Origin of the sequence: Streptosporangium sp. DT93 (assembly GCF_049844535.1) — a bacterium.
Classification (GTDB): domain Bacteria; phylum Actinomycetota; class Actinomycetes; order Streptosporangiales; family Streptosporangiaceae; genus Streptosporangium.
Window position 1 is genome coordinate 1 of record NZ_JBNCLF010000027.1, and the last position, 112,421, is coordinate 112,421.

A 112,421-nucleotide genomic window follows, 5' to 3' on the forward strand; every position below is an offset into this window, starting at 1 on the left:
AACTTCGAGCGGCTCCTGAATTCGTGCGAAAGACACACGACGGGGACCGGCGGGTACGGCGAAGGCGTTGCGCGAGGCTGCCAACAGATGTCCTTCCGAGGGCTCGCGGCGGACTGACTACACGCACGCCAGACGACCATGCATCAGAGCACCAAAAGAAGCGGGTCGTCAAAGGGCAGCGCAAAGGGGCAGTGTAGCCGAACGGCATACACCTGTCCACTTCAGTCTCGCTGCAAGCTCCACGTTGGTCGCAGCATCGCTCTTCGGAACCGAAACGTCAAGCCCGGGAGCTGACATTTCGGCCGGGGAACTGCCGCGGCCCTGGGAGTTTTCCCACCGGGTGACCTGCGTACACCTCCACGATCCAAGACGATGACCGACCTGGTGTGACTGACGCAGAGTGACCCGGCGTCGCGGTCCCCGGCCGATGCTCCGGCCGACGATCGACGCTGCCATGGCCGGTGTACCCGGAGCTTGGCCAGACTCAAACCAGGTCTTTGCTAACAATTGAATGAAGCGGCGCGCCGATCACGGCGGGGGAGGGTCGCCGAGCAGGGTGGAGATCTCGGCGACCAGCCAGCGGGAGTCCTTCTGGATCATGATGAAACGGGCCCGGTTCCGGTTGATCTCGCGGCGGGGCTCCCTCCCCTCCCCGGGGATCTTCACGGTGCTGATGTTCATGAACAGGAGCACCTCCACCCGGCCGGAGCGACCCGAGGCCGACTCCACCCCGGCCCCGGTCACCGCGGCCTGCTGCACCGCCTTCTCCCGCCGGGCCTGCGCCGCCACGCTGCCGGCCAGTTCCTTGTAGTGCAGGCTGAGCGCCCCGGTGGTGTACCCCCCCGCCCTGGCGAAATCCTGCTCGATCGTCCGGTGGTCGTAGGAGAGCATGTCGGCGGCGACCGCGCGGGCGGTGGCCAGCGCCTCCCGTGCCGCCCTGTCGTCGGCGCGCAGGCGGCTCAGGTCGGCGTACATGACCCAGACGACCCCGGACAGGGCCAGCGCGACGGCGGCCATGAGCGCGATCGCCAGCCGGGAGGCCCCTGTCACGGCACCGGCTCCACCGCCGACACCAGCCAGGCCGCCCCGGTCCTGGTCACCTCCATGTTCCAGCGGTGGAACCGCTCCCGTGGCGCGTCGGCGCTCCCGTCGCGCCTGACCAGCTCGTCACCCACCACCATCACCCGGGCCGTGTCCCCCCTCAGCCACACCAGGGCGGAGGCGCGCAGCGCGCCGGTGCGCAACAGCCTCCCGGCGACCGTCGTCCGCTTGAGCTCGGCGGCGTTCCCGGCGTACTCGGTCCTGGCCGGGCCGGTGGAGGCGGCCAGGACGCGCTCGATGTCGGCGTCGACGGCGCGGTGGCCGACGGACAGCAGGCGCACCGCGTACGTCCCCGCCGCCCGCGTCGCGGCCTGCCTGTCGTCGGCCGCCGCCTGGGCGTCGCGCAGGTCGGCGCCGACCCACAGCGCCGCGACCAGGAGCACCGCGATCAGCACCGCCAGCACCGGCCCGGCGAGCCTGCCGACGCGGCGGGGACGGCGGGGGCGGGCGGAGCGGCTCAGGCGGCGGGAGCCCGGGGGGCGGGCGGCGTGCGATGCCATGCGTTCTCTCCCCTCGCGCGGTCCGCGGAACGCGGGCGGGTGAGCACGGTCCTCCGCCCGCCCCCGAGGGCGGCATGCTCCCCGATCGCCGGATCATAACCCGCCGCACAGATCCGTATGGCGGCCTTTGCGTACCCGCCGCCGGGCTCGTTCCCCGGCGGCACGGCGCCGGCCGCCCGACCGGCTCGCGGCCCGGTCAGCGCGTGCCGCCGGCGTGCGCCGTGACCAGGCGGGGGTACTCCGCCAGCCAGTCGCGGCCCCGCTCGTCCAGGAACGAGCCCGGCGGCGGGACGACCCCGTTGGCGGCCAGCCACGCCCCCGGCGGGCTTTGCGTGCGGCGGATCCGGCCCTCGCTCGGCATGAGCTGCGGCGGGATCGGCGGCAGGCCGCCGGGCTCGTGCCCGAGCTCGGCCTCCGCCTCCAGCTCGGAGAGGTCCTTCTCCTCCGACATGCCGATCGGTCCGTGCCTTCTGGCGTTGAGGAACTGCCGGACCACCGGCTCGTCGCTGGAGAGCAGCATCTCCCGGGGGCCGAACATGATCAGCTCGCGCCGGAAGAGCAGTCCGATGCCGTCGGGCACCGTACGCGCGGTGTTGATGTCGTGGGTGACGATGAGGAAGGTCGCCCCGATCTCCGCGTTGAGGTCCACGATCAGCTGGTTGAGGTAGGCCGTGCGGACCGGGTCGAGCCCGGAGTCCGGCTCGTCGAACAGGATGATCTCGGGATCGAGGACCAGGGCCCTGGCCAGGCCCGCCCGCTTGCGCATGCCCCCGGAGATCTCGCCGGGCAGTTTTCCCTCGGCGCCCAGGAGGCCGACGAGCTCCATCTTCTCCATCACGACGCGGCGGATCTCGGTCTCGCTCCTCCTGGTGTGCTCGCGCAGCGGGAAGGCCACGTTGTCGTAGAGGTTGAGCGAGCCGAACAGCGCCCCGTCCTGGAACAGCACGCCGAACAGTCTCCTGAGCTCGTAGAGCCTGTTCTCCCCGCAGTGGGCCAGGTCGTGGCCGTCGATCCAGATATGGCCGCGTTCGGGCCTCAGAAGGCCCACCAGGGTCTTGAGGAAGACGGACTTGCCCGTGCCCGAGGGGCCGAGCAGCACGGAGATCTCCCCCGCGGGGAGGGTCAGCGTGACGTCCTCCCAGATGACCTGCCTGCCGAACGATTTCGTCAGTCCCTCGACCACGACCTCGACGCCCACCCTGCCGCCCTCCTGTGGGCCCACCGGACGGCGTCCGCCCCTGCGCGGCGGAGGACTCCACCGGCGCGAGCCCGCGATGGGAACAACGGTAGCCGCGATCTCCCGAATTGGAAGGGGGTCCAATAGCTTCCGTCGATCGTCGCGCTCCGGCGGTCGGGCTCCGCGTCCCCTGGCGGCCTGGATCTCCCGGCGGCCTGGATCTCCCGGCGGCCTGGCCGTCCCCGGGCGGTGGCCGTTTCCGGCGACTCGGCGTCCACGGGCGACCGGCCGTCCAGAGGCGCTCCCGGTCGTCCGGGGGGCGGCGCGGCGTCCGGGGCCGGACACACGAAAGGAGCGGGCCACCGGCACCTGGTGGACCCGCTCCTGTCGCGTGGGACGAACGAACTACTTGACGGTGACCTTGGCGCCGGCACCCTCGAGGGCGGCCTTGGCCTTCTCGGCCTGCTCCTTGTTGACCTTGCCGTCGAAGACGGACTTGGGAGCGCCGTCGACGAGGTCCTTGGCCTCCTTGAGGCCCAGGCTGGTCAGGGCGCGGATCTCCTTGATGACCTGGATCTTCTTCTCGCCGGCGGCCTCGAGGATGACGTCGAACTCGTCCTGCTCCTCGACCTCTTCGGCGGCGGCGGCACCGGGGGCGGCCGCGGCGGCGACGGCGACCGGAGCGGCGGCCTTGACGTCGAAGGTCTCCTCGAAGACCTTCACGAAGTCGGACAGCTCAAGAAGGGTCATCTCCTTGAAAGCGTCGAGCAGCTCGTCGGTGCTGAGCTTCGCCATGGTGGTTCCTCCATACGGATGTGACGTGCTGGGAAAGTTGGGACCGCGGTTGCGTTAATCCCCTGTGACCGCCTGCGCGGACCTACTCGTCGGCGCCTTCGCGCTTGGCGCGCAGGGCCTCGACCAGCTGAGCCATGTTGGTGGGCAGCGCGTTGAAGACGGCGGCCGCGTGGCCCTGCTTCGCCTTCAGAGCACCGGCCAGCTTCGCGAGGAGGACCTCGCGCGACTCGAGGTCGGCAAGCTTGGTGATCTCGGCCGGCGTCATCGACCTGCCGTCGACCACACCGCCCTTGATGACCAGGAGGGGATTGGCCTTGGCGAACTCACGCAGACTCTTGGCAGCCTCGACCACGTCGCCGTTGACGAAAGCGATCGCCGACGGACCCGCGAGCAGGTCGTTGAGCTGGCTGAACCCGGCCTCGGAGGCCGCGATCTTGGTCAGCGTGTTCTTCACCACGGCGAACTTCGCATTCTCACCGAGAGAAACACGCAGCTGCTTGAGCTGGGCGACGGTGAGACCACGGTATTCGGTCAGAACGGCAGCGCTGGAGCCGTCGAAGCTGCTCTTCAGCTCTGCGACAGCCGTTGCCTTTTCTGCCTTCGCCATGGGCCTCCTTCCAGATGTGCCGCCGGGGCAAAGGCCCCCAGAAAACGGACAAGCCCCGGCGCAGGCGCACGGGGCTCACATGAGGAAGTCAATCCAAATGAAAACTCACATCACACCTACGCGGGCCGTCCACTGACGTGGATCCTTTAGGTCGGCAGGCCATGAGGCCCGACGACGACCGGCGGTCTTCGGCGTCTGTAGCTTACGTCCCGGCCGCCCGGATGCCAAATCGGCCTGCACGCGCCCCCGGCCGGAGGACCGGGGGCGCGTGCGCGGGCGAAGGAGCGGGGGGCGGGAGGGGGTCAGTTCCCGCCGCGTCCCTCGGGCAGGTCGCCCACCTGGTCGGCGGGCGGGGCGGCGATGTTCACGGGCTCGTTGAAGCCCTTGAAGAGGGCCGTCAGGTTGAACGTCGCGTTCTTCTCGGAGCCGCTGAGCGTCACCTTGCGGGGCAGGCTCTGGGCGTCGGCCCACAGGTCGAACGTCACGTTCTTGGCGTGCGAGAGGCTCTCCTGGAGCTTCTGGCGCTCGGCCGGGTCCACCAGCTGCGCGGCCTCGGCGACCGGGAAGGTCCCGCTGTAGTGGGTCGTGTCGACCCCGCCGACCGCCTCGGTGCCGACCGCCTTGACGTCCTTGGACGCGGTCAGCAGCTTGACGGTGCCCGCCAGGTCGAACTGCCGGGCCTGGTCCATGAACTTCCTGATCTCGGTCTGCCCCTGGGCGTCGACCTTGCTGATCGGGACCCGGACCCACGGCGTGGTGACGCCGCCGATCCTGTTCAGCATCTCGGACTTCACGTAGACGGTCTCACCCGACAGGATGGCCCGCGCCCCGCCGGGCACGTTCTGACCGCCGAAGGCGATCGTGTCGAGCCTGATGTCGACCGCCAGCTCGGGCTGGCTCTGGTACAGCATGCTGCCCTGGACCTTGCCCGTGCTCTTCTCGTCGCCCTTGGCGTCGAGGACCACGTCCGCGGAGTACGAGGTGACCGTCTCCGCCTTCTGTGCGCTCTGCTGCACCGCGTCGGCGGCGGCGAGCTTGACGTTTCCGAGGGCTACGGTGCCCTGCTGCGTACCGCATCCCGCGACCGCGACGAGCGCGGCCGCTCCCAGTGCTAGTGCGGGAGCCAATCGGCGCATTTCGTCCTCACTCCTTCGTTTCCCCCGATGATCCTGACTTACGACACTACGCGTCGGTGCGGTCCGGCGCGTCGTCCGGGAGAACGAAGAAGGCCCCAACCGAATGGCCATTCGGTTGAGGCCTTCCGAGGAAGACGTCTGGTATCAGGCGTCGAGCTCGGCGGTCAGCGCCCGCGTCTGGTTGGGGTCGACCTGGATGCCGGGGCCCATGGACGTGGAGAAGACGACCTTCTTGACGTAGCGGCCCTTGGCCGCCGACGGCTTGAGACGCAGCACCTCGTCGAGGGCGGCGGCGTAGTTCTCGATGAGCTGACGCTCGCCGAAGGACACCTTGCCGATGACGAAGTGCAGGTTCGCGTGCCGGTCGGCACGGAAGTTGATCTTTCCGCCCTTGATGTCGGTGACGGCCTTGCCGACGGCCGGGGTGACGGTGCCGGTCTTGGGGTTCGGCATGAGGCTACGCGGGCCGAGCACGCGGCCCAGGCGGCCGACCTTGCCCATCAGGTCCGGCGTGGCGATGACGGCGTCGAAGTCGAGGCGGCCCTTGGCGACCTCGTCGATCAGCTCGTCGGCGCCGACGATGTCGGCACCCGCGGCGCGCGCCTCCTCGGCACGGTCGCCGGTCGCGAAGACCAGGACCCGGGCGGTCTTGCCGGTGCCGTGCGGGAGGTTGACGGTGCCGCGGACGTTCTGGTCGGCCTTGCGGGGGTCGATGCCCAGCCGCAGGACCACCTCGACGGTGGCGTCGAACTTGGCGACGTTGGTCTCCTTGGCCAGCTTGGCCGCCTGGGCGGGGCTGTAGAGGTTGTCGCGGTCGACCTGCGCCGTTGCGGCGCGGTATCCCTTGCTGCGCTTCACTTGCTCACTCCTGTGAATCCGAGTGTCCGTGGTACGGGCCTGCGCCGGCCCCTCCACTTGACGTCGACGTCCTGTGTCGTGCTGCGACCCTGCCGTGGCCCTGCCGTGGCCGTGGTCGCGGCCGCCGTCTCCCGGTGGATCCGCGGGCGTGTTCACCGCCCTGGGATCGCCGCCGGGCACGTGCGGCGGGTGGTGCTAGTCGGCGATCGTGATGCCCATCGACCGCGCGGTGCCGGCGATGATCTTCTCCGCCGCCTCGACGTCGTTGGCGTTGAGGTCCTGCATCTTGGTCTCGGCGATCTGGCGCAGCTGCTCGCGGGTGAGCTTGCCCACCTTGTCCTTCTGCGGGACGGCCGAACCCTTCGCGACACCGGCGGCCTTCTTGATCAGCTCGGGCGCCGGGGGCGTCTTCGTGATGAAGGTGAAGCTGCGGTCCTCGAAGATGGTGATCTCGACGGGGATGATGTTGCCGCGCTGGGCCTCGGTGGCAGCGTTGTACTGCTTCACGAATTCCATGATGTTGACGCCGTGCGGACCGAGGGCGGTACCGACCGGCGGGGCGGGCGTGGCCTGGCCAGCGGGAAGCTGAACCTTGACCAGCGCTGCGACCTTCTTCTTGGGAGGCATGATTCTCTCCGGGTCCTTCTTCTCTGAGCGACGTTCCTGAAGTCCCCGCGCACACGGGGCCGACCGCGACCGCGCCTTGAACGGCGCCGCGATCGTGGAACCATCCCCGCGAGCGCGGGGCAGACTAGCGAAGTCTACGTGACCGGGTCAGATCTTCGAGACCTGGTTGAACGAGAGCTCGACCGGGGTCTCACGGCCGAAGATCGACACGAGCACCTTGAGCTTCTGGGACTCGGCGCTGATCTCGCTGACCGTGGCGGGAAGCGTGGCGAACGGGCCGTCCATGACGGTGACGGACTCGCCGACCTCGAAGTCGACCGTCGCGGCCGAGGCCTTGGCGGTGGACTTCTTGACCTCTTCGGACGGCTCGGGCGCGAGCAGCTTGGCGACCTCTTCGAGGCTCAGCGGGCTCGGCTTGTTGGACAGGCCGACGAAGCCGGTCACGCCGGGCGTGTTGCGCACCGCGGACCAGGACTCGTCGGTGAGCTCCATCCGCACCAGCACGTAGCCGGGGAGCACCCGCTCCTTGACCAGCTGGCGCTTGCCGCTCTTGATCTCGGTCACGTGGTGGGTGGGCACCTCGACCTGGAAGATGTAGTCCTCCATGTTGAGGGACTGCGTCCGGGTCTCGATGTTCGACTTCACGCGGTTCTCGTACCCCGCGTAGGAGTGGATCACGTACCACTCGCCGAACAGGCCGCGCAGGTGCCGCTTGAACTCCTCGACCGGGTCGACGTCGGGAAGGACGTCACCGTCCTCGTCGACCGCGCCGTCCTCGTCACCCTCGACGGCACCGGCCGGGGCCTGCCCGGCCTCCGTGATCTCGTCGTCGGCATCGGGCGTCCCGGCGTCGCCGCCGGGCCCGGCCTCCGCGATCTCGGCGTCGGTATCGGCGTCGGCGATCTCCCGGTCGGACTCGTCAAGCGAATCCCCGGTGACGTCGACGGCCTTGTCCAGCTCGTCCTCGCGCTCGTCGCGGGACTCGCCGGCCGACTGTGCAGACTCGGACACGGTGCTCGTTCTCTTTTCGTCGATGATCGATGGCTGATGACTCGTCCGCAGGGCGCCCCGCCCGCCGGATGGCGTGGCTCAGGCTCCGCCGAAGATTCTCAGCACACCCTCGGTGAAGAGCGCATCAAGCGCCGACACGATCCCGACCATGAGCAGAACGAACACCAGGACGACGATGGTGTAAGAGATCAGTTCTTTGCGCGTAGGCCAGATGACCTTACGCAGCTCGGCGACGACCTGCCGATAGAAAAGGGCGGGAGAAGTGCGCTTCGTCTTCTTCTCACCGCTCGGCTTGTCTGCGGTTTCGCCGCGCGTGTCGATCGCCACAGTCCTCACCTGAATTCTTCGAGTCCAACGCATAACAGCGGCGCGCTAGACGCCAGATGCGCGGACCGCTCCTCGCAGGGCACGAGGGACTCGAACCCCCAACCGCCGGTTTTGGAGACCGGTGCGCTACCAATTGCGCTAGTGCCCTAAGACATGAACCACCATACATCGGTTGGACCGAAGTTTGTCCGTGGCTCACGGTCTTGACCGCCGGTTCACGCATGCGGCGGAAAGACCATGCCGGAGTCTACGGGTGATTGGCCATCACGTCGAACCGGCGGGCGGGTGCCCTGCGAGTGTCCTGGTCACGGCCCTCCCGCCGCCCCGGCGGCGGTGGCCGGGGGCCGTCCGGGAGCCGCGGGCGCCGGGGCGACCCCACCCGCGGGGGCCACGGACCCGTCCGGATGGTGGATATCCGGACGGAACAGCGGCACAGGTCTGTAACCATGGGGTCATGACCCGTCCTCGCATCTCAGCGCGTATCTCCGCGATCTCCGAGTCCGCCACGCTCGCCGTGGACGCCAAGGCCAAGGCGATGAAGGCGGCGGGCCGCCCGGTCATCGGCTTCGGCGCGGGTGAGCCGGACTTCGCGACTCCCGGTTACATCGTCGAGGCTGCCGTCGAGGCGTGCCGGAACCCCAGGTTCCACAAGTACACGCCGGCCGGCGGCCTTCCCGAGCTGAGGCAGGCCGTCGCCGACAAGACGCTCCGCGACTCCGGGTACCGGGTGGACGCGGCCCAGGTCCTGATCACCAACGGCGGCAAGCAGGCCGTCTACGAGGCGTTCGCCACGCTGCTCGACCCGGGGGACGAGGTCCTCGTCGTCGCCCCGTACTGGACGACCTACCCCGAGGCGATCAAGCTCGCCGGCGGCGTACAGGTCGACGTGGTGACCGACGAGACCACCGGCTACCTGGCGGGTGTGGAGCAGCTGGAGGCGGCCCGCACCGACCGCACCAAGGTCCTGCTGTTCGTCTCCCCCTCCAACCCGACCGGCGCGGTGTACACCCCCGAGCAGGTCGCGGAGATCGGCCGCTGGGCGGCCGCGCACGACCTGTGGGTCGTCACCGACGAGATCTACGAGCACCTCACGTACGGCGACGCGACGTTCGCGAGCATCGCCACCGCCGTGCCCGAGCTGGGCGACCGGGTGGTCGTCCTGAACGGCGTCGCCAAGACCTACGCGATGACCGGCTGGCGGGTGGGCTGGCTGATCGGGCCCAAGGACGTCGTCAAGGCCGCGTCCAACCTGCAGTCGCACGCCACCTCCAACGTCTCCAACGTCGCCCAGGCCGCCGCGCTGGCCGCCGTCACCGGTGACCTGTCGGCCGTGGCGGAGATGCGCTCCGCCTTCGACCGGCGCCGCCGCACCATGGTCCGGATGCTCAACGAGATCCCGGGCGTGCTCTGCCCCGAGCCGCTGGGCGCGTTCTACGCCTACCCGTCGGTCAAGGCGCTGCTGGGCAGGGAGTTCGGCGGCAGGCGCCCGGCGACCTCCGCCGAGCTGGCCGAGATCATCCTGGAGGAGGCCGAGGTGGCGGTCGTCCCCGGTGAGGCCTTTGGCACCCCGGGCTACTTCCGCCTGTCCTACGCGCTCGGCGACGACGACCTCGCCGAGGGTGTGGGCCGCCTCGCGAAGTTCCTCGGCCAGGCCGGCTGAGCACGACGGAACGGCCGCACGAGGCGTCCGGCCCGGACGGCCGGGCGAGGACGGCGCGGCGCGGCGACCGGACGGGGCTCCGGGCGGGGCGCGGTGGGGGTCAGTGCCCCAGGGCGTAGGCCACCGCGGCGTCGTAGTGGGCGGCCGCGCCCTCCTCGAAGGCCCGCGCGTAGGCGGCCTCGCCGATCAGGGCCGCCGCGCGGTTCGCGGCGGGCTCGCGGAGCTCGAACACCGAGTCCACGCCCTGGCCGGACAGCCCGAAGGTGATCCAGATCCGCCGGGCGGCGCCCAGGAGCCAGGCCGCGCGATGGCCGTCGCCCTCGGCGACGGCCATCCTGGCGAGCTGGCCGATGGCCAGGACGCTGCCGACCGTGTCGCGCAGCCGCCACTTGACCTCCAGCGACGCCCTGGCCGCCGCGGAGGCCTCGGCGATCTCCCCCCGGCTGTACAGGGTCAGTGAGAGGACGTAGTCCCCCATGGCGCGCTGGCACAGCTCGCCGATCTCCTCGCACCGCCGGCGCGTCGCGCGCAGGATCCGCACCGCCTCGTCCAGGTCGCCGTCGAAGGTGGCGATCACCGCGAGCAGCAGGGGGAGCAGGAGCACGGCGTGCGCGTCCTTGCGGACCCGCCGCAGCCGCCTGGCCCCGCGCAGCACGCACGTCATGGCGTCCTGGAGGTCACCGGCCAGCAGGGCGGTCCCGGCCAGGCGGAGGTGGGCCTCGGCCTCGGCCTCGGTGTCCCCGTGGCGGCGGGCGGACTCCAGGGCCTCCTCGGCCCGGGAGCGCGCCAGCGGCATGTCTCCCTGGACGATCGCGAGGTGGGCGGCCACCCACAGCGGCCTCGACCTCGTCCGGTCGGGGCCGGGGGCCGCGGCCAGCGCGCGGTCCAGGTAGCGGCGGCCCTCGCGGACCAGGCCCAGATGGCACCACAGCACCCGCAGGGCGCCCGCCAGCTCCAGCCCCGCCCGGGGGTCGCCGGAGTCGAGGCAGCGGTCGAGGGCCGCCCTGATGTCGCGCAGCTCCGCGTACGCCCAGTCGGCCCATTCGAGCTGGTCGGGGCCGAACCAGCGCGTGCTCATCCGCATGGCCGTCGACAGGTAGTGGTCGCGGTGCCGGCTGATCATCGGGTTCGTCTCGCCGAGCTCGTCGAGCCGCTCGCGGCCGTAGTCCCTGATGGTGTCGAGCATCCGGTAGCGGTCGCCGGCCCGGGTGACGACGGACTTGGCCACGAGCGCGTCGAGCACGGCCGGCACGCCCGGCAGGCGCTCGTCCTCGCAGACGCCGCGCGCCGAGTCGGCGCCGAAGGTGCCCGCGAAGACCGACAGCCGGGCCCAGAGCAGGCGTTCTGCGGGGGTGCACAGGTCGTGGCTCCAGGCGGTGGCGGCACCCAGCGTGAGGCGCAGGAGCTGTCCCGCGCCGCCGGAGGACGGCCCGAAGCGGTTCTCGAACTGGTCGGCGAGCTGGGTCGCCGAGAGCCCGCGCATGTGGCTGGCGGCCAGCTCGATGGCGAGCGGCATGCCGTCGAGTCTCCTGCAGAGCCTGGCGACGGCCATCATGGCCCGCTCGTCGGTACGCAGGCCGGGGGCGACGGCCGTGGCGCGGTCGAGGAAGAGGCTCATCACGTCGTAGCCGGCGAGGTCGGCGGCCTCCGGCGGGGGCACCGGGAACGGCTCGACGGCCAGGACGACCTCCTGCGGCACGCCGAGCTCCTGGCGGCTGGTCACCATGATCTGGATGTCGGGCGCGCCGGCCAGCAGCGCCGTGACCACGTCGGCGCAGGGGCCGACGAGGTGGTCGCAGGCGTCGAGGACGAGCAGCAGCCGCCGTCCGGAGAGGAAGTCGACGAGGGAGTCCAGGACGGGGCGGCCGGTGGCCTCGTGCAGGCCGAAGGCGCCGGCGACGGTGCCCGCGAGCCGGTCCCCGTCGGTCTCGGTGGAGAGTTCGGCCACCCAGACCCCGTCGGGGTGGTCGTCGCGCAGCAGGAGGGCGGCCTGCAGGGCGAGGCGGGTCTTGCCGACGCCCCCGGCCCCGCGCAGGGTGAGCAGGCGGGTGCGGTCGAGCAGTTTCGCGATCTCGTCGAGTTCGGCCGCGCGGCCGACGAAGCTGTTCACCTCGACCGGCAGGTTGCCGCGCCGCGTCAAGAAGGCTCCCCCTGCAGCGCGTGGTCCACGGCGTCCCGCAGGCTGATCGAACCTCCCTGTTCCACCAGCCGGTCGAACTCCGCCCTGCCCAGGCGCCCGCGCAGTCGCAGCTCGGCGGTGCGGAGCAGGGGCGCGATCATTGGGGACCGGCTGGGCGGGATCCCGGTGTCGGTCCACGCGGCCCGCGAGGCCCCGAACAGGACGGCCGCGGTGACGTCGTCGGTGGCCGACTCGGCGATCACGACGAACACCTCCAGCGCCTCCATGAGCGAGATCGTGTCCCCGAACAGGCGGGCCCCGCGCAGCGCGCCGCGGGCGGACTCGGCGGCGGAGGCGGTGTTGCCGAGGAAGTGCTCGGCCTGGCCCAGCAGGAGGTCCAGGCGGATGAGGGTCCAGTAGTCGCCGCAGGAGTCGCAGAGCTCGTGCCCCTCGCGCAGGACGGACACGGCCTGGTCGTGGCGGCCGGTGAGCATCATGGCGGTGGCGACCACCGTGTAGGTGGGCAGGAAGCCGGGGAAGACGTTGCCGGTGGAGCGGTGCCGTACGCGGGCGTGCTTGATGAGCCGCAGCGCCTCGCCCACGTCGCCCCTGACGACGGCCAGGTGGGCCTGGAACTGGCTGACGTAGGCGCTGGCGCAGCCGTCGGCGTCCTGGGCGGCGCATTCGGCGAGGGCCTGTTCGGCGCGTTTCAGGTCGCCGCGCTGGATCGAGACCCAGGCGTGCACCCACAGGGCCTTGACCCGCTCGGGGCCGGCGGCGTGCTCCAGGTCCAGTCCTCGCTGGAGGAGGTCGTCGCCGGGGGCCTGCATGCCGCAGCAGGCCCACAGGAACCACAGGTTGCCGACCAGGTCGAGGCCCTTGCGGTACTCCTCCGGCCTGGAGTAGCAGTACTCGATGGCGCCGCGCATGTTGCCGCATTCGAGGACCAGCCGGTGGTACCACTCCAGTTGACGGCCCTGCCAGCTCATCTCGGCGCGGGCGGACAGGGCGAGGTAGTGGTCGCGGTGGCGGCGGCCGATCTCCTCGGTCCCGCCGAGCCGCTCCAGCCAGACCTCGCCGAACGCGCGGACGGTGTTCAGCAGGCGGTAGCGGACGCCGCCCTCGCCCTCCTCGCGGACCAGGACGGATCTGTCGAGCAGGCCGAGCAGCCCGTCGAGCACGTCGGTGGGGCCGAGGGCGTCGTCGGCGCAGACGGCCTCGGCCGCCTCCAGGTCGAAGGTGCCGGCGAACATCGAGGCCCGCGCCCAGAGCAGGCGTTCCAGCGGGGTGCACAGCTCGTGGCTCCAGCCGAGGGCGACGCGCATGGAGGCGTGCCGGGCGGCGCCGTTCTCCTCGGGGCCGGTCACGGCGAGCCGGATGGCCAGCGGCAGGTTGTCCAGGCGCGCGCAGAACCCGGCCGGATCCCCGTCGAACCGGTCGGGACCGGACAGGCCGACGCCGGACGGGCCGGAGCCCGAAGGGTCCGGGGGCGGATCGGAGCCGGACGGGCCGTCGTCGGGACCGCCCGGTGCGGGGTGGCCGTCGAGGTCGCCGGAGGTGAGGGCGGCCAGCAGGTCGAGGGCCTCCGCGCCGGTCAGCCCGCCCAGCGGGTAGAGGTGCTCGCCGGGCAGGCCGAGCCGCTGCCTGCTCGTGGTCAGGACGCGCAGTTCCTCGACGGAGCGCAGCAGCAGGCCGGCCAGGATGCCCGCGGCGCCGACCACGCGGTCGCAGGTGTCCAGGACCAGCAGGGTACGGCGGTCGGCGAGCCTGTCGACCAGGGCGCGCAGCGGCGGGACGTCCGGCCGGTGGCGGGCGCCGATCGCGTCGGCGAGGGTCTCGGACAGGGATTCCAGGTCCGAGGGCGCCTCCGCCAGCTCCACGACGTGCACCCCGCCGGGGAACGCCGGCGCGAGGGTACGGGCCAGCCGCAGGGCGAGGGCGGTCTTCCCGGACCCGGCGGGGCCGGTCAGCGTGACGTGCCGCACCCTTTCGAGCAGGGCGGACACGTCGGCGAGTTCCGTCTCCCTGCCGACGAAGACGTCCGCTTCCATGGCAGCCCCACCGTCTTCCTGACAACGTGTGGCTCTACGGTCGCACGGGGGCGCGCTCGACTGAAAGCCCGTTTCCCAGATTTCCTTGATATATGGCGGAATGAGATATGGACGGACGCCGCCGAAAACCGGTGACGTTCGTCCGAAATAACACTTTTGAGGTGAAAAGGTAATTACGGAAACAAGGGGGAAACGGCGAGAGGGATCGACCGCCGACCCGGTCTCACCTCGTGGGCTCGACCCCCTTGGCGATCTTCCGCATCTCGGCCCCGGCCCGGTCGCCGAATCCACCGGCGTAGCCGGGGCTCATCATGACCTCGACGGCCACGTCCCGGCTCTCGGTCCACACGAGCGTGGGGGTGCCGTTCTCGTCGAGCCCTGCGGGCGTAGGACCCGGGATTGTCGTGCCGGATCCGGCTCCGGTGCCGGTGGACCTTCTCCAGCGCGTTCTGCGCCAGGTCCTCGGCGTCGTGCGGCGACGCGCCGCAGACCAGGATCGCGGTACGCAGCAGCGCCGTACTCCGTGCGGCCAGGAACTCGTCGAAGGCCGCCTCGTCTTCTTCCGTCATCGAGGTCCCCTTTCGCCCTCCCCAACGTGTGGGGACCCCGTCAGGTTGAGACCAAGAAACATCGCGACCACCCCGGGTACGGCACCATGTTGAAATGCCACGTCCCCTCAGCGAACTGCCCAAGGCGCACCTGCACCTGCACTTCACCGGCTCCATGCGGCACTCGACCCTCGTCGACCTCGCCCGCGAGCACGGCTCACACCTTCCCGACGCCCTGCAGGAGGACTGGCCTCCGCAGTTGCGGGCGACCGACGAGCGGGGCTGGTTCCGCTTCCAGCGGCTGTACGACATCGCGCGCTCGGTGCTGCAGCGCGAGAGCGACGTCTACCGCCTGCTGCGCGAGGCGGCCGAGGACGAGGCGGCCGAGGGGTCGGGCTGGCTGGAGATCCAGATCGACCCGTCCGGGTACGCCGCGACGTTCGGGGGCCTCACCTCGGCCATGGAGCTGATGCTCGACGCGACGCGCAGGGCCGCCGACCACGCCGGGATCGGCATCGCGGTGGTGGTGGCCGCCAACCGCACCCGCCACCCCCTGGACGCCAAGACGCTCGCCCGGCTCGCCATGCGCTACATGGACCAGGGCGTGGTCGGGTTCGGGCTCTCCAACGACGAGCGGCGCGGCCGGGCCCGCGACTTCGACGGGGCCTTCCGGCTGGCCAAGCGGGGCGGGCTGCTGGCCGTGCCGCACGGCGGGGAACTGCTGGGCGCGGCCAGCGTGGCCGAGTGCGTGGACGTGCTGGACGCCGACCGGGTGGGGCACGGGGTCCGGGCCGCCGAGTCGCCGAGGCTCATGGAACGCCTCGCCGAGCGGGGCATCGCCTGCGAGGTCTGCCCGACGTCCAACGTCGGCCTCGGGGTGGTCGGACGGGCCGAGGACGTGCCGCTGCGGCGCCTGTTCGACGCCGGGGTGCCGATCGCGCTGGGCGCCGACGACCCGCTGCTCTTCGGCGCCCGGCTGCTGCCCCAGTACGAGCTCGCCAGGCAGGTGTACGGCTTCTCCGACCCGGAGCTGGCGGAACTGGCCCGCCAGTCCGTCCGGGTCTCGGCGGCGCCGGAGGAGACGCGCAAGAGGCTCTTCCAGGGCATCAACGACTGGCTCGCGTCGGACGGCTGATCGGCACGGTGAGGGACGGCGCTCCGGGCGCGGGGGTCACCGCAGGGCATAGGCGACCGCCGCGTCCGGCTCGTCCCCGTAGCCCTCGGCGAAGAGCGCCTCGTAGGTCTCGTCGCCGAGCAACTGCCTGGCGGTCCGCTGGGCGACGGTCCTCGGCTCGGACATGCCCTCCGAGCCGATGGCGCGCAGACCGAAGGTGACCCCGAGCCGTACCCCGGCCCCCTGGAGCCTGGCGGTACGGCGGCCGTCGCCCTCGACCGCGGCGATCACCGCGAGCTGGTCGACGGCCAGCGCGACGCCCGTGGCGTCGCGCAGGCGCCACTTGACGTCGAGCGACTGCCGGGCGGCCTGCGTCGCCTCGGACAGGCGGCCGAGACCGAGCTGCGCGATGGACAGCACGTAGTCCCCGCACGCGCGGACCCAGCGTTCGCCGCGCGCGTCGCAGAGCCGCTGCACCTCCTGGAGCACCGAGACGGCCCGGTCGAACTCGCCACGCCAGGTGACGGCCATCGCCACCGTCACCAGGGCGAGCGGCTCGCTGACGGTGGCGGCCCCGGCCCGGCGGAAGGACTCGCGCACGCGCTCGACGAGGGGCTCGACCTCGTGCAGGGCACCGGCGAACAGCGACCGGCTGGCCAGCCCGAGCTGGGCGTGCCCGGCCGCCGCGTGGTCCCCCCAGTCGAGCGCCGCGGACAGGGCCGCCTCGGCCCGGCATCGGCCCTGTTCCAGCTCGCCCTGGGCGATGGCCACGCAGGCGTCCGCCCAGAGCAGCCGGGGCAGGCCGGGGTCGGTCACCGGGGCCGTCTCGATCGCACGGGCCATGTGACGGCGGCCCTCGTTCAACCGGCCCAGGCAGAACCAGAGGATCCAGAGCGTGCCGGCCAGCTCGACGCGGACCGGCGAGGTCTCGTCGAGGGCGACGCGCAGATCGGTCATGGAGAAGGCGAGCCTGGCCGCCCACTCCTCCTGCCCGGGGCCGTACCAGGCGGTCTCGGCCCTGCGCGCCAGGTCCAGGTAGTGGTAGCGGTGCCGGCGCACCGTCCGGGCCTCGTCGCCGAGGAGGGCGAGCCGCCGTTCCCCGTACTCCCTGACCGCGACCGGCTGCCGGTAGCCGCCGGGGATGCGCTCCAGCAGGAACCGCCCGGCTAGGTGCTCCAGCAGCTCCGCTACGTCGCGCAGGCCCTCTCCGCCGCAGACCCACTCGGCGTCGGACGGCTCGAAGCCACCGGCGAAGACCGAGAGCCTGGCCCACAGGAGCCGCTCGGCGGGGGTGCAGAGCTCGTGGCTCACGCCGAGCGCGACCCGCACGGCCCGTTCCTGGACGGCCCGTTCCTGGACGGCCCGTTCCTGGACGGCCGGGTCATGAACGGCCGGATCGTGAACATCCCGCTCGCGGACGGCCGGATCAGGAGCGGTCCGCCCGTGGACGGCCGGATCGTGAACACCCTGCTCGCGGAGAGCCGGACCGTCGTCGCCGGACGACGCGCGCAGGCGCTCGTCCACCAGGTCCGCGAGCCGCTTCGGAGGGAGGGTGCGAAGCCCGCCGGCGGCCAGTTCAAGGGCGAGCGGGACGCCGCCGAGCAACCGGCAGATCCTGGCCGCCGGTTCCGTGCCGATGGATTCGGTGCCGACCGGTCCCCTACCGACCGGCCCCGTCCCGACCGGCCCCGTCCCGACCGGCCCCGTCCCGACCGGCCCCGTCCCGACCGGCTCTGTGCCTACCGGCCCCGTTCTGATCGGCTCCGTACCGACCGGTTCCGCTTCCGGCATGGCGGTGCGGGCGCGGTCGAGGAAGAGCCGGAGCGCGTCGTCCCCCTGAAGCCCTTCAGGCCCCTCCGGCCCGGACCCCTCAGGCCCGGACGGTTCCCGCCGCCGTGCGGGTCCTCGGGACGTGGTCGGTCCGGCCGGACCGGGGAGCCCCGCCGGGCCGGGCACGTCGAAGGGCTCGACCGGCAGCAGCGCCTCCCCCGGCAGTCCCAGCGAACGACGGGAGGTCACGATGATCCTCACGTCCGGGGCGGCCGGCGTGATCGCGGCGACAAGGTCCCGGCAGTCGGGCAGGAGGTGCTCGCAGCCGTCGAGGACCAGCAGGAGCCTCCTGTCCGCGAGGAACCCGGCCAGCGCCTCGGTCTGCGACCGCGCGGACCGCTCGGGAAGTCCGAGGACGGCCGCGACCGTGTCGGCGAGCAGATCGCCGTCGCGTTCGCCGGACAGCCTCACCAGCCAGACCCCGTCGGGGTGCCGGTCGCGCCGCTCCCACGCGGCCCTGATCGCGATCCGGGACTTGCCGACACCCTCGGCCCCGGCGACCGTGGTCAGCGGCGTGTCGGCCACGAGCTTCAGCAGTCGCCGCACCTCCCTCCGCCGGCCGATGAGGGGATTCGTCTCCGCGGGGAGGTTCCCGCGCCACCACTGGACCTGTTCCATCGGTTCGCGCTCCTTTTCCACTTTCCGGGAATCGCACCGTTTTCACATCACGAACCGGTGGGACCGCCCTTTTCCGGAGGGGGTTTCCTTGTCCTGCGGTGCACATCTCACCGCCGCATCCGGCCCGGACTTCCCCCGTACGGGGAAAAGCGCGGAAATGCAGGTGCTTTATCTGTGATTCGGCGGAGCCGGTAATCGGAGGCGGGACCGGTCTCACGCGGGACGGACGCGGGACGGCGCCGGAGGCCGCCGGGCCGGAGATCGATCGTTCGGACGATCGCGGTGCGGGCAGGGCCACTAGACTCTGGCTGTCCCCCCTCCGCGGTTCGCGCCGCGGCCTTTCCCGAGCGAGCTGGACGGAACCGCATGTCTGGGTATGACCGCGTAGTGCAACCCGCGGCCGGTGACGAGGCCCTTGAGAACCACCTCGGTGGGGACGAGGCCAAGAACTACCGGCAGTACGAGCTCGACATGGTCGCCCCGCACGTGGGCCGCTCCATGCTGGAGATCGGCTCCGGCCTCGGCCATTTCGCCGAGCAGTTCCTGCCCCGTCTCGACCGGCTGGTGGTCAGCGATTTCGACCCCTACTGCGTGGAGCGGCTCAAGAAGCGCTTCGCGGGGCGCGACGACATCGACGTGCTGCAGTTCGGCCTGCCGACCGAGATCCCGATCGGCGAGAAGGTCGACACCGTCGTGATGATGAACGTCCTGGAGCACATCGAGGAGGACGTCGAGGCCCTGCGGTCACTGGCCAAGGTCACCCTTCCCGGCGGCAGGATCATCATCTGGGTCCCGGGCTACATGCAGCTGTACGGGGACTTCGACCGCAAGGTCGGTCACGTCACCCGCTACACCCCCGCGACCCTGCGCAGCACGGTCTCCAAGGCGGGCCTGGACATCGACGTGCTCAAGCCGATCAACTTCCTGGGCGGCATCGCCTGGTGGGCCGCGGTGCGGCGCGGTGGCGTCGGCTACCCGGACCCCCGGCTCGTCAAGATCTACGACCGCACGGTCGTGCCGCTGACGCGCCTCATCGAGCGCTTCGTCCGCCCGCCGTTCGGGCAGACCGTCTTCTGCGTCGCCCGCGTCCCGAAGTGACCCGCGTCCCGAAGTGACCCGCCTCCCGAAGTGACCCGCGTCCCGACGCGACCCGTATGGTGACGCCGCCCGCGCGGTGACGCGACCCGAGCGGTGATGACCCGTGCGGTGGTGCGGACCCGTACGGTGACATGCCCGCGGTGATGCGGACCCGTGCGGTGACGCCGCCCGTGTGCCGATGTGGCCCGGGCGGTGACGCCTTCGGCGACGTCCGGTCGCCGGCGGGGGTTGTCACCGGCGGTGGTGCCGGTGGCCACGGCCCCGACCGGCCGGAAAACGGCTTGCACGGCCCCGGACCCGACCGGCCGGAAAACGGCTTGCACGCCCCGGCGGGGGCGGCGTAGCCTCGTTCACATGTGGATCAACTCCTAAGAGCCGGCGTCGATCAGCCTTCGCTGATCCGCCCGCACTCAGCCGTCAGGCCCGTCCGTTCCGACGCGGCAGCTGAGTCTCCGACCGGGATCTCACCGCGTCACCACATGCCTCAAGGAGTCCATATGCGAATTCATGCCGTCCAGAAGCTCAGCGGCGGATCCACGACCGCCAGAACCGCCAAGCCTGTGGGGCCCTTCGCGCCGCGAACCCCGCTGCCCGAGCGTGTCCAGCCCGCGGCGCCCCGGCGGACGCCGATGCCGCCCATGCCGACCAGGCCCACCCGGCAGCCGCGCCGTATCCCGGGCAAGGGTGGTCGCTGACCCGTGAGGGTCCCGCCCTCTCGTGAGCTCCCCGAGGGGTCCACGAGAGGGCCCGCCCGTGGCGCGCCGCAGGGCGGGAGCCCTTCTCATGGCCGAGGGCCCCGGTCCCGGAACTTCGGGACCGGGGCCCTCGGCCTCACGGGGTCTGCCTCCCGCTCCGGATGACACTCTCGCGGAGTCTCACCCGGCACGGAGTTTCACGAAGCATCCGGCCTACAGGCGCTCGATGATCGTGACGTTGGCCTGGCCGCCGCCCTCGCACATCGTCTGCAGCCCGTACCGGCCGCCGGTCCGCTCCAGCTCGTGCAGGAGCTTGGTCATCAGGATCGCGCCGGTGCCGCCCAGGGGGTGGCCCAGGGCGATCGCGCCGCCGTTCGGGTTGACCTTGGCCGGGTCGGCGCCCAGGTCGTTGATCCATGCCAGCGGGACCGGGGCGAACGCCTCGTTGATCTCGGTGACGTCGATGTCGTCGATGGAGAGGTTCGCCCTCTTGAGGGCCTTCTGCGTCGCCGGGATCGGCGCGGTCAGCATGTAGACCGGGTCGTCGCCGAGGAGGGCGAGGGTGACGATGCGCGCCCTGGGGGTCAGGTTGTGGTCGCGGACCGCCTGCTCGGAGGCGATCAGGAGCGCTCCCGAACCGTCGGAGATCTGCGAGGAGGTGGCGGCCGTGATCTGGCCGCCCTCCTTCAGCGTCTTCAGCGTCGCCATCTTCTCCAGCGTGCTGTCCGGGCGGGGGCCCTCGTCGTCCTCGACGCCGTTGATCGGGGCGATCTGGTCCTTGAAGTAGCCGTTCGCGATGGCCTTGGCCGCGCGCTGGTGGCTCTCGTACGCGAACCTCTCCAGCTCGTCGCGCTTGAGGTTCCACTTCTCGCACATGAGCTCGGCGCCGCGGAACTGCGAGATCTCCTGCTTGCCGTAGCGCTCCACCCACTTCTCACCGAAGGGGAAGGGCATGCCCTTCTCCAGGGCGGCGGTGATGCTCGACCCCATGGGGACGACGCTCATCGACTCCACCCCGGCCGCCACGACCAGGTCCTGGGTGCCCGACAGCACTCCCTGGGCCGCGAAGTGGATCGACTGCTGGGAGGAGCCGCACTGGCGGTCGATGGTGACGCCGGCGACGCTCTCCGGCAGGCCCGCCGACAGCCAGGCGTTGCGCGCGATGTCCATGCTCTGCGGGCCGAACTGCATGACACAGCCCATGATCACGTCCTCGACCGCGGACGGATCGACGCCCGTGCGCTCGATGAGCGCACCGAGCGTGTGCGCGGCCAGATCGGTGGGGTGGACGGTCGACAGACCGCCCTTCTTCTTGCCGACCGGGGTGCGGACCGCCCCGACGATGTACGCCTCTGCCACAGTGCCTCCTGCGTGTGGAACCGAGCTGCCTGCGAAACCGAGCAATGTTCGGTCAGTAAGAGGTTACAACAGAACTTTCGTCCACGCCTTCCCAGGGCGGTCTTCTCCCCGTCCTTCGTCGAGGCCCGGACGGACCGGCACGACCACCACGGCTCCGATGCCCATCCCTCACCGGCAGGGCCGTCGCGGACCGGCACGACCACCACGAACCCGACGCCCCCGCACACCGGCACGACCACCACGGACCGGCGGGCCGGTCCTCACCGGTGGCCGGTGCGACAGCCGCCCGGGGTCACGTACCCGGAGGTGGGCACCCACCTTCAGGTACGTACTTGATCGAATCGAGCCCGGCGGCGAGTCTGGTGCAGGCGCGCCACACCCCGACCGTCATCCGGCCATCGTCCGATCCCCCTCCAGGTGCCGCCTGCCCCAGGCGTCCAGGAGGTCCAGGGCCGCGAAGAGCGTGAGGCCCTTCGCGGTCAGCGAGTACTCCACCCTCGGCGGCGACTCGTCGTAGACCTCGCGGTGGACGACCCCGTCCGCCTCGAGCTCGCGCAGTTGCTCCGTGAGCACCTTCTCGCTGATGCCCGGCACCAGCCGCCTGGTCTCGCCGAAACGGCGGGGCCGTTCGGCGAGCGTCCACAGGATGAACGTCTTCCACTTGCCCTGGACGACGTCGATCGCGGCGCCGACCCCGCAGACGTGCGACCCGTCGGTCATGTCCACCCACCCTCCGACCGATTCACCGACCGTCCCCTTTTTCCGAACCGGAGCATCCGATGAACCATTCCCCCGCTCTCCCCCCGGTGACCGTCCTCGGCCTCGGCCCGATGGGCCAGGCCCTGGCCGCGACCTTCCTGGGGGCAGGGCACCCCACCACCGTCTGGAACCGTACGGCGGGCAAGGCCGCGGACCTGGTCGCCCGGGGCGCCGTCCTCGCCGGCACGGCGGCCGAGGCGGTCGCCGCGAGCCCTCTCGTCGTGGTGTGCGTGCTGGACTACGACGCCGTCCACGCCGTCCTCGACCCCGCGGCCGGCGAGCTGGCGGGCCGCACCCTGGTGAACCTCACCGCCGACACGCCCGGCCGTGCCCGCGCCACCGCGGCCTGGGCCGCCGGACTCGGCGCCGGCTACCTGGACGGTGCGATCATGGTCCCCACGACCGTCGTCGGCGGCCCCTCGGCCCTCGTCCTGTACAGCGGCCCCGAGTCCGTGTACGAGGCGCACCGGCCGACGCTGGCCTGCCTGGGCGGCACGGCCGTCCACCTCGGCGCCGACCCGGGCCGGGCCGCCGCCCACGACGTGGCGCTGCTGGACGTCTTCTGGACCGCGATGAGCGGCATCGTGCACGCCTTCGCGCTGGCCTCCGCGGAGGACATCTCCGCCGCGGATCTCGTCCCGTACGCCAAGGGGATCGGCGCCCTGCTCCCCGACATCATGGACGACTTCGCCCGCAGGATCGACAGGGGCGAGTACGCGGGGGACGGCTCCGACCTCCTCTCGGCCGCGACCGGGATGGAGCACATCATCCACACCGCGCGGGGGCACGGCCTCGACACCGGCGTGCTGACCGCCGCCCACGCCGTCGCCCGCCGGGCGATCGACGCGGGCCGGGGTTCGGACAGCTTCGCGCTCCTGGCCGAGACGATCGCAAGGACACCGGCATGACCGGCCGCGCCTCCCCGCCGGCATGACCGGCCCTGCCCCCCGGTCGCCGCCCCGACGCCTCCCCGCGCCTCGCGGCCGCTCAGGGCGCCTCGCGCCCCCTCAGGCCGTCCGGGTGCTCGTCATGGTCGCGTAGGCGATGACGTTGTCGGTGTAGTGGCCGGTCGCGCGGTCGTAGACACCGCCGCAGGTGATCAGGTGCAGTTGCGGGTTGGGCGTCTTGCCGTACACCCGCGCGGTGGGGAATACCGACTTCTCCGCCTGTTCGAGGCCGCCGACCGTGTAGACGGCGATGATGCCGTCCTTGCGGTGCACCTCGATGACGTCGCCGTTGCGGATCTCGTCGAGGCGGCTGAACACCGCGCTCCCCGAGCGGGTGTCCTTGTGCCCGAGCAGGATCGCGGGACCCGCCTCGCCGGGCGTGGGTCCCGAGCGGTACCAGCCGACCAGGTTCGGGTTGCCGACCGGAGGCACCTCGATCGCGCCCCTGCGGTCCAGCCCGACGGATCTGACGGGCGCGTTCACGCCGAGCTTGGGGATGACCAGGCGTACCGGCGACGAGGGCTGCATGGGCGGCGCCGCGGGCAGGGCGGGAGCGGGGGGCGGCGCGGCCGGGGGCGCGCTGAAGTACGGGTCGGCCGGGGCCCCGGCCGCCGCGTTGCGCGGCGGCAGCGTGGTGCGCTGGTCGGCCAGGCCGTACTCCCCGGGCGAGGCCAGCATGTAGAGCAGGCCCACCAGGACCGTCACCACCCCGGCGATCCCCGCCAGGATGAGCACCGACCGCATCACCCGGCCGCCGTCGTCGACGGGGGGCTCCGGCGGCCACTCCCCGTACGCCGGGCCGTAGTGCTGCCCGCCCTGCTGGTAGGGCTGGGCCACCGGCCCGTACCGGGGCACGGGGGCCGAGGGGTGTCCGGGGGGCCATCCTTCCGGCGGAGGCGTGCTCATCCGGCCGTCCCGATCAGCCGCGGCCGGTGGAGCGGCGCCGCAGCACCAGACCCCCGGCCCCGGCGAGTGCCACCATCAGCGCTCCCGTGAACATGATCATTCGGGCGTCCGGCCCGGCGTCCCCGCCGCCTCCGGTCGAGGCGGCACCCTCGGGGGTCTCCTCGATCTGCTCCCCCTGATCCCCCTGCTCCTCGGCGGTCCTGGTCACCTTGACGGTGACCGTCGGCTTGACGCTGGCGCTCCGGGAGGGGGTGACGCTCGCGGAGGCGCTGGCGGACGCGCTGGCGCTCGCGCTCGCGGAGGCGCTGGCACTGGCGGACGCGCTGGGGGAGGCCGTCGTGCCGAGCGTCGTCTTGACCGTGACCTTCAGCGCCGCCGTGGTCGCCTGCGCCGGGTCCGCGGGGGTGCAGGCGAACAGGACGGCGTCGTCGGTCGCGGTCCCGCTTCTCAGGATCAGGTCGAAGTTGCTGGGCTGGAAGGCGACGACGCCGGTGGCGCTGGGCGTCACCGTGACGGTCAGCGGGGGCGGGGTCAGCACCTGTCCCGCGGTGATCGCGGCGGCGGGCGCGGTGACGGCGAGCGAGGCCACCTGGGAGGGGACCGCCGGGACCGCGGTGGGAATGCTGTCGATCTGGATGTCCGCCTCGAGCACGAGCCGGTTGGTCGCCGGGATGGCCGCGGGGGCCGCGAAGGCGGCGCCGGTGGGCGGGCCGATCTTCCAGGTGGCCGTGAGCGGCGCGTTGGTCACCGCCTCGGTCGGGCCGGTGAGGTCCATCTGGAAGGTGAGCGGGATGGCGGCGCCCTGGGATCCCATGGGGTCGCAGGTGTAGGCGACGGGTTTGGGGGCGGCGTACATCGAGGCGAGCGCCGGGAACGCACCGAAGATGCCTGCGCCGACCGTCGCGAGCGCGGCCGTCCTGACCGCGATGCGCCGCCGTGTCCTGGACTTCAGCACGGTCTCTCCTCGTTCCGGATGGTCACCGGCTCGTACCGGCGGGGGGTTCACGGGTCTCGGTCAAGGTTCGGCATAGATCCTACGAACACAACCGCGACCGTGCGAGCGCGCCGGCTAAACGGACATAGATCAATGCCTGTCTCACCGCAAACCACACGGTACATGGACGAAACACCGAATGACGGTGCAAAACCGGTCTTCCCTGGCAACCGATACATGTGACGGGGCTGTTTCCCCGGCGAGCGGCGCGGGGTCTCCGGCCGGTGGCGCGGACCGCTCCCCGGAGGCGGCCGGGGAGCGGCGGCGGTGGGCCCGCCGAGGGAAAAACCTGGTCAAGACCGATGACGCCGCAGGTGGGAGCCCTCGCCGCGGACACCCTGCGGGCACGGCGAAACCCGGCCCCGCGCCGCCGTCACGGTCCGCGGCCCTCCATGAACATTTCCGAAAGATTTCATTGACAGGGGCGTAGGCCGATCCTAACGTCATGGTTATGTCTAGTCACTCACGCATAGATATTCACGAGCCGACGTTCGGCGCAGGTATCTGGCACTTCGGGCGGTATGTGGACCGGTACGCCACCGACGGCTACGGCCCGCCGGTCAGCACGCTGGAGGCGATCGACCTGGCCGGACAGGTGGGTGACCTGTCGGTGGTGGACCTGACGTTCCCCTTCGACCCGCCCGAGCTCCCCCTGGACGAGGTGAAGGCCGCCCTGGAGCGCAACGGCCTGCGGGCGATCGCGGTCACGCCGGAGATCTACACCCGGCGCTTCGTGCGTGGCGCGTTCACCAACCCCGACGCCGAGGTGCGCCGCCAGGCGGTCGAGCTCGTCTCCCGGGGCGCCGAGACCGCCCGGGAGCTGGGATGCGACTACGTGAAGCTCTGGCCGGGCCAGGACGGGTGGGACTACCCCTTCCAGGCCGACCACTCCGAGCTGTGGCGCTTCTCCCTGGACGCGGTGCGCGAGCTGGCCACGGCCTTCCCCGACCTGCGCTTCGCGATCGAGTACAAGCCGCGCGAGCCGCGCAACAGCATGGTCTTCTCCTCCGCGGCCAAGACGCTGCTGGGCATCGAGGAGATCGGCCTGCCCAACGTCGGCATCCTGCTGGACTTCGGCCACTCCCTCTACGGCGGCGAGTCCCCGGCCGACGCGGCACGGCTGGCGATCTCGCGCGGGCGCCTGTTCGCCATCGACGTCAACGACAACCACCGGGGCTGGGACGACGACATGATCGTCGGCTCGGTCCACCTGACCGAGACCTTCGAGTTCTTCTACGCGCTGCGCGACGCGGGCTGGGACGGCGTCTGGCAGCTCGACCAGTTCCCGTTCCGGGAGAACTCGGTGGAAGCCGCCCGAGCGGGTATACGAGTGATGAAGAACATTCACCGCGCCCTCGACCTGGTGGACCGCGAGGCCCTCGCCGCCGCGCAGAAGGCCCAGGACGCCCTGGCCGCGCAGCGCATCGTCCAGCGGGCGCTGCTGAGCTCCCACACCGAACGGTGACGCCCTCCCCGCTCCCCCCGGCGCCGCTCTCCGCGCTCCGGCCGCAGCCCCTCCCCCGGGGGCCCGCGGAAACCCCCGAGCCCTTCCCCGGACCGTCCGCGAGCCCGTCCCCGGGCTCTTCCCCCGGCGGACGGGCCGCCCCGGAACCGATCACACCGAGAAGACCGAGAGGGAAGCGTCATGCTGACGGCTGATCCGCTACGTCCGGCCGACTACCGGGAGGTCTCCGGGCGGATCCGCGCGGGCCGTCCCGAGGACGCCGTCGCCGACCTGGAGCGCGTCTCCGCCGACGTGCGCCGGAGCATCGTCCGGATGATCTCCCGCGCCGGGCTGGGCCACATCGGCGGCGACCTGTCGGTCACCGACATCCTGGTGACCTGCTTCTACGGGGTGCTGTCGGTGGACCCCGAGCGCCCCCGCTGGGAGGGGCGCGACCGGTTCGTCCTGAGCAAGGGCCACTGCGCGGCGGCCCTGTACTCGACCCTGGCGCACTGCGGCTTCTTCCCGACGGCCGAGCTGGAGACCTTCATGGCCCCGCTCTCGGCCCTCAACGGGCACCCCAACAAGATCAAGGTGCCGGGTGTGGAGACGAACACCGGGGCTCTGGGGCACGGGTTCCCGGTCGCCACCGGCTGCGCGCTCGGCGCCGAGCTGGACGGGGCCGCCTGGCGGACCGTGGTGGTGCTGGGCGACGGCGAGCTCCAGGAGGGCAGCAACTGGGAGGCGGCGATGACCGCCTCCCACTACGGGCTGTCGTCGCTGACGGCCGTGATCGACCGCAACCGGCTCCAGCAGGGCGCCGGCACCGAGGAGACCAAGACGCTGGAGCCGCTCGCCGACAAGTGGCGCAGCTTCGGCTGGGAGGTCCGCGAGGTGGACGGCCACGACCACCTCGCGCTGCTGGGCGCCCTGGAACGTTCCACGGACGGCAGGCCGGTCGTGGTCATCGCGAACACCGTCAAGGGAAAGGGCGTGTCGTTCATGGAGGACCGGGTGGAGTGGCATCACAAGGTGCCCACCGCCGAGCAGGTCGAGGCCGCCCTCGCCGAGCTGGAGCCGGTCCGATGACCGTCACCGACCGGCGGCCCGTCTTCGACTCGCGCCAGGCGTTCGCCGAGGAACTGACCGCGCTCGCCCGTACCGACGAGCGGATCGTCGCGGTGTGCAACGACTCCGTCGGGTCGAGCAACCTGGTGGGCTTCCGCCAGGAGTTCCCCCGCAGGCTGGTGAACGTCGGCATCGCCGAGCAGGACCTGGTCGGCGTCGCGGCGGGACTGGCCAACGCCGGGAAGATCCCCTTCGTCTGCGCGGCGGCGCCGTTCCTCACCGGTCGTGCCCTGGAGCAGATCAAGGCCGACGTCGCCTACAGCGAGACCCACGTCGTGCTCTGCGGCCAGAGCCCCGGCATGGCCTACGGCGAGCTCGGCCCCACCCACCACTCCATCGAGGACCTGTCCTGGATGCGGGCGGTGGCCGGCCTGGACGTGGTCGTCCCGGCCGACCCGGCGCAGACCCGCGCCGCCGTGCGCTGGGCCGCCGCCTCCGGCAGCCCCTCCTACCTGCGCGTCCCCCGCTTCAAGGTGCCCGGGGTGACCCCCGGCGACGCCCCCTTCGAGCGCGGCCGGTCCGTCCTGCTGCGCGACGGCGGCGACGTCACGGTGATCGCCGTCGGCTCGCTCGTCTCCCGGGCGCTGGACGCCGCCGAACGCCTCCACGACGAGGGCGTCTCGGTACGCGTGCTGAACATGCCCTTCGTGTCCCCCCTGGACGAGGAGGCCGTGGTGGCCGCCGCCCGCGAGACCCGGGGCATCGTCACCGCCGAGGAGGCCACCGTCAGCGGAGGGCTCGGCGCGGCCGTCGCCTCGGTCGTGGTGGCCCGCCACCCCTGCCGGATGCGGATCCTCGGCGTGCCGAGGGTCTTCGCCCCCACCGGGGACGCCTCGTTCCTGCTCGACCACTTCGGGCTCTCCGCCGACGGCGTCGCCGACGCCGTACGCGAACTGCTGGGACATGGCTAGCACCGGCCCGCTCGTCCTGGCCGTCGACCAGGGGACGGGCTCCACCAAGGCGCTGCTCGTCGACGGCGACGGCCGGATCGTCTCGCGCGGGTCGGCCCCGGTCTCCGAGAGCCGTCCCCTCCCGGGATGGGTGGAGCAGTCGGCCGAGGAGATCTGGGAGAGCGTGCGCCGGGCCGTCGCGGACTGCGTCGACCCCGCGCTCGCCCCCCGCGTCGCCGGGATCGGCCTCAGCGACCAGCGCGAGTCGCTGGTGCTCTGGGAGCGCCGCACCGGCCGGCCGGTCGGCCCCCTGCTCAGCTGGCAGGACCGGCGCACGGCCGGACGGTGCCGCGCGCTGGCCGCCACCGGCGCGGGCCCGGCGGTGCGCGCGGCCAGCGGGATGCCGCTGGACCCGATGTTCTCCGCGCTCAAGGCCCGCTGGCTGCTCGACACCCACGACCCGGACCGCCGCCGCTCCCTGGCGGGCGAGCTCTGCCTGGGCACCGTCGACTCGTGGCTGCTGAGCCGCCTGGGCGGCGGCCCCGTCGAAGGTTCCCCAGGACCCGGGGAGCATCTCGCGGAGGTCGGCAACGCCTCCCGCACCCAGCTCATGAACCTGGCGACCCGGCAGTGGGACCCCTTCCTGCTCGACCTGTTCGGCGTGCCGCGCGAGGTGCTGCCGCGGATCGTCCCCTCCCGAGGACCCTTCCCCGCGGCCCGCGGCCTGGCGCCGCTCCCGGACGGGGTGCCCGTGCTGGCCGTGATGGGCGACTCGCACGCCGCGATGTTCGCGCACGGCGGGTGGCGGCCCGGCGTGGTGAAGGCCACCTACGGGACCGGCTCGTCGGTGATGGCCGTCGGCGACTGCGACGACGCCCCCGGGCTCTGCCGCAGCGTCGCCTGGGACGTGACCGGGCCGGTGCCGGCCGTGGAGGGCAACATCCGGGCGACCGGCCGTACCCTCGGCTGGCTCGCCGACCTGTTCGGCACGACCGTCGAGGCCCTCCTCGGCGAGGCCGCCGGCACCTCGCTCGGCGTCCACCTGGTGCCCGCCTTCGGCGGGCTGGGCGCCCCCTGGTGGGAGCCCGACGCGGTCGCGGTGCTGAGCGGCCTGACATTGGGCTCCGGCCGCGGCCACCTGGTGACCGCGGCCCTGGAGGCGGTGGCCTTCCAGGTCGAGGACGTGATCGCGGAGGTCGAGCGGGCCACCGGCGAGGTCCGCGTGCTGCTGGCCGACGGCGGCCTGACCCGCAGCGACCGGATGATGCGGCTGCAGGCCGACATCGGCGGGCGCCCGGTCTCGCGCTCCGGCGAGCACGACCTGTCCGCGCTCGGCGTGGCCGACGCGGCGGGCCTGGCGGCCGGGCTGTGGAGCCTCACCGATCTTGAGGCCCGCCCCCGGCCGTCCGACGACTTCCACCCGGCCGCCGGAGCACCGGACCGGGCGGCCCGGCGCGCCGCCTGGCACGAGGCGGTCGCGCGGTCCCGGCCCCGCACCGGCGCGGCCGATCCGTACCCCACGAGACAGCGGGCGGGCGCCGGCCTGGCCGAGAGGAGCGGCGCATGAGCACGACGGCCACGGCGCGGGAACACGACGCGCGGACGCCCCGCCGGCGGATCCCGGCGAGCTGGATCGCCGCCGCCCTGGCGGTGATCCTTCTGGCGGCCATCGGGTTCAGCACGCAGTACCGCTCGGCGGAGTCGGTCGCGGCCTCGGGCCCCAAACGGTTCGACCCGGCCGCGTTCGGCGCGCAGAACTACGAGAGCAAGGTCGTGCCCGCCATCGAGAAGAGGGCCGTCGAGCTGCCCGTGCTGGTGAGGGCACTGGCCGCCGACAAGGACGCGGCGGGCAGGCAGTACGGCGTCCGCCAGGGAACCGGCCCCTACAGCTTCGCGGTCACGGGCACCGGCGAGGCCGGGACGGTGAGGTCCGGGCTGCTGCCGGTGACCGTGCCCGGCCTGCCCGAGGGCACCCGGGTGTCGCTGCAGACCGGCCCGGCCATCAACGGCACGGCACTGCGGGACGCGGCCGGATACATCACCTTCGGGCAGTTCCTCAACCAGGTCGAGTACGCCGACGCGGCCACCGCGCTGAACAACCGGATGCGGCAGAAGCTGCTCGCGTCCCTGGACGCGCCGGGCCTGGCGGGCAAGAAGATCACCTTCACCGGCGCCTTCAACCTGCTCGGCCCCACCGTGGTGACCATCACCCCGATCGCGATCGAGGAGGCGCCGTGACGACCTCGATCTCCCCGGTCCTGCGCGCCCGCGACGTCACCAAGGTGTACGGCGGCACGCACGCGCTCAAGGGCGTCGACTTCGAGGTCGCCGCCGGCCGGGTGACCGCGCTGTTCGGCGAGAACGGGGCCGGCAAGTCCACCCTGATGAAGATCCTCTCCGGGATCGAACACCCCACCACGGGACACGTCGAGCTGGACGGGCGGCCCGTCGAGCTGCTCTCGCCCCGCAGCGCCGCCGACCAGGGCATCTCGATCATCCACCAGGAGCTCAACCTCTGCCCCAACCTGAGCATCCAGGACAACCTCTTCCTGGCCCGGGAGATCCACGCCGGTTTCGGCGCGATCGACCGCGCCTCCCAGCGGGCCACCACCGTGGCGATCCTGCGCAGCCTGGAGGAGGACCTGGGCCCCGACCGGCCGGTCGGCGACCTGAGGCTGGGCCAGCAGCAGATCGTGGAGATCGCGCGGGCGCTCCTCCAGGAGGCCCGGGTGCTGATCATGGACGAGCCCACCTCGGCGCTCACCGCCCCGGAGGTCGAGGTCCTGTTCCGGATCATCCGGGAGCTGACCGCGAACGGGGTCGCGGTCGTCTACGTCTCCCACCACCTGGACGAGGCCCTGGAGATCGCCGACGACGTGGTGGTCCTGCGCGACGGGCGGCGCGTCGCCACCGCCGACGCCGGGGCCGTCGACATCCGGTGGATCGTGGAGCAGATGGTCGGCCGCGACCAGGACGCCCTGTTCCCGCACCGCGTCCCGGTCATCGGCGAGGAGCTGCTGACGCTGCGCGGGCTCACGGTGGCCGACCCGGCCAACCCCGACCGCCTGGCGATCGACTCCCTCTCCCTGACCGTCCGCGAGGGCGAGATCGTGGGCGTCTACGGCCTGATGGGCTCGGGCCGCACCGAGCTGCTGGAGGCGCTCGCAGGCCGGATCCCGGCGCAGTCGGGGGAGGTCCTGCTCGCCGGCGACGCGCTGGGGAGCTCGGGCATCCGCGACCGCATCGACCGGGGCGTGGTCCTGGTCCCCGAGGACCGCCAGCGCGACGGCCTGGTCCAGACGATGTCGGTCGGGCAGAACCTCTCCCTGGCCGGGCTGGGCCGGTTCGTGCGGCGATTGTTCGTCTCCGCCGACCGCGAGCGGGACGCGGTCGACCGCATGATCTCCGACGTCACCGTCAAGACGGACGGCGCCGGGGCGTCCATCGGCTCGCTGAGCGGCGGCAACCAGCAGAAGGTGGTCATCGGCAAGGCGCTGCTGACCGGCCCGCGGGTGCTGCTGCTGGACGAGCCCTCGCGCGGCGTCGACGTCGGCGCCAAGGCCGACATCTTCGAGCTCATGGCGGTCCAGGCCCGGCGCGGCCTGGCCGTCCTCTTCACCACCTCGGACGCCGAGGAGGCGCTGCACATCCCCGACCGGCTGCTGGTGCTCGCCCGCGGGGTCGTCGCCGGCGAGTTCCGGCGCGGCGAGACGACCCGGGAGGAACTCATGAGTGTGTCGGACGGTGCCGCCGTCGGCGCGGCCGAGGAGGGCGCCACGTGACCTCGCAGAGAACCACCCCCGCCCTGCCGGCCCCGGACGAGCCCCCACCGGCGAAGGTGGCGGCCGAGGCCCGCCGCCTGTCGCTGCTGAACGCCGTGTTCGAGCTGCGGGCGTTCATCGCGCTCGCGGTCCTGATCGTGGTGTTCGGCCTGCTGTCGGACTCGTTCCTGACCGTGCCGAACCTCATCACGATGACCAAGCACGTCGCCATCAACGCGGTCATCGCGCTCGGCATGCTGCTGGTCATCCTCAAGGGCGGCATCGACCTGTCGGTCGGCTCGATCGTCGGGCTCTCCGGCGTCGTCGCCGGAGAACTGCTCCAGGGACTGAACCTCGGGTTCGTCGACATGCTGGCCTACCCGCCGGTGTGGGGGGTGATCGTCCTCTGCATCGCGGTCGGCATGCTCGTCGGCCTGGTGAACGGCATCCTCGTCACCCGCTTCAAGGTGGCGCCGTTCATCGCCACGCTCGGCATGCTCTACGTGGCGCGAGGGCTCGCCCTGCTGATCTCCGGCGGCACGACCTACCCCAACCTCGCCGGTTCCCCGCAGCTCGGCAACACCGGCTTCGACCTGCTGGGCAGCGGGCGTCCGCTCGGCCTGCCCACATCGATCTGGATCATGATCGTCCTCGCCGTCGTCGTGACGCTGGTCCTCGTCAAGACCCCGTTCGGGCGGTGGCTGTACGCCACGGGCGGCAACGAGCGGGCCGCCGAACTCTCCGGCGTCCCGGTCGACCGGGTCAAGACGGCCGTCTACGTGATCTCCGGCGCCTGCGCCGCGATCGCGGGCCTGATCATCGCCTCGGAGCTCACCTCGGCCGCACCGCAGGCCGGTGAGACCTACGAGCTCAACGCGATCGCCGCGGTCGTCATCGGCGGCGCCGCGCTGAGCGGGGGGCGCGGCACCGTGCGCGGCACCCTCGTCGGCGCCTTCGTGATCGGCTTCCTCGCCGACGGCCTGGTGATCCTGGGCGTGTCGACGTTCTGGCAGATCCTCATCAAGGGAGCCGTGATCATCCTCGCGGTGATGCTGGACCAGGGCCAGCAGCGGTTCCAGCGGCGCGGCGCCGCGGTCTCGGCGGTGGTGGCCAGCAAACAACCCGGCTGACCGCCACCCGCGTCCCCCGCGGCCCGCCCGGGCCGCGGGGGACGGCGGGCTCCCCCTCCGCCGAGTGACCGGACCCCGCACCGGACCCACCGGACCTCGCGGACCACGACCGGGCGACCGCCCCCGCGGCGGTCACCTCCCACCCCTCGTCCACACACCGTTCACCACTTTCCGGAGGTCGGAGATGTCCGTTCCCATCGTTGGTTCCATCCGCAGGCGGGGCCTCGGCCTCGCGATCTCGCTGCTCGCCGGCACCTCGCTGCTGGCGGGGTGCGGGGGCGGCGCCGAGACCTCGGCGCAGAGCGCGCCCACCGCGCAGACCAGCCAGGCGGCGAACCCGTCCGGCGGCGGCGAGGCGGGCGGGCTGATCGCCGTCATCACCCCGTCCCCGGACAACCCCTTCTTCAAGGCCGAGGCCGACGCGGCCAAGGTCAAGGCGGAGGAGCTCGGTTACGAGACGTCGGTCGCCTCGCACGACGACGACCCCAACAAGCAGAGCGAGCTGGTCGACGCGGCCATCTCCAGGAAGGCCAAGGCCATCATCCTGGACAACGCCGGCGCCGACGCCTCCATCGGCCCGGTCAGGAAGGCCGCGCAGGGCGGCATCCCGGTCTTCCTGATCGACCGGGAGATCAACGCCACCGGTGTGGCCAAGGCCCAGATCGTCTCCAACAACTCCCAGGGCGCCCAGCTGGCCGCCCAGTCGTTCGTGGAGGCCATGAAGGAGAAGGGCAACTACGTCGAGCTGGTCGGCAAGGAGTCCGACACCAACGCCAGCGTGCGTTCCAAGGGGTACGCCGACGTGATCTCCCAGTACCCGGACCTGAAGCCGGTGGCCAAGGAGAGCGCCAACTGGGACCAGCAGGAGGCGTTCTCCAAGATGGAGACCATCATCCAGAAGAACCGCGACATCCAGGGCGTCATCGCGGGCAACGACACGATGGCCCTCGGCGCGGTGGCGGCGCTCAAGGCCGCCGGGATCCTCGACAAGGTGACGGTCGTCGGCTTCGACGGCAGCCCGGACGCCATCGCCGCCATCAAGGCGGGCCAGATGCACGCGACCGCCCTGCAGCCGGCCGCCCAGGCCGCGGAGAGCGCCGTGGAGCAGGCCGACAAGCTGATCAGGACCGGTTCGACCGGCGCCGAGGAGAAGCAGTCCATCGACTGCGAGCTGGTCACCAAGGAGAACGCCGACGAGTTCGGGGTCTTCGGCAGGAAGTGACCACCCCCGCGACCTTCCGCCGGGCCCCGGGCCGGGTCCCTGCGGAAGGTGCCGGCGGAAGGTCGCGGCCCGGGTCCGGGCCGGACGTCCCGGCCGGACACGGGACGACATTCCGGTCACGGCTCCCAGGTCCGGGCTCACCGGGCATGAGGAAACCCGAGCCGGTACGCTGAGTGGCCGGTCGCGGAGGGACGACGTCCGGCCGCGTCCCGGCCCGCGCGACCGGCCACATCACCGGCACGTGCCGTCACCGCCACCGCGCGGGACGGCGCCGGCCGGTCCCACGATCTGACGAGGAGGCGGTGCATGGTCGTCCCGGAGCTGGGACAGGTTCACCGTTCCGGCCGTACCGTGGCCGTCGACCACCTGCGCCTGCTGGCCCGGGTCGCGCGGATGTACCACGAGCAGGGCATGCGGCAGCCCGAGATCGCCACGGCGCTGAGCATCTCGCAGCCGCGCGTCTCCCGCCTGCTCAAGGAGGCCATCACCCGCGGCATCGTCCGTACCGTCGTGGTGCTCCCCGACGGGGTGCACACCGAGCTGGAGGAGGAGCTGCAGCGCCGCCACGGGCTGCGGGACGCGGTGGTGGTCGACACCGGCGGCACCGGCGGCGACGTGATCCCGGCACTGGGCTCGGCCGCCGCGGCCTACTTCGACACCACCTTCAAAAGCGGCGACGTCATCGGCATCTCCTCCTGGAGCGAGACGCTGCTGGCCGCCGTCGAGCGCATGCACCCCAGGGGCACCCAGGTCGCCGACCGCGTCATGCAGGTCGTCGGCGGGGTCGGCAGCCCCGAGGCACAGGTCCACGCCACCCGGCTGATCAGCCGCCTGGCCGGCGTCACCCGCGCCCGGCCGGTCTTCGTCCCGTCCGCGGGCGTCGTCGGGACGCCGGTGGTCCGCGACGCGCTGCTGCAGGACGCGGCGGTCGTCGAGGTGATGGCGCAGTGGCGGGAGCTGACCGTCGTCCTGGTCGGCATCGGCAGCCTGGAGCCGTCCCCGCTCCTGCTGCGGAGCGGCAACGCCGTCGGGCACGCCGACCAGGAGGAGCTCCGCTCGCTGGGCGCCGTCGGCGACGTGTGCCTGCACTTCTTCGACGCCCAGGGCGGCGTGGTCGACTCGGCCTTCGACCGGAGGGTCGTCGGGATAGACGTCGAGACGTTCCGCGCCGTGGAGCGCCGGGTCGCCGTCGCCGGGGGCGAGCGGAAGTACTCCGCGATCAAGGCGGCCCTGCGGGGCCGGTGGATCAACGTGCTGATCACCGATGTGGACGTGGCCGAGCGCCTGCTCGCCGAACCCGCCTGACCTCCCCGCCCGCCGTGATCTTCCACCCCGTACGTTCGCCGTCTTTGGGAATCTTTCACCTTGAACGGTGACGGACCCCACCGGGGGCCGGGCAGGTCAACGTCATGGCAGACGAAGCGTTCGTCAGCGAAGTCACGCTGCGCGTCAACGGCGATGACCACTCGCTCACCCTGGACAACCGGGTGACCCTCCTCGACGCCCTGCGCGAGCACCTGGGGCTGACCGGGACGAAGAAGGGGTGCGACCACGGGCAGTGCGGGGCGTGCACGGTCCTGCTGGACGACCGGCGGGTGAACAGCTGCCTGACGCTCGCGGTGGCGGTCACCGGGCGGCGGATCGTCACCGTCGAGGGGGTCGCCGCCCTGACGGGCGACGGCGGCCTGCACCCGGTGCAGCAGGCGTTCCTCGACCACGAGGGCCTGCAGTGCGGCTACTGCACGCCGGGCCAGGTCTGCTCGGCGCTCGGCGCCCTCGCCGAGGCGGACCGGGGCTGGCCGAGCCACGTCACCGAGGACGTCGCGGCCGGGATCGCCTCCCGCCGGGCCCTGGACGCCGAGGAGGTGCGCGAGCGGATGAGCGGCAACCTGTGCCGGTGCGGGGCCTACGCCGGGATCGTCGAGGCCGTGCTGGAGGTGGCCGGCCGGCGGGACGCGGGACCGCTGCCGGTCGGCGGGAATCGCGGGGAGGCGTCGTGAGGCCCTTCGCCTACGAACGCGCCACCGGCCCCGCCTCCGCGACCGCCGCCGTCCGCGACGGCCACGACGGCCGTGGCGGCCGTGGCGGCGCGGTCTTCCTGGCCGGCGGCACCAACCTGGTGGACCTGATGAAGCTCGGCGTGGCCCGGCCGCCGTCGCTGGTGGACGTCACCGGGCTGCCGTACGACCGGATCGAGCACCGGCCCGACGGGAGCGTGCTGATCGGCGCGCTGGTGCGCAACAGCGACCTCGCCGGGGACCGGGGGGTCCGCGAGCGCTTCCCCGCGCTGGCCCAGGCGCTGCTGTCCGGGGCGTCGGGACAGCTCAGGTCGATGGCCACCACCGGCGGCAACCTGTTGCAGCGCACGCGCTGCCCGTACTTCCTGGACGTCACCAAGCCGTGCAACAAACGCGAGCCCGGCACGGGCTGCCCGGCGATCCACGGCGCCCACCGGGACCTGGCGGTGATCGGCACCTCCGGTGCCTGCGTGGCCACCCACCCCTCCGACATGGCGGTGGCGATGGCCGCCCTCGACGCCGTGGTGCACCTGCGGCCCGCCGCCGGGGGCGAGCGGAGGGTGCCGCTCGGCGACTTCCACCTGCTGCCCGGCGACACCCCCGAGCGCGAGACCGTGCTGGAGCCCGGCGAGCTGATCACCGGGGTGGAGCTGCCGCCGCCCCCGCCCGGAGCGGTCATGCGGTACCGCAAGGTCCGCGACCGCTGGTCCTACGCGTTCGCGCTGGTCTCGGTCGCCGCGGTGGTCGTGACCGGGGGCGACGGCTCGCTGCGGGAGATCCGGCTGGCCCTCGGCGGGGTGGCCCCGCGGCCGTGGCGGGCCCGGGAGGCCGAGCGGGCGCTGACCGGCCACGTGCCGGTCCGGGAGCTGCTGACCGCGGCGGCGGAGGCGGAGTTCGCGACGGCCCGCCCCCTGCCCGGGAACGAGTTCAAGATCGGGCTCGCCCGCGACCTGATCGCGGCGGTCGTCCTCGATCTCGTGAGCGTGGAGCGGACGTCGGGCTCGAACGGTTCGGGGGACCGGACGGCGGGCTCGAACGGTTCGAGTGGTTCGAACGGTTCGCCGGGCCCGTCCGGGCCGGTGGCGGGCTCCGGCGGAGGAGGACGGGGATGACGACGCTCGACAGGGTGGTCGGCGGGGCGCCGGGCAGGATCGAGGGACGCGACAAGGTCACCGGCACGGTCCGCTACGCCTACGAGTACCCGGTCCCGGACGCCGTCTACGTCTGGCCGGTGCAGTCCACCGTCGCCCGGGGCCGGGTGCGCTCGGTCGACGCCGGCGCGGCGCGGGCGCTGCCGGGGGTGATCGCCGTGCTGGACAGCGGCAACGCCCCCCGGCTCCGCCCGGGGAAGAGCGACGAGCTGCACCTCCTGCAGTCGGCCGACGTGGCCTACCGGGGGCAGATCGTCGCGGCCGTGGTCGCCGACACCCTGGAGGGGGCCCGCGAGGCGGCGTCGGCGGTGAGGGTGGAGTACGACGAGGAGGAGCACGACGTCGTTCTGGACCCGGAGAACCCGGCGATCTACTCGCCCGGGAAGGTGAACGCCGGCCTGACCGGCACCGTCGATCGCGGCGAGGTCGAGGAGGCCCTGGCACGGGCACCGGCCGGCGTCGACGCCGTCTACACCACCCCGGCCGAGCACGCCGCCCCGATGGAGCCGCACGCCACGATCGCGCTCTGGGAGGGGGAGACGCTGACCCTCTACAACTCCGACCAGTCGCCCTGGAGGTCGGCGACGGCGATCGCGAGGCTGTTCGGCCTGCCCGAGGGCGCGGTGAGCGTCGTCGCCGACCACGTGGGCGGCGGTTTCGGGTCGAAGGGCGAGCTCCGCCCCCCGACCGTGCTGGCGGCGCTGGCCGCCCGTGCCGTGGACCGGCCGGTCAAGGTGGCGATGACCAGGCAGCAGATGTTCCCGCTGGTCAGCTACCGCACCCCCACCGTGCAACGGGTACGGCTGGGGGCGGAGCGGGACGGGCGGCTCACCGCGCTCTGGCACGACGCGCTCCAGCAGAGCTCGAAGCTCACCGAGTACACCGAGCAGACGGCCGCGGGCAGCCGCGTCATGTACGCGGCGCCCGCGAGCCGTACCGTCCACCGGCTGCTCCGGCTGGACGTGCCGACCCCCTCGTGGATGCGGGCGCCCGGCGAGGCGCCGGGGATGTTCGCGCTGGAGTCGGCGATGGACGAGCTGGCGTACGCCCTGGGGATGGACCCCGTCGAGCTGCGGATCGTCAACGAACCGGAGACCGACCCGGAGTCGGGGCTCGCCTTCAGCAGCCGCAACCTGGTGGCCTGCCTGCGTGAGGGGGCGGCGCGCTTCGGCTGGGCCGGCCGTGACCCGGCCCCCGGGGTCCGCCGCGACGGCCGGCTGCTGACCGGGACCGGCGTGGCCGCGTCGACCTACCCCGTCTTCATCAGCCCGTCCACCGCGACCGCCCGCACCGAGCCGGGGGGTGGGTTCGTCGTCGAGGTCGCCGCCGCCGACATCGGCACCGGGGCCCGCACCGCGCTGACCCAGATCGCCGCCGACGAGCTCGGCGTGCCGATGGACCGGGTCACGGTACGGGTGGGCCGCAGCGTCTTCGGCGCCGCGCCGCCCGCCGGCGGGTCCATGGGCACCTCCTCGTGGGGGTGGGCGGTGAGCAAGGCGTGCCGCGCGCTGACGGCGGAGCTCGACGGCCGGTCGGGCGTGGTCCCCTCCGGCGGGATGGAGGCGAGGGCGGACACCACCGAGGACGTCCAGGCCTCCAGGTCGCTCTCGCGCCACGCGTTCGGGGCGCAGTTCGCCGAGGTCACGGTGGACGCCGACAGCGGGCAGGTCCGCGTCGAGCGGTTGCTGGGGGTCTTCGCGTGCGGCCGGATCGTCAACGTCAGGACGGCGCGCTCGCAGTTCCTCGGCGGGATGACGATGGGGATCTCCATGGCCCTGCACGAGTCCCTGGAGGTGGACCCCGAGTTCGGGGACTTCGTCAACCACGACCTGGCCTCGTACCACATCGCGACGAACGCCGACGTGCGCGGCCTGGAGGCGCACTGGATCGACGAGGACGACGGCGAGCTCAACCCGGTCGGCACCAAGGGCATCGGTGAGATCGGGATCGTCGGCGCCGCCGCGGCGATCGCCAACGCCGTCTTCCACGCCACCGGTTCCCGCCTGCGCGACCTGCCGATCACCCCCGACCGGGTACGGGCCGCCGGGCACGTCCCCTGAGAGCCCGTCGCACCCCTGAGGCTCCCCCGCCGGACTCCGGTACACCGTGACACGGGATCCCGGCGACGGCGGACGGCCCGCGCGGACCGGCATGTGCGTGGACCGGCGTCCGCGCGAACCGGCATGTGCGCGAACCGGCGTCCGGCGACGCGCGGCACGGGACAAGGCGCGAACATGGGGTACGAAGGGCCGATTGATCCGAACGACCGGTCCGGGCGACCGGCCGGGACGCTCGGCCACAGATCGGCCACAGAAGGGGTGTCCATGAGGAAGAACGCGAGCCGGATCGCGGCCGCCGCCGGGCTGACGGTCCTGCTCACCGCCTGCGCCGGCGACCCGGCCGCCCCGGGACCCGCTTCCGGGGCCGCCGCCACGCCGGTGGTGACCGCCGGGGGCGCGAGCGCGTCCGCCTCCCAGGCACCCGGCGGCGGGCGGAGCCCCGCGGCGACCTCGGCCCCGGCGCCGAGCGGGACCGGGACACCTGACCTGGGCGCGGGCGAGGAGATCGCCACCGGGATCCGGGCCCCCTGGGGGCTGGCCTTCCTGCCGGGCGGCGACGCGCTGGTCGCCGAGCGGGACAGCGGCCGCGTCCTGCGGGTCCCGGCGCGCGGCGGGCAGCCCCGCGAGGTCTACCGGGTGCCCGGCGTGGCCCCGGGCGGGGAGGGCGGCCTGCTCGGCCTCGCCGTCTCCCCCGGCTACGACGAGGACCGGTACGTGTACGCGTATTTCACCGCCGCGTCCGACAACCGGATCGTGCGCTTCCGGCTCGACGACGCCACGCCCGAGCCGGTGTTCGAGGGCATCGCCAAGTCGGGCATCCACAACGGCGGCCGCATCGCGTTCGGTCCCGACGGCATGCTGTACGCCGGGACGGGTGACGCGGGAGAGCGCGGCGCCTCGCAGAATCCGGACAGCCCCAACGGGAAGATCCTGCGGCTGACGCCGGAGGGCGACCCCGCCCCCGGCAACCCGCGCGAGGGCTCGGCCGTCTACAGCCTCGGGCACCGCAACGTCCAGGGGCTGGCCTGGGACGCGCGGGGACGGCTGTTCGCCATCGAGTTCGGCCAGAACACCGTGGACGAGGTCAACCTGATCGAGCCCGGACGCAACTACGGCTGGCCCGAGGTCGAGGGGAAGGGCGACTCGGACGGCGGCCGGTTCACCGACCCGCTGGTGACGTGGCCCACCGACGAGGCGTCCCCGTCCGGTGCCGCCATCGCCGGGAACACGCTGTACGTGGCGGCGCTGCGCGGGGAACGGCTCTGGACCGTCCCGCTGAGCGACGGCAGGACCGGCGAGCCCCGGGCCGAGCTGTCCGGGCGCTACGGCCGCCTGCGCACGGTCGCCGTGGCACCGGACGGCGCGCTCTGGCTCACCACGTCCAACACCGACGGACGGGGTGACGTACGCGACGGCGACGACCGGATCCTGCGCTACCCCGCCACCGGGAGTCGGTGACGCACACCGGCGCACGGGCCTCGTCCCGCACCGCGCGCCGGTTTCCGGGTGCGCGGGATCTCCCGCACCGTGCGCCGGTTTCCGGGTGCGCGGGATCTCCCGTGCCGCGCGTCAGCCTCCGGCGCGCATGCTCTCCCGCACGGCGCGCGCGAGGCCGGGGTCGTCGGCGATGACGCCGTCCACCTTCAGCCGGTACAGGTGCCTCAGCCACGTCCTCACCTGCTCGGTGACGCGGTCGGTGTCGCGTCCGCGGTCCTCGGCCCGCAGCCGCGCGTCGAGCCTGCGGACCGTGGTGGCGTGCACCAGGAGGCCCGCGCGGTGGGCGTTCCCGACGAGCGCGGCGGGCGAGATCTTCCTCCCGTCGATGCCGCCGGGCTCGCCGGGGCCGATCCGCTTGGTGACCACGCCGATGCCGTCGGCGTACCCGGCGATCTCCGCCATGCCCTTCGGCGTCACCATGTCGTCGTAGGTGCGCCGGTCCCCGGCGCGCACGAGGTCGTACGGCGCCCCGGCCGCGGCGACGAACTGGACGAGCCGGATCCTGGTGAGGGGACGCAGCCGCCTGAGGTTCCCGGTCTCGAAGGACTGGATGAACACCGGGTCGTCCTCGCCGTCCCAGCCGTGGCGCGTGAACGTCTCCAGCATCGGCGCCTCCAGCGGCAGGCCGATCGAGGCGAAGTAGGTGGGGAACTTCGTCTCGGCGTACACGCCCACCCCGTGTTTCTGCGCGAGCCGGACGATCTCGTCGAGCGTCGGGACGCGGGCCCTGCCGTCGTAGGCGGTGTTGTCCCGCCGTTCCCGGGCGAAGCGTTCCCTGGCGCGCAGGGTGCGCAGCTCGGCCAGGGTGAAGTCCTCGGTGAACCAGCCCGTGCGCCGGGCGCCGTTGACGAGCTTGGTCGTCCTGCGGGCGGCGAACTCGGGGTGTTTCTCCACGTCCGTGGTCGCCGACAGCTCGTTCTCGTGCCGGGCGACCAGCACGTGGTCCTTGGTGGAGACGAGGTCGGGCTCGATGAAGTCGGCGCCCATCGAGATGGCGACCCGGTAGGACAGCAGGGTGTGCTCGGGCCGGAAGGCGCTGGCGCCGCGATGCGCGATGACGATCGGCGTGACCTCGTGCTCTCCGGTCCCGCGCGCCACCGGACTGCCGCGGCGGCCGGTCTTCGAGCTTGCGGATCGCCCTGCCCGATGCGCGGGCCGTCCCGCCCGATGCGCGGGCCGTCCCGCCCGATGCGCGGGCCGTCCCGCCTGGTGGGCGAATCGTTCCGCCTGGTGAGCGGTCTGTCCGGCCGCCGGGCCCGTGGTGCGCGTTCCCGCCGTCTCCGCGTGCTGCAGAGCGCCGATCGCGGCCATTCCTATGATCACGGCCAGAAGACCGGCCTGCGTCCTGATCACCCGTGCCCACCCCTCGCTCCGGCTCAGCGGGGGGACACATTGGTATAAACATCTATACCCGGACCGGATACGCGAATACCCACGAGAAGTAATCAACGTATGAAACGGGACGTAATCTACCTAGGATGCATCGGCGGAACCGTCCGAGCCTCCTTCACGGGACCGTCGGCTCGGCCCCCTCCCCGGGGCGCCACCCCAGCCTCTCCCGGAATCGCCCGCTCGGCTCTGCGCCTCTCGAAGGACCGCCGGTTCAGCGCCCCCGTCCCTCGCGCGACCAGCCCGCCCTGGCCTTCCCCTGCCGCTGACGGTGGTGCCGTGCGTCACGCCCGGCCCTCATCGGGCGACCGGACCACCGTTGCCCGCCGTGCCGGGCCTCCGATCCGCGCCGTCCGAACCCGCGCTCGCCCTGTCGCCCGTACGCCGGACCCGCCGAGCGCCCGAACCCGCGCTCCTCGTACCGGCCGGCCCCGCGATCCCGCGAACGCCCGAAACCGCCGTCCTCGTAACCGCCCGCGCCTCTCCAGTCCCCGGCCTCCCGGCCCCCGTACCCGCCGGTTCCCTCTCGGCCCGACCCCCAGGCGCTCCGGTCCCCGCGTGCGGTGCTCGGCTCCGTCCGCCCGAAGGCCCGCTTGAAGGCCTGCGCGATCCTTCCCCCGTCGTACCGCCGCCCGGTGTGCGCGTCAGGCCGCCTGGCCGTCCACCCCGCCGCGCGCTTCACCGCCGGTCGTTCGGCGCCCCAGCCGGTGGACCGTTCGTGCGGCTGTTTCGTCTGCTGGACGCCGCCGACCGCCGCCACACCTATGAGTAGGGCTACGACACCGGCCCGCATCGTGCTCACCTGGGCACACCCCCGTCTGTCATCGTTCGGGGGGACTCAGCTGGTACAAACGGCTTCTACCCTGATCGCCAGGGCGGCTAACGAGGGCGGGCGGCCCGCCGGGGACGGACACACGACACGACCGGAGACGACCCCGGCCCGCACCGGCCCGGCCCGCACCGACCTGACCGGCATCGGCCCGGCCCGCACCGGCCTGACCGAACATCGGCCCGACCCGTACCGGCCCGGCGTGCGGTCCCCGGCGCGCGGGCCGGGGACCACGCTCAGGCGCGGGTCTTCGACAGGGTCGCGTAGACGATGATGTTGTCGGTGTAGTGGCCGGTCCTGGCGTTGTAGACACCGCCGCAGGTGACGAGCCTCAGCGTCGCCTCACCGGTGTTGCCGTAGACCCGCTTCGACGGGAACGCCTTCTTGCTGACCTGCTCCACGCCGTCGACCGTGAACTCCGCGATGCTCCCGTCCGACCGGGAGACCTTGATCTTGTCCCCGCGCGTGACCTCTTTCAGGCGGCTGAAGACCGCGGCCCCGCGCTTGTTGTTCACGTGTCCCAGCACGACCGAGGGGCCCTGCTGCCCGGGGATCGGGCCGTGCTTGTACCAGCCGGCCAGGTTGGGCCTGTTCAGCGGGGGCGTCTGGACCTCCCGCCCGGAGCCGACACCGAGCGCCATCAGCGGGGCCATCACACCGATCTTCGGGATGGCCAGGCGGCGGGGCCTCACCCCGTCGCTCTTCAGCGGCTCCGGGGGCAGCACCACGGGCAGCGGCGGCGGCGCCGTGGGGGCGGCGGGCGTCAGCGGGACGTCGAGCCCGCCGGGACCCACCGAGGACGGCAGCGTCGCCCCGGGGGGCTGCTGGTCGGTGACCTGCTGCCCGGCTCCCGGATCCTGGGGCCCCAGGGAGCTGGCCGCCGCCCGCGGCACGGGCGGCCCGTACGGCGCGTCCTCCTCCGCCGCGGGCGTCAGGTAGACGAGCAGGCCGGCCATGATCGCGGCCACCCCGCCGAGGGAACCGGCCACCAGGAGCCCGCCCATCAGCAGGTTCGCCTTGGGCTTGGGCGCGGGGCCGCCGCCGTGACGGGGGTCGGGGCCGCCCTGGTACGGATCGGGGCCGCCGGTGGGTCCTTGGTACATCCGGGCCTCCTCAGCTATCCCTCTGACCTCGTACGTGTGCCGCTCGCCGCCTCATCAGGACCACACCGCCGAGCGCGCTCCCGGTCACCATCGCCGTTCCCGCGCCCAGCAGTCCCAGGCCGGAGCTCTCGTCCGGCGCCTGACCGGTCTGCGCCCCGCCGCTCGGCGTGATGATCACCTGCGGCGTGGTCGGCGTGGCCCTGGTGGGGGTGACGACGGCGGTCACGGTCAGGGTCGGCTTGGGCGTGGAGGTACCGCCGTTCGGCGCGGCCGAGGGGTTGCCACTCGCGGACGCGGACGCGGAGGCGGACGCACTGGCCGAGGCGGAGGCGCTGGCCGAGGGCGAGACACTCCCCGAAGGAGAGACGCCGGCCGAGGGGGAGACACTCCCGGAGGGCGAGACGCCGCCCGAGGGCGAGACACTGGTCGACGGGCTCGCGCCCGCCTCGGCGATGGTGACGTCCACCGAGACCGGCGCGCTGACGAGCGTGCAGGTGGCCCGGTAGTCCTCCGGCGGGTTCTGCAGCTCCCTGGTGATCACCCGGAACGCGTCGAGCTGCGCCCACTTGCCGTTGTCGAGGTTCTTCACCTCGATGGTGTGCTGGCCGTACTTGAGGCCGTTGAACTTCCACAGCGTCACCCCGCCCTGGTGCGCGGCGTTCGTCGGCGTGCCGTCGCCGTTCTTCGAGGCGTCGACGAAGGACGGCGTGGCGTCCTGGTTGTCGATCCTGAACCCGACCCTGCCCGCCGTGTTGCTGCGCCGGGCGACGTACTCGATCCCGGTACCGGTGAACGTGAAGGAGGTCCACGAGTTCACGATGTTCGTACGGTGCAGGTCGCGGCCGTGGTCGCCGATGCTCGGCGCCTCGTCGTTCACGTCCTGCCAGTCACCCGCCGCGTGGTAGCTCACCCGGGGGTCGTCGTCGTTGACCATGACCTCGCCGGCCGGGGGGATGAAGTCCACGAACAGCTTCCGGGGGCTGACCTTGATCTTGCCGGCCTCGGCGGTGTGGGCGGAGTCGGAGATCCCCTCGGGAAGCTTCAGGATCTTCCCGGGCTGGAGCTTGCCGGTCTGGTCGGCGGAGCCCTTCGGCTGCAGGATGCCGACCCAGCTCCCGGAGATCTGCACGTTCCCGGTGACCAGCGTCTTGGCCCCGGCCTCGAAGTAGTCCGGTGAGCCGAACCTGGCCGGGTCGCCGTTCTTGTAGTCGAGGTCCCAGCCGATGTTGAGCGGTTGGCCCACCGTGAGCGTCGTGGGGATCGACACCTTGGTACGGAGGTTCACCGTGCCGCCGTTCAGGGCGATCCCGCCCGTGCAGCTGTAGTCGACCACGAGTTCGGCGTTGCTGGCACCGGCCGCGCCCGTGGGCAGCGCGACCAGCGCGCCGCCGAAGAGGAACAGGGCCGACACCGCGACGGACCTAGGGAGCCGAGATCGCCACCGAACCACCACACACTCCGATCACGAAGGTTGCCCTCATCGGGCATACCCAGGGCACACCAAGGGTAGATCGTATGGTTTCACCCATCTTTGGCGCAGCGGGATGGGGGGTATGGGCGGATACCGTGGCGCACTTGTGATCTGAAGCCCCCGCGCGTCCCCGCATGTCCCCGCGGGGACGCGGACGGCCCGGAGCCGGGCGTACCCGACGTAACAGAATCGTATTCTGTACCGAGGACCCTAGGAGGCACACCGTGCAGCGAGACCTTTTCGAGGAGGAGCACCAGCTCTTCCGGGAGACCGTACGTGAGTTCCTGGCCCGCGAGGTCGCCCCCCACCACGACCGCTGGGAGAAGGACGGCATCGTCCCGCGCGACGTGTGGAAGAAGGCCGGCGAGATCGGGATGTTCGGCTTCGGCGTGCCCGAGGAGTTCGGCGGGGCGGGGATCAAGGACTTCCGCTACAACGCAGTGATCGTCGAGGAGGTCATGACGATCGGCGCGACCGGCCTGGGGTACTCCCTGCACAACGACGTGATGGCCCCGTACTTCGTGGACCTCACCGACGACGGGCAGAAGGCCCGCTGGCTGCCCGGGTTCGTCAGCGGTGAGCTGATCACGGCGGTCGGCATGAGCGAGCCCGGCGCCGGCAGCGACCTGCAGGGCATCCGGACGACGGCCGTGCGCCAGGGGGACGACTACCTGCTCAACGGCCAGAAGACCTTCATCACCAACGGCATCAACTCCGACCTGGTGGTCGTGGTCGCCAAGACCGACCCGGAGGCCAAGGCCCGGGGCATCTCGCTGCTCGTCGTCGAGCGCGGCATGGAGGGCTTCACCCGGGGCCGCAACCTGGAGAAGATCGGCATGCACGCCCAGGACACGGCGGAGCTGTTCTTCGACAACGTCCGGGTGCCGGCGGCCAACCTGCTCGGCCCGCAGGAGGGGCAGGGCTTCTTCCAGCTCATGGCCAACCTGCCGCAGGAGCGCCTGTCCATCGCGGTGATGGCGGTCGCGGCGGCGGAGACCGTGCTGCGGACGACCATCGAGTACTGCAAGAGCCGCACGGCCTTCGGCAGGAACATCGGCAGCTTCCAGAACACCCGGTTCGTCCTGGCGGAGCTGGACACCGAGGTGGACATCGCCCGCCACTACGTGGACAGGTGCATTCTCGCCCTGAACGCCGGCGAACTCACCGCGGTGGACGCCGCCAAGGCCAAGTGGTGGACCACCGAGCTGCAGACCAGGGTCATCGACCGCTGCCTCCAGCTGCACGGCGGGTACGGCTACATGATGGAGTACCCCGTCGCCAAGGCCTGGGTCGACAGCCGCGTCCAGACCATCTACGGGGGGACCACCGAGATCATGAAGGAGATCATCGGCCGTTCCTTCGGCTTCTGAACCGGCCTCCGCCCGGCCTTGCCGGTCCGCTCACTCCTCGGTGATCTTGTCGATCCGCACCGCCACCCCGTCCTTGATCGTCACCTCGGCGAAGACGACGGCGTCCTTCTGCAGGGCCTCCTGCAACTGCTCCATCGAGCAGCTGCGCGGGGCCTTGCCGTCACTGCAGACCACCCCCTCCGGGTCGATCACCTCCGTGAACGGCAGCAGGAGCGCCTTCACCTCCTGGTCGCTCTCCGGGGTCACGGTGATCGCGTCCACCCCGCGCAGGGCGAGCTGCCCGTGCACCGTCGCGTCGACGCCCCGACCCCCGGGAATGCTCGGCGACGCGGAGGGCGTCGCCTGCGCGGAGTCGGAGACGGAGACGGACGGGGACGCCGTGGGGAGGGCCGAGGGGGAGGCCGACGGGGACGGTGAGGGGGCGGGGGACGGGGTCGTGGAGGCGGTCACGGTGACGGTCGCGGTCGCGGCCGGCGACGCGGCGGACAGGCCCACCCCGCCTGAGCAGGCACAGAGGCCGGTGGCCAGTATCGCCACCGGCAGGACGCGCGTCATTTTCGATGTCATGTTCACGAGACGCAACGATCTCACGGCGGGGGAACGCGGCTAACCGGCCACGGTGACGGCTCCGCCGACGCATACTGGTCAACGGAGACCTGCACGGGGTGGTGACGAATGGACAGCGGGCTGATTCTGCTGATCTTCCTGGCGTTCCTGTTCGCCTGGGGGCTGAACCGGGTGCGACGCGCCTTCCGGCTCGGCCCCGTCGCGTACGTCGGCGTCATGATCGTGTTCGTCGTCGTGATGCTCGCCGTCTGGGGCCAGACCTTCCGCTGACCGCACCGCCGCCCGGGACCGGCTCACCCGCCGGACCGCCGTCACCGTGCCGCCCGTCACCGTGCCGCCCACCTGCGGGACCGCCCGCCCCTCGGGCCGCCCGTCCTTCCACCGGCCGCCCGTCCTTCCACCGGCCGCCCGTCCTTCCAGGAACCCGTCTACCTGGACGCGTCCAGCAGCACGCGCGCGACCAGCTCGGGATCGTCCGTCATCGGCAGGTGCCCGCAGCCCCGCAGCAGTTTCACCCGCTGCCCGGACCACCGGGCGGCCCGGACGGCCTGGCGGCGCACGAGCAACCGGTCGTGCTCACCCCAGGCGATCGTGACCGGCACCTTGGGCGGCGCGGGAGGCATCAGCCCGGCGAAGGAGGCGAGCGTCTCGTCGAACCCGGGAGCCTGCCCGAGCGCCTGGAGCGCGGCGAGCAGCGCCTCGGGCGAGAGCCTGGCGGGGTGGGCCACCATGAGGCCCGCGGCCAGCGAGCGGCCCAGCGGGGTTTCGGCGAGGGCGAGCGCGCGGTCCGGGGGAAGCCTTTCGGCCGAGGTCCTGCTGAGACGCAGGGCGGCGCGCGCGTACGCGAGTTCGGTGCGGTTCCAGAATCCCGCGGGAGAGAGCGCGGCGGCCGAGCGGACCACGGCGCGCGAGGCGAGTTCGAGGGCGAGGTAACCGCCCAGGGAGCTGCCCGCCACGTGAGGGTCGCGCAGGCCGAGCACCGCGAAGAAGGACTCGATCGCGTCCGCCAGGCTCTCGGCCGTGTACGGCGTGCCGGGCGGCAGCGGAGGGGAGACCCCGAAGCCGGGAAGGTCGACGGCGATGACGTCGCGCTCGGTGGCGAGACGGTCCAGCACTGGCAGCCATGCCTGCCAGTGATGCCCGATCCCGTGCAGCAGGACCAGGGAGGGACCCGTACCCCGCCGTTCGAACGCCAGCTCCATGCCCCGAGTCAACCATCGATCGGGAGCGTGTTCCAGCCCCGACGGCGAGGGCTCAGCGCGACCTGGTGGGGATCTCGAACCAGACGGCCTTGCCCTCCTTGGTGGGGCGCGAGCCCCAGCGCCTGGCGAGCTGGTCGACCAGGTAGAGGCCCCGGCCGCCCTCGTCGTTCTCCCCGGCGCTGCGGATGCGCGGCAACCGCAGGTCCTGGTCGAAGACCTCGACCCAGACGGACTCCCTGCCCCGGCGCAGCCGGAGCGTGAACTCCTTCTCGTTGACGATCTCGTCCTCGAAGCCGGGGACGTCCCAGGACTCGTCGAACGGCAGCGGAGGGCCGTCCATCGTCAGCTCCCTGCGCGGGATGCTGGCGGTGGCGGCGTGCAGCACGACGTTGGTGACGACCTCGGAGACCAGCAGGCAGGCCAGCTCGGCCCGCTCCTCGGGGACGTTCCAGCCGACGAACGCCTCCAGCGCCATCCTGCGCGCCTCCCCCACCATGATCGGCTGGGCCGGGAAGGTGCGCTCCTCGACGTCCAGGTCCTCGGCGGAGGACCTGATCACGAGGATGGCCATGTCGTCGTCGATCTCACCGGGCACCGCGACCGTGGCGACGTCGGCGATCCGCTCGACCGAGGCGTCGGTGATCTCGATGAGCTTGCGGCAGAGCTGCGACAGCGTCTCCTCGACCTCGGGCGGATGGCCGTCGGCGTCGCGGAGGGGGCGACGGTCGACGAGTCCGTCGGTGTAGAGGAGCAGGGCCGCCCCGCGGGGCAGCGTCCGCGTCTCCTCCTTGTAGACCAGGTCCGCGTGCAGTCCCTTGGCCCGTACCCCCAGCGGCTGGCCGACCTCGCGGATGTCCAGCTCGGTGCAGGTGTCGCCGATGAGCAGCAGCGGCGGGGCGTGACCGGCGTTGGCGAACGACAGCTGCCGCGACCAGGCGTCGTAGACCAGGTACTGGCAGGTGACGATGGGGGGGATGCTGATGTCGGCGCCGCTCTCGTCCTGCTCGGGGGTGGCGATGATGCGCGTCCACTCGTCGAGCCTGGCCAGGATCTCCGCGGGCGGCTTGTCGTCCTGGGCGAAGGCGCGCAGCGCGGCCCGCAGCTGCCCCATCACCGCCGCCGCCTTGGCGCCCCTGCCCTCGACGTCGCCGATGACGATGCCGACCCGGCCCGCCGAGAGCGGGATGACGTCGTACCAGTCGCCGCCGACCTGGGTCTGTATGCCCTGCCCGTGGCTGGCCAGGGGTGCGGCCGGGTAGTAGCGGACCGCGATCTCCAGCCCGTCGAGCTGCGGCAGCGCGCGGGGCAGCAGGTGCTTCTGGAAGGACTCGGCGGTGTGCCGCTCCTCCTCGAACAGCAGGGCGTTGTCGACGGCCAGGGCGACCCGGGTGGCGATGGCCCCCACGAAGTCGCGGTCGAAGGCGTCGTAGTGCGGGCTGCGCCGGTCGGTCAGGTTGGACAGCCCCAGGTACATCAGCCCCAGGATCTCGCCGCGCACGCACAGCGGCGCCACGATGGCCGAGGTCATGCCGATCTCGGCGGCCAGGCGGGTGTTGGCCTCGCCCGTGCTGGGATAGCTGGTCTGGGCGAAGTCCTCGACGAGGATCGTCTCCTGGCGGCGCAGCGCGGTGTCGACGTAGTGGCCCGCCGGGTAGCGGATCTCCGCGCCGATCGGTGCCCAGGTGTCGGCGGGCGGGCTCCATCCCTGGACGTGGGTGGAGACCCTGCGGACCAGCCGCCCCTCCTCCATCAGCTCGATGAAGCAGTGGTCGGCGAACTGCGGGACGAGCATCTCGGCGACGCGCTTGAGCGTCTCCTCGACGTACAGCGAACCGGCGAGGCGCTCGCCGATGCGTTCCAGCAGCCCGAAGCGGTCCTTCTCACGCTCGTTGCTGCGCATCGCCTCGCGGGCGGTGATGACGATGCCCGTCACCGCTCCCGAGGGGTGGCGCAGCGGCACGGCCTGGGCCCGGACGTAGATGATCGTCCCGTCGCCGCGCCTGACGTCGAACGTGCCCTCCCAGACGCCGCCCTTGAGGACGTGCTTGGAGAGCTCGACGGCCAGCGGGTGGTCCTTCTCCATGATGCCCAGGGAGAGGGACGGGTCCCGGGGCCCCGACGTGCCGGGGCGTCCGAAAAGCCTTTCCGCGAAAGGGTTCCAGTAGAGCAGATTGCTGAATCTGTCGGTGACGACCACCGCCATCTCAGCATGGTCCAGGACGGAACCCGCCGTAAGGTGCTCGGCGGCGTCCTGGGAGACATCCCCCCACCGCTTCATCCGGTGACCGCCCCTCGTGGGCGGGTGTGTGCAAAGCGAACCACGGTTGCTCCTGCAGTCTCGGCCTGGGAGCGGAGGGACTCCCGAACGGGATCCAACCGAGCTAAGGGGCCTCGGTCAGCGAGTGGAGACGAAAACGTGCGCGGCGATCTCTCGCGGGAGAACCGCGAGAAAATTGCCCGCCTCGTCGTCACCTGTCACCCGCACACCGTCGTCGCTCGCCGCGAGCGTCACCTCGCGTCCGGGTTGTATCCCAACTTGCTTGAGTTTAAGCATCACAGCCGGATCGCTTTGCACTTGTTCGCTAATTCGACGGACCACGACGGGTATATCTCTGGGTCCGGCCATCGCGGCCATCGACGGCAGCGTCTCCAGACGGCCGTCCGGGAGGCCGACGACGCCGAGTTCTCCCAGGCCGGGGATCGGATTGCCGTGCGGGTCCTCGGTGGGATTGTTCAGCAGGCCGACCAGCCTCGCCTCCACCGACTCCGACATGACGTGCTCCCAGCGGCAGGCCTCGATGTGCACCTCCTCCCACGGCAGGCCGATGACCTGGGTGAGCAGGCACTCGGCGAGGCGGTGCTTGCGCATCACACGGGTGGCGAGGGTGCGGCCCAGGTCGGTCATGGTCAGGTGGCGATCGCCCTCGACGCGGACCAGGCCGTCGCGCTCCATCCTGGCGACCGTCTGACTGACCGTGGGACCGCTCTGCTGCAGCCGTTCGGCGATGCGGGCGCGCAGGGGGACGATGCCCTCCTCCTCCAGCTCGAAGATCGTACGAAGGTACATCTCCGTGGTGTCGATCAGGCCGTGTGCGGTCAAGGTTCCTCCCGTCCTCTCTCGATGCTACGTCCACCGCGCGGCGTTCCCGGAGGAGCGGCGCGGGACCTCGGAAGTTCGAGAACACGACCCTATTGGGAGAACGGGTCGCCGTGACAAGGGACAGCAACACCCGGGGCCGGGAAATCCTTCCCGAGCTGCCGGAACGGGGCCGTCCGGATCACGCGGGCGGTCCGCGGGCCCCGGTCACGAGACCGGTCGCGGAAACCGGTCACAGGACCTGATCACGGGACCCGATCACAGGAACCGGTCACGGGACCCGGAACGGGGCCCGGTCGCGTGGGTGTCCCCGCCGCGTCTCAGCCGCCCCCCGAGGCCGGCCGGTAGTTCCGGAAGGCCGGGACCGCGAACCCCACCGCGAGCACGACCACCGCGCAGGCGATCCCGCCCCCCACCCAGGAGGCGGTGGCGCCGAACCAGGAGGCGACCACCCCGGCCCGCAGGTCCCCGAGCCGGGGTCCCCCGGCGACCACCACGATGAAGACGCCCTGCATCCTGCCGCGCATGTCGTCGGGGGCGTGGGTCTGCAGGATGGACTGCCGCCACACCGCCGAGACCAGGTCGGCGGCCCCGCCGAAGGCGAGCAGGCCCACCATCAGCCACAGGTGCCCGGCGAGCCCGGCCGCGGCGACGGTGAGCCCCCAGGCCGCGATCACGTACGTGAGCGCCATCCCCTGCCGCCTGACCCGGCCCACCCAGCCGGAGAGCACGCCGCCGAGGACCGAGCCGATGGCGATGGCGGCCGACAGCCAGCCGAACGCGACCGTCGAGCCGCCGAACCGCTCGGCCACGATCTCCGGGAAGAGCGCCCTGGGCAGCGCGAACGCCATGGCGACGAGATCCACGGCGAACGACATCAGCACGACCGGGTGGCCGGAGATGTAGCGCAGGCCGTCCACCACCGACCGCAGCCCGGGGCGGGTCACCCCGCCCGCCGGTTCGAGCCGGGGCAGCCGCACCGCCGCGTAGAAGCCGGCGCCGAACAGCACCGCGTCGATCAGGTAGGCGGTGGCGAAGCCCCCACCGGCGAGCACGATCCCGGCGAGCAGCGGCCCGATGACGGTGCCCAGGCCGCCCACCAGGAAGTTCAGGGTGTTGGCCGCCGGTATCAGGTCGGCGGGCACCAGCCTGGGGATGATGGCGCCCCGGGTGGGCCCGGTGATGGCGAAGCCGGTGGCGTGCAGGGCCACGGTGGCCAGCAGCAGGCCGACGTGGTCGGTGCCCAGGACGGCCTGCGCGCAGAGCGCGATCGTCCCGGCCCAGGCGATGAGCGCGCCGGTCATCAGCAGCCTGCGCCGGTCGACCGCGTCGGCCACCGCCCCGCCCCAGAGGCCGAAGATCACCAACGGGATCAGGTTGGCCGGGCCGAGCATGCCGACCCAGAAGGACGACCCGGTGATGGAGTAGATCTGGGCGCTGACGGCCACCGAGGTGAGCTGGAAGCCGATGAACGACACGCCCTGGCCGGCCCAGAGCCGCCGGTAGGCGGGGAGGGCGAGCGGGCGCGTGTCGGCCACGTGCCTGCGAAGGAGGTTCCCGAACCTCACGTGCCCCCCTTCTCAACGGACATACATGGATATATCGGCAAATAAAGGGCAGGCTTGCGGGAGGCCGGACGGTCCGGCTCCGTGGGACCCGGGTCGGGAGGCCAGATGTTCGATCACCCCGTGGTCCGGCCCCGCGGGCCGGGGGCCCAGGGTGACCGGCGTGACCGGCGTGACCGGCCGCCCCCGGGGCCCGCCTCACGGGGCCAGGCGTTCCACCAGCCAGGAGGCGCCGGAGCGGCGGTAGCGCAGACGGTCGTGCATGCGGTCGGTCCGTCCCTGCCAGAACTCCACCTCCGCGGGAACCACCCGGAACCCGCCCCAGAAGTCGGGCACCGGGGGGTCCTCCGGCCAGCGCCCGGACAGTTCCTCGTACCGGTCGTCCAGCTCCTGCCGGGAGTGCACGACCGCCGACTGCCGCGACGCCCAGGCGCCGATCCGCGACCCGTAGGGGCGGGTCCTGAAGTACGCGGCCGACTCCTCGCGGGGCAGCCGCACCACCGTCCCCTCGACCCGTACCTGGCGGCGGATCGAGTGCCAGGGGAAGAGCAGGGCGGCCCGCGGGTTCTCCGTCAGGTCGCGGCCCTTGCGCGACTCGTAGTTGGTGTAGAAGACGAACCCGTTCTCGTCGTACCCCTTGAGCAGCACGGTCCTGGCGGTCGGCCGGCCACCGGCCGAGGCCGTCGCCAGCACGGTCGCGTTCGGCTCGGGGAGCCCGGCGTCCACGGCCTCGCCGAACCACGCGGCGAACTGCGACACGGGGTCGGCTGCGAGATCCGCCTCCAGCAGAGGCAGTCCCTGATACGTACGGCGAAGTCCCGCCACCGAAGGCGGTCGCGATGCGGCATCCACGGGAAGGTATTCTCGCGTGCCGGGCCGGACGCCCGTACGGCGCCCCCCACCTGCGGCGATCGCGTTCGGGCGGGTCCGGCGGCACACCGCCTCGACCCAGGGGGTTGAATATGACCCGCCGGTATCTCGACATCAAGGCTTTGACTTCAAGAAAGGGAGGCGGCCGAGAATGTCCGACTTCAAACCCGGGCTCGAAGGCGTAGTAGCTTTCGAGACGGAGATCGCGGAACCGGACAAAGAAGGGGGCGCCCTCCGCTATCGGGGCGTCGACATCGAAGAGCTGGTCGGCAGCGTCCCGTTCGGGAACGTGTGGGGCCTGCTCGTCGACAACGAGTTCCAGCCGGGTCTGTCCCCGGCCGAGCCTTTCCCCATTCCTGTCCATTCCGGTGACGTCCGCGTCGACGTGCAGAGCGGGCTGGCCCTGCTGGCCACCGCGTACGGCTTCAAGCCCCTGCTCGACATCGACGACGCGCAGGCCCGCGCCGACCTCGCGCGCGCCAGCGTGACCGCCCTGAACTTCGTCGCCCAGTCCTCGCGCGGCCAGGACAAGCCGGAGATCCCCCAGAGCGAGATCGACAAGGGCGAGAGCATCGTCGATCGCTTCATGATCCGCTGGCGGGGCGAGCCCGACCCCCGCCACGTCAAGGCCATCGACGCCTACTGGACGTCCGCCGCCGAGCACGGCATGAACGCCTCCACCTTCACCGCACGGGTCATCGCCTCCACCGGGGCCGACGTCGCCGCGGCGCTGAGCGGTGCGGTCGGCGCCATGTCCGGGCCGCTGCACGGTGGCGCGCCCGCGCGCGTGCTGCACATGATCGAGGGCGTCGAGCAGGTCGGCGACGCCAGGAAGTACGTGCAGTCCGAGCTCGACAAGGGCCAGCGCCTGATGGGCTTCGGTCACCGCGTCTACCGCGCCGAGGACCCCCGCGCGCGCGTGCTCCGCCGCACCGCCAAGGAGCTCGACGCACCGCGGTACGAGGTCGCCGCGGCGCTGGAGAAGGCCGCGCTCGAGGAGCTGCACGCCCGCAAGCCCGACCGGGTGCTCGCCACCAACGTCGAGTACTGGGCCGCGGTCATCCTGGACTTCGCCCAGGTCCCCTCGTCCATGTTCACCTCCATGTTCACCTGCGCCCGCACCGCGGGCTGGGCCGCCCACATCCTGGAACAGAAGCGCACGGGCAGGCTCGTCCGCCCCAGCGCCGACTACGTGGGTCCCTCCCAGCGCTCGGCCCAGGACGTCCCCGGGGCATCCGGGGTCGTCGGTTCCGTCTAGGGACCGCACGAGGAGATCACGCCTTCTGCGGCTGTCGCGCGGACGTCCCGCGCGGCAGCCGTCGCCGTTCCCCGGCGTCGCCCCGGTCCTCGCGCGCCCCGGCCGCCACGGCCCGCCACCGGGTGTGAGCCCATACCCTGACACGGCTCGTCTCAGGATCCGGACCCCGTCCTGGAACACCCCGCGGGCTCAGTAGGCTGGTCAGGTGGCTGACATCGTGATTCCCTCTGACCTCAAGCCCGCCGACGGCCGTTTCGGCTGCGGGCCCTCGAAGGTGCGCCCCGAGCAGCTCTCGGCTCTCGCGGCCTCCGGTGCCGAGTTCCTGGGCACCTCTCACCGCCAGAAGCCGGTCAAGTCGCTCGTCGGGCGCGTCCGCGCGGGGCTGTCGGAGCTGTTCTCCCTCCCCGAGGGGTACGAGGTCGTCCTGGGCAACGGCGGCACGACCGCGTTCTGGGACATCGCCGCCTTCGGGCTGATCCGCGAGCGGTCCCAGCACCTGCACTTCGGCGAGTTCTCCTCCAAGTTCGCCTCCGTCGCCGCCAAGGCGCCGTGGCTCGGCGACCCGACCGTGATCAAGTCGGACGTCGGCTCCCACCCCGAGGCCAGGACCGAGGAGGGCGTCGACGTCTACGCGCTCACCCACAACGAGACCTCCACCGGCGTGGCGATGCCGATCCGGCGGGTGGGCGGGGAGGGCTCGCTCGTGCTCGTCGACGCCACCTCCGGCGCCGGCGGCCTGCCGGTCGAGGCGAGCGAGTTCGACGTCTACTACTTCGCCCCGCAGAAGAGCTTCGCCTCCGACGGCGGCCTGTGGATCGCCCTGATGTCCCCGGCCGCGCTGGCCCGGGTGGACGAGATCGCCTCCGGCGGGCGCTACGTCCCCGAGTTCTTCAGCCTGCCGGTCGCCGTCGACAACTCCTCCAAGGACCAGACCTACAACACCCCCTCGGTCGCCACGCTCTTCCTGCTGGCCGACCAGATCGAGTGGATGAACGGCAACGGCGGCCTGGCCTGGACGACGGCCCGCACGGCCGACTCGGCCCGGCGCCTGTACACCTGGGCGGAGAAGACCTCCTACACCACCCCGTTCGCGGGGCCGGAGTTCCGCTCCAACGTGGTCGGCACGATCGACTTCGCCGACGAGATCGACGCCTCGGCGATCGCGAAGGTCCTGCGCGCCAACGGCATCGTCGACACCGAGCCCTACCGCAAGCTCGGCCGCAACCAGCTGCGCGTCGCCATGTTCCCGGCCGTCGACCCCGACGACGTCGAGGCCCTGACCGCCTGCATCGACCACGTCGTCGAGCGGCTGTAGCCGCCGTCCCGATCCCGGAGAGCGGGTGGACCGGCCCGGCCGCGGCTCACCCGCCCCGTCCGGGGGACCGGTCCCCCGGACGGGGCGCCGCTACGGCAGCGCGCTCGGCAGGCCGCTCGCCTTGGTGACGTGCGCCCGCTCCCCCGCGCGCCGGGCGAGCTCGTGCAGCAGGCGTACGGCGTCGTCAGGGGCCACCGCCTCGGCGAACCGGGAGAGCACCGGGGCCCGGTCCGGGCTGCCCTCCAGCGCGGCGAGCATCAGCCCGGCCACGTGCTCGTCCCGGGAGCGGCTGGCGGTGTAGCGGAAGGCGTTGCGCGCGGGGGCCCGTTCCAGCAGCCCCTTCCTGACCAGGCGCTCGGCGACCGTCTGCACGGTGGTGTAGGCCAGGTTCCGTTCCGCGTCCCGGTTCAAGATGTCCTGCATCTGGCGGACCAGCAGTGGCTGCTTGCAGCCCCACAGGACGTCCATGATCGCGCGTTCCAGAGATCCCAGGTTCACCCGCGGCCACCTCTCGAGGATCGCGCCCGGCGGCGACGGCCCTGGGGAGCATGTACGGGCACGCGGCCGAGCAAGTCCACACATGAAATTTTGTCATATTGTCACTTAAATCCCCGGATGGGGCCATAGCCGATCGTCCCCGGCATGATCTCCCGCTCTGGTCCCCGGAACCCGCGAGGGGCGTGCGGGCGGACGCCACCGGGCGGGTGGCGCGAAGGAGCCGCAGGTCAGAACTGGTCGGCGCCGGTGACCTGCGCGATGGGGAACACGTGGCGCGAGGCGGCGCAGACCGTCTCCAGCACGTGCACCGGAGTGCCGTCGACGGAGTACGCGGCACGCAGGATCCGCACGACCCACTCCCCGGGATCGAGCCGGAGGATCTCGGCCTCCCACGGGGTCGGCGGGCGGGCCGTCAGCTGCTCCTCCGCGTGGCCGAACCGGTGGCCGAGCGCCTCGATCGCGGCCTGCAGGCTGGGCCGCAGGAAACCCGGGTCCTCCAGGGGGGTCCCGCCGAAGAGGTCCAGCCGCAGATGGCTGGTGGCGACGCGCACGGGCACGTCGTCGGCGAACATCATCTTCCTGCGGGCGAGGACCCGCTCGCCGGGCTCGACCCGCAGGGCGGCGGCGACGTCGCCGCCGGCCGGTTCCGGGCCGACGTGGAGCATCCGCCGGGCCGGTCGCACGCCCTGGCGCGTGGCCTCGGTCACGAACAGCGACTCCGAGCCCCGCACGGCGGGCTCGGTGGGGATCGCGCGCCGGACCAGCACCCGGGGCACCGCCCGTCCCTCGCGCCCGCCCGCTCCCTCGTGCCCGTCTGTTCCCTCGCGCCCGTCCTCTTTCTCACGCCCGTCCGCGGCCGGCGCGCCGGTCTCGATCTCGTCCCCCACCGGTGCAGGCCCTTCCGCCGACGATGCTCCCACCGACCCTATTCGATCCTGACGACCGCGGACCGCAGCCCCTCCCCGAGACCCCGGAAATGCTCGCGGGGCTCCCCACGACGCCCTCAGGCCCACACAGCGCCCGCCGGAACACAGTGGGTCATATGCCGTCGTATCTCATCGACCCGGCTGCTCGTCCCCCGCGACCGCCGGTGAACCTCCGGGAGGCCGTGAAGGGGCGCGGTCAGCGGGCCGTGGAGAGCGCGCGACGCCTGCGGCGCACCGCCCAGGCCGCGAAGACGCCGCCCAGCAGCCCGAACAGGTGACCCTGCCAGGAGATGCCCGGCTGGCCGGGCAGGACGCCCCAGATGATCGAGTAGTAGGCGATCGCCACGCCCACGCCCACCATGATGTCCAGGGCCCTGTGGTCGAACAGCCCGCGGGCGACGACGAAGCCGAAGTATCCGAAGACGAGCCCGCTGGCGCCGACCGTGAGGGTCATCGGCGGACTGGTGAACCACACGCCCAGGCCGCTGACCAGGACGATGATCAGGCTGGCGGCCAGGAAGCGGCCGATCCCGCGCAGCGCGGCGAAGAAGCCCAGCACCAGCAGGGGCAGCGAGTTGGCCATCAGGTGGCCGAACCCGGCGTGCAGGAAGGGCGCGAGGAAGATGCCCCCCAGGGTGTCGGGATCCCAGGCCCAGATGCCGTAGACGTCGAACTCCGCCGGGAGGACGTAGTCGGCGACCTCGACCGCCCACATGGAGCCGACCATGAGAACGCTGACGATCGCGGCACCGAGGGCACCCGCCGCCAGGTCACCCGCCCTGCGCTTCAGGACGGCCCCGGTGGATCGGCCGGTGGGGGTCGTTCCGTTGGGGTGGTCGTTCATGCACTCTCCCGGCCTTGGAGCGGTGGGTGGACGTCACGTGCCCGCGCCGCACTCGTCCATACCTTTACCGTACGCACTCTTGGCCGTGAACGCGCCGGGCGCGACCCTTTTGGATCGCGCCCGGCGGAAAATTCCCCGAAGGGTGTTACTCGCCCTTCCATTGGGGCGCGCGCTTCTCGGCGAAGGACGCCGCGCCCTCCATGGCGTCCTTGGAACCGAACACCGGATTGATGATCGCGCCCTGCTTCTTGAACATCTCCTCCCGGCTCCAGTCCGCGGACTCGACGATCACGCGCTTGGTGGCGGCGAGCGCCAGCGGGGCGTTGGCCGCGATCTTCTTCGCCAGCTCGACGGCCTTGGCCAGTGCCTCGCCTGCGGGCGTGACGTGGTTGACCAGGCCGAGCTCGTACAACCGGGCCGCGCTGAAGTGGTCGCCGGTCAGGGCGATCTCCATCGCGATGTGGTACGGGATGCGCCGCGGCAGCCGCATCACGCCGCCCGCCCCGGCCACCAGGCCGCGCTTGGGCTCGGGCAGCCCGAACTTGGCCTCCTCGGAGGCGATGATGATGTCGCAGGCCAGCGCCAGCTCGCACCCTCCGGCCAGGGCGTAGCCCTCGACGGCGGCGACGAGCGGCTTCGACGGCGGAGCCTCGACGAAACCGCCGAAGCCCCTCCCCTCCATCACCGGGAGGTCACCGGTCAGGAACCCCTTGAGGTCCATGCCGGAGGAGAACGTGCCACCGGCACCGGTCAGGACGTAGGCGGAGACGTCCTTGCGCTCCTCCAGCTCGTCCAGGGCCGCGGCGACCCCCCGGGCTACCGCGCCGTTGATGGCGTTCCTGGCCTTGGGGCGGTTGATCGTGATGACGGCGACGCCGCCGTCCACGTCGACCAGAACCTCGTCAGACACCGGATGACTCCTACTTGGGCTGGAAGCGGATACCGCCGTCGAAACGGATCGTCTCGGCGTTCATGTAGTCGTTCTCGATCAGCGCGCGCACCAGGTGCGCGAACTCCGACGCCAGGCCGAGGCGCTTGGGGAAGGCCACCGGGGCGACGAGCTTGGCCTTGAACCCCTCCGACTCCGGCGAGCTGCCGTAGATCGGGGTGTCGATGATGCCGGGGCAGATGGTGTTGACGCGCACGCCGATCGCGGCGAGGTCACGCGCGGCCGGGACCGTCATGCCGACGATGCCGCCCTTGGACGCGGAGTAGGCGACCTGGCCGGTCTGCCCCTCCAGCGCCGCCACCGACGCCGTGTTGATCACCACGCCGCGCTGGCCGTCCGCGTCGATCGGCTCGGTCTTCGCGATCGCCGCGGCGCCGATGCGCATGAGGTTGAAGGTGCCGATCAGGTTGACCTCGATGACCTTGCGGTACGAGGCGAGGTCGTGGGGCGAGCCGTCGCGGCCCACGGTCCGGCTGGCCCAGCCGATGCCCGCGCTGTTCACCACCACGCGCAGCGGGCTGCCGACCGCCACCGCCGCGTCCACGGCCGCCTGCACCTGCCCCTCGTCCGACACGTCGGTCTTGACGAAGACGCCGCCGAGCTCGTCCGCCAGGGACTTGCCGCGCTCCTCGTTGAGGTCGGCGATGACGACGGTGGCGCCGTGCGCGGCGAGGTCGCGGGCCGTGGCCTCGCCGAGGCCACTGGCACCGCCCGAGATGATTGCTGCTGCTCCGTTCAGGTCCATGAGCGGACTTTAACGCGCGGACCGAATGAAGTTCTACTGGGGGTGGGGTAAATCTCGGTGCCGTCAGATCTCTCCGACGGCACTGCCCACGTCCGGATACACCTTGATCCGCCTGTCCATCCCGGTGGTGCGGAGGATGCGGGCCACCGGCGCCTGCGGGGCCGCCAGGCAGACGCCGCCGCCCTCCCCGGTGGCCAGCCGCCACGCCTCGATCAGCACCGACAGCCCGCTGGAGTCCATGAAGGACAGCGCGGTGAGGTCGAGGACCAGCCGCGCGCCGTCCAGCTTGATCGCCTCACGGACCTCGTCCCGCAGGAAGGGAGCGGTGAAGAGGTCGAGCTCACCCTCGACCGCCACCACCACGGCGTCACCGACGGCGCGGCGAGCCAGCCGTAGCTTCATGAGTCCTCCTCGCGCCGAAAGGCAGACCTACTTTACTTCGCCGTCACTCCGCGCGAGGTCCCGCGCGACTCTTCGGGGAAAGTTCGTGCGACCGCCGCACCCCCACACGCCCGTTCGCCTCCCCAGGACCCCGGGAGTGCCTCCCGCACCCGTCCGGGTCCCTCACTCTCCGCGACCACGCCGTCCCGGGGCATCCCACCGGTACCCCGGCCCGCGTCCCGATGCCGTCCGTCTCCCGGTGACGTCCGTCTCCCGGTGCCGTCGGTGGCCCCCGTGCCGCCGGTGTCCCGGAGGCGCGTCCCGCCCGGGACGGTCTGTCCGAGACGGTCTGTCCGGGACGGTCTGTCCGAGGCGGTCTGTCCGAGGCGGTCTGTCCGAGGCGGTCTGTCCGAGACGGTCTGTCCGAGACGGTCTGTCCGAGACGGTCTGTCCGAGACGGCCTCCCGGTGCGACCGCTCAGGGCGGCGCGAACCCGTAGGGCAGCTCCAGCCGGTGCGCGGCCAGCAGCCCGGCGTCGGAGAGGATCTCCCGGGTCGGCCCGTCCGCCGCGATGACGCCCCCCGAGAGGATGAGCGAGCGCTCGCAGAGCTCCAGCGCGTAGGGCAGGTCGTGGGTGACCATGAGGACGGTCACGTCGAGCCCCCGGAGGACCTCGGCGAGTTCGCGCCGGGAGGCCGGGTCCAGGTTGGACGACGGCTCGTCCAGCACCAGGATCTCCGGTTCCATCGCCAGCACCGTCGCCACCGCGACCCGGCGGCGCTGCCCGAACGACAGGTGGTGCGGCGGCCGGTCGATCGTCTCCAGCATGCCCACTTGCTCCAGCGCGCCCCTGACCCGGCGATCCAGCTCCGGCCCCGTCACCCCGGCGTTGGCCGGGCCGAAGGCCACGTCGTCACGGACGGTCGGCATGAAGAGCTGGTCGTCGGGGTCCTGGAAGACCAGCCCGACCCGCCTGCGGACCTCCGCGAGCGTCGCCTTCCCGACCGGCAGCCCGGCCACCGAGACCGTGCCGTGCCCGGCGGCGAGGATCCCGTTGAGGTGCATGACCAGCGTGGTCTTGCCCGCGCCGTTCGGCCCCAGCAGCGCGACCCGCTCGCCCCGCTCCACCCGCAGGTCCACGCCGAACAGCGCCTGCGTGCCGTCCGGGTAGGCGTACGCCAGGCGGCTCACCTCCAGCGACGGCGGCGACGACGGCGGCGGCGACGACGGCACGGCCTCCCGCCGGGGCACCGTCTCGGCGGGCGGCGACGGCGAGGACGAGGGTGAACTCATGTGACCCCCCAGCTTCCGAGCAGCACGGCGAGTGCCGCACCCGGCAACATACCGGCGGCCAGCCACTGCCTCGACGCCGCGGACACGTCCTGGATCACCGGCATCGTGCCCGTGTACCCGCGGCTGAGCATCGCCAGGTGCACCCGCTCGCCCCGCTCGTACGAGCGGATGAAGAGCGCCCCGGCCGACCTGGCGATCACCGGGATGTGCCGCACGTCCCTGGCCGTGAACCCGCGCGACTCCCTCGCCACCCGCATCCGGCGCATCTCGTCCAGGATGACGTCCAGGTAGCGGAGCATGAACATGGCGATCTGCACCAGCAGCGGCGGCAGCCTCAGGCGCTGGGCGCCCAGCAGCATCAGCCGGGGTTCGGTGGTGGCCGCGAGCAGCACACTCGCGGCGACGCCCAGGGTCGCCTTGGCCAGGATGTTCCACGCGGCCCACAGACCGGCGACGCTGAGCGAGAGCCCCATGAAGGTCGTCCGCTCGCCGGACCCGATGAACGGGATGGCCAGGGCGAAGACCACGAACGGGACCTCCACCACCATCCTCCGCAGCACGAACCCGGCCGGCACGCGCGCCAGGACCGCCACGACGGCCAGCAGGACCGCGTACAGCCCGAAGGCCCAGAACCACTCGCGCGGGGTGGCGACGACGACCAGCGCGAAACCGGCCACCGCCACCAGCTTGCACTGGGGCGGCAGCCGGTGCACGAGCGTGTCCCCCGGCCGGTGGAGGCGGCTCGCGTGGCCCGCTCCCACTAGACGGAGGCCTCCTCGCGGCGCTCGCCGGCGGGTCCGGGGTCCTCGCCACGGCGGCGTACGGCGAGGAAGAGCCCGCCACCGGCGGCCAGGGTCGCCCCGACGCCGATCAGGCCGGCCACCCCTACCGGGATGCCGCCCACGTCCCCGTAGTCGGCCAGCGGCTGCTCACCCAGCGGGTGGTCGGCCGCCTGGCCGATGAAGCCCTTGTCCTCGGCGACCCGCTCCAGGCCGTCCGGCGAGGAGGAGGCGTAGAAGCTGACGCCGCCCGCCAGCAGCGCGGCCGCCGCGATCCCGGCCGGCAGGAACCAGCTCCGGCGGCGGGGGGCCGCGGCCGGAACGGGGGTGCCGGGGGTGCCGGGGGTGCCGGGGGTGACGGTCACGTCGCCGTCCGCGCCGCGCAGCACCAGCGGCGCGACGATCTCCCTGGCGCCGTACACCAGGTCGGGCCGGACGGCCAGCACCGTGCTGACCGTGACGGCGGTGATCAGGCCCTCCCCGATGCCGATCAGCAGGTGCACGCCGCCCATGGCGGCCGCCACCGTGCCGATCTCGATCGGCGCGGTGCCGCCGATCCAGAACAGCAGCGTGAACACCAGCGCCGTGGCGGGCACCGAGATCAGCGCCGCGACGAACGAGGCGGCCACGACGGCCCCCCTGCCCCGCACGCTCCGGGTGATCAGCCGGAAGACGCCCCAGGCGACCAGTACCGCGACGACGCCCATCAGCGTGATGTTGACGCCCAGCGCGGTCAGCCCGCCGTCGGCGAAGAAGAACGCCTGGACGAGCAGGACCACGGCCACGCAGAGCACCGCCGTGTAGGGGCCGACGAGTATCGCCGCCAGCGCCCCTCCCAGGAGGTGGCCGCTGGTCCCCGCGGCGACCGGGAAGTTGAGCATCTGGACCGCGAAGATGAAGGCGGCGACCAGGCCCGCCATCGGGGCGGTGCGGTCGTCGAGCTCGCGGCGGGCGCCGCGCAGGCAGACGGTGACGCCCGCGGCGGCCACGACTCCCGCCGACAGCGACACGGCCGCGTTGAAAAAGCCATCGGGTACGTGCACGACAAGCCTCCGAGATGCGGATGTGACCCCACTTTAGGCCATAGCTTGTAGGTGCAACATAGTGGCATTAACGAACGATGCGCTTGATGAAGCTCCCGGGGCCGAGGGTGCGCACCACCGTGCTGAGCCGTCCCTTGCCCGCCGTGGCGTAGGGCCGGACGCTCCACCGGGTCGCCCCCCTCCACCAGGTACGCGGATGCTCGATCACCTCGGGCACCGCCTCGATCCTGAAGCGGGCGGGCGGACCGCCCAGATCCAGCTCCAGGTAGGCGTCCCAGGTGCCCGGGCCGAGCCTGCCCATCGCCTGGCAGGCCGTGAACGTGCCGTCCCCGCCGACCGCCACCGGCTCGCGCCGCTCCCGCCCCGACTCGCGCTCCCGCCAGACGAGGTGGCGCACCGCCCTGCCCGGCGGTGAGGCGGCGCCCACGACGGCCTCCCCGTCGAGCACCAGCCGGTGCCCGGCCGTCCACCGCGCGCGCACCAGCCTCGCGCCTCCCGGCACCGGGACCACGTACCCGCCGACGTCCAGGCTCAGGTTGCCGTAGGGGCGGGTGAAGTACGGCAGGGCGACCACGCCGCCCGCCACCCGCGGTGTGGGCGGGGCGACGACCCCGTCCCGGTCGGCGCCGAGCCGGGCGACCCTGGGCACCCCCTCGAAGGTGACGCCGACGTGGACGTCCCAGATACCCGTGGTCAGGGCGGTGACGTCCACGATCCCGGTGAACGCGTCACAGTCGCCGGTCACCGGGACGGTGATCTCGTCCGCGGGACCGGCGCCGGCACTGCGGCGGCGCAGCACCAGGACGGGGGTCCCGCCGGCGATCTCCGGCCGGTCATAGCGCTCCAGCGTGCTCAGCGCCACCTTGCCCGAGACGGCCAGCCGCCCCTCCCCCTCCCAGCACAGGGCGGTGAGCTCCCGGCGGACCGCGGCCGACTCGATGTGCGCCAGCCGCACCAGCCGGTCGATGTCCTCCAGCGCGGCGATCCGGCTCCGGTCGATCGCGGGCAGCCGGTCGCGGACCCCGTCGGTCAGCCAGCGCTCGCACATGTCGGCCACCTCGGCGACGATCTCCTTGCGCTCGACCTCCCCCGCCTCCAGGAAGGGCCTGCCCAGGTTGCCGAAGGCGTCCATCCGGAAGTGCCGTCGCAGCAGGTGGTCGCGCAGCTCGCCCGGACGCACGTGGGCGAGCATCAGCCCGATCGGTTTTTTGATCATCCGCAGCCAGGAGACCGGGTCCCGGCTGCCCCGCCTCTGCATGATGCTGGTCCCGTCCGGCCGGTCGACCAGGTGGTAGCAGTCGTAGTCGGCGACCACCGAGATCACGTCGGCGTGGCAGTAGGCGTGGGTGGTGAAGACCACGTCCTCGCCCACCAGGAGCGTCTCGTCGAAGCGGACGGCGTGCCGCTCCAGCATCTCCCTGCGGAACAGCTTGAAGCAGCTCAGGCTGTTGTAGACCGCGCTGTCGCCGAGCGGCACCCGCTCGGCGTTCTCCTTGAACATCGAGACCGGCACCTTGCGGTCGTGCCCCACGATCTTCCCGAGGACGATGTCCGACCCGTTGCGGTCGGCCATGGCGAGCATCCGCTCCAGCGCCTGGGGACCGAGGTAGTCGTCGGCGTCGCAGAAGAAGACGTACCTGCCGCGCGCGTGGGAGAGCCCGACGTTGCGCGGGCGCCCGGCGCCGCCGGAGGCCTCCTGCCGGACGACGCGGACCACGTCGCGGTGGCAGGAGGCGTACAGGTCGGCCAGCGCCCCGCCGCCGTCGGTGGAGCCGTCGTCGACGACCACCACCTCCAGGGCCACCCGCTGGATCAGCAGCGAGGTCAGGCACCTGTCCAGATAGGGACGGCAGTTGTGCAGGGGGACGATCACGGTGACGTCGACGTCGGACCGGACCGTCTCCTCCCTCGTGATGTCCCAGCCGTTTGTGATGTCGGGTTCGTCCGTGATTCCGGACCTGCCCGTGATTCCAGAGTCGTCCGTGATTCCAGAGTCGTCCTGCCCCGTGCGGACTCTCTGAAGGATCGTTACCGTCACCGCCGCGCCCCTCGTCGGTCACTTTCCGCGTATGTAGTGTCTCAGTATGTGACGGACGGCGACGGCCTGCGGGGCGAATTCCGATGGTCGCCTCCTCCATCTGCCGTACCGGAACGTCACGGCAGGTGAAAACCACTGGTTCGTACGTCTTGCACCGCCGGTACGTCCTGCGCCGCGTCCGGCACCGCCGGTACGGCAGCACGGCGACGTGACCACGTCCGGTGCCGCCGGTACGGCAGCCGCACGGCCACGTACAGGATCGGCACCGACGCCGCCGTCGCCCAGAGCGGCCACGGCGGGAGGACGAGCAGCATGACGCTCGCCCGGGACGTCCCGCCGGTGCCGGTGACCGACACCGTCGCGCGGCAGACGCACATCAACGGCGGGTCGGCCCACCGGACGGTGGCTCTCCGGCTCGTCCCCCGTGGCACGACGAGATCGGGGAACGGCACGTCCTGCCCGTTCACCCGCACCTTCAGGCGATCCGGTCCCGAGAGGTCGCGGTGCACGGTCCCGAGATTGTCGAGGGCGACGGTGAGGTCGACCGGGCCGCCCGTCGTGAGGGCGTGAGGAGTGGTGAGGCCGGCGACGCGCACGGAGGTGTCGATCGGTCCCGGGACGGTGATGTAGACCGGCGTTCCGATCGCCCGGTTCAGCAGGACGTCGCCGTCTCCACCCCTGGCGGGGACGACGAAGAGCAGGGCCGCCTGGTGCCCGCCGTTCTCCGCCCGCGCCGGGGGGTCGATCAGCACGGTGACGCTCCGCTCCGCGCCGGGTTCCAGGTGGAATCTCGACGGCCTGACCCTGAGCCAGCCGGCGGCGGAACGGGGGGCGTCGCGCCGGAAGACCATCTCGCCCGACCCGTCCGTCGTGAAGCTCGTCCTGTCGACCGCCACCTCGACCGGCGACCGGCCTCCGTTGACCACGTGGAACGCGTGCCAGGCGTCGATCTCCTCGGGGCCGACGACCAGCCGCGCCGGGCTGACCGTCAGCGAGAACCCGGGATCCGGGGTCAGGGCGGCCACCCCGGAGAACGACGGGGTCACCCCCCCGGGGGCTCCGGAAACACCCGAGGGTCCCGCGACCCCGAAGGCTTCCGAAACCTTCGAGGCTCCCGGAGCACCGAAGGCCCCCGAAACCCCGGAGGTCCCCGAAACCCCGGGGGCCGCCGAAACCCAGGAGGCTTCCCGAGCCCCCGAGGTCCCCGGCCCCATCGCCCACGTCGCGCCGCCCGCCACCAGAAGCGCGACGATCGAACGCCGAAGCATCCCGGTCACCGCGTGCCCCCCGCCGTCGCGATCGCATCGAGGACTCCCGGGGGATCCACAGAATCGCGGCGATTCGCCCGCGCGTTCGTGGAGGCGTCCGGCCACGGGTTCGGATGGCGAGCCCGCGCCCACCGGTGAACGGCGCCCCCTGCGGAGGTGGCGGCGTCACCGCGCTCACGAATGCCGACCCGGACGCGGGTCTTCTCGACAGGACCGTGGCCGGACATCGCTTCACCGCATGGTAACCACGAGATCACCGGATACCTCGAAGCCGCACGTTCCGGGCGTGCCGCCCCGGGACCCGCGTACGCCCCCGGCATCCGCGTCCCGCGCCGTCCCGGATCACACCGACCACGACCGGACCCGTGACGCCTCACCCCGGCGCCCGCGTCCCGCATCGCCCCGCGTCACCGGTGACGTCCGACCCCGTGCGCGTCCCGTCCCGGCGCCCACGTCCCGCATCGTCCCGGATCACACCGACGACGACCGAGCCCGTGCGCGCCCCACCCCGGTGCCCCGTCCGCGTGTTCGTCGGCGAAGGCGCGCCTCACGACCTTGATCACGCGAAGCGCCCGCGGGCAGAATCGGTCCCATGACGGTGCCGGACGAGACCGAGACCCCCTTCCCCTCCCAGATCCGGTTGTCCGATCTCGGGCTGCACCTGCGCGAGTGGGCCGACGACGACGTTCCCGCCATGGTCGACCTCTTCGACGAGCCGCAGGTCGCCCGCTGGACCCCGCTGCGTTCACCGTTCGACGCCGACGCCGCCCGCGAGTACCTGACCCGGGCCCGCGCGGCGCGTGCCGCCGACCGCGGCGTGCAGCTCGCCGTCACCGAGGACGGCCGCGAACCCCTGGGAGAGGTGCTGTTCTTCCGCAGGGCCGGTGAGAGCGGGGTGGCCGAGCTCGCGTACGCGATCGGTGCCCGGCACCGGGGCCGGCGGCTGGCGGCGCGCGCCGTCGAGGTGATGGCGCGGTACGCCGCCACGTCCCTGGGAACGCGCGGCCTGGTCCTGCGCGTCGATCCGGCGAACGGGGCGAGCGTCGCGGTGGCGCGCGCCACCGGTTTCCACCTGACCGACGCCGAACCCGAGACCTTGGACCGCAGGGGCGACCGCGTCACCCTGCTCACGTGGCGTCGCGACCTTCGCCCGGGGCTCACGTGGGGTCGCGACCTTCACCCGGGATCGGCCGGCGCCGAGAGCCCGTGAACGCCCCTGGCCGGAGAGGGCCGGTCAGATCGGGATGCGGTGCAGCGACCGGGTGGCGTCGAGGTACCGCTCGTCGATGAACCGCCCGGAGACGCGGCCCGCCAGGACGAACCAGTTGTCCAGCCACAGCCCCAGGCTGCCCACCGGGCCGGCCGGGCCCCCGCAGAACACGTCGACCACGCCGGGGCGGCTCGGTTCGAGACCTTCGGCGTACTCGTGGAAGGGCCAGCCGGGTGCGGCGATGTCGACCGGGCTGCGCCGCCCGACGGTGATGCCGTCCGAGTAGTACAGGTCGTGTACGCCCAGGTCACCGGCGTCCCACACCACCTGGACGAACCTGCGCCCGGCGGAGGCCAGCAGGTCGGCGCGCAGGGGCGGCCCGGCGATGGTGATGGCGTGGCTCCAGCCGGGGGCGTGCTCGCCGAGCCAGACGAGCTCCCTGAACGCGTACGGCTCGTAGTCCCTCATCGCCTCCCCCAGCCCGCAGCGCACCGCCGTCGCCGGGTCGGAGCCGAGATCGCGGGCGATCTCGTCGGGGTCGTCGCCCTCGATCCACGTTCCGGCGAACGTGTCGCGGAACCCGCGTTCCCGGAGCGGCGCCCACTGTTTCCCGTGCGTCATGAAGCCAGCACCCCTACCGGGACCCGGCACAGGGTCCGTCTCTCGGCGAGCCAGTCGCGGTCGATGAACCGGCCGGTGACCCGCCCGACCGCGACCAGGTGGGCGTCGAGGTCGTCCTTGTCGCCCCGGTCGTCGTTCAGGTGCAGGTCGCTCAGGCCCGCCTCGTGGCAGAGGCCGGCGACACCGTAGAACTCGTCGGTCTCCCGCAGGTAGCAGAAGTCCAGGACCCGCCGGGTCAGCAGGCTCAGGTCGAGCACCGAACCGGCGACCACGAGGGCGAACGTCCAGCCCGGCGAGTGCCCGCCCATCCACAGGACCGGGGTGCGCGCGTCCGCCCCGCTCCAGCGCAGCGCGGTGGCCAGGTCGCATTCGAGCGTCGTGGCGGGATCGACGCTCAGCTCGGCGGCGATCGCATCGGCGTCGCCGCCCTCGATCCACGCGGCCTGAAAGTCCTCCCGCATCCCCGCGGCGGTCAGCAGCTCCCATTGACTCTCTTCCGGGAACGGTTTCACTCGGCACCTCGATTCGTGAAATAGAGAAAGGCATCGTATACCGGCCAAAGAATGCGAGTGCGGCCTGCCGGAAAAATACTCGCCGGTACGGTTTCTCTGGACGACGGAGAGCGATCGGTGGCGGCCGTGGACGACATCGTCGCGGCTAACGCCTGTTCTCCCGAATCGCCGCCTCGATCCGTAAGCCGACACCCACCACGGCAAAAGCCGGCGTTGCCATGAGAGCCTCGGGCGGCACCCTGAAGTCGTTGGCCACGAAGAGGAACGGGACCAGTACCATCCCCAGCATGAGGGCCACGTTTCCCCAGCCCCGGACACGATCCGCATCGTCGTTCGCCGCGCTCCGGGCATCGTCCCTGGGCTCATTCACAGAGATATGATTCCACATCGGCGGATCACGCCAGAAGGGCGGGAACACTTCGTCCGCGCATTTCTCCGGCCGGCACCCGCGGTCCCGCGCCCCCCGGAGACAGAGCGGCTGCTAAATCGATGGCCCTTCCCGGCCACAGGCCTCATCGTGTCTTCCATGGAAGAACCGAAATACCGGATCCGGGCGGTGCACACCGCATCCACGATCACCGTCTATCAGGCCTACGCACCGGAGATCGGCCTCCCCGCCGCCCGCCACGGCCGCTTTCCCGCCACCTGGAAACGGGACCGGATGACGTGGATCAAACCCTCGTTCCTGTGGATGATGTACCGCTGCGGCTGGGCCACCAAGGAGGGACAGCGGACCGTCCTGGCCGTCGAGATCACCCGCGAGGGATTCGAGTGGGCCCTGCGCCACGCGTGCCTGTCGCACTACGAGCGTGACCTTCATCCCGACCGGGCCACCTGGAAACGGCGGCTCGGCGACGCCCCGGCCCGGGTGCAGTGGGACCCCGAACGCGATCTTCACCTACGGCCGCTGCCCCACCGCTCCCTGCAGCTCGGTCTCTCGCACGAGGCCGCGCGCCGGTACGCGGACGAGTGGACGGTCGCCATCACCGACGTGACCCCGCTCGCCCGCGAGATCCACACGCTGACGCGCGACGCCCCGGACGCGGCGGCCGGGCTCCTGCCCGAGGAACGCCCCTACCCGGTCGAGGACGGGCTTCTGTCCCACCTGTGTCCCCAGCCCGCGGCGGAACCGCCTCCACAAGACCAGGGGCACACCAGCGACTCCACCGGACCCGAGGTACATCGGTGCCCTCCGGCGACCGGATCGCGGCGCCTAATTCGGATGATTACGGCGAGACCACCAGGCACCATACAGACATGACACACAAGATCCGCCCAGGTGCGCCCGAGGATGCCGGAGCACAGGAGTACGTGCGGGTGACCACGTGGAAGACCGCCTATCGCGGGATCATGCCCGACGAGTATCTCGACGCGCTCAAGGTCGAACCGGACGCGGTGGCGGGCAAGGAGACAAGGCTCGCGAACGCCCTGGCCGAGGGGCGTACGCCACTTCTGGTGGGTGAGATCGGCGGCAGGGTCGTCGGGTTCGTCGACTTCGGTCGTTGCCGCGACGAGCGGATCGGCGGCGGCGAGATCTTCGCCGTCTACGTCCTGCCCGAGGCGCAGGCGAGCGGTCTGGGCCACGCGCTCATGACGGCCGCGGTGGAGCGGCTCCGTGCCGACGGCCACGAGGAGATCGGCTTGTGGTCCGCGAGCGGCAATGCCCAGGCCCGGCGCTTTTATGAGCGTTTCGGTTTTGTCCTGTCCGGTCGCGTCCAGCACCACGCGGCTCCCCTGCCACCGGTGGAAGAGGTCCACTACCGGCTGCCTTCGTCGACGAACGCGACCACAGCGGGGCACGATTCCCGCGGCGTCGGCCCGTTCGACGCCGACTCGCCCGGCCGGAGCTGAGAACCGAGGTCCCAGACCGCCGACACCTTCGGCCTCGCGAGGTGATCGGCCCCTTCGTGCCGCGACCCGGGCGGGCGGCGCTGCGCTGCGAACGCACCGTGCTCCCGAGATCACCCAAAGGCTGGTGGCGTCAGCGGATCCCTCGGGCGAGAAGGTCCTTGACGCTCTGCGACGCCTTCGCGGGGGACCCTGCGTCGAACGGCGGTTGCGGGTCGTACTCGATCGCAAGCTGGATCGCCTCGGCGGTGGTCCGGTCGGTGATCCGTGCCGCCAGCGCGAGCGCCATGTCGATGCCGGAGGAAACTCCGGCAGCGGTCACGATCTTTCCCTGGAACACCACCCGCTCGGCCGTGTAGGCGGCCCCGAACGACTCCAGTACATCGACCGCCCCCCAATGGGTCGTCGCCGAGAGTCCTGTCAGCAACCCGGGGGCTCCCAGCAGCAACGACCCCGTACACACTACGGACCGATCGCGTCAAGAGGGTGAACCGGTCGAACAGCGGTATGACGATACGCACGGCGACTCCCCGACCGACCTGCCGAGTTTCGGTGAAAGGCCACCAGGATATGACGCGAGCCCATCGAAATCGCCTTCCAGACGTCGGCGGGATACATGCGCACGGTCCGGCCCGCATATGAACCAGAGCCTCCCGGCCGACGTTCCTCGAGCATGACGCGCAGACGCCTGACCGTCCTCGTCGCCTCCGCCACAGCGTTGGGCCTGGTGGCGCTGTGGCGGATCGCGACCGGGGACGACCGGCGGCTCGACGGGCAGGTACGGCAGGCTCTTGAGCGCTACGAGCAGGCCTTCGCGAGAGACGGTGCCCGTGCCACTCCGACACCTGCTCGGCGGGACGGGTTCGCCCCTGTCCTCGGCGCTCCCTCCGTGGAGAAGGTCACCGTCCTTCGAGACGGAGGGACGCTCACCGCCGAGTTCATCGGGGGGAGGGCCACCGGTCCCTGCGGCTCGGACTACACGGCGCGAGCCGTCGAGTCCGAGCACGCGGTCCTGATCGTGATAGAGGAGCACCCACACTGGCGGGTACGGGCGTGCACCTCGGAGGGACACCTCAGGCAGGCGACCGTACGGCTCAGCCGCCCCCTGGACGGGCGCACGGTGCTGGAGGCCATGAGGGGGATGCCGGTCACCGTCGAGCCGGCCGGATGACGGGACCGGGGACCCGGCGCAGAAGCGGTCATCCACCTCGCTTCCCGCTGAGCCAGGATTCGTTCCTCACCCCTCATCCCCGTCTCGTGGGAAACAGGCGCCGGGGTTCACGGAACGGGGCTCGTCCGGGCTACTTCCTGCCGGCCAGGGTGTGGGCGACCAGCGCGTTGGCGTGACCGTGGCCCAGACCGTGTTCGGTCTTGAGCCAGCCGACGAGTTCCATGTGCTTGGTCAGTGGTGAGGCATTGATGAGGTCGATCCAGTCCTGGACGGGGCGACCGTACTTGGTCTCGATCGAGGGGAAGTAGCTGGCGGGATTGCCCTTGGGCGGTGTGGTCATGTTCTTCGGTTCCATTCTGTCGGCGCTGGTCAGGCTCTCGTGCTCGTCGGTCTCGCCCGGCCTCACCGACGCGTCGAACAAGCCGGGCCGACCTCGACACCACCCCATTCAAACCCTTCGAACTGCGACAACGTCGTTCGGAGCGCATTCCCTGTCACATCGAGCCTCCTGGCCGGGATGGTCACGTCGGTACGAGCACGCTCAGCGAGAAGCCCACTGCGGCGCCGGAGGCGTGAAGGACGTCCGGCTGATCAGACCTCCGCGGTTCTTGAACAGGTTCCGGCTGCCCTGGCCGATCGGACGGCGGGTGCAGGGGGAAACGAAAGCATCGTCGAGCAGGGCCCGACCAGGTGGCGAAGGTTTCTCGGACACGGGCAGCCTGTTCTTCCCGCGCACGAACATCGATGAGCGAACCGCCGCCGAACGGACGACGAGGGTCTGCGACAGAGCACTCTTCCACCGATGTCAGCGAGGTAGCGCTGAAATGCCGTCGACAAGGCTGTTGCCGGCCCCCTATCGTGCAGGCCATGACGGACGGTCCCCGCATGGACCGGTGTGACTGCGGTGCGATTGCCGGTCCGCTGGGCGTGTGCGCAGACTACTACCACGGAATCCTGGCTGAAGAGCAGGCCGATCCTCAGATGTACAGGTGGCACGCGCCTGTGGTCTGCGCCTATTTCCTGCAGCATCCTTCCACAGCTCATGAGAGGTACCTCGACGGTCAGTTCCGCCAGTTGCAGCTCTACGTGGACAAGGGCCTTGACGCACTGCTTCGCGTGGCGGCTCATCAGGTGGCACGGAACAAGCACGGGGCACGGTCGGGCTACGACATGAGGCCGTTCGCGGCGTACGCGCCGCTCCCGCCGGGCGGACCTCCCGGGCACTTCCGCGCCACGTTCTGCGAGTTGCCGTTCAGTGACGGCAGCTTCGTGTCCGACGGTCATCTGGCGTACGGGCGCCGCATCCAGTCCATCGCCGAAGCGACTGTGGAGTCCTGGAGATCCCTCCAGACCTGATCCTCGACCTCGGCTGCGACCGCCAGCCCCAGAAAACACAAAGCGTCTCAGTCCGCTCCCGCCTACGAACCTCAGCTTTGGAACACCGATCATCCTGGAGCCTGAGCGCCCCCGCCGGAGGCACGTGGTGTTTGAGAGCGGTAGATCAGGGGCGCACGAATGTCGGAAGTGATCGTTACTTTGGCGACGTACCTGAGGAAGACGGCTGGGAGTGGTACGGATGGAGATCACATACGCCGACGTCGCTTGGCTGGCCGAAGACTATGAGTTGGGCGACGTGTGGTGCCTGACCTTCGTGTGGGGGCTCGACGAGGCCGAGGCGCTTCGACGCGTGGGCGCCACGGAGGGGAGCATTCGGCCGCTCACGTACGAAGAACTGGATGATGAAGGGTTGTTCCCCGACACGGTTTTAGCCGGGAGGCTGGGCGGCTGGACCGTGCTCATCGAGAGAGGCGGATGGCAGGCGACAGAACGCGATGCCGTACGGGCCCTGTCGACCGCGACAGAGGTTGTATCGGTCCTGCGTCACGACCACGCGACCGACAACTTCGTGTACGCCCGCGACGGGGAGACAGTGACCTCTTTCAACCCCACGATTCCCGCATGGCGCTACGGGAGCGACCCTGATCGTCTTGTGGACGCCATGAGAGCCGCGGGCCTCGGTCCCGCACGCACGGCCGGAGGCGAGGACAAAGACGAGAACGCCGATCATCCAGCAGTGGGCAAGGCCTTGCTACTTGCAGTACGGCTGACTCGCGTTGTCCTGACTCCAGAGGTCCTGCACGGGCCATTACTGGGCGGTGTCGTCCGTTCACCGGTTTAGGGCTCAGGCGGCGGCGTGCCGGCGGTCGGCGCGTTGGCTGGGTACGGCGAGTGCGCAGTACGGCTACGGCCCGGGTCGCCGCCGGCCGGGACCGGCGCCCACGCCGCACGCCCGGCCGGCGGGCGGCAGAGGGCCGGGTACGGCGGCGCGCCGCCGCTCGATAACCCGTAAGAACAATTCGGCAAGCTACTCGTTACGCTCGGCGTTCTTGCGTGCCTCGGCGATGAGCTCGATGAGGTCGGCGAGGATTTTGGGGCTCGCCGCGATGGTGGCTGTGGAGTTCATGGTGTGCGGGCTGCCGTCCAGATCGACAACGGTGGCGCCGGCTTCGCGGGCGATGAGCACTCCTGCGGCGGTGTCCCATGGTTTGTTGCTGAGCATGACGAGAGCGTCGACCTTGCCTTCCGCCACCCAGGCCAGATCGATCGAGGCCGCTCCGAACATCCGGATGCGTTGCACGCGGGCGACGAGTTCGCGGGTGAGCGCCAGGCGCAGCCGGTTCTTCGTTTTCGCGTCATCGCCTACGGCATAGTCGCCCATGGCGACCACCGCGGCATGGAGGTCGCCGGTTTCGCCGGTATGAATCGCTTGGCCGTTGGCCTTCGCCCCGTTGCCCTCGGCCGCGCTGTAGCGGGAGGCGAGGAACGGCAGGTCGATCACCCCGAGGGTCGGCATGTCCTTGTCGACCAGGCCGAGGGAGACACCGCACAGCGGGAGGCCGTGCAGGAAGTTGACGGTTCCGTCGACCGGGTCGAGGACCCACTTGAGACCACTTTCGGCAACGGTCGCGGCTCCTTCCTCTTCACCGACGAACCCGATCTCGGGCGTCTCGCGGCTCAGGAAGTCACGGACCGCGTGCTCTACGGCGTAGTCCACCTCGGTGGCCATGTCACGGTCACCCTTGGCGGTGATGGCTCCGGGGAGGCGGCTCTTCACGATCTCGGCGGCGATGGTGACGGCCTGCTCGGCGACCGGCAGGAGCGCGTGGGCATCGACGGTCATACGGGGCTGCTCCGCTCCCACATCGAGGTGAACACCTGGTCGAAGACGGGGAACAGCCCATCGACGGCCATGTTGTCGTTGATCACGATGGTAGGCGAGTCGACTCCACGAGCGTTCGGCGAAGAACTGGCCCTCCCCTCGCAGTCCTTCCGATGCGTCCGGCTCGATGCCGCTCTCCTCGCGGCCCCTTCACCGTTCATCGCCACTGGGCACGCGCCAGGGTGAGTCCGTACACCTTGGCCGCGCCGCTCGCCCTGAGCCGCATGGCCACCGCGTTGAGGCTGCTGCCGGCGGTGAAGACGTCGTCGTAGACCATGATGCGCCGACCTCGTACCCGAGCCGGCTCCGGCACGTGCAGCGCGGCGTACAGCTCGTTCGCCGCCAACTGTCGCTCCATGAGGGAGCTCGTGTCCCGCATTCGGGGAGTGGCTCGCGTTTTCTCGATGAGCGGCGGGTCCAACACGAACGGAAGACCCTCATCGTCCTCGACGACCGCCCGTTCGATGACGTACCCGGTGTGATCATTGACTTTGCGTTCCTGATGCGGCTCCAGGTAGGCGGGCATCGGGATGATGGCGTCCACCCTGTCGACGAGCTCCGGTCTGGTGTAGAGGTGACCCAAGACGATCCGCGCAAAGATCATCCCCCACCCGTGTGCTCCACCCTTGAGCCGAATGACCCCCCGCTCCAGAGTGCCGGCCTTGACCCCGACGACGGCCGTCCACTCGAAAGCACGCTGCGGGTCGCTGCAGAGCTTGTTCGAGCAGGTGACTTCACCGTCTCGTAGCGTCTGCTGGCAGACCGGGCAGTTGGGTTCGTCCGGCGGCCGGAGGCTTTCCGACGCGCACTCGTGGCAGATGCGGACGTGCCCCGTCTGCAGGTAGGGGCATTTACCGCACCTGCCGAAACCAGTGGGTGGTGGCCCGTCGCCGTAAGCCGGCCGTCCTGGTCTGGTCACCACAGCGCCTCGGGGGACGGCTCCTCCAGTTTCAAGTCCTCGAAGTCGAGGGTCAGCTGAGCGCGGGACGCGTTGACCGCTTGGATCCGGTCCGGGCTGGACAGGCTTTTCACGACATCGTCCACGTCTTCCACCGTGAGCGCCCCGCGCGTCTTGACGTACTCCCGCGCCCACGGTTGAGCCTCGGTGAGGCTACGGAGCAGGAACACCCTCTTGCCGTGTTCCAGCGCCAGGCGCGCCTGCATCTTCGCCCCGGACGTGCTCGCGGCTTCGATGACCACAGTGCCCTGCGCGATGCCGGACATGGTGACGTTGCGGCGAGGGAAGGTGTAGGTCGCGCCGTTGGCCTCCGGCCAGAACTGGGAGACCAGGGCCCCGTTCTCGGCGATCCGGTCGGCCAGAGCGCGGTTCTCGGCCGGATAGCAGCGCAGGATGCCTGTCCCCACGACCGCGATCGTCCTGCCGCCGGTATCGAGCGCCGCGGTGTGCGCCGCGGTGTCGATGCCTCGGGCAAGGCCGGACACGACGGTGACCTGACGTTCGGTGAGCAGGCCCGACATCCGGCGTGCCCGGCGCAGCCCGTCCTCGCTCGCCTGGCGGGTGCCGACGACGGCCACGCTGCGCAGGTCCGCGTCACGCAGCTCACCCCGGACGAACAGGAACGGCGGAAGGTTGAAGATCAACCGGAGGGTGGCGGGGTACTCCTTGTCCAGGACGGTGACGAGTCGAGCCCCACCCCGGGCCGCGAGCTCGGCCTGCTTGACGGCGGACTCGACGTGGCCATCGAGTTCCTGGGCGTTGTCGTTGATGAGAGCTCTGGCTTCGGTCGCCTCGGGGGAGGACTCGATGATGTCGCCCGACCATAGGCGCGCCAGGCCGTTCGGACGCTGAGCCTCGCGCGCGATGAGGTACCAGCTGACGCCCTTGACCATGCATATCGCGAGCAGCCGTGCCTGCTCTCCGGTGATCCGCATCCTACTCTCCAAACTAATGTTCGAATGCGTGTCCCATGTTACTTCAGTGCCTTATGTCGCCCGAAGGTATGTCCCTATTGTCAGGTGTTGCCAGATGCTCCACGAACCGCATCAGCGGTCGGCATGGTCGTGAGCCATGAACGGCATTCGTTCGCCACTCCGATGCGATGTAGCGCACAGATACTTGATGCGTACGCTGAGTATATGAATGGCGCCTTCGGCGTCTCGGCATGACGCGCATCACCGATGTACGACCACGCCCCGGAATACCTCAAGATGGTGTCGAGGTGCTCCTGTACGGGCTCAGGTGACGTGAACGGCACCCTCAGCCCGGTCGCCACCGGGCGACAGCGTCCACCTCTTTGGGTACACGACGTACGCCGTCCCGGTGACCACCTCGCACGCTACGTAGATCATGCGGTGCCGGGTGGCCGGGAAAGCACGCTCCCCGAGGTTCTTGAGCGCGACGACAAAGAGCGACGATCCCGCTCAACGATCAAAGGGCCAGGTCAACCGGAAACCGGTTGACCTGGCCCTTTCTCACGAGCCGACGAGGGGAATCGAACCCCTGACCTACAGTTTACAAGATCTCGGTACGCGACCCTCTGAGCTGCTGCGGCGCTGGTCGGAGGCGGTCTCCCCCTGTCCGTGAGTCCCCGTGATTCCCCCTCGTTCCCCGGCCTTACTGGCACGCGAATGGCACGGCCTGAGAACCCCGTGCGGACGCACACACCCCGCCCGCCGGATCTTCCCGTCTGCCTCGTCCCACCCCGGAGGGGCAACAGCTCGGGGACGGAGGATCAAGGCCGTCTTCGCGTGTACGTCAGCCGGTAGACGTTCCTCGGTCATGGGATGCCAACGGTCACAGACGGCCTTGATCCGGAGGAGTCGAGATGTTGGGCTTGCCTGGGACGTGGCAGACGGGAAGATCCGGCTTCCACCTCAACCACCTACGGCCTTCGTGATGCAACGTCGATCATCCCGGAGCCGAGCGCCCCCGCCGGAGGCATCTTTCGTTGATCACATGCTGCACTACTACAGCTTGGAAGCCAGCTTTTCCATCGCCGCGACCATGTTCAGCCGGTAATCCTCATGCACAGTCACCCGGTGGCCAAGAACATTCCTCTTACCAGACTTAAGGCTATACAAAGGGCAGCCATGAGAAAAAGCAACAACGCCCGTGGTCTGAAAGTCGCGGACGTCAACGACACCGTTTGCCACGTCAGAGAAAGTAAAGATCTCGGGGTTACTAATCGCGAGCTTCTTGACATCTTCGTCTATGGAACGGAGCACGGCGGCGTACGCAGAGGCGGAGCCCATGTACTGAGTAATCCGATTCTTAGCAATAAGGTGTACTTGCGGGAGCTTGCGCCCAGCGGCGCGAAGCCGGGTCGCAAAAGCGTAGGTCGCGTAAATGTCCGACGGCAACTTCAGCCCATATACGAGAGAGAAGGCGTTCTGGATAGCACGGCGCGACGAGTCATCGGCCATGACCGGAAGAACGAGCCGGTCGACAGCCGAGAGCGCGATCTGGGTGTAGATCGAGAAGCTTGGGTTGCAGTCGATGAAGATCGCGTCATAATCGCCTTCAAGCCGGTCAAGAAGATCGCGCAACCAATCGATGACAGCAACCCAAACATCGGTTCCCGGAATCTGGTTATTTGCAAGTGTAGAGATGGCGTTTGACTGCAACTCAAGCAGAGGGTCACCGCAAATAAGATCTACATTATCCGGGATTTCTGCATTATAAAGGGCCGGATGCGTGATGAAGTCTTGCGGCGTAATGACTGGAGGCGAGTACGGGGACGGAAGTCGCATCTGAAAGTATCCGCCGATGGTGGCACGAACCGTCTCGCCCTGTCGCGCAAGAAGCTTGTCGCTACCGTTATTGGAAAGACCTCCAAGGAACAACTCAGAAAGATTAGCCTGCGGACATACATCAACCGCAAGCACACGCTTGTCGGGATGCTCATTGGCATAGAAACAGATCGACTGGAAACAGAGGCTAGTCTTGCCCGTGCCGCCCTTATTGTTCCAGAACGCATATGTAGTCAAAGGGAATCCCTCCAGTAAGGCGGCCCCACGATGGGGCACGAATGGACCATAGCACGTCCATCCAGGACCTGCCAACGTCCAAAATGGACGGATCGGGGTCCGCAAGGGAACGTGTCATGTGTTGTGTCTCTGCGATGGCGCGCCCCCGGTCGGCGGGCGAGGCTTGGTATGGCGGGCGCTCCGTACGGCGGGCGGCCCTGAGTCCCGCCGCCGTTCGGGACCGGCGCCCACGCCGCACGCCCGGACGGCGGGCGGGCGGCGGGCCGTGCGGCGGCGCTGAGCGCCGTCGCCTTGATAACCCATAAGAACAATTCGGCAGTTACTCGTGAAGCTGTGAAGATCCGAGTAGACGAGTGCCGTCGTGGTGACGGATGGCCGGCGCCTGGTGCTGGTGCATGGCGTCGAGGACGCGGATGGCGAATGCCTCGCATGCGAGTTCCTGGACCTCGTCCGCGGTGACCCAGCGGAACGCGCGAGCTTCGTCGGTTTCAGTGAGTTGGCCGCTGACGACCTTGCAGCGGAAGACGAGGGCGACGATGCCGCGGGTCATGTTCTTGTAGACGCCGGTCAGGGTGATGGGCTCGACGTGCAGGCCGGTCTCTTCGTGGATCTCTCGGAGGAGGCCGGTGGTGATGTCCTCGTCGCGCTCCAGGACTCCGCCGGGTGCTTCCCAGTGGTCGTTGTCTCGGCGCTGGGTGAGGAGTGCGCGGCCTTGGTCGTCGATGATCACGCCTGCCACGCTGACGGAGTGCTGCGTGTGGTGGTGATCCATCGGATGTCCTCCGGGGCTGCTGATCGCTATTCTCAAGCTGCGGTACACGTATGTACGAGTTGAGGAGTTGTTGGTCGTGGCCGAGCTGCCGTTGCCGGATCTGGACCCGACCAGCGATCGGGCCGTCTTTCGGCAGATCGCCGATCACATCAGGCATGCGATCGAGCAGGGTGTCCTCGCCGAAGGTGACAAGGTGCCCTCGGAAACTCAGCTGATGCAACATTACGGCGTCGCGCGGATGACCATCCGCAACGCGCTCCAGGTCCTCCAAAGCGAGGGCTTGACCGTGGCCGAGCATGGGCGTGGTGTCTTCGTCCGCTCGCATCCTCCGGTGCGGCGGCTGGCCTCCGACCGCTTCGCCCGTCGTCATCGGGAGCGGGGCAAGGCGGCGTTCATCGCGGAGACCGAAGGGGCCGGCGGCACGCCGTCCGTCGACTCGATCGAGATCACCGAGGAGCGGGCGGCGGCGGACGTGGCCGAGAAGCTCGGGATCTCTTCGGAGGGTCACGTGATCCGGCGCTCACGCCGGTATCTGATCAACGGTCAGCCGGTGGAGACGGCCGTGTCGTACATCCCGGCGGAGATCGCTCGGGGTACGCAGATCGCGCAGCCGGACAGTGGTCCGGGTGGGATCTATGCCCGGCTGGAGGAGTTGGGGTTTCGGCTGGATCACTTCGTGGAGGAGATCCGTTCGCGGATGCCGCTGCGTGATGAGGTGCGGGCGCTCAAGCTGGCGCCGGGTGTTCCGGTGTTTCACCTGGTCCGTACGGCTTATGCCACCGATGGTCGTGCGGTGGAGGTGTGCGACACGGTGATGTCCAGCGACGCCTATGTGCTCTCGTACGAGTTGCCTGCTCGGTAGGACTTGACGTACTCCTCTAGAGGAGTCATAAATGTCTTACGCGCTCACTCCTCTAGTCGAGCAGACGTCTACTAGAGGAGGTCGATCGAGCGCGAGGCATCGACTTGAGGGGCATCGTCATGACCGGGCAGGCATGTATTTCGTGCGACGGCAAAGGCTGGAAGTACGTAAGCGTGCGACGCGGCATGATCGGTGGCCTGCCCGGCGCGGCTTTGGCCTTCATCCGTGTACGGGACGACTGCTCACTCTGCCAAGGCCAGGGGATCACTCCGGCTCCGATCACGCGGGCCGGCACATGAATACCTTCTTGCCCATGAAGCACGTGGTCCGCGACGAGGTCTGCCCCTCGGTGAAGGCGGCGCAGGCGTTGAAGGCGGCGTTGGGGCGCTGCGGGATCGATGCCGACGTCAACGGCGGCTACGGGTTGGCCGTGGTGTCGGTCTGGAGAGGACTGACCATCTGGTCCGATGGCCTGACCTTCTGGTGGGGAACAGGGCAACGAGGCGTCAAGCACGGACGAGTGCTGTATGCCCGGCACACAACCCAGGAGCCCGAACGGGCCGCGCGGCGGATCGCCTTCCGCTACGCCGATCTCCGCAAGGACCATCCGTTGCCCGCTGAGCCGGTGGGGGTGCGTCGTGCCGATCCTGTCTGATGAGTGCCTGGGGATCAGTCCGCATGTGGTCATGGCTCAACGCGGTCACCTGCGTCTGGAGTGGCGGGCGCCGAACGGGGCCTTGGGGCGGACGCAACCGGAGTCCTGGACATGCGGGTGCCGGGCCACCGTCTACGAACTCCACGTCGGTGCCGGGCAGGGGCTCATCAGGCGGACTCTTCGATGCGATGGCGATCACCAGATCCATGAGACCCGCCCCTGGCGGATCACTGAAGCTCGGGCCGTCTGGTCGGCGCTGCTGGCCGGACGGGCTCGGTAGACGAGTGTGGTGGTGCGGTGACTGGTTGCGGAGGGCACCGGAGGTCTCGCACCACCACACTCTTCATCTGCGATGGAGCACCCACTTTTCAATCCGAAGATCCACATCTATGCTGACGATAAGTCGAGTAGTTGGGTTGTTGATATGTCTGCTTCCGGCGAGGAGTACGCGCCTCCGAAGTACGCCCAGATCGTTGCGGCGATCCGGCACAAGATCGCGGACGGTACCTATCCGCCCGGTTCCGTGTTGCCCTCTGAGACGCAACTGATCCGGGAGTTCGCGGTCAGCCGTCCCACGGTGGTGCGAGCGCTTCAGGTGTTGCAGCTACGAGGCTTCATCGACCGGGAGCACGGCAAGGGCTCGTATGTGAAGGCGGCGCCCCCGCTGGCTGAGGAGGACTTCTCCCGGCCTGGCCGCGCCGTCTTGGATCGCGCGGAGGCCGGCCAGGGCGCTGCGGTCTTGGAGGCGGGACCGCGCCCGGCTCCTGCGAACATCGCGGCGACATTGGCTCTGCCTACCGGAGCGCCGGTCATGATGCGCCGGGTCCTGCTGAGCGACGGAGATGACCCGTGCGAGCTGGTGACCTTCTGGTGTCCGATCGAGCTGGCCGAGGGGACCGATCTGGGCAAGGCATTGCCGTTGACGGCGGGCATTCGCCAGCACGTTCAAGCGGTCAAGGGGCTGCGGCTGGATCACGTCACTGAGCGCTTGGCAGCCCGGCACCCTACGACCGACGAGATCAAGCTGTTGGGGCTGGGCAAAACTGCGGCGGTGCTGGGGGTGACGGCGCGGGTCTTCGCCGGGAACCGTCAGGTCATGGTCATTGAGGTTGCCCTACCTGGGACGCTTCACGAACTGGAGGACACCTATTCCCTCTGATGTGACCTAGGTCACAAGCCAAAACGGAAACTCGTCTTGTCGAGTATTCGTTCATCCGTTAGCTTCAACTTGACAGTACGAGTTAGCGACATACCGATCAGACAACAGGAGAACATCATGGCCCTCCAAGGCCCCATCCCCGTCAGCTTCGACCAGGTCTTCCCGCACGGCTGCTACGTGGTCGGCGAGGTCGAGCAGGTCAAGGACTTCACCGCCTCCACCGGCGGACGCACCGTCTACGCCAAGGACAAGACCACCGGAGAACTCGTCTGGCAAGTCGCCGTCATGGACGCCGACCCCACCCTCAAGGCCGGACAGAAGACCGTGGCCGTCAAGATCCTCTCCCCGGTCCAGCCGGTCCCCCCGCCCCCGCTGCCCGGCCTGCCGTTCGTCCCGGTGGAGTTCGACGGCATGACCGCCACCGCCTACGTCGCCGAAAAGACCGGCCGCCTGGCCTGGTCCCTACGCGCAACCGCGATGCGCGCTCCCCGATCCGCCTCGGCTCCGGTCAAGTCGGCCGGTAAGGAGATGGCGGCGTGAGCGAGCACATCCCTTACACCCGCGCCTCGGTGTCGGTCGATGAGGACGGTACCCGGCTCGACGTCTCCTTCTACACGCCGGACGTGTCGATCATGGCGCTGGGAGGTGGGCGCGACCGTCCCTTCCTGACCCTGTCCTCTCGTGAGGCACACGTGACGGTCTCCACCACCGGCGCCGGACCGGTCACCGAACAGGACGTGAACCTCGCCCGGCAGATCGCCGAGGCCGCCGCGCGCTACCTCGCCGACTGCGAACAGCTCTACACCGACCAGGCGGCTACTCCGATGCTGCCCGGCCTGGACGAGGTTGCGGCCTGACACGCAAGCGGGGCCGCCAGAACTGGCATTCCGGCGGCCCCTCAATCTCCCCAGACAGCGAATCAAGAGAGGACCCAAGCCTAATGTTCAAAAAACTGCCCGGTGACGAAGCACGCACCCTCGTCACCACGACCCCCGACACCGCCGTGGTCTTCCGGCCGGCCGTGGTGCGCACCCCGGCCATCCTCACCATCACCATCTTCCTGTGGCGCCTGCTGACCGGAATCGTCCGGCTCATCTGGCGCCACCCGATCGCCCTGGCCCTGGCCGCCGTTCCGGTCGTGCTCACCCTCCTGTACGGCTGGCGCCTCGCCCTGGTCGTCGTCATCGCCGCCGTGTCGCTGCTGGCGCCCTGGCCGTTCTTCGACCGGGCCTCGTTCAACCGCTGGATCGGCTGGCGACTGCTGGCCTTCTGGCGCCTGGTGTGGGTCTACCGCCGTCACTGGCAACCGGTGATGATCGTCTCCGGACTCGGCCGTCACCTCCAGGGCCGCGACTACCTACCTCACCTCGTCGGCCTTCGCTGTACCTCCTGGGCTGATGTGGTCACCGTGAAGATGATCAGCGGGCAGTCGGTCAAGGACTGGTCCGACCGCATCGACCACCTCGCGCACGGCTTCGGCGCCTCCTCCTGCCGGGTGGCCGTCGTACGGGCCGGTCGCCTTCAGTTGACCTTTCCTCGCCGTGACCCGCTCGCCGTCCCTCTGCCGGCTGTTCCCCTCCCGGCGACCGCCTCGGTGGGACCGGTCGAGATCGGCACGTGCGAGGACGGCCGCCCCTACCTGCTCAAGGTCCACGGCGCGCACGTGTTGATCGCGGGCGCGACGGGCGCGGGTAAGGGCTCGTTCCTGTGGTCGGCCATCCGTGGTCTCCTCCCGGCGGTCCGGGCCGGTATCGCGCAGGTGTGGGCGCTCGACCCCAAGCGGATGGAGCTGTCCTACGGCCGCGAAATCTTCGGACATCGCTATGCCGCCGATCCGGCCGCCTGCGCGGATCTCCTGGAAGCGGCCGTGAAGATCATGCAGAAGAGAGCCGACCGCTACGCCGGGCTCCAGCGCAGCCACACCCCTACCCTCGATGACCCGTTCGTCCTGGTGCTCGTCGACGAGGTGGCGTTCCTGACCGCCTACCAATCCGACAAGGGCCTCAAGCTCCGCATCTCGGCTGCGCTGGCGACGCTCACCACCCAAGGCCGTGCGGTCGGGTTCGGCGTGATGGCCGCTCTCCAGGACCCGCGCAAAGAGGTCATGAACATCCGCAACCTGTTCCCCGACAAGATCGCCCTCCGACTGGACGAGTCCGAACAGGTGGACATGGTGCTCGGCGACGGTGCCCGGGATCGCGGAGCGCTGGCCGATCACATCTCGCCGATCCCCGAGCAGGGCGCGGGCGTCGCCTACGTGCGACTGGAGACCTCACCCGATCCCATCCGGGTGCGCGCGGCCTACGTCTCCGATGCCGACATCAGAGACATGGCGGCCCTGATGGCCGGCGACACGCTGCCGATCGAGATGGAGGGGGCGGCCTGATGCGCATCATCCTGCACGCCACCCCCGCCCAGATCGCGGGTCTGCCCTTCCGGCGGCTGCACACCGTCAACGGCTGCGACCTCGCCGAAGTGACGGTGATCGTCGACCTCGACTCCGCGCGGCTGCGCAAACACCCCTACCTCGACGCCTACCGGATCTGCGCCGACCTCGTCGACCTGAAGGGGGCCATGTGACCGACACCCTTCCCGTCCCCTCGACCGATGCTCCTTCGACAGCCACCCCGCCGAACGGCGCTGACCGCACCCTTCCCCGCCTCGTGCGCGACACCCTGCCCGTCGCTCTGGACGTGGCCATCGAAGTGGCCAAGCTCAACGGCGTGTGCATCCGCCCCATCGAGATGCGACGCCTCGACACCCACACCGGCCAGAGCGAACCGTTCGACATCCCCTGCGGCACCACCCAAGAGGCCAAGTGCCCACCGTGCGCCAAACGCAATCAACAACTTCGCCGGGCACAGTGCCGGGAGGGCTGGCACCTCGACCACGAACCCGTCGCCGAACCCCACCCCTCCACCGACGACCAGCGGTGGTTGATTGAGTTCCGGGCCGACGTACAGGCCAAGCGCGACGAGGCCGAACGCAACGGCGAAGAGGTCACCGACTGGGACGAGGCCATCGCGGGCATCGACGCCGAGATCAACGCCGCCGGAATGCGCGGCAACGTCCTGGGCGGGCGGACAGCTCCCAAGCGCTCCCGCTCGACCAGGCGGCGGCAGGATGCACCAGACCTGCCCAAGCGGGCCAAGCAGGACACCACCCTCGGCCGGACGTTCCTCGCCCCCGATGGCAGGGTGTATCGGCCGTCGTTGTTCGTCACGCTCACCCTGCCCTCCTACGGCAAGATCCGTTCCGGTCTGGGCGTGCCTGTCGATCCGAGCACCTACGACTACGCTCGCGCGGCCCGCGACGCCCTGCACTTCTCCAAGCTCGTCGACCGCTTCGTGCAGAACCTCCGCCGGGTGGCGGGCTACGACGTGCAGTACTTCGCCACCGTCGAACCGCAAAAGCGGCTCGCTCCCCACCTGCACATGGCGATCCGCGGGACCCTGCCTCGCGCGGAGATCAAGGCGATCGCCGCCGCGACCTACCACCAGGTGTGGTGGCCATCGGTCAGTGAAGTCCGCTTCGACGGCGACCACCTGCCGGTCTGGGCGCCCCGGGCCGACCTGGGCGAGGGCGCCGTCTACCCGGACGGCCAGAGCGGCGACTACCTCGACCCCGCTACCGGGGAACTTCTGCCTACCTGGGATCAAGCACTCGATCAGCTCGACACCGACGAGGCGGCCGAACCGCTGCACGTGGTCCGCTTCGGCCCGCAGGTCGATGTTCAGGGCATCGTCGCCGGATCGCCGGACGCGCACAAGCGCATCGGCTACCTCACCAAGTACCTGACCAAGAGCCTCGGCGACCCCCTCGACCCCGACGACCCCACCGCCCACGACCTCGCCCGCCGCGACCACGCCACCCGCATGGTCGAAGCACTGCGCTACGAACCCTGCTCGCCCACCTGCGCGAACTGGCTGCGCTACGGAATCCAGCCCAAGGGCGCCAAGGCCGGCATGCTGCCGGGCCGATGCCGTGGCAAAGCACACAAGGCCGAACACCTCGGCTACGCCGGACGGCGCGTCCTGGTCTCGCGCAAGTGGTCCAACAAAACCCTGCGCGAACACAAGGCCGACCGCCGGGCCTGGGTCCTCGACATGCTCGGTCTTCCCGATGACACCATGAACGACTCTCACCGCTACGTGTGGCGGCCGGTCTCCTCCAAGGACCCCAACCGCACCCCGCTGGCCAAACGACTGCTGCGTGGGGTCGCCGATCGCCACCGCACCAAAGCACGCCTGACCGAACTCCAGGCCAGAGCGGACGGCCTCCCTGTTCCAGATCTTTCGGCAACTCCGGCCCTGGGGGTGGCGGCATGACCAGGCAAGAGCCCGTCTCGCTCCTCCCGGAACTCGCACGGGGCCGGCTGCTCACCGTCGAAGAGGCCGCCGAACGGCTCAACACCACGACCCGCTTCCCCCGGCGCCTGATCGAAGAACGCCGGATCGCCTTCATCCACGTCGGACGCAACGTCCGCATCCCCGAAGCAGCCCTTGACGCGTTCATCGCCGCCGGGCTGGTCGAGCCAATCACCAAACGCCGCAGGAGAGCTGCCTGATGGGAGAACGCCGGAAGTTCGGCAACATTCGCAAGCTTCCCTCTGGGCGCTTTCAGGCGCGTTACAAGGGGCCTGACGGCGTGTTCTATACCGCCCCTGAGACCTTCGGCAACAAGACCGATGCGAACAACTGGCTCGTTCTCAGGGAGTCGGAGATCCTTCGGAAGGACTGGACCGCCCCCGACGTCGGAAAGATCCGCTTCGATACTTTCGCCACCGAGTGGATAGATGATCGGGTGCTCAAGCACCGGACGGAAGTGCTCTACCGGGGCCTGCTCAAGAACCATCTCGCGCCGACTTTCGGCAATTTCTACCTCTCCGACATCAAAGAGGCCGACGTCCGGCGCTGGCGCAAGGAACGGCTTGGGGTCGTCGGGCAGTCCACCGTGGCCAAGGCTTACCAGCTCCTCAAGTCGATCATGGGCACGGCCGTGGAAGACGAGCTGATCCGCCGTAATCCGTGCCGGATCAAGGGCGCCGGGATGCCGAGCACCCCGGAACGGGAGATGATCCCGCTGATCAAGGTCGTGGAGATCGTGACGGCGGTTCCCGACCGTTACCGGGCGCTCGTGCTGCTGGGCACCTTCGCGAGCCTGCGGTGGAGTGAGCTGGTCGGGCTCCGCCGTACACACCTTGACCTCGATCAGGGAGTGCTTCGGGTCGCGGGCGCGCTGGTCGAGATCGGCGGTGGCAAGGTGCTGGACGAGACGCCCAAGTCGCGAGCCGGTCGGCGGATGGTGTCCATTCCCCTGGAGATCATTCCGGACCTGCGGGTGCACCTGGAGATGTTCGCGGAGCCGGAGGAGAACGGGCGCGTCTTCACCGGCCCCAACGGCGGGCCTTTGAAGCACTCGGGATTCCGCCGGACGTGGGACAGGGTCCGTGCGGCTGCCGGGCTCCCCGATCTCCATTTCCATGATCTCCGCCACGTCGGCAACACCCTGGCCGCTTCCAGCGGGGCAAGTCTCAAAGAGCTGATGTCCCGGATGGGGCACTCCTCCACGCGGGCGGCGCTGATCTACCAGCATGCCAGTCAGGACCGTGACAAGGCCATCGCGGAGGCTCTGGGCAAGGCACTCCAGGTGGCACGCAAGACGGCCACGAAGAAGGCCAGTGGCACGCGGGTGGCACGGAAGGGCAAGAAGTCCGCTTAACGATCAAAGGGCCAGGTCACCGTATGCCGGTTGACCTGGCCCTTTGTCACGAGCCGACGAGGGGAATCGAACCCCTGACCTACAGTTTACAAGACTGTTGCTCTGCCGATTGAGCTACGTCGGCACGGTCGCCTGACGAGTGTAGTCGGCTCGCCCCCTCCGCGTCACCGAGGTTTGCCCGGTGATCGGGAACCGTCAGGGGCGGCGGTGGCGGGCCACCTCGTACAGGGCGATGCCCGCGGCCACACCGGCGTTCAGCGACTCGGCCGCGGCGTGCATCGGGATGCGGACGACCAGGTCGCACGACTCGCGGACCAGGCGGGACAGGCCCTTGCCCTCGGAGCCCACGACGATGACCAGCGGGCCGTCCAGGAGGTTGGCATCGCCGATGTCGGTGCTGCTCTCCCCGTCCAGGCCGGCCACGAACAGGCCCGCCTCGCGGTACTCCCGCAGGGTGGCGGTCAGGTTGGCGGCCCGGGCGACGGTCAGCGAGGCCAGCGTGCCCGCCGAGGTCTTCCAGGCCCCGCCCGTGACGCCGGCCGAGCGGCGGGACGGGATGAGCAGGCCGTGGGCGCCGAAGGCGGTGGCCGAGCGGGCGATGGCGCCGAGGTTGCGCGGATCGGTGACGCTGTCGAGCGCGACGATCAGCGGGACCTCGGCGGCGTCCTGGGCGATGCGGACCAGGTCGTCGGGGTGGGCGTAGTCGTACGCCGGGACCTGCAGGGCGATGCCCTGGTGGACGGCGCCCTCGGTGAGGCGGTCGAGCTTCTCCCTGCCGACCTCCAGCATCGCGATGCCGCGGTCGGCGGCCATGCGGACGGACTCCTTGACGCGGTCGTCGTTGTCGATGCGCAGGGCCACGTACAGCGTGCTGGCCGGCACCCCGGCCCTCAGGGCCTCGACCACGGAGTTCCGCCCGCCGATGTGCTCGGGGGCGTCCTCGCTGCGCCTGGTGCGCACCGGGGTCCGGGAGGAGGCGGACCTGCCGCCGCCGCCCTTCTCCTCGCGGTCGATCCGCTCGGTACGCGCCTTGTCCTTGTGCCAGTGCCTCAAGTGCGCCGGCGGGGTGGCCCCCCTGCCCTCCAGACCGCGGCGGACGTTGCCGCCCGTGCCCTTGGTCGGACTCTTCTTCTTCGCGGGTCGCCCGGACCCTTTACCCCCACCAGCCATGGTCTATAGCGTACGGCCTGGTTTCACCGCGAGAGTTCCCAGCGGGGTCCCTGGGGGGTGTCCTCGACGTGGATCCCGGCCTCGGCGAGCCGATCGCGGATGCCGTCGGCCGCCGTGAAGTCCTTGCGGACCCGTGCCGCCTGCCTCTGCTCCAGCGCCACCGCGACCAGGGCGTCGACGGTCGCCCGCATGCCGGTCTCCCCGCCGGAGGAGCGCCACTGCTCCGAGCGCGGGTCGAGGCCGAGGACGTCGAGCATGTTCTGCGTCTCGGCCAGCAGCCTGGCGACCTGCTCCTTGTTGCCCTGGGCCAGCGCGACGTTGCCCTCGCGGACCACCTCGTGCACCACGGCGAGCGCCTGGGAGGTGGCCAGGTCGTCGTCGAGGGCGTCGGAGAACGCCTGGGGCAGCGGCGCGTGCGCGTCGACGTCGTGGATGACCTCGGCGGCCCGGGTGACGAAGCCCTCGATGCGCTGGTAGGCCGCGGCGGCCTCCAGCAGCGCCTCCTCGGAATAGGTGATCGAGGAGCGGTAGTGCGGGGCCGCCAGGTAGTAGCGGAGCTCGACCGGGCGGACCTTCTTGATGATCTCCGGGACCAGCAGGGAGTTGCCGAGCGACTTGCTCATCTTCTCCGCGCCGATCTTGAGCATGCCGTTGTGCATCCAGTAGCGCGCGAAGCCGTCGCCCGCGGCCTGCGACTGGGTCAGCTCGTTCTCGTGGTGCGGGAAGATCAGGTCGACGCCGCCGCCGTGGATGTCGAAGGTCGCCCCGAGGTACTTCGTCGCCATGGCCGAGCACTCCAGGTGCCAGCCGGGGCGGCCACGTCCCCACGGGGTCGGCCAGGTCGGCTCGCCGGGCTTCTCGCCCTTCCAGAGCGCGAAGTCGCGGGGGTCGCGCTTGCACGAGTCGGTGTCGGTGTCACCGGCCGCCCGCATGTTCTGCAGCTTCTGGTTGGACAGCGAGCCGTAGCGGTCCGCGTAGGACACGACGTCGAAGTAGACGTCCCCGCCCTCGGCGTAGGCGTGGCCGGCGGCGATCAGCCGCTCCATCAGCTCGATCATCTCGGGCACGTGACCGGTCGCCCGGGGCTCGACCGTGGGGGGCAGGCAGCCCAATACGTCGTAGGCCCAGGTGAAGGCGCGCTGGTTGCGCTCGGCGACGGCGAACCAGGGCACGTTCTCGGCGGCGGCGACTCGAATGATCTTGTCGTCGATGTCGGTGACGTTCCGGCAGAAGGTCACCTCGTATCCCGACCGGACCATCCAGCGCCGGAGCACGTCGAAGTTGACGCCCGAGCGGATGTGCCCGATGTGCGGGGGAGCCTGCACGGTGGCACCACACAGGTAGATCGAGGCCCGGCCGGGTTCGACCGGGACGAATTCGCGGACCGTACGTACGCTGGTGTCGTATAGGTGCAGGCTCACGGAGGCAAGGCTAATGCCTTACCTCCCCTCACAAACCAGGTTGTGAGACCTTGAAGGTGTCCACCGAAGGGTTTTATGGCCCTTAGCGGCAAATGTCGCTTGGCCTTCCCGGTGGATCAACCGCGATAGAACACGTGCTCGGGAACGATTCGGACGATCACCCTCCGCGCCCCGGGATGCGCCTCGACCCACGCCTTGCCGGTGTACTTGCGCGACATCTCCTCGATGAGCGCCCCCTCCGGATCGTCGGCCAGGACGACCCTCCCCCGCACCTCGGCGTAGCGGTACGGGTCGGCGTGGTCGAACGCCACGATGGCCGTACGCGGGTCGCGCCGGAAGTTGACGTCCTTGCGACGCCCCCTGAGCGTGGAGAAGAGGATGTCGTCGCCGTCGGTCCTGGCCCAGACGACGCTCGCGTGCGGGCCGCCGTCGGCGTTGAGGCTCGTCACGGTGGCGAAGTTCACCGCGTCGAACAGGTCGCGCGCGCCGTCGGGCAGAATCGCCATCGTCTCTCCTTCGTCCGCGCCGACTTCCCGGCCGGAGTCGGCTCCACCGATCATGTCAGGTGCCGATTCTGTAGGCTCGAAGGGCCATGGACGTCAAACCCCTCGCGGCGGCAGACCAGGTCTCCCGTCCATCCTCGCCCCCGCTTCCGCCCCCGACCGCCTCCGCCGAGCCGAGCCGGGTGGCCGTCGCCCTGCGCCGTACCGGGATCGCCGTCGCCGGAGTCGGCGTGGCCGCCCTCACCGCCGCGGCCTGCGTGCTCTCCTTCGAGGACCTGCGCGTGCTCGCCGTGGCCGGCCGGGCCCCCGCCGGTCTCGCCTACCTCTATCCCGCCGCCTTCGACGCGCTGCTCGTGATCGCCATGATCGCCGTGCTCCTGCTGAGAGGCGGGTGGTGGCCGGTACGGCTGCAGGCGGGCGTGATCCTGACGCTGCTGTTCGCCGGCGCGGCCGCCGCCGAGGTGGCCACCGCCGTGCGGATGGCGGTGGACGAGCGGTGGGCCGCCGTCGTGGTCGCCCTCGCCCCGTGGGTGATCCTGGTCCTGGCCCTGTGGCTCTGGCTCCTGCTGATCAAGCACGCCGCCGCCCGCAGGGCCGCCACCGACGCCGCCCTCGCCGCCCGTTCCTCACCGGTACGCGACATCGTGCCCTTCCCCGGGGAGGGCGGGAGTGGCGAGAACCCCCGCACCGCTCCGGCCGCCGGACGCCCGGCCGCGCCCGACGCCGGCGAAGGGCGGCACGGGCACGTCCCGGTGGCCGGGCCCGCCCGCGCCGAGCAGCAGACCCGTGAAGGCCACAGTGATCATGCGGGCCATCCCGGCCAGCTGGTACACCATCCCGCGGCCGAGATCATGCTCGACCCGCACGCCGCTCCCCCGCTGGAAAGCGTCCCCCACCACGACCTGCCGCCGGCGGAGCCGGTGATCGGTCCCACCGCGGCGCCGGAGACCCCCGAGGTCACCGACATCCCGCGAGACCCCCTGCCCCTGCCCCCGCCGCCGCCGGCCAAGCCGATGCGCTGGGGCGACCTGGTCCGCCCCCGGGAGGGGGACCTGCTCGTCCACCCGCCCCGCCCCGCCGGTGGGACACCGCGGGAGACCGAGCCCGCGGGCAGGGTCGGGGAGCGCGTGGAGACCTGGGAGACGGGCACCGGCCCGTCCGCGCGAGGAACGGTCCCGGCCGCCGGGTCCGGAAACCGAGAGGGCGACGCGCCGGGCACCCCTCGTGCGGCGGACCACGACGCAGCGGGGACGGACGAGCGCGAAGCACCCGAGACGGGCGAGCGCGGCGTGCCGGGGACGGACGGGCACGAGACGCCCGACAGGGACAGGCGTGACGTGCCGGAGACGGGCGGGCGCGGGACGGGCCGGCGCGACGTGCCGGAGGTGGGCGAGCGCGACGCCGACACCCAGCCGATCCGTACCGTCCCGGACAGGACGGGAGGCGGCCCCTCCGCGAGGAGATCCGTCGCGGACGACCCCACGCCCCCCGCCGGCCCCACGGACTCCGCAGACTCCGCGAAACCGGGCTCCACGGTGGCCGGTGAGGCGGGTGCTCGTGGCAGGAAGGGTGACGGGTCACCCGATCCCGCGCACGGCGCCGAGGCGGCCGACAGCGGCGAGGAGGCGGAGGCCCGGGCCTACGACGGCACCGCGGCCCCGCCCTCGGGGAGGATGCGCAGCACGCCGGTGCCGCCGGGCGAGTGAACCCACACAGCCCGCCGGGTGGGTGAACCCACACAGCCCGCCGGGCGGGTGAACGACGAGGGCCGGGACCGGACAACTCGTCCGTGTCCGGCCGGGCCGTCGGACCGCCTGAAGGGTCAGGGCCGGGCCACGCCCGCACACGTCCGCGACCGTGTCCGCGCGTGTGCGCTTCCGGCCCGACCGGGAGAACGTCCTCGGGAGGAAAGGGCCGGGCCACGCCCGTGTACGTCCATATGTGTCCACACGTGCCCGTGTCCGCGTACGGGCGGACCATCGAGCCGGCTCCGGGGCCTGGGAGGAGCCGGCTCGGTCTGGGGGCCGCGCGCCCGGCAGGATCGCTCCGCCGGGATCGGCCACGTGACCGGCGTCCGTGCGCCTGCCTTCCCCGTCCCGGGATGCCGGGCGTCCGGGGGGCCACGTAGATCTCGCGTGTCGGAAGACCGGCGGCGGCCCCTTCACGGAGCCGCCGCCGGTCACCCGATGGGTGGACCGGCCCGCAGCTATTCGCTCACACACGTGTGAGCGGCGCCCCGCTGCGGACCGGCGATGTACCCGCTTCCGGACCCGTTCCAGGATCGGTCCCGAGCCGGTTCGGCACATCGCTCGAACCGGCCTGGAACGGCCGAGACCCGCTCGGAGCACCAGAGATGGAGCCGAGCGGGTCCTTCCTGGCTGCGGTGACGTCGGAGGACGTCACCGCGGCACCTCGGGCCGGAGGGGTGTCCGGTGGTCTCCGGCGAGGTCGTCGGGACGGTGTGTCCCGTCCTGCGCCGGAGGTGGGGCATGTCGGTCTTCGTCAGACCCTCGAACGCTTGAGGCCGGCGACCAGGCCGACGCCCACGGCGGCCAGGGCGAACTGCATGACGAGCTCGATCCAGTCGATGCCGTTCGTGGTCGCGACGCCCAGAACCTGGGCGAGGGCGGTACCTATGAGAGCGGCGACGATACCGACGACGACGGTCAGGATCCACCCGATCGGCTGCCTGCCGGGAAGCAGCAGACGGCCGACAGCGCCAACGATCGCACCGATGACGATTGCCCCGAGAATAGACGCGATAGTCATTTCGACCTCCCAGCGAGAGTGAGACCTTCACTCTCACGAAGAGGTGGCTACCCCCCACGTCACGGTTATTCCTATAGACGGCAAAATTCCTTCAGTGCGTCTTTCTCGCCTGCATCTGGACGACGAGCAGGACACCGCCGATGGCGAGCACGAGCTGGATGAGGTGTTCCAGCCAGTTGATCCCGCGCGTGTTGGTGAGCCCGAGTGCCGCGGCGATGAGCGTGCCGATGAGCGCGGCGACGATTCCCACGATGAGCGTCAGCCCGATGCTGATGTTCTGGCGCCCGGGAATGATGAGACGGGCCAGCGCTCCGATGATGGCGCCGATGATGACAGCGGCGACGATCGATCCGATCATGTCCGGCTCCCCCCGATTACGAGACATGGTCACCAAGGGGTTACCCAGCGTGCTCATGATCACCCAAAAGGGGTGGCCCGTACCGCGCCAGGAAACGGGCCACCACCTGATGGGAATCGACGAGCGTTCCGCGCCGCTCGCCGGAACGTTTTCACGTTCGCATGAGAAGACGCGCGAGATGCGCTATAGGTTCACCACGATCGCGGTCGCCACGGCCGCTATTCCCTCGCCTCGGCCGGTCAGGCCCAGCCCGTCGGTCGTGGTGGCGCTGAGGCTCACCGGGGCCCCCACGGCGGCGCCAAGCGCCTTCTCGGCCTCCAGGCGGCGGGGGGCGAGCTTGGGGCGGTTGCCGATCACCTGGACGGCGACGTTGCCGATCTCGAAGCCCGCGGCGCGCACCCTGCGGGCGGTCTCCTCCAGCAGGACGGCGCCCGAGGCACCCGCCCAGCGGGGGTCGGAGGTGCCGAACAGGCCGCCGATGTCACCGAGGCCGGCCGCGGACAGCAGGGCGTCGCAGGCGGCGTGGGCCGCGGCGTCACCGTCGGAGTGCCCGGCCAGGCCGGTCTCGCCCGGCCAGTGCAGGCCGGCGAGGTGAAGCTCGCGGCCGGAAGCGAACGGGTGGACGTCGACACCGACGCCCACCCGTGGAAATATCGTGTTCAGGAGTTGAGAACCTCGTCCAGCAGGGCCTCGGCCTTGTCCTCGTTGGTCTTCTCCGCGAGCGCCAGCTCGCTGACGAGGATCTGCCTGGCCTTGGCCAGCATTCGCTTCTCTCCGGCAGAGAGCCCGCGCTCCCTGTCGCGTCGCCACAGGTCACGTACGACCTCGGCAACCTTGTTGACGTCGCCGGACGCCAGCTTCTCAAGGTTCGCCTTGTAGCGGCGGGACCAGTTGGTGGGCTCTTCGGTGTGAGGCATTCGAAGCACGTCGAAAACGCGCTCAAGACCTTCTTGCCCGACGACGTCGCGAACACCCACGAGTTCAGCGTTGTCAGCCGGCACCTGGACGGTAAGGTCGCCCTTGTCGACCTTGAGAACCAGGTAGGTCCTTTCCTCACCTTTGATGGTTCGGGTCGTGATCGCCTCGATCCGAGCAGCCCCATGGTGGGGGTAGACGACAGTGTCGCCGACCTGGAAAGTCATGTGACAAGTACCCCTTCCGCTGTACTCAAGAGTACCACGTATCCGCAGCCTCCCGGAACAGTGAAATCACCATAACTGCAGGTCAAAGCCGCATCTTATGACTTGACAAGTGCCAAACTGTATGAATCAAGGGGGCGAAAAGCACTTATGACCTGCGTTCCACGACTCCGGATCGGCGGGCGGGGCGCCGCGAAACCCGGCAATCATCGCCGATAGGGTGGCCCTTGCCCTATCTCATGCGTGACAAGGAGAACTCGCACCGTGACCCGCAACAGCCGTCACCGGGCGATCGTCGCCGCCGCGTTCCTCGCAGCCGCCCCGGCTCTGGCCGGTTGCGGCGCCGGATCCGACGCGATCACCAACAAGCCCTACGCGCCGACCGAGGCCCTGACGACCAAGACGCCACAGGGCATCGACATCTCCCAGGGGTTCTTCCTGGGGCCCGACTCCGGCGCGACGCTCGCCGAGGGCGGGTCGGTGCCGCTCTACCTGTCGGTCGTCAACACCCAGGCGGGCACCGACCAGCTCGTCGGCCTGGGCGTCGACCCGGCGCTGGGCACGGCGAAGGTCAACGCGCCGGTCGAGCTCCCGCAGAACAAGCGGGTCTCCGTCGGCAGGCCCACGCCGACGATCCTGATCGAGGGGCTGAAGAAGCCGCTGCGAGGCGGCGAGAGCATCCCGGTCCAGCTGCAGTTCGCCAACGCCGGGATCGTGCAGGTCATGGTCCCGGTGATCACGCGCAGCCGCGAGTACACCGCCTACCCGGCGGCTCCCAGCGCCCCGGTGCCCACTCCGTCCACGACCTCGGGCACGCCGACGCCGGGCGCCACGGCCGAGGGCACTCCGGCGCCGGACGCCACGGCACCGGACGCCACGACCTCGGGCACCCCGGCGCCCGGCACCACGACCAGTGGCGCGGAGGGCGACGGGACGGAGACCGGCGCCCACTGACCCTCTCCCGCTCCCGCACGGCGCCCCGCGGCGCCGGGCGGGGCGGGGTCAGACCTCGGCGGGGTCGAACTTGTAGCCCAGTCCACGGACGGTGAGGATGCACCGCGGGTTGGAGGGGTCGGACTCGACCTTGGCGCGCAGCCGCTTGACGTGCACGTCCAGGGTCTTGGTGTCGCCCACGTAGTCGGCGCCCCAGACCCGGTCGATGAGCTGCCCCCGGGTGAGAACCCTCCCGGCGTTGCGCAGCAGCACCTCCAGCAGCTCGAACTCCTTCAGCGGCAACTGCACCGGCTCGCCCCGTACGGCGACGGTGTGGCGGTCGACGTCCATCCGGACCGGTCCTGCGGCCAGCACGGCCGACCCCAGCTCCTCCACGTCGCCCTGGCGGCGCAGCACCGCGCGGATGCGGGCCACCAGTTCCCTGGAGGAGAAGGGCTTGGTGACATAGTCGTCCGCGCCCAGCTCCAGCCCGACGACCTTGTCGATCTCGCTGTCCTTGGCGGTGAGCATGATCACGGGAACGCTGGAGCGCTGGCGCAGCGAACGGCAGACCTCCGTGCCCGGCAGGCCGGGAAGCATCAGGTCGAGCAGCACGAGGTCGGCCCCGTTGCGGTCGAAGGCCTCCAGCGCCTCGGGCCCCGTGGCGGCCACCGCCACCTCGAAGCCCTCCTTGCGGAGCATGTACGACAGGGCGTCGGAGAACGACTCCTCGTCCTCGACAACAAGCACGCGGGTCACTGCGTGGCCTCCAGGGGGATCGTGGTGGTGGCTGGGATCGCCACCGCCATGCCGCCGAAGGCGGGCAGGCGGAGCGTGAAGGTGGAACCGGAGCCTTCCTTGCTCCACACGGTGACCGCCCCGTTGTGCGCGGCGGCCACGTGTTTGACGATGGCCAGGCCGAGACCCGTGCCGCCGGTCGCGCGCGAGCGTGCCGCGTCGACGCGGAAGAACCGTTCGAAGATCCGCTCCTGGGCGCTCTCGGGGATGCCGATCCCCTGGTCGCTCACGCTGATCTCGACGGACTCGGTGTGCGGGCCGGCCGCGCGGGCGCTGACCACCACGCGGGTGTGCTCGGGGCTGTAGGCGACCGCGTTGTCGATGAGGTTGCGCAGGGCGGTGACGAGAAGCTCCTCGTCGCCCCAGATCTGCAGGCCCTCGACGCCGCCCGTCACCAGGGCGATGCGCTTGGCCGCCGCGGTGGTGTTGCACCGGTCGATGGCCTCGTGCACGGCCTCGTCGATCAGGACGGGCCCCGGGGTGGGGATCGGCTCGGCGCCCTGGATCCTGGAGAGGGTGATCAGGTCCTGCACGAGGTAGGTGAGCCGGGCCGCCTCGTGCTGCATGCGCCCGGCGAAGCGGGTGACCGCCTCGGGGTCGTCGGCGGCGTCCTGGATGGTCTCGGCCAGCAGCGACAGCGCGCCCACCGGCGTCTTGAGCTCGTGGCTCACGTTGGCCACGAAGTCGCGGCGCACCGCCTCGACGCGGCGGTGCTCGGTCTGGTCCTCGGCCAGGACGAGCACCTGGCCGTAGGAGCCGAGCGGGGCGACGCGCACCGCGAAGTTGGTCGACTCCTGGCCGAACTTGTGGCCGGCCACCTCGATCTCGCTCTCGCGGATCTCGCCGTCCCTGCGCACCTTCCTGGCCAGGGCCAGCAACTCGGCCGCCATCAGGTGGTCGCCCTTGACGAGGCCGAACGCCCGGGCGGCCGAGCTGGCGCGCAGCACCCGGTCCTCCTTGTCGAGCACGACCGCGGAAGAGGGCAGCACGGCCAGCACCGAGGCGACCCCCTGCGGCAGTGCTCCGGCCTCCACGCTGTCGATCGGCGTCATCGCGCTCCGCTGTTCATGGTTCTGGCGGACGACCATCACGGCCAGCGCTCCCACGACGAAACCGGCCAGCGCGGCCAGGCTCGCCATCAGCTCACTCACGTGGTCCTCCCGTAGGCTTTCACGACCTCGATGGTAGGTCGGGCCTTCCCCGAGGGGGACGGTCCGGGGGGCATGACCACGGTCTTTCCCGCAAAGTTCACTCTACGGTCGGAGTTCGTTCATCGTTCCCCTCGTACGGTGAGGGGCATGCGAGACGCCTACCACGAAGAACTCGACGCGCTCACCGGGCGGCTGGTCGAGATGACCCGGCTCGTCAGGTCGGCGATATCGCGGGCCACCACCGCCCTGCTCGACGCCGACCTGCATCTCGCCGAGAGCGTGATCTCCCAGGACGAGGAGGTCAACCGGATCTTCGCGGAGATCGAGACCACCATCTTCGACCTGATGGCCAGGCAGCAGCCGGTGGCCGTCGACCTCAGAATGATCATCGCGGCGCTGCGGATGGGCACCGACCTGGAGCGGATGGGAGACCTCGCCGAGCACGTCGCCAAGATCACACGGCTGCGTCACCCCGACTCCGCGATCCCGCCGGAGATCCGTGCCACCATCCTGGAGATGGGACAGATCGCCGAGCGTCTCGTCACCAAGACCGGCAGTTGCATCGCCTCGCGCGACGTGGAGTCGGCCCTGGAGCTGGAGGCGGACGACGACGCCATGGACCGGCTGCACCGCAGGCTCTTCACGATCCTGATGGCCCCCGACTGGAAGTACGGCGTCGAACCGGCCATCGACGTGACGCTGATCGGCCGCTACTACGAGCGCTACGCCGACCACGCGGTCCGGGTCGCGCACGACGTCGTCTACCTCGTCACCGGCTCACGCCCCCAGGACTCCGGCTCCTTCTGACCCCCGCCCGCGCTCCCCGTGAAGCCCGTACGGCTCGGGAGGACCCGCACCGACCATGACGAAGGGCCCGCCGATCCACGGGATCGGCGGGCCCTTCCGGCTCGTGCCGCGCGTCCGCGTTACCGGCCCTGGTTGGCGACGGCCTCGATGGCGGCCTCGGCCGCGGCCGGGTCGAGGTACAGGCCGCCCTTGGTGACCGGGTGGAAGTCGGCGTCCAGCTCGTACCTGAGCGGGATGCCGGTGGGGATGTTGAGCCCGGCGATCTCGTCGTCGCCGATCCCGTCCAGGTGCTTGACCAGGGCCCGGAGCGAGTTGCCGTGCGCGACGACCAGGACGCTCCGCCCGGCCGAGAGATCGGGCACGATGCTGTCGTACCAGTACGGCAGCATGCGGTCGACGACGTCCTTGAGGCACTCGGTCCTGGGCAGGAGTTCCTTCGGGATCAGGCCGTAGCGGGCGTGACCGGCCTGGGAGTACTCGTCGTCGTCGGCGATCGGCGGCGGCGGGACGTCGTAGGAGCGGCGCCAGAGCATGAACTGCTCCTCGCCGAACTCCGCGCGCGTCTGCGCCTTGTCCTTGCCCTGGAGGGCGCCGTAGTGGCGCTCGTTGAGCCGCCAGGACCGCTGGACCGGCAGCCAGAGCAGGTCGGCGGCTCCCAGGGCCAGGTTGGCCGTCTGGATCGCCCTGGTCAGCAGGGAGGTGTGCACCACGTCGGGCCGCACGTCCGCGTCGAGCAGCAGCCGTCCGCCGCGTCGCGCCTCCTCCTCGCCCTTGGCCGAGAGCCCCGCGTCCACCCATCCGGTGAACAGACCCTTGGCGTTCCATTCACTCTCACCGTGCCGGAGCAGCACCAAAGTCGACATGCCGACCAGCTTAGTGGGCCCACCGGCGACGGACCTCAGCGCTCCGGGGGCAGCGGGGCCGAGGCAGGCGGACAAGACGCCGGGGCCGGTGAGATGCCGGGGGGACGAGGATCGGTGAAGGGGGCTCAGCGCTCCGGGTCGGCGAAGCGGGCGAACGCCTGGAGGTTGGCGAGCGACTCGCCGCGCTTGGCGCGCCACTCCCACTCGCGCCGGATCGACGAGGCGAAGCCCAGCTCCAGTGCGCGGTCGAACCCCTCGTCGGAGTAGGTGAGCACGCAGCCCAGCAGGCGGTCGATCTCGGTGTCGGTGACCGCCTCCAGGGGGAGCCTGCCGACCAGGTAGACGTCGCCGATCGGGTCGAGGGCGAAGTGCACGCCGTAGGTGGTGCCGTTCTTGGTCAGCAGCCAGCGGTAGAACTCGGCGTGGTTCTCGTCGGGCTGGCGGCAGAAGAACGCCTCCACGTGCAGGGCCTGGTCACCGACGATCAGCCAGGTCATGGTGGCGAGCTTGTGCTGGCCGGGGAGCTTCACGAGGAAGGCTCCCGGGCGGGGCTCCTCGTAGGAGGCGTCGGCGCTCTTCAGCGCCGCCTCGATCACTTCGCGCATGCCCCCACCTTATGAGCCGGTTTCACAGGAGTGCCGCCATCGGGACCCGGTGGAGGTTCGCCATGGCCCCGGCGTAGACCCGCTCCAGCCTGGCCGCCGTGGCCGACCAGCCGAAGGCCGCGGCGTGCTGCACCGCGCCGATCGACAGCTCGTCCCGCCAGGCGGGCTCGTAGACGAACCGGCCGAGCACCCGCGCCCAGTCGTGGGGGTCGTGGCCCTGGACCAGGACCCCGGACACGCCGTCGCGTACGGCGGTGCGCAGCCCGCCCACGGACGTGGCGGCGACGGGGGTGCCGCAGGCCTGCGACTCCAGGGCCACCAGGCCGAACGACTCGTTGTGCGAGGGGACGACGGTGACGTCGGCGGCGCGGTACCAGTCGGCCAGCTCGTCCTGCGGCGCGGGCGGGACGATCCTGACCACGTCGGAGATGCCCAGCGAGGCGGCCACGTCGGTGAGGTAGGAGGGCCTGGCCAAGCCGTTGCCGCTGGGCCCGCCGACGCAGGCGACGACCAGCCTCGACCGGAGCGAGGGGTCCTCGACCAGCATCCTCGCGGCGGCGCACAGCAGCACCTCCGGGCCCTTGAGCGGCTGCACCCGGCCGACGAACAGCAGGACGTGGGCGTCCTGCGGCAGGTCGAGCCGGTGCCTGGCCGCCCCCTTGGAGGCGGGGCGGAAGACCCTCAGGCTCACGCCGGGGTTGACGATCTCGACGCGGTCGGGGACGGCGCCGTACAGCTGGACGAGCTCGCGGGCCTCGGTCGGGGTGTTGGCCACCAGGCGGTCGGCGACGTCGACGACCTGCTGCTCGCCCAGGACGCGGGCGGCCGGCTCGGGACGGTCGTCGTCGGCGAGCATGAGGTTCTTCACCTTGGCCATGGTGTGCATGGTGTGCACCAGCGGCAGGCCCCAGCGTTCCTTGGCCAGCCAGCCCACCTGGCCGGACAGCCAGTAGTGGGAGTGGATGACGTCGTAGCGGCCCGGCTCGTACATGGCCTCGGCGCGCAGCACGCCGGACAGGAAGGCGCAGAGCTGGCCGGGCAGGTCGCCCTTGTCGAGCTCCTCGTAGGGACCCGCGGTGATGTGGCGTACCGAGACGCCGGGGACGATCTCGACGATCGGCGGCAGGTCCCTGGACGTCTGCCTGGTGAAGATCTCCACCTCCACCCCGAGCTCGGCCAGACGTTTGGCCACCTCGACGATGTAGACGTTCATCCCGCCCGCGTCCCCGGTCCCCGGTTGATCCAGGGGGGACGTGTGCATGCTGATCGTCGCGACTCTGCCGACGCGCCGTCGCCTCACCGACACCACCTCCGAGAGACCTCAACCACCTGGAAATCCGTAACATTCCCGACACATAGTCGCGATTGGGGCTATTCCTGACCCCCCTGGCAGTATGGGGGAGGTGTCCAGACCGAAGCCGATCGGGGAGATCACCCGGGGGACCACCGGCCACAACCGCCTGCGGCGGGCCGACCGGTGGACGATCGCCGCGCACGGCCGCCTGCTGCGCGCCGCCGACCGCCCGCTGGTGGTCGATCTGGGCTACGGGGCCTCGCACGTCACGACGCTGGAGATGTTCCTGCGGCTGCGCCGGATCTGCCCCTCGGTCGAGGTGGTCGGCGTCGAGATCGACCCGGCCCGGGTGGCGGCGGCCAGGCCGTACGAGCGCCCGGGGCTCTCCTTCGCGCTGGGCGGCTTCGAGCTGCCGGTGTCCAGGCCGCCCCTGCTGGTGCGGGCCTTCAACGTGCTGCGGCAGTACGGCGAGGCGCAGGCGTGGACCTACTGGGAGATGCTGTCGGAGCGGCTCGCGCCGGACGGCGTGATCGTCGAGGGCACCTGCTCGGAGGTGGGCCACCGCGCCGTCTGGGCCGGGCTGGACCGCTCGGGGCCGGTGACGCTCACCCTCTCGGCCCGCTTCGACGCCTTCGACCGCCCCTCCGACCTGGCCGACCGGCTGCCCAAGACGCTCATCCACCGCAACGTCCCCGGCGAGCCCGTCCACGCCTTCCTGCGCGATCTCGACCACGCCTGGGCCGTCAGCGCCCCTTTCGGCGCGTACGGCTCCCGCCCGCGCTGGATCGCCGCCGCCGAGGCGCTCGCCGGGACCTGGCCGCTGGCGGGTCACCCGCCTCTCGGCGGCCGGTCACGCTGGCGGCTCGGCGAGATCACCCTCCCCTGGAGCGCGGTCGCACCCCGATGACCCGACCCGGCGGAGAGCGGTCGCACCCCGGTACCCCCCTCCGAGAAGGAGACCGCGAGGACCCGTCGCCCCGGCGCCCTCCGGGGGTGGGAGGGCTGCGGCGCAGGTCACTCGACAACCCGTAGTACTACCCCTCGTGGTGCAGGAGTTAGGCTTGAAGGCGTGAAGGGACTCGGCGAGCTTGAACGCAGCGTCATGGACATCATCTGGGCACAGCCGTCCCCGGTGACGGCGCGGGAGGTCGGCCGTCTGATCGCCGACCGCGACCTCGCGCCGACCACGGTGATGACCGTGCTCGACCGGCTCACCCGCAAGGGCTTCCTGCTCCGCACCCGCGACGGCCGCGCCTGGCGGTACGAGGCCGCGGAGAGCCGCGACGCCTACATCGCGGAGCTTATGCTGGAGGCGCTGGACATGACCGGGGACCGGTCGGCGGCCCTCACCCGGTTCGCCCAGGCCGTCACCGGCAGCGAGGCCGACATCCTGCGCAGGGCCCTGACGGACCTGGAGGAGCTGGAGGAGAGGTAGATGACCGCTGCGGCCCTGGCGACGCTCGCCCTGGTCTGCGCGGTCGGCGCCTGGCGGCTCACCCGGGCGAACTGGACCTACCGCGCCCCCCACGTGGCCATCGTGCTCTGGCAGGCCCTCGGGGTGACCTGGGGTCTGGCCGGCACGGGCGCCCTGCTCGGATACGCCCTGGAGCCCTACGGCCGGGGGGTGCTGCGCGGCCTCGGCGACTTCGGCGCCGCCCTCCTCCTGGACCGGTCGCCCAGACCGTACGACCTGCCGAGGATCCTCGCCCTGATCACGGGGCTGACCGCGCTCGCGGTGCTGATCCTGGTGCTCGTCGCCGCGGGCCTGCAGACCTTCCGCGCCCGCCACCGCCACCGCGCCCTGCTCGCGCTGATCGCCAGGGAGGACCCGGGGGTCCCCGGCGTCCGGGTGCTCGACCATCCCGGCGCCACCGCCTACTGCGTTCCCGGCCTCCGCTCGCAGGTGGTGGTCAGCCAGGGGGCGCTCACGCTGCTCTCCGCCGACGAACTGGCCGCCGTGCTCGCCCACGAGGCGGCCCACGTACGCGAGCGGCACGACCTGGTGCTGCTGCCGTTCGCCGCGCTGCGCCGGGCCCTGCCCTGGTCCCGGGTGGTCAGGGACGCCCAGGGCGAGGTCGCCCTGCTGGTGGAGATGGCCGCCGACGACGCCGCGCGGCGCTGCTGCTCGGCGCGGCGCCTGGCCACCGCCCTGCTGCGCTTCGGCACCGCCGGTGCCGTCCCGGCGCCCCACGGCGCGCTGGGCGCGACGACCTCCTCCGCCGCCGTGATGGCGAGGGTGGAGCGCCTGGTGGACCCGGGGCCCGCGCTTCCCCGCAGGGTCCGCTACGCCATCGTCACCTTCTCGGTCGTCCTGACCTGCTCGGCCCCGCTGCTCTGGCTGATCCCGCGCTGATCCCGGGCCGTCCTCCCGAAAGTGCTTGCAGGAGTTCCCACTGTGTTTGCAATTGCAAGCACGATGATGCAGAATCGAGCCATGGCATTACCGAAGGTCGGCTCGATCGGTGAGTACATCCGCGAGCAGCGCACGCACGCGAAGATCTCACTCCGTCAGCTCGCCACGGCGGCGGGGGTCTCCAACCCCTACCTGAGTCAGATCGAGCGCGGGCTGCGCAAGCCGAGCGCCGAGATCCTCAACCAGATCGCCAAGGGTCTGCACATCTCCTCCCAGGCCCTGTACGTGCAGGCGGGCCTCATCGAGGAGCGCGAGCCCGAGGAGAGCGACGTGCTTGCCGCGATCAGGGCCGACCATCTCATCACCGAGCGCCAGCGTCAGGTGCTGGTCGACATCTACGAGTCGTTCCGCAAGGAGAACCAGGCCGCGGCCGCGGAGGAGGAAGCGGCCTCCGCCGGGACCGCGACGCCCCCGGCCGAGCCGGACGACGCGACCCCGCTGCCCGGGGAGTACCTCACCGCGCTGAAGCCGTACGCGGCGCCCCCGGGCGACGACCACATCACCAGGGAAATCAAGGAAGGCTGATCACATATGCCCATCATCAACAGCGACGTCAAGAAGCTGGCCGACTCCAAGCCGTTCTACGCCGTCGCCGGCGCCGGTGACTTCGCCGTCGAGAAGCTCCTCGGGCTTCCCGAGCGGATCCAGAGGCTGCAGGGCCGCCGCGAGGAGATCCGCGAGGCCGCCAGGGACCTCCCGGTGCTGGCCCGCCAGTTCGCCGGCAAGGCCGAGCTCTACGCCAAGGACTTCCCGGTCAGGGCGCGCGACTACGCCGACCAGGTCGCCGGAAAGGCCACCGAGATCTACGAGGAGTTCGCCGACCGCGGCCGCAAGGTCGTCTCCAAGGCCAGCGGCGAGGCCGCCCTGGAGCTGGAGGAGGTCTCCGAGGCCGCCGAGCCCGCGATCGCCGCCACCGCCACCACCAGGAAGAACACCCGCACCGGCAAGTCCACCACCTCCTGACCCCCTCGTGGGTCACCTCACCCGCGGGGCGGGCCGTACGCGAGTGCGCCGCCCCGCCCCTGCGTCCCGTCCCGGTACGTCCAGGACCCGGGCGGCGCCCGGACCGGCCCGGTACGTGCGGGCCGGGACGACGCGGGGAGCGCTTTCGGCATTAGGCTGAGGGAGACCGGTGAGGCGAGCGTTCTGGAGAGACGATGATCGAAATCCACGGTGCCCTGGACCTGGTCTTCTGGATCCTGGCCGTCGGTGTGTTCGCGCTCTCCGGCTGGGCACTCGTGCACGCCGTGAAGACCCCGGCGCGCGCGTTCGCGGTCACGGGCAAGCAGACCAAGAACCTCTGGCTGGTCATCCTGGGCCTGGCGGCGCTGTTCGGCTTCGCCGCCGCGGTGCAGTACCTCAGCGTGCTCAGCATCTTCACGATCGCCTCCGTCATCGCCTCCGGCATCTACCTGGCCGACGTGCGGCCCGCCGTGCGGGAGATCGGCAAGGGCGGCGGCAACCAGGGGCCGTACGGGCCCTGGTAGGCCCCCGAGAAAGACCGGCGCGCCCGGGGGGTTGCCCTCCGGTGGTTCCGGACTGTAGACAAACCGGATGGTGTTCGCGCACAAACCCGTGCTCCCCGGGGAGCACGTGACCCTCCGGCCGGTCGGCCCGGAGCACGTGGACGGCCTCTGGGAGCTGGTCAACGACCCCGAGACCATCCGGCTGACCGGCTCGCGGGGCAGACCGGAACGCGAGGCCCTGAAGGTCTGGTACGACTCGCGGGGGGCGCAGGGCGACAGGCTCGATCTGGCGATCTGCACCACCGGCGACGACGTCTACGTCGGCGAGATCGTGCTCAACGAGCTCGACGCCGACAACCTCTCCTGCAACCTGCGCATCGCGCTGATCGGCCCCCGCGCCTACGGCAGGGGGTACGGCACCGAGGCGATCCGGCTCACCCTGGACCACGTCTTCACCACCACCCCGCTGCACCGGGTCGGCCTGGAGGTCTACGCCTTCAACGAGCGGGCCGTGCACGTCTACCGGAAGATCGGCTTCGTCCAGGAGGGCGTCTGCCGCGACGCGCTCCTGATGAACGGCGATTGGTATGACTCCGTCATCATGTCGATACTTGCCCCTGACTGGGTTGTCAGGGAAATTTGACAGACATATGGTGATTTTTCGGAAACATCTTTTGACACTTCCGAAACAATGCTACGTTCACTGGGAGCGCTCCCACCTGTGCGGAATCTTGGTGTGGAGGAAGTTATGGCCGATCTACCCACACTTGCCCAGGTCGCAGCGGAGGCAGGGGTCTCCCCCGCCACCGCGTCCCGGGTACTCACTGGTTCAGTCAGAGTCAGCACGTCGACTCGTAGGCAGGTGCATGACGCAATCTCGCGTCTAGGTTATGTAAGGCATCGCGCTCCCCGAGGCGGTTCAGGCCGCCGGACGGATCAGGTGGTGGCGCTGGTCGTCTGCGAGCCGGCTCACCGACTGTTCACCGAGCCCTTCTACGCGCGGATGATCACTGCCGCCGAGGAGGTGCTCACCGGGCACGGTGTACCGCTCGCCGTGATGACCGCCACGGCGGCCACCTCCACCATCGCCACGCCGCCGCTCGTCGCGGGCGGGATCGACGGCGTCCTGCTGATCGGCGCGCGCGATCGGCATCCGCTCGTGGTGACCCTGGCCGCGTCGGGCATACCGGTGCGCAGCGCGGGCCGTCCCCCGGACGGCATCGAGCTGCCCCACGTCGACATGGACAACCGTGACGGCGGACGGCAGGCGGCCGAGCACCTCCTGCTCGGCGGCCGGAAGTCCATCGGCGTCATCGCGGGGCCGCCCGCCCTGCCCGCCGCCCGCGACCGGCTCGACGGGTTCCTGCAGACCCTCGCGCTGGCCGGGATGACGAACGTGCAGGTCGCCTACGGTGACTTCAGCCACGCCTCCGGGGTGCACGGCATGCAGTGGCTGCTGCGCCGGATGCCGCACGTCGACGCGGTCTTCGCCGCGTCCGACGTGATGGCCGCCGCCGCGCTGCAGACCCTGCGCCGCACCGGGCGCCGGGTGCCGGACGACGTGGCCGTCGTCGGGTTCGACGACTCCCCCACCGCCCGGCGGACCTCGCCGACGCTCACCACCGTCCGCCAGCCCGTGGAGGAGTTCGCCGCGCTCGCCACCCGTCTGCTCCTGCTCTCGATGGGCTCGCCCGACACCCCGTGCGACAACCCGGTCCTCCCCACCGAGCTGGTGGTCCGTGAGTCCGCCTGACCCCGGCGGACTCCGCGCGGGGGACGTGCTCACGCGCCGGTACATGTTGCTGGAGCGGATCGCCTGGGGCGGCATGAGCGTCATCTGGCGTGCCTTCGACCAGTCGCTCCAGCGGATGGTCGCGGTCAAGCTGCTGGACGGCGAGCTCGGTAACGACCGGGGGGAGGAGCGCGAGCTCATCCGCAGGGAGGCGCGCGCCACCGCGCGCCTCATCCACCCCGACGCGATCGAGGTCTACGACTACGGGGAGGCCGTGACCGCGCAGGGGCGGCTGGCCGCCTACGTGGTGATGCGCCTGCTCGACGGGCATCCGCTCTCGGACCGGATCGCCGAGGGGCCGCTGCCGTGGGGGGAGGCGGCGATGATCGCCGCCAGGCTGGCCACCGTGCTGGCCGTCGCCCACGAGCGGGGGATCGTCCACCGGGACGTCACCGCCGAGAACGTGCTGCTGACCTCGACCGGGGCCAAGCTGCTCGACTTCGGCATCGCGGCGTTCATCGGGGAGGACCACGACGACCGGGCCTCCGACTACGGCACGCCGCCGTACGTGGCGCCCGAGCGGCTGACCGGCACCGTCGCCGATCCGGCCAGCGACGTCTACGCGCTGGGGGTGCTGTTCTTCGAGATGCTCACCGGCGCCCCCCCGTACCCGGAACGGACCTGGGAGGAGATCGAGAACGTGCGCCGGGAGGGGCCTCCCCCGGTGCCCGAGGTGCCCGGGATGCCCGCCAGGATCGGCGTGCTCTGCCAGTCCTGCCTGCTGGAACGGCCCGAGGCGCGTCCCCGGGCGCACGAGGTGGCCGACGACCTCCGGCAGGCCATGACCCCGCCCCGCCCGGCCTCCGGGGAACGGCTGCTGCGCTGGGCGATGGTCGCCACGGCCGTGGCGCTGCTCGCCGCGGTCACGCTCTGGACGCGGCTCTCCGAACCGCACACCGGCCAGGTCGCCGCTCCTCCGGTGCACGGCACGGCCACCCCCGCCGTCCTCGATCCGGCGAGCCCGACGCCGGTCACCTCCGCCCGTCCCACGGCCGTCCCCTCCCCCTCCCCGAAGGGCGCCGGGCGGGGCGGCCAGGCGCTGGAGGAGGAGCTCCACACCGAGGCGGTCCGCTCCTCCCTGCCGAACCTCGGCCAGAGCGTACGGCGCTTCAACGCCGTGCTGGCCAGGGGCGAGGACGAGGGCAAGATCCGCTCGGACGTGGCCCTCGACCTGCGGCAGGTACTGGCCAACAGCGTCTGCTGCTCCCGCGACCTCACCCTGATCCGGGGAAAGATCGCCGACCGGCACCGGGAGGGGTCGCTGCCCGACGACTTCCGGCACGCGCTGGAGGCGCAGCTGGTGTTCGTCTCGGTCGCGCTGGCCGGCTGAGAGCGGCCGGCCGGTCGAGAACGGCCGGCCGGCCGAGAGCGGCCGGTCGGCGCGTGCCGGTGAAACTTTCAACCGGCGCCGGTCCCGGCGGGAATGCCCCAGCGCGAGCTAGAGGGGGTCGCGGGGACCGGCGGGGCCGAAGCGGCCGGGACCGTGATGTTGACGATTCCGGGGTGGGCCCCGCACCTTTCGATCGCGGGGACTCCTTCCCCGCGACCAGATCCCGTACTCGAAGGGCTCTTGATGAAAGTCCTGCGTTTTCGCAGGTGGTCGGCGGCGCTCGCGGCGCTCGTGACCACCTCCGCGTTGACGGTCGCGCTCGGTTCGGCTCCCGCGGGTGCCGCGGGCGGTACCGGTACCGGCTACCTGCGCACCTCCGGCAACAAGATCGTCGACAGCACCGGCGCGACCGTCCGGCTGACCGGCATCAACTGGTTCGGGATGGAGACCGACAACAAGACGTTCCACGGGCTGTGGTCGAGCAACCCCTGGCGGGGCCAGATCGACACGATGGCCTCGCTCGGCTACAACACGCTGCGCGTGCCGTTCTCCAACGACGCGCTCAAGCCGGGCGCGGTGGCCTCGGGCGTGAACGACTTCGTCAACCCCGACCTGGTCGGGAACAGCCCGCTGCAGATCCTCGACAAGGTCATCGACTACGCCGGCAGCAAGGGCATGCGGATCATCCTCGACCGCCACCGCCCGACCGCGGCAGGCCAGTCGCCCCTGTGGTACGTCGCCTCGACGCCGGAGAGCACCTGGATCAACGACTGGAAGGCGCTGGCCCAGCGGTACGCGGGCAACACCACGGTCATCGGCGCCGACCTGCACAACGAGCCGCACGCCGAGGGCACCAACCCGGCCGCCACCGGGGCCTGCTGGGGCTGCGGCGACACCGCCCGCGACTGGCGGCTGGCCGCCGAGCGCGCGGGCAACGCGGTGCTCTCGGTCAACCCCAACTGGCTGATCTTCGTCGAGGGCGTGAGCTGCCCGAGCGGCGGCCTGTCCAACGTCTGGGACAACGACCCGAGCAACGACGAGGACTGCGGCTGGTGGGGCGGGAACCTCTCCAAGGCCGGAGAGTTCCCGGTGCGGCTGAACGTGGCGAACCGGCTGGTCTACTCCCCGCACGAGTACGCCACCTCGGTCTACCGCCAGGCGTGGTTCGACGCGCCGAACTATCCGGCGAACATGCCCGCCATCTGGGACAAGTACTGGGGATACCTGTACAAGCAGAACATCGCCCCGATCATGATGGGCGAGTTCGGCACCACGCTCCAGGCGGCCGTGGACAAGACCTGGCTGCAGGAGCTGATGAAGTACACGGGCACCGGCGTGAACGGCATGTCCTTCACCTACTGGTCGTGGAACCCCAACTCCGGTGACACCGGCGGCATCGCCAAGGACGACTGGACCACGATCGACCAGGCCAAGCAGAGCATCCTTCAGCCGTACCTGATCCCGCCGGTCGGCGGGGGCGGCGGTCCCACGCCCACGCCGACGCCCACCCCGACGGCCACGACCTGTCAGGCGACCTACGCAGTCACGAACTCCTGGTCGGGCGGCTTCCAGGCCGCGCTGACCGTGAAGAACTCCGGGACGTCGACCTGGAGGAACTGGTCGGCGAGCTGGACCATGCCGTCGGGGGTGACGCTCGGCAGTGGCTGGAACGCCACCGTCACGCAGAGCGGGACCACATTCACCGCCAAGGCGCCCAGCCACGCGGCCGACCTCCCCGCGGGCCAGTCCGTCGTCGTCGGGTTCACCGCCAACGGCCCCTCCACCCCGGGGGCGACCGCCGTCATCTGCTCCTGATCCTCGTCCCACCTTCCCGGCGGGCACCGCCCGCCGGCCCCGCGGGGGGGGGGGGGGGGGGGGCGCCCGCCCCCCCCCGCGGGGCCCCCCCCCCCCCCCCCCCCCCCCCCGCGCCCCCCCCCCCCCCCCCCGCCGCGGCCCCCCCCCCCCCCCCCCC

At 71.0% G+C, this 112,421-nt stretch carries 111 protein-coding genes and 2 tRNA genes; 51 read left to right on the plus strand and 62 right to left on the minus strand.

The window, feature by feature from the left end:
- Positions 1–528 precede the first annotated feature (528 nt).
- The 11 genes from ACLQ2R_RS35865 to ACLQ2R_RS35915 all read right to left on the minus strand — a co-directional run bounded on the left by ACLQ2R_RS35865 (position 529) and on the right by ACLQ2R_RS35915 (position 8,287).
- Positions 529–1,050 (minus strand): hypothetical protein, encoded by a 522-nt coding sequence (locus tag ACLQ2R_RS35865; RefSeq protein WP_425965873.1) that lies wholly within the window; start codon positions 1,048–1,050, stop codon positions 529–531.
- Positions 1,047–1,601 (minus strand): hypothetical protein, encoded by a 555-nt coding sequence (locus ACLQ2R_RS35870; RefSeq protein WP_425965874.1) that lies wholly within the window; start codon positions 1,599–1,601, stop codon positions 1,047–1,049. The genes ACLQ2R_RS35865 and ACLQ2R_RS35870 overlap by 4 nt, the downstream gene beginning before the upstream one ends.
- 196 nt (positions 1,602–1,797) lie before the next feature.
- The gene (locus ACLQ2R_RS35875) at positions 1,798–2,823 is read right to left on the minus strand and encodes an ABC transporter ATP-binding protein (protein ID WP_425965875.1); all 1,026 of its coding nucleotides are present in this window, start codon (positions 2,821–2,823) and stop codon (positions 1,798–1,800) included.
- Positions 2,824–3,183: 360 nt separating this feature from the next.
- Positions 3,184–3,573: a 50S ribosomal protein L7/L12 gene (gene rplL / locus ACLQ2R_RS35880; protein ID WP_425965876.1), complete on the minus strand. Its 390-nt coding sequence runs from the start codon at positions 3,571–3,573 to the stop codon at positions 3,184–3,186.
- A gap of 82 nt (positions 3,574–3,655) precedes the next feature.
- Complete coding sequence (gene rplJ, locus ACLQ2R_RS35885; RefSeq protein WP_425965877.1) at positions 3,656–4,180, minus strand: 50S ribosomal protein L10; 525 nt, start codon at positions 4,178–4,180, stop codon at positions 3,656–3,658.
- 302 nt (positions 4,181–4,482) lie between these two features.
- On the minus strand, positions 4,483–5,316 hold the full coding sequence (locus tag ACLQ2R_RS35890) for an LppX_LprAFG lipoprotein (protein ID WP_425965878.1): 834 nt from the start codon (positions 5,314–5,316) through the stop codon (positions 4,483–4,485).
- Between the two features lie 144 nt (positions 5,317–5,460).
- The gene (gene rplA, locus ACLQ2R_RS35895; protein WP_425965879.1) at positions 5,461–6,174 is read right to left on the minus strand and encodes a 50S ribosomal protein L1; all 714 of its coding nucleotides are present in this window, start codon (positions 6,172–6,174) and stop codon (positions 5,461–5,463) included.
- A gap of 195 nt (positions 6,175–6,369) precedes the next feature.
- Positions 6,370–6,801, minus strand: a complete 432-nt coding sequence (gene rplK / locus ACLQ2R_RS35900) for a 50S ribosomal protein L11 (RefSeq protein ID WP_386246717.1) — start codon at positions 6,799–6,801, stop codon at positions 6,370–6,372.
- Positions 6,802–6,948: 147 nt separating this feature from the next.
- Positions 6,949–7,812 (minus strand): transcription termination/antitermination protein NusG, encoded by an 864-nt coding sequence (gene nusG, locus ACLQ2R_RS35905; RefSeq protein WP_425965880.1) that lies wholly within the window; start codon positions 7,810–7,812, stop codon positions 6,949–6,951.
- A 78-nt stretch (positions 7,813–7,890) separates the two neighbouring features.
- On the minus strand, positions 7,891–8,139 hold the full coding sequence (secE, locus tag ACLQ2R_RS35910; protein WP_362808628.1) for a preprotein translocase subunit SecE: 249 nt from the start codon (positions 8,137–8,139) through the stop codon (positions 7,891–7,893).
- A 75-nt stretch (positions 8,140–8,214) separates the two neighbouring features.
- Positions 8,215–8,287 (minus strand) — tRNA-Trp (locus ACLQ2R_RS35915).
- Positions 8,288–8,593: 306 nt separating this feature from the next.
- On the opposite strand from ACLQ2R_RS35915, the gene ACLQ2R_RS35920 reads away from it, so the two are divergent.
- Entirely contained in the window at positions 8,594–9,799 is a 1,206-nt protein-coding gene (locus ACLQ2R_RS35920; protein ID WP_425965881.1) for a pyridoxal phosphate-dependent aminotransferase, read from the plus strand.
- 100 nt (positions 9,800–9,899) lie between these two features.
- On the opposite strand, the gene ACLQ2R_RS35925 is transcribed toward ACLQ2R_RS35920, so the two are convergent.
- The 3 genes from ACLQ2R_RS35925 to ACLQ2R_RS35935 all read right to left on the minus strand — a co-directional run bounded on the left by ACLQ2R_RS35925 (position 9,900) and on the right by ACLQ2R_RS35935 (position 14,318).
- Entirely contained in the window at positions 9,900–11,939 is a 2,040-nt protein-coding gene (locus tag ACLQ2R_RS35925) for an ATP-binding protein (RefSeq protein WP_425965882.1), read from the minus strand.
- Positions 11,936–13,969, minus strand: a complete 2,034-nt coding sequence (locus tag ACLQ2R_RS35930) for an ATP-binding protein (protein WP_425965883.1) — start codon at positions 13,967–13,969, stop codon at positions 11,936–11,938. Before ACLQ2R_RS35930 ends, ACLQ2R_RS35925 begins: the two co-directional genes overlap by 4 nt.
- 223 nt (positions 13,970–14,192) lie before the next feature.
- Positions 14,193–14,318 carry a hypothetical protein gene (locus tag ACLQ2R_RS35935; RefSeq protein ID WP_425965884.1) on the minus strand — a complete coding sequence of 42 codons (126 nt, stop codon included), beginning with the start codon at positions 14,316–14,318 and terminating at the stop codon, positions 14,193–14,195.
- A 314-nt stretch (positions 14,319–14,632) separates the two neighbouring features.
- Between ACLQ2R_RS35935 and ACLQ2R_RS35940 the strand changes: the two genes are divergently transcribed.
- Positions 14,633–15,652, plus strand: coding sequence for an adenosine deaminase (locus ACLQ2R_RS35940; RefSeq protein ID WP_425965885.1), 1,020 nt, complete (start codon positions 14,633–14,635; stop codon positions 15,650–15,652).
- Positions 15,653–15,688: 36 nt separating this feature from the next.
- Here the strand turns inward: ACLQ2R_RS35940 and ACLQ2R_RS35945 are convergent, their stop codons facing one another.
- Positions 15,689–18,079 (minus strand): ATP-binding protein, encoded by a 2,391-nt coding sequence (locus tag ACLQ2R_RS35945; RefSeq protein ID WP_425965886.1) that lies wholly within the window; start codon positions 18,077–18,079, stop codon positions 15,689–15,691.
- A gap of 387 nt (positions 18,080–18,466) precedes the next feature.
- Between ACLQ2R_RS35945 and ACLQ2R_RS35950 the strand changes: the two genes are divergently transcribed.
- Positions 18,467–19,177 carry a class I SAM-dependent methyltransferase gene (locus ACLQ2R_RS35950; protein ID WP_386246740.1) on the plus strand — a complete coding sequence of 237 codons (711 nt, stop codon included), beginning with the start codon at positions 18,467–18,469 and terminating at the stop codon, positions 19,175–19,177.
- Positions 19,178–19,674: 497 nt separating this feature from the next.
- Positions 19,675–19,872: a hypothetical protein gene (locus tag ACLQ2R_RS35955; protein ID WP_425965887.1), complete on the plus strand. Its 198-nt coding sequence runs from the start codon at positions 19,675–19,677 to the stop codon at positions 19,870–19,872.
- Positions 19,873–20,085: 213 nt separating this feature from the next.
- Here the strand turns inward: ACLQ2R_RS35955 and ACLQ2R_RS35960 are convergent, their stop codons facing one another.
- Entirely contained in the window at positions 20,086–21,231 is a 1,146-nt protein-coding gene (locus ACLQ2R_RS35960) for an acetyl-CoA C-acetyltransferase (protein ID WP_425965888.1), read from the minus strand.
- A gap of 387 nt (positions 21,232–21,618) precedes the next feature.
- Positions 21,619–21,951 (minus strand): winged helix-turn-helix transcriptional regulator, encoded by a 333-nt coding sequence (locus tag ACLQ2R_RS35965; protein ID WP_425965889.1) that lies wholly within the window; start codon positions 21,949–21,951, stop codon positions 21,619–21,621.
- Between the two features lie 59 nt (positions 21,952–22,010).
- On the opposite strand from ACLQ2R_RS35965, the gene ACLQ2R_RS35970 reads away from it, so the two are divergent.
- Entirely contained in the window at positions 22,011–22,898 is an 888-nt protein-coding gene (locus ACLQ2R_RS35970; RefSeq protein WP_425965890.1) for an NAD(P)-dependent oxidoreductase, read from the plus strand.
- Positions 22,899–22,997: 99 nt separating this feature from the next.
- Here ACLQ2R_RS35970 and ACLQ2R_RS35975 read toward each other — a convergent pair whose 3' ends face one another.
- Positions 22,998–23,843, minus strand: a complete 846-nt coding sequence (locus ACLQ2R_RS35975; RefSeq protein WP_425965891.1) for a class F sortase — start codon at positions 23,841–23,843, stop codon at positions 22,998–23,000.
- A 13-nt stretch (positions 23,844–23,856) separates the two neighbouring features.
- Entirely contained in the window at positions 23,857–24,798 is a 942-nt protein-coding gene (locus ACLQ2R_RS35980; RefSeq protein ID WP_425965892.1) for a hypothetical protein, read from the minus strand.
- A gap of 490 nt (positions 24,799–25,288) precedes the next feature.
- Between ACLQ2R_RS35980 and ACLQ2R_RS35985 the strand changes: the two genes are divergently transcribed.
- From ACLQ2R_RS35985 to ACLQ2R_RS36045, 13 genes are all read left to right on the plus strand, one after another.
- On the plus strand, positions 25,289–26,302 hold the full coding sequence (locus ACLQ2R_RS35985) for a TIM barrel protein (RefSeq protein ID WP_425965893.1): 1,014 nt from the start codon (positions 25,289–25,291) through the stop codon (positions 26,300–26,302).
- Positions 26,303–26,482: 180 nt separating this feature from the next.
- Positions 26,483–27,370, plus strand: coding sequence for a transketolase (locus tag ACLQ2R_RS35990; protein ID WP_425965894.1), 888 nt, complete (start codon positions 26,483–26,485; stop codon positions 27,368–27,370).
- A complete protein-coding gene (locus tag ACLQ2R_RS35995; RefSeq protein ID WP_425965895.1) occupies positions 27,367–28,320 on the plus strand; it encodes a transketolase family protein in 954 nt (317 codons plus the stop codon). Before ACLQ2R_RS35990 ends, ACLQ2R_RS35995 begins: the two co-directional genes overlap by 4 nt.
- On the plus strand, positions 28,313–29,866 hold the full coding sequence (locus tag ACLQ2R_RS36000) for an FGGY family carbohydrate kinase (protein ID WP_425965896.1): 1,554 nt from the start codon (positions 28,313–28,315) through the stop codon (positions 29,864–29,866). Before ACLQ2R_RS35995 ends, ACLQ2R_RS36000 begins: the two co-directional genes overlap by 8 nt.
- Positions 29,863–30,537, plus strand: coding sequence for a DUF2291 family protein (locus ACLQ2R_RS36005; protein ID WP_425965897.1), 675 nt, complete (start codon positions 29,863–29,865; stop codon positions 30,535–30,537). The genes ACLQ2R_RS36000 and ACLQ2R_RS36005 overlap by 4 nt, the downstream gene beginning before the upstream one ends.
- Positions 30,534–32,081, plus strand: a complete 1,548-nt coding sequence (locus ACLQ2R_RS36010; RefSeq protein ID WP_425965898.1) for a sugar ABC transporter ATP-binding protein — start codon at positions 30,534–30,536, stop codon at positions 32,079–32,081. The genes ACLQ2R_RS36005 and ACLQ2R_RS36010 overlap by 4 nt, the downstream gene beginning before the upstream one ends.
- The gene (locus ACLQ2R_RS36015; RefSeq protein WP_425965899.1) at positions 32,078–33,190 is read left to right on the plus strand and encodes an ABC transporter permease; all 1,113 of its coding nucleotides are present in this window, start codon (positions 32,078–32,080) and stop codon (positions 33,188–33,190) included. The genes ACLQ2R_RS36010 and ACLQ2R_RS36015 overlap by 4 nt, the downstream gene beginning before the upstream one ends.
- 184 nt (positions 33,191–33,374) lie before the next feature.
- Entirely contained in the window at positions 33,375–34,412 is a 1,038-nt protein-coding gene (locus ACLQ2R_RS36020; protein ID WP_425965900.1) for a D-ribose ABC transporter substrate-binding protein, read from the plus strand.
- 306 nt (positions 34,413–34,718) lie between these two features.
- Complete coding sequence (locus tag ACLQ2R_RS36025; RefSeq protein WP_425965901.1) at positions 34,719–35,717, plus strand: sugar-binding transcriptional regulator; 999 nt, start codon at positions 34,719–34,721, stop codon at positions 35,715–35,717.
- Between the two features lie 104 nt (positions 35,718–35,821).
- Positions 35,822–36,412, plus strand: coding sequence for a 2Fe-2S iron-sulfur cluster-binding protein (locus ACLQ2R_RS36030; RefSeq protein WP_425965902.1), 591 nt, complete (start codon positions 35,822–35,824; stop codon positions 36,410–36,412).
- Positions 36,409–37,542, plus strand: coding sequence for an FAD binding domain-containing protein (locus ACLQ2R_RS36035; RefSeq protein WP_425965903.1), 1,134 nt, complete (start codon positions 36,409–36,411; stop codon positions 37,540–37,542). Before ACLQ2R_RS36030 ends, ACLQ2R_RS36035 begins: the two co-directional genes overlap by 4 nt.
- Positions 37,539–39,641 carry a xanthine dehydrogenase family protein molybdopterin-binding subunit gene (locus ACLQ2R_RS36040; RefSeq protein ID WP_425965904.1) on the plus strand — a complete coding sequence of 701 codons (2,103 nt, stop codon included), beginning with the start codon at positions 37,539–37,541 and terminating at the stop codon, positions 39,639–39,641. Before ACLQ2R_RS36035 ends, ACLQ2R_RS36040 begins: the two co-directional genes overlap by 4 nt.
- Before the next feature lie 264 nt (positions 39,642–39,905).
- The gene (locus ACLQ2R_RS36045; RefSeq protein ID WP_425965905.1) at positions 39,906–41,099 is read left to right on the plus strand and encodes a PQQ-dependent sugar dehydrogenase; all 1,194 of its coding nucleotides are present in this window, start codon (positions 39,906–39,908) and stop codon (positions 41,097–41,099) included.
- Positions 41,100–41,210: 111 nt separating this feature from the next.
- Here the strand turns inward: ACLQ2R_RS36045 and ACLQ2R_RS36050 are convergent, their stop codons facing one another.
- The 3 genes from ACLQ2R_RS36050 to ACLQ2R_RS36060 all read right to left on the minus strand — a co-directional run bounded on the left by ACLQ2R_RS36050 (position 41,211) and on the right by ACLQ2R_RS36060 (position 45,870).
- Entirely contained in the window at positions 41,211–42,236 is a 1,026-nt protein-coding gene (locus ACLQ2R_RS36050) for a glycerophosphodiester phosphodiesterase family protein (RefSeq protein WP_425965906.1), read from the minus strand.
- 1,356 nt (positions 42,237–43,592) lie between these two features.
- A complete protein-coding gene (locus ACLQ2R_RS36055; RefSeq protein ID WP_425965907.1) occupies positions 43,593–44,459 on the minus strand; it encodes a class F sortase in 867 nt (288 codons plus the stop codon).
- Between the two features lie 10 nt (positions 44,460–44,469).
- A complete protein-coding gene (locus ACLQ2R_RS36060; RefSeq protein ID WP_425965908.1) occupies positions 44,470–45,870 on the minus strand; it encodes a hypothetical protein in 1,401 nt (466 codons plus the stop codon).
- 284 nt (positions 45,871–46,154) lie between these two features.
- On the opposite strand from ACLQ2R_RS36060, the gene ACLQ2R_RS36065 reads away from it, so the two are divergent.
- Entirely contained in the window at positions 46,155–47,300 is a 1,146-nt protein-coding gene (locus ACLQ2R_RS36065) for an acyl-CoA dehydrogenase family protein (RefSeq protein WP_425965909.1), read from the plus strand.
- Positions 47,301–47,330: 30 nt separating this feature from the next.
- Here the strand turns inward: ACLQ2R_RS36065 and ACLQ2R_RS36070 are convergent, their stop codons facing one another.
- Positions 47,331–47,855: a hypothetical protein gene (locus tag ACLQ2R_RS36070; RefSeq protein WP_425965910.1), complete on the minus strand. Its 525-nt coding sequence runs from the start codon at positions 47,853–47,855 to the stop codon at positions 47,331–47,333.
- A gap of 120 nt (positions 47,856–47,975) precedes the next feature.
- Between ACLQ2R_RS36070 and ACLQ2R_RS36075 the strand changes: the two genes are divergently transcribed.
- Positions 47,976–48,137: a hypothetical protein gene (locus ACLQ2R_RS36075; protein WP_386247010.1), complete on the plus strand. Its 162-nt coding sequence runs from the start codon at positions 47,976–47,978 to the stop codon at positions 48,135–48,137.
- Positions 48,138–48,295: 158 nt separating this feature from the next.
- Here the strand turns inward: ACLQ2R_RS36075 and ACLQ2R_RS36080 are convergent, their stop codons facing one another.
- The 5 genes from ACLQ2R_RS36080 to pdxH form a co-directional block, all read right to left on the minus strand.
- Positions 48,296–49,069: an alpha/beta fold hydrolase gene (locus ACLQ2R_RS36080; RefSeq protein WP_425965911.1), complete on the minus strand. Its 774-nt coding sequence runs from the start codon at positions 49,067–49,069 to the stop codon at positions 48,296–48,298.
- A 52-nt stretch (positions 49,070–49,121) separates the two neighbouring features.
- The gene (locus ACLQ2R_RS36085) at positions 49,122–51,347 is read right to left on the minus strand and encodes a SpoIIE family protein phosphatase (protein ID WP_425965912.1); all 2,226 of its coding nucleotides are present in this window, start codon (positions 51,345–51,347) and stop codon (positions 49,122–49,124) included.
- A gap of 117 nt (positions 51,348–51,464) precedes the next feature.
- On the minus strand, positions 51,465–52,169 hold the full coding sequence (locus ACLQ2R_RS36090; protein WP_386247018.1) for a metal-dependent transcriptional regulator: 705 nt from the start codon (positions 52,167–52,169) through the stop codon (positions 51,465–51,467).
- A 317-nt stretch (positions 52,170–52,486) separates the two neighbouring features.
- Positions 52,487–53,734 (minus strand): MFS transporter, encoded by a 1,248-nt coding sequence (locus ACLQ2R_RS36095; RefSeq protein ID WP_425965913.1) that lies wholly within the window; start codon positions 53,732–53,734, stop codon positions 52,487–52,489.
- Positions 53,735–53,929: 195 nt separating this feature from the next.
- On the minus strand, positions 53,930–54,583 hold the full coding sequence (gene pdxH / locus ACLQ2R_RS36100; RefSeq protein ID WP_425965914.1) for a pyridoxamine 5'-phosphate oxidase: 654 nt from the start codon (positions 54,581–54,583) through the stop codon (positions 53,930–53,932).
- Between the two features lie 169 nt (positions 54,584–54,752).
- Here pdxH and ACLQ2R_RS36105 point away from each other — a divergent pair, with 169 nt between their 5' ends.
- Both ACLQ2R_RS36105 and serC read left to right on the plus strand, forming a co-directional pair.
- Entirely contained in the window at positions 54,753–55,859 is a 1,107-nt protein-coding gene (locus tag ACLQ2R_RS36105; RefSeq protein WP_425965915.1) for a citrate synthase 2, read from the plus strand.
- Between the two features lie 205 nt (positions 55,860–56,064).
- Positions 56,065–57,174 (plus strand): phosphoserine transaminase, encoded by a 1,110-nt coding sequence (serC, locus tag ACLQ2R_RS36110; RefSeq protein ID WP_425965916.1) that lies wholly within the window; start codon positions 56,065–56,067, stop codon positions 57,172–57,174.
- Between the two features lie 90 nt (positions 57,175–57,264).
- Here the strand turns inward: serC and ACLQ2R_RS36115 are convergent, their stop codons facing one another.
- The 11 genes from ACLQ2R_RS36115 to ACLQ2R_RS36165 all read right to left on the minus strand — a co-directional run bounded on the left by ACLQ2R_RS36115 (position 57,265) and on the right by ACLQ2R_RS36165 (position 67,716).
- Positions 57,265–57,672, minus strand: a complete 408-nt coding sequence (locus ACLQ2R_RS36115; RefSeq protein ID WP_425965917.1) for a BlaI/MecI/CopY family transcriptional regulator — start codon at positions 57,670–57,672, stop codon at positions 57,265–57,267.
- Between the two features lie 227 nt (positions 57,673–57,899).
- The gene (locus tag ACLQ2R_RS36120) at positions 57,900–58,559 is read right to left on the minus strand and encodes a GntR family transcriptional regulator (protein ID WP_425965918.1); all 660 of its coding nucleotides are present in this window, start codon (positions 58,557–58,559) and stop codon (positions 57,900–57,902) included.
- 235 nt (positions 58,560–58,794) lie between these two features.
- A complete protein-coding gene (locus ACLQ2R_RS36125; RefSeq protein WP_425965919.1) occupies positions 58,795–59,442 on the minus strand; it encodes a rhomboid family intramembrane serine protease in 648 nt (215 codons plus the stop codon).
- Positions 59,443–59,587: 145 nt separating this feature from the next.
- Positions 59,588–60,352 carry a crotonase/enoyl-CoA hydratase family protein gene (locus tag ACLQ2R_RS36130; RefSeq protein ID WP_425965920.1) on the minus strand — a complete coding sequence of 255 codons (765 nt, stop codon included), beginning with the start codon at positions 60,350–60,352 and terminating at the stop codon, positions 59,588–59,590.
- Between the two features lie 10 nt (positions 60,353–60,362).
- A complete protein-coding gene (locus ACLQ2R_RS36135; protein WP_425965921.1) occupies positions 60,363–61,136 on the minus strand; it encodes an SDR family NAD(P)-dependent oxidoreductase in 774 nt (257 codons plus the stop codon).
- Positions 61,137–61,199: 63 nt separating this feature from the next.
- Positions 61,200–61,538, minus strand: a complete 339-nt coding sequence (locus ACLQ2R_RS36140) for an STAS domain-containing protein (RefSeq protein WP_386247043.1) — start codon at positions 61,536–61,538, stop codon at positions 61,200–61,202.
- A 456-nt stretch (positions 61,539–61,994) separates the two neighbouring features.
- The gene (locus ACLQ2R_RS36145; RefSeq protein ID WP_425965922.1) at positions 61,995–62,810 is read right to left on the minus strand and encodes an energy-coupling factor ABC transporter ATP-binding protein; all 816 of its coding nucleotides are present in this window, start codon (positions 62,808–62,810) and stop codon (positions 61,995–61,997) included.
- Positions 62,807–63,571 (minus strand): cobalt ECF transporter T component CbiQ, encoded by a 765-nt coding sequence (gene cbiQ, locus ACLQ2R_RS36150; protein WP_425965923.1) that lies wholly within the window; start codon positions 63,569–63,571, stop codon positions 62,807–62,809. The genes ACLQ2R_RS36145 and cbiQ overlap by 4 nt, the downstream gene beginning before the upstream one ends.
- A complete protein-coding gene (locus ACLQ2R_RS36155; protein WP_425965924.1) occupies positions 63,571–64,632 on the minus strand; it encodes an energy-coupling factor ABC transporter permease in 1,062 nt (353 codons plus the stop codon). Before ACLQ2R_RS36155 ends, cbiQ begins: the two co-directional genes overlap by 1 nt.
- Positions 64,633–64,699: 67 nt before the next feature.
- Positions 64,700–66,505, minus strand: coding sequence for a glycosyltransferase family 2 protein (locus tag ACLQ2R_RS36160; protein ID WP_425965925.1), 1,806 nt, complete (start codon positions 66,503–66,505; stop codon positions 64,700–64,702).
- A 281-nt stretch (positions 66,506–66,786) separates the two neighbouring features.
- Positions 66,787–67,716, minus strand: coding sequence for a hypothetical protein (locus ACLQ2R_RS36165; RefSeq protein WP_425965926.1), 930 nt, complete (start codon positions 67,714–67,716; stop codon positions 66,787–66,789).
- Between the two features lie 814 nt (positions 67,717–68,530).
- Between ACLQ2R_RS36165 and ACLQ2R_RS36170 the strand changes: the two genes are divergently transcribed.
- Positions 68,531–69,148, plus strand: coding sequence for a GNAT family N-acetyltransferase (locus tag ACLQ2R_RS36170; RefSeq protein ID WP_425965927.1), 618 nt, complete (start codon positions 68,531–68,533; stop codon positions 69,146–69,148).
- 24 nt (positions 69,149–69,172) lie between these two features.
- Here the strand turns inward: ACLQ2R_RS36170 and ACLQ2R_RS36175 are convergent, their stop codons facing one another.
- The 3 genes from ACLQ2R_RS36175 to ACLQ2R_RS36185 all read right to left on the minus strand — a co-directional run bounded on the left by ACLQ2R_RS36175 (position 69,173) and on the right by ACLQ2R_RS36185 (position 70,651).
- Positions 69,173–69,769, minus strand: a complete 597-nt coding sequence (locus tag ACLQ2R_RS36175) for a hypothetical protein (protein WP_425965928.1) — start codon at positions 69,767–69,769, stop codon at positions 69,173–69,175.
- Positions 69,766–70,281: a hypothetical protein gene (locus ACLQ2R_RS36180; RefSeq protein WP_425965929.1), complete on the minus strand. Its 516-nt coding sequence runs from the start codon at positions 70,279–70,281 to the stop codon at positions 69,766–69,768. Before ACLQ2R_RS36180 ends, ACLQ2R_RS36175 begins: the two co-directional genes overlap by 4 nt.
- Positions 70,282–70,426: 145 nt before the next feature.
- The gene (locus tag ACLQ2R_RS36185) at positions 70,427–70,651 is read right to left on the minus strand and encodes a hypothetical protein (RefSeq protein ID WP_425965930.1); all 225 of its coding nucleotides are present in this window, start codon (positions 70,649–70,651) and stop codon (positions 70,427–70,429) included.
- Positions 70,652–70,807: 156 nt separating this feature from the next.
- Here ACLQ2R_RS36185 and ACLQ2R_RS36190 point away from each other — a divergent pair, with 156 nt between their 5' ends.
- Both ACLQ2R_RS36190 and ACLQ2R_RS36195 read left to right on the plus strand, forming a co-directional pair.
- Positions 70,808–71,542, plus strand: coding sequence for a DUF4291 domain-containing protein (locus ACLQ2R_RS36190; RefSeq protein WP_425965931.1), 735 nt, complete (start codon positions 70,808–70,810; stop codon positions 71,540–71,542).
- A gap of 56 nt (positions 71,543–71,598) precedes the next feature.
- The gene (locus ACLQ2R_RS36195; RefSeq protein WP_425965932.1) at positions 71,599–72,132 is read left to right on the plus strand and encodes a GNAT family N-acetyltransferase; all 534 of its coding nucleotides are present in this window, start codon (positions 71,599–71,601) and stop codon (positions 72,130–72,132) included.
- Positions 72,133–72,262: 130 nt separating this feature from the next.
- Here the strand turns inward: ACLQ2R_RS36195 and ACLQ2R_RS36200 are convergent, their stop codons facing one another.
- Positions 72,263–72,592 carry a DJ-1/PfpI family protein gene (locus tag ACLQ2R_RS36200; RefSeq protein WP_425965933.1) on the minus strand — a complete coding sequence of 110 codons (330 nt, stop codon included), beginning with the start codon at positions 72,590–72,592 and terminating at the stop codon, positions 72,263–72,265.
- A 210-nt stretch (positions 72,593–72,802) separates the two neighbouring features.
- Here ACLQ2R_RS36200 and ACLQ2R_RS36205 point away from each other — a divergent pair, with 210 nt between their 5' ends.
- Positions 72,803–73,300 carry a hypothetical protein gene (locus ACLQ2R_RS36205; RefSeq protein WP_425965934.1) on the plus strand — a complete coding sequence of 166 codons (498 nt, stop codon included), beginning with the start codon at positions 72,803–72,805 and terminating at the stop codon, positions 73,298–73,300.
- A gap of 130 nt (positions 73,301–73,430) precedes the next feature.
- Here the strand turns inward: ACLQ2R_RS36205 and ACLQ2R_RS36210 are convergent, their stop codons facing one another.
- A complete protein-coding gene (locus ACLQ2R_RS36210; protein WP_425965935.1) occupies positions 73,431–73,721 on the minus strand; it encodes a DUF4287 domain-containing protein in 291 nt (96 codons plus the stop codon).
- 446 nt (positions 73,722–74,167) lie between these two features.
- On the opposite strand from ACLQ2R_RS36210, the gene ACLQ2R_RS36215 reads away from it, so the two are divergent.
- Together ACLQ2R_RS36215 and ACLQ2R_RS36220 are read left to right on the plus strand one after the other, a co-directional pair.
- A complete protein-coding gene (locus ACLQ2R_RS36215; protein WP_425965936.1) occupies positions 74,168–74,656 on the plus strand; it encodes a DUF5946 family protein in 489 nt (162 codons plus the stop codon).
- A gap of 220 nt (positions 74,657–74,876) precedes the next feature.
- Positions 74,877–75,479 (plus strand): DUF6461 domain-containing protein, encoded by a 603-nt coding sequence (locus ACLQ2R_RS36220; protein ID WP_425965937.1) that lies wholly within the window; start codon positions 74,877–74,879, stop codon positions 75,477–75,479.
- Positions 75,480–75,665: 186 nt separating this feature from the next.
- Here the strand turns inward: ACLQ2R_RS36220 and ACLQ2R_RS36225 are convergent, their stop codons facing one another.
- The 5 genes from ACLQ2R_RS36225 to ACLQ2R_RS36245 all read right to left on the minus strand — a co-directional run bounded on the left by ACLQ2R_RS36225 (position 75,666) and on the right by ACLQ2R_RS36245 (position 81,240).
- The gene (locus ACLQ2R_RS36225; protein ID WP_425965938.1) at positions 75,666–76,481 is read right to left on the minus strand and encodes an inositol monophosphatase family protein; all 816 of its coding nucleotides are present in this window, start codon (positions 76,479–76,481) and stop codon (positions 75,666–75,668) included.
- A 196-nt stretch (positions 76,482–76,677) separates the two neighbouring features.
- Positions 76,678–77,124: a ComF family protein gene (locus ACLQ2R_RS36230; RefSeq protein ID WP_425965939.1), complete on the minus strand. Its 447-nt coding sequence runs from the start codon at positions 77,122–77,124 to the stop codon at positions 76,678–76,680.
- Between the two features lie 311 nt (positions 77,125–77,435).
- On the minus strand, positions 77,436–78,413 hold the full coding sequence (gene dprA / locus ACLQ2R_RS36235; RefSeq protein ID WP_425965940.1) for a DNA-processing protein DprA: 978 nt from the start codon (positions 78,411–78,413) through the stop codon (positions 77,436–77,438).
- A 1,035-nt stretch (positions 78,414–79,448) separates the two neighbouring features.
- Positions 79,449–80,507 (minus strand): ParA family protein, encoded by a 1,059-nt coding sequence (locus ACLQ2R_RS36240; protein ID WP_425965941.1) that lies wholly within the window; start codon positions 80,505–80,507, stop codon positions 79,449–79,451.
- A 280-nt stretch (positions 80,508–80,787) separates the two neighbouring features.
- Positions 80,788–81,240: an NUDIX hydrolase gene (locus ACLQ2R_RS36245; RefSeq protein WP_425965942.1), complete on the minus strand. Its 453-nt coding sequence runs from the start codon at positions 81,238–81,240 to the stop codon at positions 80,788–80,790.
- A 76-nt stretch (positions 81,241–81,316) separates the two neighbouring features.
- Here ACLQ2R_RS36245 and ACLQ2R_RS36250 point away from each other — a divergent pair, with 76 nt between their 5' ends.
- The 10 genes from ACLQ2R_RS36250 (at position 81,317) to ACLQ2R_RS36295 (ending at position 89,637) form a co-directional block, all read left to right on the plus strand.
- Positions 81,317–82,102, plus strand: a complete 786-nt coding sequence (locus tag ACLQ2R_RS36250) for a GntR family transcriptional regulator (RefSeq protein WP_425965943.1) — start codon at positions 81,317–81,319, stop codon at positions 82,100–82,102.
- Positions 82,103–82,415: 313 nt separating this feature from the next.
- The gene (locus tag ACLQ2R_RS36255) at positions 82,416–82,757 is read left to right on the plus strand and encodes a hypothetical protein (protein ID WP_425965944.1); all 342 of its coding nucleotides are present in this window, start codon (positions 82,416–82,418) and stop codon (positions 82,755–82,757) included.
- A 352-nt stretch (positions 82,758–83,109) separates the two neighbouring features.
- Positions 83,110–83,916: a GntR family transcriptional regulator gene (locus tag ACLQ2R_RS36260; protein WP_425965945.1), complete on the plus strand. Its 807-nt coding sequence runs from the start codon at positions 83,110–83,112 to the stop codon at positions 83,914–83,916.
- 117 nt (positions 83,917–84,033) lie between these two features.
- The gene (locus ACLQ2R_RS36265; RefSeq protein WP_425965946.1) at positions 84,034–84,456 is read left to right on the plus strand and encodes a plasmid replication, integration and excision activator; all 423 of its coding nucleotides are present in this window, start codon (positions 84,034–84,036) and stop codon (positions 84,454–84,456) included.
- Complete coding sequence (locus ACLQ2R_RS36270) at positions 84,453–84,773, plus strand: hypothetical protein (RefSeq protein ID WP_425965947.1); 321 nt, start codon at positions 84,453–84,455, stop codon at positions 84,771–84,773. The genes ACLQ2R_RS36265 and ACLQ2R_RS36270 overlap by 4 nt, the downstream gene beginning before the upstream one ends.
- An 83-nt stretch (positions 84,774–84,856) precedes the next feature.
- Positions 84,857–86,302, plus strand: a complete 1,446-nt coding sequence (locus ACLQ2R_RS36275) for an FtsK/SpoIIIE domain-containing protein (RefSeq protein ID WP_425965948.1) — start codon at positions 84,857–84,859, stop codon at positions 86,300–86,302.
- Positions 86,302–86,496: a hypothetical protein gene (locus ACLQ2R_RS36280; RefSeq protein ID WP_425965949.1), complete on the plus strand. Its 195-nt coding sequence runs from the start codon at positions 86,302–86,304 to the stop codon at positions 86,494–86,496. The genes ACLQ2R_RS36275 and ACLQ2R_RS36280 overlap by 1 nt, the downstream gene beginning before the upstream one ends.
- Entirely contained in the window at positions 86,493–88,244 is a 1,752-nt protein-coding gene (locus tag ACLQ2R_RS36285; protein ID WP_425965950.1) for a replication initiator, read from the plus strand. Before ACLQ2R_RS36280 ends, ACLQ2R_RS36285 begins: the two co-directional genes overlap by 4 nt.
- The gene (locus ACLQ2R_RS36290) at positions 88,241–88,483 is read left to right on the plus strand and encodes an excisionase family DNA-binding protein (protein ID WP_425965951.1); all 243 of its coding nucleotides are present in this window, start codon (positions 88,241–88,243) and stop codon (positions 88,481–88,483) included. The genes ACLQ2R_RS36285 and ACLQ2R_RS36290 overlap by 4 nt, the downstream gene beginning before the upstream one ends.
- Entirely contained in the window at positions 88,483–89,637 is a 1,155-nt protein-coding gene (locus ACLQ2R_RS36295) for a tyrosine-type recombinase/integrase (RefSeq protein WP_425965952.1), read from the plus strand. Before ACLQ2R_RS36290 ends, ACLQ2R_RS36295 begins: the two co-directional genes overlap by 1 nt.
- A 51-nt stretch (positions 89,638–89,688) precedes the next feature.
- Here ACLQ2R_RS36295 and ACLQ2R_RS36300 read toward each other — a convergent pair.
- From ACLQ2R_RS36300 to ACLQ2R_RS36315, 4 genes are all read right to left on the minus strand, one after another.
- Positions 89,689–89,761: transfer RNA gene (locus ACLQ2R_RS36300), tRNA-Thr, on the minus strand.
- Between the two features lie 71 nt (positions 89,762–89,832).
- The gene (gene rlmB, locus ACLQ2R_RS36305) at positions 89,833–90,807 is read right to left on the minus strand and encodes a 23S rRNA (guanosine(2251)-2'-O)-methyltransferase RlmB (RefSeq protein ID WP_425965953.1); all 975 of its coding nucleotides are present in this window, start codon (positions 90,805–90,807) and stop codon (positions 89,833–89,835) included.
- Between the two features lie 23 nt (positions 90,808–90,830).
- Positions 90,831–92,228 (minus strand): cysteine--tRNA ligase, encoded by a 1,398-nt coding sequence (gene cysS / locus ACLQ2R_RS36310; protein WP_425965954.1) that lies wholly within the window; start codon positions 92,226–92,228, stop codon positions 90,831–90,833.
- Between the two features lie 116 nt (positions 92,229–92,344).
- Positions 92,345–92,734, minus strand: coding sequence for a PPOX class F420-dependent oxidoreductase (locus ACLQ2R_RS36315; RefSeq protein WP_386247130.1), 390 nt, complete (start codon positions 92,732–92,734; stop codon positions 92,345–92,347).
- A gap of 86 nt (positions 92,735–92,820) precedes the next feature.
- Between ACLQ2R_RS36315 and ACLQ2R_RS36320 the strand changes: the two genes are divergently transcribed.
- Positions 92,821–94,437, plus strand: coding sequence for a hypothetical protein (locus ACLQ2R_RS36320; RefSeq protein WP_425965955.1), 1,617 nt, complete (start codon positions 92,821–92,823; stop codon positions 94,435–94,437).
- A 796-nt stretch (positions 94,438–95,233) separates the two neighbouring features.
- Here ACLQ2R_RS36320 and ACLQ2R_RS36325 read toward each other — a convergent pair.
- The 4 genes from ACLQ2R_RS36325 to ACLQ2R_RS36340 all read right to left on the minus strand — a co-directional run bounded on the left by ACLQ2R_RS36325 (position 95,234) and on the right by ACLQ2R_RS36340 (position 97,000).
- Positions 95,234–95,500 (minus strand): GlsB/YeaQ/YmgE family stress response membrane protein, encoded by a 267-nt coding sequence (locus ACLQ2R_RS36325; RefSeq protein ID WP_425965956.1) that lies wholly within the window; start codon positions 95,498–95,500, stop codon positions 95,234–95,236.
- A gap of 91 nt (positions 95,501–95,591) precedes the next feature.
- Positions 95,592–95,858: a GlsB/YeaQ/YmgE family stress response membrane protein gene (locus tag ACLQ2R_RS36330; protein WP_344890255.1), complete on the minus strand. Its 267-nt coding sequence runs from the start codon at positions 95,856–95,858 to the stop codon at positions 95,592–95,594.
- A 183-nt stretch (positions 95,859–96,041) separates the two neighbouring features.
- On the minus strand, positions 96,042–96,500 hold the full coding sequence (gene ispF / locus ACLQ2R_RS36335) for a 2-C-methyl-D-erythritol 2,4-cyclodiphosphate synthase (protein ID WP_425965957.1): 459 nt from the start codon (positions 96,498–96,500) through the stop codon (positions 96,042–96,044).
- Between the two features lie 17 nt (positions 96,501–96,517).
- Positions 96,518–97,000 carry a CarD family transcriptional regulator gene (locus ACLQ2R_RS36340; protein WP_030924410.1) on the minus strand — a complete coding sequence of 161 codons (483 nt, stop codon included), beginning with the start codon at positions 96,998–97,000 and terminating at the stop codon, positions 96,518–96,520.
- A 261-nt stretch (positions 97,001–97,261) separates the two neighbouring features.
- Between ACLQ2R_RS36340 and ACLQ2R_RS36345 the strand changes: the two genes are divergently transcribed.
- Positions 97,262–97,951 (plus strand): copper chaperone PCu(A)C, encoded by a 690-nt coding sequence (locus ACLQ2R_RS36345; RefSeq protein WP_425965958.1) that lies wholly within the window; start codon positions 97,262–97,264, stop codon positions 97,949–97,951.
- A gap of 48 nt (positions 97,952–97,999) precedes the next feature.
- Here the strand turns inward: ACLQ2R_RS36345 and ACLQ2R_RS36350 are convergent, their stop codons facing one another.
- Both ACLQ2R_RS36350 and ACLQ2R_RS36355 read right to left on the minus strand, forming a co-directional pair.
- Entirely contained in the window at positions 98,000–98,689 is a 690-nt protein-coding gene (locus ACLQ2R_RS36350) for a response regulator (protein ID WP_425965959.1), read from the minus strand.
- The gene (locus ACLQ2R_RS36355) at positions 98,686–99,867 is read right to left on the minus strand and encodes a sensor histidine kinase (RefSeq protein WP_425965971.1); all 1,182 of its coding nucleotides are present in this window, start codon (positions 99,865–99,867) and stop codon (positions 98,686–98,688) included. Before ACLQ2R_RS36355 ends, ACLQ2R_RS36350 begins: the two co-directional genes overlap by 4 nt.
- A 159-nt stretch (positions 99,868–100,026) precedes the next feature.
- Here ACLQ2R_RS36355 and phoU point away from each other — a divergent pair, with 159 nt between their 5' ends.
- The gene (gene phoU, locus ACLQ2R_RS36360) at positions 100,027–100,686 is read left to right on the plus strand and encodes a phosphate signaling complex protein PhoU (protein WP_425965960.1); all 660 of its coding nucleotides are present in this window, start codon (positions 100,027–100,029) and stop codon (positions 100,684–100,686) included.
- Positions 100,687–100,805: 119 nt separating this feature from the next.
- Here the strand turns inward: phoU and ACLQ2R_RS36365 are convergent, their stop codons facing one another.
- The 3 genes from ACLQ2R_RS36365 to mshA all read right to left on the minus strand — a co-directional run bounded on the left by ACLQ2R_RS36365 (position 100,806) and on the right by mshA (position 103,460).
- Positions 100,806–101,549, minus strand: a complete 744-nt coding sequence (locus ACLQ2R_RS36365) for a phosphoglyceromutase (protein ID WP_425965961.1) — start codon at positions 101,547–101,549, stop codon at positions 100,806–100,808.
- A 125-nt stretch (positions 101,550–101,674) separates the two neighbouring features.
- Entirely contained in the window at positions 101,675–102,154 is a 480-nt protein-coding gene (locus ACLQ2R_RS36370) for a YbjN domain-containing protein (protein ID WP_386247156.1), read from the minus strand.
- Positions 102,155–102,176: 22 nt separating this feature from the next.
- Positions 102,177–103,460: a D-inositol-3-phosphate glycosyltransferase gene (gene mshA, locus ACLQ2R_RS36375; protein ID WP_425965972.1), complete on the minus strand. Its 1,284-nt coding sequence runs from the start codon at positions 103,458–103,460 to the stop codon at positions 102,177–102,179.
- 97 nt (positions 103,461–103,557) lie between these two features.
- Between mshA and ACLQ2R_RS36380 the strand changes: the two genes are divergently transcribed.
- From ACLQ2R_RS36380 to ACLQ2R_RS36425, 10 genes are all read left to right on the plus strand, one after another.
- The gene (locus tag ACLQ2R_RS36380) at positions 103,558–104,355 is read left to right on the plus strand and encodes a class I SAM-dependent methyltransferase (RefSeq protein WP_425965962.1); all 798 of its coding nucleotides are present in this window, start codon (positions 103,558–103,560) and stop codon (positions 104,353–104,355) included.
- Positions 104,356–104,517: 162 nt separating this feature from the next.
- Complete coding sequence (locus tag ACLQ2R_RS36385; protein ID WP_425965963.1) at positions 104,518–104,883, plus strand: BlaI/MecI/CopY family transcriptional regulator; 366 nt, start codon at positions 104,518–104,520, stop codon at positions 104,881–104,883.
- A complete protein-coding gene (locus ACLQ2R_RS36390; protein ID WP_425965964.1) occupies positions 104,884–105,801 on the plus strand; it encodes a M56 family metallopeptidase in 918 nt (305 codons plus the stop codon).
- Positions 105,802–105,882: 81 nt separating this feature from the next.
- Positions 105,883–106,386 carry a helix-turn-helix domain-containing protein gene (locus tag ACLQ2R_RS36395; RefSeq protein WP_425965965.1) on the plus strand — a complete coding sequence of 168 codons (504 nt, stop codon included), beginning with the start codon at positions 105,883–105,885 and terminating at the stop codon, positions 106,384–106,386.
- Between the two features lie 6 nt (positions 106,387–106,392).
- Positions 106,393–106,824 (plus strand): hypothetical protein, encoded by a 432-nt coding sequence (locus ACLQ2R_RS36400; RefSeq protein ID WP_425965966.1) that lies wholly within the window; start codon positions 106,393–106,395, stop codon positions 106,822–106,824.
- A gap of 194 nt (positions 106,825–107,018) precedes the next feature.
- Positions 107,019–107,348 carry a DUF2516 family protein gene (locus tag ACLQ2R_RS36405; protein WP_329089733.1) on the plus strand — a complete coding sequence of 110 codons (330 nt, stop codon included), beginning with the start codon at positions 107,019–107,021 and terminating at the stop codon, positions 107,346–107,348.
- A gap of 67 nt (positions 107,349–107,415) precedes the next feature.
- The gene (locus tag ACLQ2R_RS36410; RefSeq protein ID WP_425965967.1) at positions 107,416–107,970 is read left to right on the plus strand and encodes a GNAT family N-acetyltransferase; all 555 of its coding nucleotides are present in this window, start codon (positions 107,416–107,418) and stop codon (positions 107,968–107,970) included.
- Between the two features lie 105 nt (positions 107,971–108,075).
- Positions 108,076–109,080 (plus strand): LacI family DNA-binding transcriptional regulator, encoded by a 1,005-nt coding sequence (locus ACLQ2R_RS36415; protein ID WP_425965968.1) that lies wholly within the window; start codon positions 108,076–108,078, stop codon positions 109,078–109,080.
- Positions 109,067–110,449, plus strand: coding sequence for a serine/threonine-protein kinase (locus ACLQ2R_RS36420; protein WP_425965969.1), 1,383 nt, complete (start codon positions 109,067–109,069; stop codon positions 110,447–110,449). The genes ACLQ2R_RS36415 and ACLQ2R_RS36420 overlap by 14 nt, the downstream gene beginning before the upstream one ends.
- Positions 110,450–110,692: 243 nt before the next feature.
- The gene (locus ACLQ2R_RS36425; protein WP_425965970.1) at positions 110,693–112,264 is read left to right on the plus strand and encodes a cellulase family glycosylhydrolase; all 1,572 of its coding nucleotides are present in this window, start codon (positions 110,693–110,695) and stop codon (positions 112,262–112,264) included.
- Positions 112,265–112,421 lie beyond the last annotated feature (157 nt).

Bases quoted from the DNA above. Each gene is read 5' to 3' on its own strand.
- ACLQ2R_RS36320 (WP_425965955.1), top strand. From the start codon at position 92,821: ATGGACGTCAAACCCCTCGCGGCGGCAGACCAGGTCTCCCGTCCATCC.
- ACLQ2R_RS36415 (WP_425965968.1), top strand. From the start codon at position 108,076: ATGGCCGATCTACCCACACTTGCCCAGGTCGCAGCGGAGGCAGGGGTC.
- ACLQ2R_RS36315 (WP_386247130.1), bottom strand. From the start codon at position 92,734: ATGGCGATTCTGCCCGACGGCGCGCGCGACCTGTTCGACGCGGTGAAC.
- ACLQ2R_RS36020 (WP_425965900.1), top strand. From the start codon at position 33,375: ATGTCCGTTCCCATCGTTGGTTCCATCCGCAGGCGGGGCCTCGGCCTC.
- ACLQ2R_RS36045 (WP_425965905.1), top strand. From the start codon at position 39,906: ATGAGGAAGAACGCGAGCCGGATCGCGGCCGCCGCCGGGCTGACGGTC.
- ACLQ2R_RS36295 (WP_425965952.1), top strand. From the start codon at position 88,483: ATGGGAGAACGCCGGAAGTTCGGCAACATTCGCAAGCTTCCCTCTGGG.
- ACLQ2R_RS36140 (WP_386247043.1), bottom strand. From the start codon at position 61,538: ATGAAGCTACGGCTGGCTCGCCGCGCCGTCGGTGACGCCGTGGTGGTG.
- ACLQ2R_RS36340 (WP_030924410.1), bottom strand. From the start codon at position 97,000: ATGACTTTCCAGGTCGGCGACACTGTCGTCTACCCCCACCATGGGGCT.
- ACLQ2R_RS36325 (WP_425965956.1), bottom strand. From the start codon at position 95,500: ATGACTATCGCGTCTATTCTCGGGGCAATCGTCATCGGTGCGATCGTT.
- ACLQ2R_RS36290 (WP_425965951.1), top strand. From the start codon at position 88,241: ATGACCAGGCAAGAGCCCGTCTCGCTCCTCCCGGAACTCGCACGGGGC.
- ACLQ2R_RS36330 (WP_344890255.1), bottom strand. From the start codon at position 95,858: ATGATCGGATCGATCGTCGCCGCTGTCATCATCGGCGCCATCATCGGA.
- ACLQ2R_RS35920 (WP_425965881.1), top strand. From the start codon at position 8,594: ATGACCCGTCCTCGCATCTCAGCGCGTATCTCCGCGATCTCCGAGTCC.
- ACLQ2R_RS36275 (WP_425965948.1), top strand. From the start codon at position 84,857: ATGTTCAAAAAACTGCCCGGTGACGAAGCACGCACCCTCGTCACCACG.
- ACLQ2R_RS35870 (WP_425965874.1), bottom strand. From the start codon at position 1,601: ATGGCATCGCACGCCGCCCGCCCCCCGGGCTCCCGCCGCCTGAGCCGC.
- ACLQ2R_RS35990 (WP_425965894.1), top strand. From the start codon at position 26,483: ATGCTGACGGCTGATCCGCTACGTCCGGCCGACTACCGGGAGGTCTCC.
- ACLQ2R_RS36125 (WP_425965919.1), bottom strand. From the start codon at position 59,442: ATGAACGACCACCCCAACGGAACGACCCCCACCGGCCGATCCACCGGG.
- ACLQ2R_RS35975 (WP_425965891.1), bottom strand. From the start codon at position 23,843: ATGAGCACGCCTCCGCCGGAAGGATGGCCCCCCGGACACCCCTCGGCC.
- ACLQ2R_RS35985 (WP_425965893.1), top strand. From the start codon at position 25,289: ATGTCTAGTCACTCACGCATAGATATTCACGAGCCGACGTTCGGCGCA.
- ACLQ2R_RS35965 (WP_425965889.1), bottom strand. From the start codon at position 21,951: ATGACCGACGGGTCGCACGTCTGCGGGGTCGGCGCCGCGATCGACGTC.
- rplJ (WP_425965877.1), bottom strand. From the start codon at position 4,180: ATGGCGAAGGCAGAAAAGGCAACGGCTGTCGCAGAGCTGAAGAGCAGC.
- ACLQ2R_RS36040 (WP_425965904.1), top strand. From the start codon at position 37,539: ATGACGACGCTCGACAGGGTGGTCGGCGGGGCGCCGGGCAGGATCGAG.
- ACLQ2R_RS36260 (WP_425965945.1), top strand. From the start codon at position 83,110: ATGGAGCACCCACTTTTCAATCCGAAGATCCACATCTATGCTGACGAT.
- ACLQ2R_RS36170 (WP_425965927.1), top strand. From the start codon at position 68,531: ATGACGGTGCCGGACGAGACCGAGACCCCCTTCCCCTCCCAGATCCGG.
- phoU (WP_425965960.1), top strand. From the start codon at position 100,027: ATGCGAGACGCCTACCACGAAGAACTCGACGCGCTCACCGGGCGGCTG.
- ACLQ2R_RS36055 (WP_425965907.1), bottom strand. From the start codon at position 44,459: ATGTACCAAGGACCCACCGGCGGCCCCGATCCGTACCAGGGCGGCCCC.
- rplK (WP_386246717.1), bottom strand. From the start codon at position 6,801: ATGCCTCCCAAGAAGAAGGTCGCAGCGCTGGTCAAGGTTCAGCTTCCC.
- ACLQ2R_RS36245 (WP_425965942.1), bottom strand. From the start codon at position 81,240: ATGGATCACCACCACACGCAGCACTCCGTCAGCGTGGCAGGCGTGATC.
- ACLQ2R_RS36030 (WP_425965902.1), top strand. From the start codon at position 35,822: ATGGCAGACGAAGCGTTCGTCAGCGAAGTCACGCTGCGCGTCAACGGC.
- ACLQ2R_RS35930 (WP_425965883.1), bottom strand. From the start codon at position 13,969: ATGGAAGCGGACGTCTTCGTCGGCAGGGAGACGGAACTCGCCGACGTG.
- ACLQ2R_RS35970 (WP_425965890.1), top strand. From the start codon at position 22,011: ATGAACCATTCCCCCGCTCTCCCCCCGGTGACCGTCCTCGGCCTCGGC.
- ACLQ2R_RS36205 (WP_425965934.1), top strand. From the start codon at position 72,803: ATGACGCGCAGACGCCTGACCGTCCTCGTCGCCTCCGCCACAGCGTTG.
- dprA (WP_425965940.1), bottom strand. From the start codon at position 78,413: ATGCGGATCACCGGAGAGCAGGCACGGCTGCTCGCGATATGCATGGTC.
- rplL (WP_425965876.1), bottom strand. From the start codon at position 3,573: ATGGCGAAGCTCAGCACCGACGAGCTGCTCGACGCTTTCAAGGAGATG.
- ACLQ2R_RS36000 (WP_425965896.1), top strand. From the start codon at position 28,313: ATGGCTAGCACCGGCCCGCTCGTCCTGGCCGTCGACCAGGGGACGGGC.
- ACLQ2R_RS36175 (WP_425965928.1), bottom strand. From the start codon at position 69,769: ATGACGCACGGGAAACAGTGGGCGCCGCTCCGGGAACGCGGGTTCCGC.
- ACLQ2R_RS36085 (WP_425965912.1), bottom strand. From the start codon at position 51,347: ATGAAGCGGTGGGGGGATGTCTCCCAGGACGCCGCCGAGCACCTTACG.
- ACLQ2R_RS36225 (WP_425965938.1), bottom strand. From the start codon at position 76,481: ATGACCGTCGATGCCCACGCGCTCCTGCCGGTCGCCGAGCAGGCCGTC.
- ACLQ2R_RS35940 (WP_425965885.1), top strand. From the start codon at position 14,633: ATGCCACGTCCCCTCAGCGAACTGCCCAAGGCGCACCTGCACCTGCAC.
- ACLQ2R_RS36400 (WP_425965966.1), top strand. From the start codon at position 106,393: ATGCCCATCATCAACAGCGACGTCAAGAAGCTGGCCGACTCCAAGCCG.
- ACLQ2R_RS36405 (WP_329089733.1), top strand. From the start codon at position 107,019: ATGATCGAAATCCACGGTGCCCTGGACCTGGTCTTCTGGATCCTGGCC.
- ACLQ2R_RS35945 (WP_425965886.1), bottom strand. From the start codon at position 18,079: ATGGAACAGGTCCAGTGGTGGCGCGGGAACCTCCCCGCGGAGACGAAT.
- ACLQ2R_RS36355 (WP_425965971.1), bottom strand. From the start codon at position 99,867: ATGGCGAGCCTGGCCGCGCTGGCCGGTTTCGTCGTGGGAGCGCTGGCC.
- ACLQ2R_RS35955 (WP_425965887.1), top strand. From the start codon at position 19,675: ATGCGAATTCATGCCGTCCAGAAGCTCAGCGGCGGATCCACGACCGCC.
- ACLQ2R_RS36230 (WP_425965939.1), bottom strand. From the start codon at position 77,124: ATGATCTTTGCGCGGATCGTCTTGGGTCACCTCTACACCAGACCGGAG.
- ACLQ2R_RS36105 (WP_425965915.1), top strand. From the start codon at position 54,753: ATGTCCGACTTCAAACCCGGGCTCGAAGGCGTAGTAGCTTTCGAGACG.
- ACLQ2R_RS35995 (WP_425965895.1), top strand. From the start codon at position 27,367: ATGACCGTCACCGACCGGCGGCCCGTCTTCGACTCGCGCCAGGCGTTC.
- ACLQ2R_RS36255 (WP_425965944.1), top strand. From the start codon at position 82,416: ATGAAGCACGTGGTCCGCGACGAGGTCTGCCCCTCGGTGAAGGCGGCG.
- ACLQ2R_RS36365 (WP_425965961.1), bottom strand. From the start codon at position 101,549: ATGTCGACTTTGGTGCTGCTCCGGCACGGTGAGAGTGAATGGAACGCC.
- ACLQ2R_RS36390 (WP_425965964.1), top strand. From the start codon at position 104,884: ATGACCGCTGCGGCCCTGGCGACGCTCGCCCTGGTCTGCGCGGTCGGC.
- ACLQ2R_RS36145 (WP_425965922.1), bottom strand. From the start codon at position 62,810: ATGAGTTCACCCTCGTCCTCGCCGTCGCCGCCCGCCGAGACGGTGCCC.
- ACLQ2R_RS36190 (WP_425965931.1), top strand. From the start codon at position 70,808: ATGGAAGAACCGAAATACCGGATCCGGGCGGTGCACACCGCATCCACG.
- ACLQ2R_RS36070 (WP_425965910.1), bottom strand. From the start codon at position 47,855: ATGACGCGCGTCCTGCCGGTGGCGATACTGGCCACCGGCCTCTGTGCC.
- ACLQ2R_RS36220 (WP_425965937.1), top strand. From the start codon at position 74,877: ATGGAGATCACATACGCCGACGTCGCTTGGCTGGCCGAAGACTATGAG.
- ACLQ2R_RS36135 (WP_425965921.1), bottom strand. From the start codon at position 61,136: ATGGACCTGAACGGAGCAGCAGCAATCATCTCGGGCGGTGCCAGTGGC.
- rlmB (WP_425965953.1), bottom strand. From the start codon at position 90,807: ATGGCTGGTGGGGGTAAAGGGTCCGGGCGACCCGCGAAGAAGAAGAGT.
- ACLQ2R_RS36080 (WP_425965911.1), bottom strand. From the start codon at position 49,069: ATGGAGCTGGCGTTCGAACGGCGGGGTACGGGTCCCTCCCTGGTCCTG.
- ACLQ2R_RS36025 (WP_425965901.1), top strand. From the start codon at position 34,719: ATGGTCGTCCCGGAGCTGGGACAGGTTCACCGTTCCGGCCGTACCGTG.
- ACLQ2R_RS36265 (WP_425965946.1), top strand. From the start codon at position 84,034: ATGGCCCTCCAAGGCCCCATCCCCGTCAGCTTCGACCAGGTCTTCCCG.
- ACLQ2R_RS36425 (WP_425965970.1), top strand. From the start codon at position 110,693: ATGAAAGTCCTGCGTTTTCGCAGGTGGTCGGCGGCGCTCGCGGCGCTC.
- ACLQ2R_RS36410 (WP_425965967.1), top strand. From the start codon at position 107,416: ATGGTGTTCGCGCACAAACCCGTGCTCCCCGGGGAGCACGTGACCCTC.
- ACLQ2R_RS36005 (WP_425965897.1), top strand. From the start codon at position 29,863: ATGAGCACGACGGCCACGGCGCGGGAACACGACGCGCGGACGCCCCGC.
- ACLQ2R_RS36075 (WP_386247010.1), top strand. From the start codon at position 47,976: ATGGACAGCGGGCTGATTCTGCTGATCTTCCTGGCGTTCCTGTTCGCC.
- ACLQ2R_RS35890 (WP_425965878.1), bottom strand. From the start codon at position 5,316: ATGCGCCGATTGGCTCCCGCACTAGCACTGGGAGCGGCCGCGCTCGTC.
- ACLQ2R_RS36395 (WP_425965965.1), top strand. From the start codon at position 105,883: ATGGCATTACCGAAGGTCGGCTCGATCGGTGAGTACATCCGCGAGCAG.
- ACLQ2R_RS36280 (WP_425965949.1), top strand. From the start codon at position 86,302: ATGCGCATCATCCTGCACGCCACCCCCGCCCAGATCGCGGGTCTGCCC.
- ACLQ2R_RS36215 (WP_425965936.1), top strand. From the start codon at position 74,168: ATGACGGACGGTCCCCGCATGGACCGGTGTGACTGCGGTGCGATTGCC.
- ACLQ2R_RS36370 (WP_386247156.1), bottom strand. From the start codon at position 102,154: ATGCGCGAAGTGATCGAGGCGGCGCTGAAGAGCGCCGACGCCTCCTAC.